This window comes from Methylobacterium sp. J-090, assembly GCF_022829345.1.
Taxonomy (GTDB): domain Bacteria; phylum Pseudomonadota; class Alphaproteobacteria; order Rhizobiales; family Beijerinckiaceae; genus Methylobacterium.
Genome location: NZ_JAKSXV010000106.1, coordinates 1 through 113983 on the forward strand (window position 1 = coordinate 1; position 113983 = coordinate 113983).

General features: G+C 70.3%; 95 protein-coding genes, 3 pseudogenes and 1 riboswitch (1 of these 99 cut by a window edge). Of the genes and pseudogenes, 60 read left to right on the plus strand and 38 right to left on the minus strand.

Going from position 1 to position 113983, the window contains the following annotated elements; translation table 11 throughout:
- Both MKK49_RS21360 and MKK49_RS21365 read right to left on the minus strand, forming a co-directional pair.
- Positions 1 to 1109 (minus strand): type I secretion system permease/ATPase (locus MKK49_RS21360; protein WP_244032302.1); only part of this gene is annotated, 1109 nt, incomplete at its 3' end.
- Positions 1110 to 1960: 851 nt separating this feature from the next.
- Positions 1961 to 5176 (minus strand): annotated as a pseudogene (locus MKK49_RS21365) (5'-nucleotidase C-terminal domain-containing protein); the annotation flags it as partial.
- Positions 5177 to 6371: 1195 nt separating this feature from the next.
- Here MKK49_RS21365 and MKK49_RS21370 point away from each other — a divergent pair.
- The 3 genes from MKK49_RS21370 (at position 6372) to MKK49_RS21380 (ending at position 7871) form a co-directional block, all read left to right on the plus strand.
- Positions 6372 to 6620 carry a hypothetical protein gene (locus tag MKK49_RS21370; RefSeq protein WP_244031896.1) on the plus strand — a complete coding sequence of 83 codons (249 nt, stop codon included), beginning with the start codon at positions 6372 to 6374 and terminating at the stop codon, positions 6618 to 6620.
- Between the two features lie 273 nt (positions 6621 to 6893).
- Complete coding sequence (locus MKK49_RS21375) at positions 6894 to 7307, plus strand: hypothetical protein (RefSeq protein WP_244031897.1); 414 nt, start codon at positions 6894 to 6896, stop codon at positions 7305 to 7307.
- Positions 7308 to 7496: 189 nt separating this feature from the next.
- Positions 7497 to 7871: a DUF4440 domain-containing protein gene (locus MKK49_RS21380; protein WP_244031898.1), complete on the plus strand. Its 375-nt coding sequence runs from the start codon at positions 7497 to 7499 to the stop codon at positions 7869 to 7871.
- A gap of 33 nt (positions 7872 to 7904) precedes the next feature.
- Here the strand turns inward: MKK49_RS21380 and MKK49_RS21385 are convergent, their stop codons facing one another.
- The 4 genes from MKK49_RS21385 to MKK49_RS21400 form a co-directional block, all read right to left on the minus strand.
- Positions 7905 to 9266 (minus strand): MFS transporter, encoded by a 1362-nt coding sequence (locus MKK49_RS21385; protein WP_279595695.1) that lies wholly within the window; start codon positions 9264 to 9266, stop codon positions 7905 to 7907.
- Positions 9263 to 9988 carry an NADPH-dependent F420 reductase gene (locus MKK49_RS21390; RefSeq protein WP_244032305.1) on the minus strand — a complete coding sequence of 242 codons (726 nt, stop codon included), beginning with the start codon at positions 9986 to 9988 and terminating at the stop codon, positions 9263 to 9265. The genes MKK49_RS21385 and MKK49_RS21390 overlap by 4 nt, the downstream gene beginning before the upstream one ends.
- Positions 9978 to 10904: an aldo/keto reductase gene (locus MKK49_RS21395; RefSeq protein ID WP_244031899.1), complete on the minus strand. Its 927-nt coding sequence runs from the start codon at positions 10902 to 10904 to the stop codon at positions 9978 to 9980. The genes MKK49_RS21390 and MKK49_RS21395 overlap by 11 nt, the downstream gene beginning before the upstream one ends.
- A gap of 223 nt (positions 10905 to 11127) precedes the next feature.
- Positions 11128 to 12012 carry a polysaccharide deacetylase family protein gene (locus MKK49_RS21400; RefSeq protein ID WP_244031900.1) on the minus strand — a complete coding sequence of 295 codons (885 nt, stop codon included), beginning with the start codon at positions 12010 to 12012 and terminating at the stop codon, positions 11128 to 11130.
- 226 nt (positions 12013 to 12238) lie between these two features.
- Here MKK49_RS21400 and MKK49_RS21405 point away from each other — a divergent pair, with 226 nt between their 5' ends.
- The 6 genes from MKK49_RS21405 to MKK49_RS21430 all read left to right on the plus strand — a co-directional run bounded on the left by MKK49_RS21405 (position 12239) and on the right by MKK49_RS21430 (position 17277).
- Positions 12239 to 12919: an orotate phosphoribosyltransferase gene (locus MKK49_RS21405; RefSeq protein WP_244031901.1), complete on the plus strand. Its 681-nt coding sequence runs from the start codon at positions 12239 to 12241 to the stop codon at positions 12917 to 12919.
- Between the two features lie 14 nt (positions 12920 to 12933).
- A complete protein-coding gene (locus MKK49_RS21410; protein ID WP_244031902.1) occupies positions 12934 to 14166 on the plus strand; it encodes a hydantoinase/carbamoylase family amidase in 1233 nt (410 codons plus the stop codon).
- Between the two features lie 131 nt (positions 14167 to 14297).
- A complete protein-coding gene (locus MKK49_RS21415) occupies positions 14298 to 15086 on the plus strand; it encodes a transporter substrate-binding domain-containing protein (RefSeq protein ID WP_409565124.1) in 789 nt (262 codons plus the stop codon).
- 80 nt (positions 15087 to 15166) lie between these two features.
- Positions 15167 to 15829: an amino acid ABC transporter permease gene (locus MKK49_RS21420; RefSeq protein WP_244031904.1), complete on the plus strand. Its 663-nt coding sequence runs from the start codon at positions 15167 to 15169 to the stop codon at positions 15827 to 15829.
- A gap of 9 nt (positions 15830 to 15838) precedes the next feature.
- The gene (locus MKK49_RS21425; RefSeq protein ID WP_244031905.1) at positions 15839 to 16480 is read left to right on the plus strand and encodes an amino acid ABC transporter permease; all 642 of its coding nucleotides are present in this window, start codon (positions 15839 to 15841) and stop codon (positions 16478 to 16480) included.
- 68 nt (positions 16481 to 16548) lie between these two features.
- On the plus strand, positions 16549 to 17277 hold the full coding sequence (locus tag MKK49_RS21430; RefSeq protein ID WP_244032306.1) for an amino acid ABC transporter ATP-binding protein: 729 nt from the start codon (positions 16549 to 16551) through the stop codon (positions 17275 to 17277).
- A gap of 8 nt (positions 17278 to 17285) precedes the next feature.
- Here the strand turns inward: MKK49_RS21430 and MKK49_RS21435 are convergent, their stop codons facing one another.
- The 3 genes from MKK49_RS21435 to MKK49_RS21445 form a co-directional block, all read right to left on the minus strand.
- Positions 17286 to 18320: a cysteine synthase A gene (locus MKK49_RS21435; protein ID WP_244031906.1), complete on the minus strand. Its 1035-nt coding sequence runs from the start codon at positions 18318 to 18320 to the stop codon at positions 17286 to 17288.
- A 46-nt stretch (positions 18321 to 18366) separates the two neighbouring features.
- Positions 18367 to 18699, minus strand: a complete 333-nt coding sequence (locus MKK49_RS21440; RefSeq protein ID WP_244031907.1) for a hypothetical protein — start codon at positions 18697 to 18699, stop codon at positions 18367 to 18369.
- A 282-nt stretch (positions 18700 to 18981) separates the two neighbouring features.
- Positions 18982 to 19962: a LacI family DNA-binding transcriptional regulator gene (locus MKK49_RS21445; protein ID WP_244031908.1), complete on the minus strand. Its 981-nt coding sequence runs from the start codon at positions 19960 to 19962 to the stop codon at positions 18982 to 18984.
- A 153-nt stretch (positions 19963 to 20115) separates the two neighbouring features.
- Here MKK49_RS21445 and ptsP point away from each other — a divergent pair, with 153 nt between their 5' ends.
- The 10 genes and pseudogenes from ptsP to MKK49_RS21495 all read left to right on the plus strand — a co-directional run.
- A complete protein-coding gene (ptsP, locus tag MKK49_RS21450) occupies positions 20116 to 22656 on the plus strand; it encodes a phosphoenolpyruvate--protein phosphotransferase (protein WP_244031910.1) in 2541 nt (846 codons plus the stop codon).
- Positions 22653 to 23603: a 1-phosphofructokinase gene (gene pfkB / locus MKK49_RS21455; protein WP_244031912.1), complete on the plus strand. Its 951-nt coding sequence runs from the start codon at positions 22653 to 22655 to the stop codon at positions 23601 to 23603. Before ptsP ends, pfkB begins: the two co-directional genes overlap by 4 nt.
- A 37-nt stretch (positions 23604 to 23640) precedes the next feature.
- The gene (locus MKK49_RS21460; protein ID WP_244031913.1) at positions 23641 to 25362 is read left to right on the plus strand and encodes a fructose-specific PTS transporter subunit EIIC; all 1722 of its coding nucleotides are present in this window, start codon (positions 23641 to 23643) and stop codon (positions 25360 to 25362) included.
- A gap of 70 nt (positions 25363 to 25432) precedes the next feature.
- A complete protein-coding gene (locus tag MKK49_RS21465) occupies positions 25433 to 26929 on the plus strand; it encodes a carbohydrate porin (protein WP_244031914.1) in 1497 nt (498 codons plus the stop codon).
- A gap of 143 nt (positions 26930 to 27072) precedes the next feature.
- Positions 27073 to 27960, plus strand: coding sequence for an STAS domain-containing protein (locus MKK49_RS21470; protein WP_244031915.1), 888 nt, complete (start codon positions 27073 to 27075; stop codon positions 27958 to 27960).
- Between the two features lie 5 nt (positions 27961 to 27965).
- A complete protein-coding gene (locus MKK49_RS21475) occupies positions 27966 to 28364 on the plus strand; it encodes an STAS domain-containing protein (RefSeq protein WP_244031916.1) in 399 nt (132 codons plus the stop codon).
- Positions 28345 to 28749: an anti-sigma regulatory factor gene (locus tag MKK49_RS21480; RefSeq protein ID WP_244031917.1), complete on the plus strand. Its 405-nt coding sequence runs from the start codon at positions 28345 to 28347 to the stop codon at positions 28747 to 28749. The genes MKK49_RS21475 and MKK49_RS21480 overlap by 20 nt, the downstream gene beginning before the upstream one ends.
- A gap of 2 nt (positions 28750 to 28751) precedes the next feature.
- Entirely contained in the window at positions 28752 to 29744 is a 993-nt protein-coding gene (locus MKK49_RS21485) for a SpoIIE family protein phosphatase (protein WP_244031918.1), read from the plus strand.
- A 17-nt stretch (positions 29745 to 29761) separates the two neighbouring features.
- A pseudogene (locus MKK49_RS21490) lies at positions 29762 to 30118 on the plus strand (anti-sigma regulatory factor); the annotation flags it as partial.
- A gap of 366 nt (positions 30119 to 30484) precedes the next feature.
- Positions 30485 to 31639 (plus strand): annotated as a pseudogene (locus tag MKK49_RS21495) (ATP-binding protein); the annotation flags it as partial.
- Positions 31640 to 31733: 94 nt separating this feature from the next.
- Here MKK49_RS21495 and ybaL read toward each other — a convergent pair.
- Positions 31734 to 33554 carry a YbaL family putative K(+) efflux transporter gene (gene ybaL, locus MKK49_RS21500; RefSeq protein WP_244031919.1) on the minus strand — a complete coding sequence of 607 codons (1821 nt, stop codon included), beginning with the start codon at positions 33552 to 33554 and terminating at the stop codon, positions 31734 to 31736.
- 319 nt (positions 33555 to 33873) lie between these two features.
- On the opposite strand from ybaL, the gene MKK49_RS21505 reads away from it, so the two are divergent.
- From MKK49_RS21505 to MKK49_RS21525, 5 genes are all read left to right on the plus strand, one after another.
- Positions 33874 to 35055 carry a YihY/virulence factor BrkB family protein gene (locus MKK49_RS21505; protein WP_244031920.1) on the plus strand — a complete coding sequence of 394 codons (1182 nt, stop codon included), beginning with the start codon at positions 33874 to 33876 and terminating at the stop codon, positions 35053 to 35055.
- 78 nt (positions 35056 to 35133) lie between these two features.
- A complete protein-coding gene (locus MKK49_RS21510) occupies positions 35134 to 35397 on the plus strand; it encodes a nucleotidyltransferase family protein (protein WP_244031921.1) in 264 nt (87 codons plus the stop codon).
- Positions 35387 to 35731 (plus strand): DUF86 domain-containing protein, encoded by a 345-nt coding sequence (locus MKK49_RS21515; RefSeq protein ID WP_244031922.1) that lies wholly within the window; start codon positions 35387 to 35389, stop codon positions 35729 to 35731. The genes MKK49_RS21510 and MKK49_RS21515 overlap by 11 nt, the downstream gene beginning before the upstream one ends.
- 48 nt (positions 35732 to 35779) lie before the next feature.
- Entirely contained in the window at positions 35780 to 38857 is a 3078-nt protein-coding gene (polA, locus tag MKK49_RS21520; RefSeq protein ID WP_244031923.1) for a DNA polymerase I, read from the plus strand.
- 288 nt (positions 38858 to 39145) lie between these two features.
- Positions 39146 to 39868, plus strand: a complete 723-nt coding sequence (locus MKK49_RS21525; RefSeq protein WP_244031924.1) for a DUF4142 domain-containing protein — start codon at positions 39146 to 39148, stop codon at positions 39866 to 39868.
- 56 nt (positions 39869 to 39924) lie between these two features.
- Here the strand turns inward: MKK49_RS21525 and MKK49_RS21530 are convergent, their stop codons facing one another.
- The 4 genes from MKK49_RS21530 to MKK49_RS21545 all read right to left on the minus strand — a co-directional run bounded on the left by MKK49_RS21530 (position 39925) and on the right by MKK49_RS21545 (position 42693).
- On the minus strand, positions 39925 to 40686 hold the full coding sequence (locus MKK49_RS21530; RefSeq protein ID WP_244031925.1) for a TetR/AcrR family transcriptional regulator: 762 nt from the start codon (positions 40684 to 40686) through the stop codon (positions 39925 to 39927).
- A 70-nt stretch (positions 40687 to 40756) separates the two neighbouring features.
- On the minus strand, positions 40757 to 41569 hold the full coding sequence (gene proC / locus MKK49_RS21535; protein WP_313899196.1) for a pyrroline-5-carboxylate reductase: 813 nt from the start codon (positions 41567 to 41569) through the stop codon (positions 40757 to 40759).
- Positions 41566 to 42069: a YbjN domain-containing protein gene (locus MKK49_RS21540; RefSeq protein ID WP_244031926.1), complete on the minus strand. Its 504-nt coding sequence runs from the start codon at positions 42067 to 42069 to the stop codon at positions 41566 to 41568. The genes proC and MKK49_RS21540 overlap by 4 nt, the downstream gene beginning before the upstream one ends.
- Positions 42070 to 42384: 315 nt before the next feature.
- Positions 42385 to 42693, minus strand: coding sequence for an accessory factor UbiK family protein (locus MKK49_RS21545; RefSeq protein ID WP_244031927.1), 309 nt, complete (start codon positions 42691 to 42693; stop codon positions 42385 to 42387).
- A 274-nt stretch (positions 42694 to 42967) separates the two neighbouring features.
- Between MKK49_RS21545 and MKK49_RS21550 the strand changes: the two genes are divergently transcribed.
- Both MKK49_RS21550 and MKK49_RS21555 read left to right on the plus strand, forming a co-directional pair.
- Entirely contained in the window at positions 42968 to 43690 is a 723-nt protein-coding gene (locus MKK49_RS21550; RefSeq protein ID WP_244031928.1) for a response regulator, read from the plus strand.
- Positions 43687 to 45075 carry an ATP-binding protein gene (locus tag MKK49_RS21555; RefSeq protein WP_244031929.1) on the plus strand — a complete coding sequence of 463 codons (1389 nt, stop codon included), beginning with the start codon at positions 43687 to 43689 and terminating at the stop codon, positions 45073 to 45075. Before MKK49_RS21550 ends, MKK49_RS21555 begins: the two co-directional genes overlap by 4 nt.
- 57 nt (positions 45076 to 45132) lie before the next feature.
- Here the strand turns inward: MKK49_RS21555 and MKK49_RS21560 are convergent, their stop codons facing one another.
- The gene (locus MKK49_RS21560) at positions 45133 to 45789 is read right to left on the minus strand and encodes a glutathione S-transferase family protein (protein ID WP_244031930.1); all 657 of its coding nucleotides are present in this window, start codon (positions 45787 to 45789) and stop codon (positions 45133 to 45135) included.
- A gap of 462 nt (positions 45790 to 46251) precedes the next feature.
- Here MKK49_RS21560 and MKK49_RS21565 point away from each other — a divergent pair, with 462 nt between their 5' ends.
- Together MKK49_RS21565 and rpsU are read left to right on the plus strand one after the other, a co-directional pair.
- Positions 46252 to 47466, plus strand: coding sequence for a polyhydroxyalkanoate depolymerase (locus tag MKK49_RS21565; protein WP_244031931.1), 1215 nt, complete (start codon positions 46252 to 46254; stop codon positions 47464 to 47466).
- A gap of 229 nt (positions 47467 to 47695) precedes the next feature.
- Entirely contained in the window at positions 47696 to 48013 is a 318-nt protein-coding gene (gene rpsU / locus MKK49_RS21570; protein ID WP_056088618.1) for a 30S ribosomal protein S21, read from the plus strand.
- A 96-nt stretch (positions 48014 to 48109) separates the two neighbouring features.
- On the opposite strand, the gene MKK49_RS21575 is transcribed toward rpsU, so the two are convergent.
- Complete coding sequence (locus MKK49_RS21575; RefSeq protein WP_147708376.1) at positions 48110 to 48502, minus strand: response regulator; 393 nt, start codon at positions 48500 to 48502, stop codon at positions 48110 to 48112.
- A 455-nt stretch (positions 48503 to 48957) separates the two neighbouring features.
- On the opposite strand from MKK49_RS21575, the gene MKK49_RS21580 reads away from it, so the two are divergent.
- Both MKK49_RS21580 and MKK49_RS21585 read left to right on the plus strand, forming a co-directional pair.
- Complete coding sequence (locus tag MKK49_RS21580; RefSeq protein ID WP_244031932.1) at positions 48958 to 49752, plus strand: class II glutamine amidotransferase; 795 nt, start codon at positions 48958 to 48960, stop codon at positions 49750 to 49752.
- Between the two features lie 86 nt (positions 49753 to 49838).
- On the plus strand, positions 49839 to 51281 hold the full coding sequence (locus MKK49_RS21585; protein ID WP_244031933.1) for an NAD-dependent succinate-semialdehyde dehydrogenase: 1443 nt from the start codon (positions 49839 to 49841) through the stop codon (positions 51279 to 51281).
- Positions 51282 to 51337: 56 nt separating this feature from the next.
- On the opposite strand, the gene MKK49_RS21590 is transcribed toward MKK49_RS21585, so the two are convergent.
- From MKK49_RS21590 to MKK49_RS21605, 4 genes are all read right to left on the minus strand, one after another.
- Entirely contained in the window at positions 51338 to 52864 is a 1527-nt protein-coding gene (locus MKK49_RS21590) for a L,D-transpeptidase family protein (RefSeq protein ID WP_244031934.1), read from the minus strand.
- Positions 52865 to 53219: 355 nt separating this feature from the next.
- Positions 53220 to 54173, minus strand: coding sequence for an acetyl-CoA carboxylase carboxyltransferase subunit alpha (locus MKK49_RS21595; protein ID WP_244031935.1), 954 nt, complete (start codon positions 54171 to 54173; stop codon positions 53220 to 53222).
- Positions 54174 to 54281: 108 nt separating this feature from the next.
- Positions 54282 to 56117, minus strand: coding sequence for an aminopeptidase P family protein (locus MKK49_RS21600; RefSeq protein ID WP_244031936.1), 1836 nt, complete (start codon positions 56115 to 56117; stop codon positions 54282 to 54284).
- A 24-nt stretch (positions 56118 to 56141) separates the two neighbouring features.
- Positions 56142 to 57077, minus strand: coding sequence for a 50S ribosomal protein L11 methyltransferase (locus MKK49_RS21605; RefSeq protein WP_244031937.1), 936 nt, complete (start codon positions 57075 to 57077; stop codon positions 56142 to 56144).
- A 177-nt stretch (positions 57078 to 57254) separates the two neighbouring features.
- On the opposite strand from MKK49_RS21605, the gene MKK49_RS21610 reads away from it, so the two are divergent.
- The 4 genes from MKK49_RS21610 (at position 57255) to MKK49_RS21625 (ending at position 59918) form a co-directional block, all read left to right on the plus strand.
- Entirely contained in the window at positions 57255 to 57410 is a 156-nt protein-coding gene (locus MKK49_RS21610; RefSeq protein WP_244031938.1) for a hypothetical protein, read from the plus strand.
- A gap of 159 nt (positions 57411 to 57569) precedes the next feature.
- Positions 57570 to 58280 (plus strand): molybdate ABC transporter permease subunit, encoded by a 711-nt coding sequence (gene modB, locus MKK49_RS21615; RefSeq protein WP_279595696.1) that lies wholly within the window; start codon positions 57570 to 57572, stop codon positions 58278 to 58280.
- Positions 58277 to 59395 (plus strand): molybdenum ABC transporter ATP-binding protein, encoded by a 1119-nt coding sequence (gene modC / locus MKK49_RS21620; protein ID WP_244031939.1) that lies wholly within the window; start codon positions 58277 to 58279, stop codon positions 59393 to 59395. The genes modB and modC overlap by 4 nt, the downstream gene beginning before the upstream one ends.
- A 154-nt stretch (positions 59396 to 59549) precedes the next feature.
- On the plus strand, positions 59550 to 59918 hold the full coding sequence (locus MKK49_RS21625; protein ID WP_244031940.1) for a hypothetical protein: 369 nt from the start codon (positions 59550 to 59552) through the stop codon (positions 59916 to 59918).
- Between the two features lie 177 nt (positions 59919 to 60095).
- Here MKK49_RS21625 and MKK49_RS21630 read toward each other — a convergent pair whose 3' ends face one another.
- Positions 60096 to 62630 carry a flagellin gene (locus tag MKK49_RS21630; protein ID WP_244031941.1) on the minus strand — a complete coding sequence of 845 codons (2535 nt, stop codon included), beginning with the start codon at positions 62628 to 62630 and terminating at the stop codon, positions 60096 to 60098.
- A gap of 51 nt (positions 62631 to 62681) precedes the next feature.
- On the opposite strand from MKK49_RS21630, the gene MKK49_RS21635 reads away from it, so the two are divergent.
- On the plus strand, positions 62682 to 62870 hold the full coding sequence (locus MKK49_RS21635; protein WP_244031942.1) for a hypothetical protein: 189 nt from the start codon (positions 62682 to 62684) through the stop codon (positions 62868 to 62870).
- 6 nt (positions 62871 to 62876) lie between these two features.
- Positions 62877 to 63290, plus strand: coding sequence for a flagellar biosynthesis repressor FlbT (locus MKK49_RS21640; protein WP_244031943.1), 414 nt, complete (start codon positions 62877 to 62879; stop codon positions 63288 to 63290).
- Positions 63291 to 63294: 4 nt separating this feature from the next.
- Here the strand turns inward: MKK49_RS21640 and MKK49_RS21645 are convergent, their stop codons facing one another.
- The gene (locus tag MKK49_RS21645) at positions 63295 to 64863 is read right to left on the minus strand and encodes a murein L,D-transpeptidase (protein WP_244031944.1); all 1569 of its coding nucleotides are present in this window, start codon (positions 64861 to 64863) and stop codon (positions 63295 to 63297) included.
- Between the two features lie 117 nt (positions 64864 to 64980).
- Between MKK49_RS21645 and MKK49_RS21650 the strand changes: the two genes are divergently transcribed.
- From MKK49_RS21650 to putA, 5 genes are all read left to right on the plus strand, one after another.
- Positions 64981 to 65841 (plus strand): SDR family NAD(P)-dependent oxidoreductase, encoded by an 861-nt coding sequence (locus MKK49_RS21650; protein WP_244031945.1) that lies wholly within the window; start codon positions 64981 to 64983, stop codon positions 65839 to 65841.
- Positions 65842 to 65985: 144 nt separating this feature from the next.
- A complete protein-coding gene (locus tag MKK49_RS21655) occupies positions 65986 to 66894 on the plus strand; it encodes a carotenoid biosynthesis protein (protein ID WP_244031946.1) in 909 nt (302 codons plus the stop codon).
- A 258-nt stretch (positions 66895 to 67152) separates the two neighbouring features.
- Positions 67153 to 68631, plus strand: a complete 1479-nt coding sequence (gene zwf / locus MKK49_RS21660; RefSeq protein WP_244031947.1) for a glucose-6-phosphate dehydrogenase — start codon at positions 67153 to 67155, stop codon at positions 68629 to 68631.
- 106 nt (positions 68632 to 68737) lie between these two features.
- Entirely contained in the window at positions 68738 to 69418 is a 681-nt protein-coding gene (locus MKK49_RS21665; RefSeq protein WP_244031948.1) for a GntR family transcriptional regulator, read from the plus strand.
- Between the two features lie 173 nt (positions 69419 to 69591).
- Positions 69592 to 73290 carry a bifunctional proline dehydrogenase/L-glutamate gamma-semialdehyde dehydrogenase PutA gene (putA, locus tag MKK49_RS21670; RefSeq protein WP_244031949.1) on the plus strand — a complete coding sequence of 1233 codons (3699 nt, stop codon included), beginning with the start codon at positions 69592 to 69594 and terminating at the stop codon, positions 73288 to 73290.
- A 147-nt stretch (positions 73291 to 73437) separates the two neighbouring features.
- Here the strand turns inward: putA and MKK49_RS21675 are convergent, their stop codons facing one another.
- The 3 genes from MKK49_RS21675 to MKK49_RS21685 form a co-directional block, all read right to left on the minus strand.
- Entirely contained in the window at positions 73438 to 73749 is a 312-nt protein-coding gene (locus MKK49_RS21675) for a hypothetical protein (RefSeq protein WP_244031950.1), read from the minus strand.
- A gap of 208 nt (positions 73750 to 73957) precedes the next feature.
- The gene (locus MKK49_RS21680; protein WP_244031951.1) at positions 73958 to 75289 is read right to left on the minus strand and encodes an aspartate aminotransferase family protein; all 1332 of its coding nucleotides are present in this window, start codon (positions 75287 to 75289) and stop codon (positions 73958 to 73960) included.
- A gap of 97 nt (positions 75290 to 75386) precedes the next feature.
- On the minus strand, positions 75387 to 76070 hold the full coding sequence (locus MKK49_RS21685; RefSeq protein WP_244031953.1) for an OmpW/AlkL family protein: 684 nt from the start codon (positions 76068 to 76070) through the stop codon (positions 75387 to 75389).
- 366 nt (positions 76071 to 76436) lie between these two features.
- On the opposite strand from MKK49_RS21685, the gene MKK49_RS21690 reads away from it, so the two are divergent.
- The 3 genes from MKK49_RS21690 to MKK49_RS21700 all read left to right on the plus strand — a co-directional run bounded on the left by MKK49_RS21690 (position 76437) and on the right by MKK49_RS21700 (position 80326).
- On the plus strand, positions 76437 to 77672 hold the full coding sequence (locus tag MKK49_RS21690) for a GGDEF domain-containing protein (protein ID WP_244031955.1): 1236 nt from the start codon (positions 76437 to 76439) through the stop codon (positions 77670 to 77672).
- 28 nt (positions 77673 to 77700) lie between these two features.
- Entirely contained in the window at positions 77701 to 78834 is a 1134-nt protein-coding gene (locus tag MKK49_RS21695) for a glycosyltransferase (RefSeq protein ID WP_244031957.1), read from the plus strand.
- A gap of 85 nt (positions 78835 to 78919) precedes the next feature.
- On the plus strand, positions 78920 to 80326 hold the full coding sequence (locus MKK49_RS21700; RefSeq protein ID WP_244031959.1) for a lipopolysaccharide biosynthesis protein: 1407 nt from the start codon (positions 78920 to 78922) through the stop codon (positions 80324 to 80326).
- Positions 80327 to 80357: 31 nt separating this feature from the next.
- Here the strand turns inward: MKK49_RS21700 and MKK49_RS21705 are convergent, their stop codons facing one another.
- Both MKK49_RS21705 and MKK49_RS21710 read right to left on the minus strand, forming a co-directional pair.
- Complete coding sequence (locus tag MKK49_RS21705; protein WP_244031961.1) at positions 80358 to 81539, minus strand: GNAT family N-acetyltransferase; 1182 nt, start codon at positions 81537 to 81539, stop codon at positions 80358 to 80360.
- Positions 81540 to 81552: 13 nt separating this feature from the next.
- Positions 81553 to 82512 (minus strand): cupin-like domain-containing protein, encoded by a 960-nt coding sequence (locus tag MKK49_RS21710; RefSeq protein ID WP_244031963.1) that lies wholly within the window; start codon positions 82510 to 82512, stop codon positions 81553 to 81555.
- A gap of 594 nt (positions 82513 to 83106) precedes the next feature.
- Between MKK49_RS21710 and MKK49_RS21715 the strand changes: the two genes are divergently transcribed.
- The 9 genes from MKK49_RS21715 (at position 83107) to MKK49_RS21755 (ending at position 94064) form a co-directional block, all read left to right on the plus strand.
- Positions 83107 to 84615 (plus strand): GumC family protein, encoded by a 1509-nt coding sequence (locus tag MKK49_RS21715; RefSeq protein WP_244031964.1) that lies wholly within the window; start codon positions 83107 to 83109, stop codon positions 84613 to 84615.
- Positions 84616 to 84617: 2 nt separating this feature from the next.
- On the plus strand, positions 84618 to 86708 hold the full coding sequence (locus tag MKK49_RS21720) for a WecB/TagA/CpsF family glycosyltransferase (protein WP_244031965.1): 2091 nt from the start codon (positions 84618 to 84620) through the stop codon (positions 86706 to 86708).
- Positions 86709 to 86715: 7 nt separating this feature from the next.
- Positions 86716 to 88278, plus strand: a complete 1563-nt coding sequence (locus MKK49_RS21725; protein ID WP_244031966.1) for a formyl transferase — start codon at positions 86716 to 86718, stop codon at positions 88276 to 88278.
- A 203-nt stretch (positions 88279 to 88481) separates the two neighbouring features.
- Positions 88482 to 89804: an MFS transporter gene (locus tag MKK49_RS21730; protein ID WP_244031967.1), complete on the plus strand. Its 1323-nt coding sequence runs from the start codon at positions 88482 to 88484 to the stop codon at positions 89802 to 89804.
- A gap of 10 nt (positions 89805 to 89814) precedes the next feature.
- Complete coding sequence (locus MKK49_RS21735) at positions 89815 to 90939, plus strand: metallophosphoesterase family protein (protein WP_244031968.1); 1125 nt, start codon at positions 89815 to 89817, stop codon at positions 90937 to 90939.
- 54 nt (positions 90940 to 90993) lie between these two features.
- Positions 90994 to 92262: an arsenic transporter gene (locus MKK49_RS21740; protein ID WP_244031970.1), complete on the plus strand. Its 1269-nt coding sequence runs from the start codon at positions 90994 to 90996 to the stop codon at positions 92260 to 92262.
- A 36-nt stretch (positions 92263 to 92298) separates the two neighbouring features.
- Positions 92299 to 93228 carry a DMT family transporter gene (locus tag MKK49_RS21745; RefSeq protein ID WP_244031971.1) on the plus strand — a complete coding sequence of 310 codons (930 nt, stop codon included), beginning with the start codon at positions 92299 to 92301 and terminating at the stop codon, positions 93226 to 93228.
- Between the two features lie 312 nt (positions 93229 to 93540).
- Positions 93541 to 93771, plus strand: a complete 231-nt coding sequence (locus tag MKK49_RS21750) for a hypothetical protein (RefSeq protein ID WP_056088527.1) — start codon at positions 93541 to 93543, stop codon at positions 93769 to 93771.
- 23 nt (positions 93772 to 93794) lie between these two features.
- Positions 93795 to 94064: a BrnA antitoxin family protein gene (locus MKK49_RS21755; RefSeq protein ID WP_244031972.1), complete on the plus strand. Its 270-nt coding sequence runs from the start codon at positions 93795 to 93797 to the stop codon at positions 94062 to 94064.
- Between the two features lie 56 nt (positions 94065 to 94120).
- Here MKK49_RS21755 and MKK49_RS21760 read toward each other — a convergent pair whose 3' ends face one another.
- Positions 94121 to 94591: a YaiI/YqxD family protein gene (locus tag MKK49_RS21760; protein WP_244031973.1), complete on the minus strand. Its 471-nt coding sequence runs from the start codon at positions 94589 to 94591 to the stop codon at positions 94121 to 94123.
- Positions 94588 to 95661: an adenylate/guanylate cyclase domain-containing protein gene (locus tag MKK49_RS21765; protein ID WP_244031974.1), complete on the minus strand. Its 1074-nt coding sequence runs from the start codon at positions 95659 to 95661 to the stop codon at positions 94588 to 94590. The genes MKK49_RS21760 and MKK49_RS21765 overlap by 4 nt, the downstream gene beginning before the upstream one ends.
- A 231-nt stretch (positions 95662 to 95892) precedes the next feature.
- Here MKK49_RS21765 and MKK49_RS21770 point away from each other — a divergent pair, with 231 nt between their 5' ends.
- Positions 95893 to 96732: an aldo/keto reductase gene (locus MKK49_RS21770; RefSeq protein WP_244031975.1), complete on the plus strand. Its 840-nt coding sequence runs from the start codon at positions 95893 to 95895 to the stop codon at positions 96730 to 96732.
- A gap of 119 nt (positions 96733 to 96851) precedes the next feature.
- Positions 96852 to 98093, plus strand: coding sequence for an OprO/OprP family phosphate-selective porin (locus MKK49_RS21775; RefSeq protein ID WP_244031976.1), 1242 nt, complete (start codon positions 96852 to 96854; stop codon positions 98091 to 98093).
- A gap of 65 nt (positions 98094 to 98158) precedes the next feature.
- Here the strand turns inward: MKK49_RS21775 and MKK49_RS21780 are convergent, their stop codons facing one another.
- The 4 genes from MKK49_RS21780 to MKK49_RS21795 all read right to left on the minus strand — a co-directional run bounded on the left by MKK49_RS21780 (position 98159) and on the right by MKK49_RS21795 (position 103207).
- A complete protein-coding gene (locus MKK49_RS21780; RefSeq protein ID WP_244031978.1) occupies positions 98159 to 98719 on the minus strand; it encodes a TadE/TadG family type IV pilus assembly protein in 561 nt (186 codons plus the stop codon).
- Positions 98719 to 99288 (minus strand): TadE/TadG family type IV pilus assembly protein, encoded by a 570-nt coding sequence (locus MKK49_RS21785; protein ID WP_244031980.1) that lies wholly within the window; start codon positions 99286 to 99288, stop codon positions 98719 to 98721. Before MKK49_RS21785 ends, MKK49_RS21780 begins: the two co-directional genes overlap by 1 nt.
- Before the next feature lie 10 nt (positions 99289 to 99298).
- Positions 99299 to 100846, minus strand: coding sequence for a TadE/TadG family type IV pilus assembly protein (locus MKK49_RS21790; RefSeq protein ID WP_244031981.1), 1548 nt, complete (start codon positions 100844 to 100846; stop codon positions 99299 to 99301).
- A gap of 165 nt (positions 100847 to 101011) precedes the next feature.
- On the minus strand, positions 101012 to 103207 hold the full coding sequence (locus tag MKK49_RS21795) for a transglycosylase domain-containing protein (RefSeq protein ID WP_244031982.1): 2196 nt from the start codon (positions 103205 to 103207) through the stop codon (positions 101012 to 101014).
- A 207-nt stretch (positions 103208 to 103414) separates the two neighbouring features.
- Here MKK49_RS21795 and MKK49_RS21800 point away from each other — a divergent pair, with 207 nt between their 5' ends.
- Positions 103415 to 104281, plus strand: coding sequence for a type 1 glutamine amidotransferase (locus MKK49_RS21800; RefSeq protein WP_244031983.1), 867 nt, complete (start codon positions 103415 to 103417; stop codon positions 104279 to 104281).
- Between the two features lie 9 nt (positions 104282 to 104290).
- Here MKK49_RS21800 and MKK49_RS21805 read toward each other — a convergent pair whose 3' ends face one another.
- The 3 genes from MKK49_RS21805 to MKK49_RS21815 form a co-directional block, all read right to left on the minus strand.
- The gene (locus tag MKK49_RS21805; RefSeq protein WP_244031984.1) at positions 104291 to 105373 is read right to left on the minus strand and encodes an acyltransferase family protein; all 1083 of its coding nucleotides are present in this window, start codon (positions 105371 to 105373) and stop codon (positions 104291 to 104293) included.
- A gap of 138 nt (positions 105374 to 105511) precedes the next feature.
- Positions 105512 to 105886 (minus strand): HNH endonuclease, encoded by a 375-nt coding sequence (locus MKK49_RS21810; RefSeq protein ID WP_244031985.1) that lies wholly within the window; start codon positions 105884 to 105886, stop codon positions 105512 to 105514.
- A 10-nt stretch (positions 105887 to 105896) separates the two neighbouring features.
- Positions 105897 to 106751: an alpha/beta hydrolase gene (locus MKK49_RS21815; protein ID WP_244031986.1), complete on the minus strand. Its 855-nt coding sequence runs from the start codon at positions 106749 to 106751 to the stop codon at positions 105897 to 105899.
- A gap of 142 nt (positions 106752 to 106893) precedes the next feature.
- Between MKK49_RS21815 and MKK49_RS21820 the strand changes: the two genes are divergently transcribed.
- Complete coding sequence (locus MKK49_RS21820; RefSeq protein WP_244031988.1) at positions 106894 to 107673, plus strand: site-2 protease family protein; 780 nt, start codon at positions 106894 to 106896, stop codon at positions 107671 to 107673.
- A gap of 65 nt (positions 107674 to 107738) precedes the next feature.
- Positions 107739 to 107993 (plus strand): hypothetical protein, encoded by a 255-nt coding sequence (locus tag MKK49_RS21825; RefSeq protein ID WP_244031990.1) that lies wholly within the window; start codon positions 107739 to 107741, stop codon positions 107991 to 107993.
- Positions 107994 to 108051: 58 nt separating this feature from the next.
- On the opposite strand, the gene MKK49_RS21830 is transcribed toward MKK49_RS21825, so the two are convergent.
- Positions 108052 to 108798: a BA14K family protein gene (locus MKK49_RS21830; RefSeq protein WP_244031991.1), complete on the minus strand. Its 747-nt coding sequence runs from the start codon at positions 108796 to 108798 to the stop codon at positions 108052 to 108054.
- A 193-nt stretch (positions 108799 to 108991) separates the two neighbouring features.
- Positions 108992 to 109100: riboswitch (TPP riboswitch) on the plus strand.
- A 76-nt stretch (positions 109101 to 109176) separates the two neighbouring features.
- On the opposite strand from MKK49_RS21830, the gene thiC reads away from it, so the two are divergent.
- The gene (gene thiC / locus MKK49_RS21835) at positions 109177 to 111081 is read left to right on the plus strand and encodes a phosphomethylpyrimidine synthase ThiC (protein ID WP_279595697.1); all 1905 of its coding nucleotides are present in this window, start codon (positions 109177 to 109179) and stop codon (positions 111079 to 111081) included.
- Between the two features lie 548 nt (positions 111082 to 111629).
- Here the strand turns inward: thiC and MKK49_RS21840 are convergent.
- A complete protein-coding gene (locus MKK49_RS21840; RefSeq protein WP_244031992.1) occupies positions 111630 to 112523 on the minus strand; it encodes a helix-turn-helix domain-containing protein in 894 nt (297 codons plus the stop codon).
- A 1202-nt stretch (positions 112524 to 113725) separates the two neighbouring features.
- Between MKK49_RS21840 and MKK49_RS21845 the strand changes: the two genes are divergently transcribed.
- Positions 113726 to 113983, plus strand: partial view of a DUF429 domain-containing protein gene (locus MKK49_RS21845; protein ID WP_244031993.1) — the start only. Its footprint extends 522 nt past the window's final position; only the first 258 of its 780 coding nucleotides appear in the window; the start codon lies at positions 113726 to 113728; the stop codon falls past the right edge of the window.

Here is a 113983-nt window from a genome sequence, read left to right on the forward strand (position 1 = left end):
AGGGCGGCCCCGTCGAGGCGGACCTTGCCGCGGAAAGCCGGCCAGACGCCCACCAGGGCGCGGACCAGGCTCGACTTGCCGGAGGCCGAGGGGCCGATGATGCCGAGTCCCTGGCCGGCCCGAAGCGCGAAGCCGACATCCTGCACGACGAGGCGCTGGGTCCCGGGCGGCGCGACGCTGACGCCCTCGACCCGCAGGGATTCGGTGGGAGCCGGCAGCGCGTGGGGCCGGGGGCTGGCCGGCAGGCGGACGAAGAGGTCCGACAGCCGGGCCCAGGACTGGCGAGCCTGGACGAAGCCCTTCCAGTTGACGATGGCGAGCTCGGCCGGGGCGAGGGCGCGGGCGACGAGGATCGAGCTCGCGATGATGATGCCGGCCGAGGCCTGGCCGTTGATGACGAGCCAGGCGCCGAGCGCCAGCACCCCCGATTGCAGGGCCATGCGGAACACCTTCGACACGGCCCCGAAGCCCCCGGCAATGTCCGAGGCGCGCTGCTGGGCGTTCATGTAGTCGCGGTTGGCCCCGGCCCAGCGGGTGGCGAAGCGCCCCTGCATGCCCATGGCGGCGAGCACCTCGGCGTTGCGGCGCCCGGTCTCGGCAAGGCCGTTGCGATGCAGGCCGTGGCCGGTGGCGGCCTGGGCCGGATTGCGGGTGGCGCGGTCGGTCAGCAGGCCGAGGATGGCGAGCACGATGGCGCCCCCGAGGGCGGCGACGCCGAGGAGGGGATGGAACAGGAAACAGATCACGAGGTAGATCGGCATCCAGGGCAGGTCGAAGAAGGCGGAGGGGCCGGTGCCGCCGAGGAACCCGCGCAGCTGGTCGAGGTCGCGCAGGGGCAGGAGCCCGTCGCCGGGTGCGGCACCCTTGAGGGGCGCGCGCACCACGATGTCGAAGACGCGCCCGCTGAGGGCCTCGTCGAGGGCGGCGCCGATGCGGGTCAGGATGCGGGAGCGCAGGGTCTCGAGCGCGCCCTGGAAGCCGTAGAGCACGAGGGCCAGCATCATCAGGCCGACGAGGGTCGGCACGGAGCGGCTCGGGATCACGCGGTCGTAGACTTCGAGCATGAAGAACGAGCCCGTGAGGTAGAGCACGTTCACGAGCCCGCTCATGATGCCCACCCCGATGAACGCCGCGCGGCACCGCGCCAGTGCCGAGACGAGCTCGGCCGAATCCCGGGTCTTCACTGCGCATCCTCCATATCTTCGGTCCTCGACGTCCGGGCGGGAGTTTTTGTTCGATAAAAATGCACTGCAGATTATTTTATCTGATCGATGTAGAGGTTTCTCAAATCATTGCGCCAACTCTGTTTGTGTGTCTCGAACAAACAGGCGATAAATCCATTATATGGACAGAAGTTACAGATTTATCCTCGAAAAAATATCGTTTTTGACTGTCGAACCCGATCGGTTCCGGCGGTCCTGTTTTCATCGGGACAGTATGGCCGGAGTTCGATCCCGGATTGCCCGTGATGGAACCACTCTCCGGACCTCCCGGCCGTGCGGGGCAGACGATGGAGGCGGCTGCTTCGAGGGCGTGACAAGCCGCATGCGACCCGGCGGGCTGTCCCTCGCTCCGGCTCCGACCCCGGGCCATTCCTTGGGGGCGGATCACGCCGAATTCGGGCGGGTCCCCCGGACGAGTCCCGAGACGATCCGGCCATCTCAGCTCGGGGCCGGGCGTCCGAAGGCGTGATCGTTGCAGCGCCGTAGCCTCATGGCCGGAAGTCTTATGGCCGGACGCGGACTGCGAGGCGGAGTCGAAGCGAAGGGCGGCGGCGCATGGAAGCAGGGCGCGTCATCGCTCCAGCCCGCCAGACGTCTGCAGACGCCGCGCGGGGCGCCCCACGATGGATCGGGCGAAGCGTGGTGATCGCCCCTCCGACGATCACCACGCTTCGCCCGATCCTCCCCACGCATGGCCGGGCGGCGGTCCCGGCCGGATCGTCCCCGATCCTCGCCTCTCAGCCGATCAGGCCGGCGCCGAAGGTGCCGTCGTCGAGCACGCTGCGGTTCTCGATCAGGCCGTACTGGAGGTAGTGCTGCATCGGATCGAGCTTGGCCTGCGCCACGTCGCCATGAGCCTGGAGATAGGCCGAGGTGTCGAAGTCCGTGGACGGATCACGGCCTTCCTTCCAGCCATAGGTGTCGTAGTGCGCCAGCGGGTTCACCCCGGCCGCCGCGACATCGCCGTAGGCCGCGAGATACCCCTTGGTGTCGAACACCGCGTTCGGGTCGCGGCCTTCCTTCCAGCCGTAGGTGTCGAAGTGCTGGCGGGCGAAGGCGAAGGTGTCGCCGCCGACGAGCCCGGCGGCCCGGGCCACGTCGCCGTTCGCCAGCAGGTAGAACTCGGCGTCGAAGCCGCCCTTGATGTCCGCCGGACGGCCGACGGCGTCGAAGATCGCGCGCCCCTCGGCCTGACCGTATTCGAGGTAGTGCGTCAGCGGATCGAGGCCGGCCGCCTTCACGTCCGGATTGCGGGCAAGGTAGAACTGCGTGTCGAAGCCGGCGCCCGGATCGCGGCCCTCCTTCCAGCCGTAGGTGTCGTAGTGGGTCAGCGGGTTCTGGCCGGCCTTGGCGACATCGGAATTCGCGGCGAGGTAGCCCCTGTTCGAGAAGAAGGCGTTCGGGTCGCGGCCTTCACCGGCACCGTAGGCCGCGAAATGCGCGTCGGCATCCTGGCCGGCGGCGAGCACGTCCTTGTTCCGGGCGAGGTAGAACAGGTCGTCGACGAGGCGGTTGCCGTCGTTGAGCACGACGGTGGTGTCGGAGAACTGGATGCGCTCGAAGCCGCTGATGGCGTCGCGTCCCTCGGGGCCCGTGACGATGGTGAAGCCGCCGCTCCGGGTCACCTGCGCGCTGGCAAGCGCGGTCGCGAAGATCAGGGTGTCGTTCTGGATGGCGCCCCCGGGGCCGGCCCCGCCGATGAGGATGTCGTCCCCGGCGCTGTTGTAGATCGTGTCGTCGCCGGCCCCCCCGTCGAGGCGATCGCCGAAGGGCGTGCCCCGCAGGATGTCGGCCTCGGCCGTGCCGGTCTTCGCGACGCCGCGCTGGAGGACGCCGTCGGCACGGGCGGCGAGGTTCTGGATGCGCAGGTCGCCGACGGGGGTGGTGTCCAGGGTCCCGTAGGGCGTCGTGGCGTGGAAGGCCTTGAGGTACTCGGCCAATGCGTCCTGCTCCGAGCCTTTCACCGCGAAGGTCGCGGTGTCGGGCAGGGAGACCGGGGCGGCGTCGCGGAGCGCGATCTTGTTCTCGCCGTAGGCCGGGAAGGGGTAGTTGTCGCCGCCCAAGCCCGGCGCCGTGGCGGTGCCGGTGGCGAGGAAGTCGAGGGTCACCACCTTGATGGCGCGGTTGGCGTCGCCGACGATCTGGCCGTTCTCCACCAGGGTGTCGAGGATGCGGCCGTCCGCGTCGAGGATCGCCGCATTGACGATGCGCTGGCCCTCGCGGGTGACGTTGCCGTTCACGTCGAGGGTCTGGGCCTGCTTCGTCGCGTCGAAGCTGTAGGAGATGCCGCCGACCTGCGTGAACTGGCCGGGCGTCGCTCCGGGCGCCACGGCTGCGACACCGTGCTCGAGGACGCGTTCGAGCTCCGAGGCCGTGACGGTGACGACCGCGAGGTTGTTGTTGAAGCGCAGCGAATTGGTGACGTCGAGCTGCGAGATGTCGCCGGCCTGCTTGCCCGCCGAGGGGTTGGCCGCGGGGGGAAGCTCACTGGTGCCGCCGCCGGCCGTGGAGAACGAGCCGATCGAGTCGCGGATGCCGCCGCCATTCTTGATCGAGACCGTGACGCCGGCATCGAACTGCTTAGCGTACCAGAGGTTCGCGTCCGACGTGAGGTCGCCGAGGTTGGTCTCCTCCGTGCGGACCTCGCCGCGGCGGCCTTCCAGGTAGACGCTGGAGCGGCCGAGGATGTTGCCGTCCTGGGCGCGGATGATGTCGGCGATGCCGGCGGTCTCCTGCACGCCGTCGTTGTTGGCATCCAGCCCCTCGATGACCTCGCGGACGAGGAAGCCCTTGCTGCCGGGGGTGAAGGCGGCGGCGGTCGAGCCGTAGAGCGCGGCCACGCTGGCGTCGTCCACCGCCACGGCACCGCTGGTGGCCGGGTTCACCGAGTCGCGGAGGACGTTGCCCCGGTCGTCGAAGGTGACGTTGAGGCGCCCGACATAGGAATACTCGGAGGCGGTGTTGACGAGGACCAGGGTCTGGCCGCTGGCATTGGTGTAGAATTGCGGGTAGGCGCCGCTGGCCGTGTCGCCCGGCAGCAGCCGGTCGTCGCCGTCGGCCAGCAGGGTGTGCGAGCCGCCGCCGATGAGCACGTCGGCGTTGCGCAGGAGCGGCGCCAGGGCCTGCTCGTTCGACAATTGCTGCAGGTGTGTGCCGACGATGACCTTGTTCACGTCGGGGTTGGCGGCGAGCACCCGGTCGATCTCGGCATTGATCTGCTGGGCCAGCAGCGGAATGTCGTCCCGGCCGCTGAAGCCGTCCACCGTGACGTTGCCGAGGGTCGTCAGCAGGGGCTCGATCTGGGTGGTGGCTCCCACGAAGGCGATCTTCTCGCCGTTCTCCACCAGGATGGTCGATCTGGCGATCTTGTCGGCGCCGGTGCCGGTCTGCGTCGAGGTCGGGCCGGTCTGCGCGAAGGTGGCGTTGGCGATGGTCGGGTTGACGAGCCCCGACAGGGCGGCTTCCCGCGAAAAGTTCAGGTTGGCCGACAGGTAGGGAAACTGGGCGCCCAGCCAGGTGTCGTCGGCATTGCCCGGCGCGGTGCCGAGACTGGCGCCGATGATGTTGGCGACCTCCGTCGGGCCGGAATCGAACTCGTGGTTGCCGAACACCGCCGCCTGGACGCCGACGATATTCTGGATGGTGACGTCGGCCCGGCCCACGGACGCGGCGAGCTTCGTGTAGGCGGCGGCCCCGGTGAGCCCGTAGAGCTGATTGTAGACGCCGTTATAGGTCGCGGCGAGCTGCGGATCGGCGCCCGCGATGAAGAACGGGCTCGGGATCCAGCCGTCGCCGGTGGAAAGGGTGATGGAGTTCGGAGTCGCATCCTCGAGCTTGTCGACGATGGCGGCGAAGTTCCCCGCCCGCTGCGTGGCGAGCAGGCCCGCTTCCCAGTCGGAGGCGTGCAGGATCTGAAGCGAGTAGGTCATGGCCGGCAGGGGCTCCGTCGTGAAGGCGCGTTAACGGGGGGCGTTGCCGCCGGATTCATGTGGGGCCTTGCCGGGACGCCGGCGCAGGCCTGGAGTTCTCGACCGGCCGCACCGGCTCGCTGCGTCGTGATCACGTGGGCACGCCAGACCCCGCCGTGCCGGAAACCGGCAAACGTCCTGCAAACTCGCGCGGCCCCCGATCCATCCAGTCGAAGAACCATCCAGTCGAAGAACCATCCCGATGGCGGGCCTGTCCGAGCGCCATCCCCCGGCCGGACGCCGCACGATGGGCTGCTCCGAGAACACCGAAGCGTCCGGTGCCGATAGTGTCTGCCAATAGCTTCGGGCTATGACATTTGCGTGAAAAAGCCACGTCGTCTGCTTGACCAAGTTCTTGCTGAATCATGAGCCGGGCAAGCAAATCCCAGTCTCGACGCTCAAACTCACGGAAGGTTCGGCCTCGGTGAGCCGGTCGCACGCCCGCCCGGCATGTCCCCCCACCCGGCATGTCCCTCCCACCCGACCGCGCCGGAACGTCGCGACTCGGCGTCGCGTTACCCTGGGCGTTCCTCACGCCAACACCGGGGAGAAACACCATGAAGACCGTCGTCCTTGCCCTCGCCTCCACACTGGTCTTGAGCTCGGCTGCCCTCGCCGCCGAAGGCGGATCGGGAACCACCAAATCGGGGACCATGAACAGCACGGGTCCCAACGATGCGGGCGCGGGCTCCTCTCCGGGCGCTGCCGGAAGCGGTCCCTCGACGGGTGACAAAAGCCGCTCCGGGACGGCAAACGGCACCGGGGCGAACGATGCGGGATCCGGCACCTCTCCGGGAGCCTCCGGCAAGGGTGCCAGTTCTCCGACCCGCTAGAGCATCGGACCGAACGGCGGTTCCGGGATTTCGGTCAAAATCCAGGCCTCAGCAGGGACTCAGGGCGTCGTCCTGGACGTGATATCCGGGGCGACGCTCAGGAACCGCGCCCGATCCAGCGGGATCGGGTCCTACTTCCAAGCCCTTCATGCAGGCCTGTCGTTCGTGCCCTTCGTCGCGTCGCGCGGGCCACCGGCGGCCCGCGCCCGCCCCGACATGGCAATCGGTCACGGCCAGATCTCGCTCCGTGGACGACGGGGCAACGGGTGCTTCGTCAGGGGCACCGGGGAGATGGAACGGGATGCCTTCGACACCTGAGAAAACCGATGATGTGCCTGGGAAAACCGATGAACCGTCTGTCCTGCGCAGCCCTTCTCCTCGTTGCCGTCGCATCGCCGTTGGCCTTGCCCGGTCCGGCCATGGCCCAGAGCCCGGCCAAAGACTTCCTGTTCCAAGAGCAGCGCTTCAGCCGAGCGTGCCGACCGCCGCTGAAATATGCCGCCGGGGCATGCGTTCGCCGCTGTCCCGCAGGCTACGAGGATATGGGCCGAACCTGCCGGCAGCGCAGCATGAGGGGCGGTGGCGGTGGGCGGTAGTCGCCGGATCGGATAAGGTCGCGGATACCGGGCTCAGGGGATGCCGAATGGACGCGCACCCGCACCCGGCTCCCACGGCCGTCCACGGGTTTCAGCCGGGCCGCCCGTCCCCTCGGCCTTCGGGCAGACCATGCCCTCGTCCGACTTCTGGCCGATTCGGGTCCGCTCGTGCGCCCGGGACCCGGGCCGGAGCGGCGGCGGACGGGTGACGGCGCAGGCGATGATCATGAGGTTCGACCCCGCGTGAGGCGCAACCTACGAAGCCCCGTGTCGATGGCCAGCACGCTGATGGCGTCCGTGGGGCTCATGGCCTCTCTAGGATTCGTGGCCTTTGTCGGAATCATGGCGTCGCCGGGCCTCTCGGCCGAGCGCTCGGCCGTGCTTTCGCTGCGACGGTTCGAGCTTCTCGATCGGCTCTCGGCCATGGACCAGTCGAGCGAGGCCGACTTCTACCTCCGCGGCATCTCGGACGGGCTGGCCTTCGCGAACGCCGCCTTGGAGGGAAGCGGCAAGGCGCGTCTGTTCTGCGCGAACGTCCCGACGGACGTCCCCGAGCTTCGGAGGATGCTGCGCGAGCAGATCACGTTCCTGGACAGGATCGGGCAGAAGTCCGAGCAGGCCATGGAGCGCACGGCCGCCGTCGCCATCGTCCTCCAGAAACTGCGTGAGAAGTATCCGTGTCGATGATCGGCTGGGCGCGATGCCGCTGACATCGGCCGGAACCAGGGCCGGTGTCGGCGCTTCATACCAAGTCCGGTCGATCCGTTCGGGATCGCGGATCCGGGCTCCGCTCAGACGCCGCGCGGGCTTACCGTCATCGCTTCGATCGAGCGGAGGCCGGATCATTCCTCGGTTTCGAGGGTCGAGGAGAGCACCATGGACGATGCGCGTGTTTGGTCGTTCGAGAAGAGTCTGTGGGTCGGCGATGCCGATCACTATCGCGAACTCGTCGATGACGAGTGCCTGATGGTACTCCCGAATCCACCCTTCGTGATGGGTGGAAAGCAAGCCATCGAAGCCGTTGCCGGCACGCCACGATGGTCGAGCATCGACATCTCCGACGGTCGGATCGCCCGACCGCAGGAAGGCCTCATCGTCATCGCCTACCACGCGAAAGCGTCACGGGACGACGAAAGCTACGAAGCGCGCTGTACCTCGACCTATCGCCGCCTGTCACACGAGGAATGGCGGGTCATCCAGCACCAGCAGACGCCGCCGCTCGCGATCCCGGCGGTCGACGAGAAGGTCTGATCCAGCCCCCGCTCTGATCGAGCGGAGGCCGTGTCAGCCGGAGGGGAGGGCACGCTCGCCGTCCCCGCGTGCCTCGCCGGTCCGTTGCCGCGCCTCCTGCCGGCGGCCGAGCCAGAGGCTGTTGACCAGCCATGCGATGGAGAGCGGCACCGCCGTCACGGCGACCGCCGTCGAGCCGAGCCCGAGGGCCGCGATCCCGGCGAAGGACCACGCACCGAGCTGGTCGCCGGTGCGGTAGACCACGGTGTCGATGAAGTTCTTGGCCTTGTAGCGATCCTCGCGCGGCACGACGGTGAACAGCACCTCGCGGATCGGCCGGGCGATGGCGAAGTTGCCGGCCCGGCGCAGGACCTGGAACACCACGATGGCGGTGATGGTCGGTGACACGGCGAGCGCCGCGAATCCGAGGATGCTGGCCGCCGGCAGGAGGGCGAGGCTCGGCCCGACGCCGATGCGCTTCACGATCCGCCCGGTGAGGAAGAACTGCACGCCCAGCGTCAGTCCGTTCACCAGGAGATCGACGCTGGCGAAGAACGCCGTCTGCGCGCCGCGATCGGGGAAGCTTTTCTTGGCGATGCCGGCCTGCTCGAAATACAGGAATGTCGAGGTCACCGAGAACAGCAGCAGGAACAGGCCGATGTTGAGGAGGTAGGGCGAGCGGAAAGTCCGGGTGATGCCCGCGAACGCGCTGCCGCCGATGGCGTCGGCCGGCGCCGCGTCACCGGCCACGGGGCGCCGGTGCAGGCGCTCCGACAGGCGCGCGAGGCCGCGCATGCTGAACACCGCCGCCTCCAGGAGCACCGCCGCCCCGACGAGGAGGGCCCAGGTCGGCACGTCGCGGGCGAGGATCGCCGTGGTGGCCGAGCCCGCGATGGCGCCCAGCGTCGCCCCGGCGGCGATGAATCCAAACAGGCGCTTGCCCTGCTCGGTGGAGAACACGTCGACGATGGTGGCCCAGAACACCGAGACCACGAACAGGTTGAAGATCGAGAGCCAGATGAAGAACGCCCGGCCGATCCAGACGTCGCCCTCGGGACCGGCGAGGTAGAGCGACACGGCGAAGATCAGGATGTTGGCGGAAAAGAACCGGTAGGTCAGGGGTACGAACCGCGCGCGCGGCAGGGTCTTCACCAGCCAGGCGAAGGGCACGTTCAGGGCCAGCATGCCGACGAGGGTGCCGGTGAACAACCACGGCAGGTTCTCGATCCCCCCGGCGACGCCCATCTGGTCGCGGATCGGGCGCAGGACGTAGTAGGCGGCCAGGATCGAGAAGATGTAGGCCCAGGACCAGGCGAGCGCCGGGACCTCGCCGGGCCGGACATCGACGAGGCGCCCGAGCCAGTGGGTCGCCCGGTCGGCGGGGATCGGATCGACCGCCCCGCCCGGGCTGCTCAACGGGCCACCCCGAGGCGCGTGCTCAAGTCCGGCGCCGTGAGTTCGAGGCCGAAGCCCGGCGAGCCCATGGCGAAGCTGTCGGCCTTCGCGAGCGGTCCGACGACGACCGGGTCGAAGCCGGCATCGGTCACGAGTTTGGACACCGTGGCCAGCGCCTGCGCGTCGTCCCCGGCGATGGGAATCGCCATGCGGGCGCCATCGCGATGCGCGTTCTTGGCGAAGATCTTGTAGTTCGTCGCGTTGAAGGCCCGGACAACCCGGGCACCGCGCAGATACTTGGCCGAGACCGCCGCGATGCCGCTCTCCTTGACCTCGCCGTAGACCTCGCCGTCGCGGGCCTGGGTGGCGTTGCCGGCATCGATCACGGTCTTGCCCTGGAGGGCGGCGCCGTAATCCGCGCTCAGCTGCGGATAGGCCTTGTAGGGCACCGCGATCAGCACGACGTCGCCGAAGGCGATGGCCTCGCCCGGCGTGCCGGCGCGGGCCTTGGGGCCAAGCCCTTCGACGAGGCCCTTCAGCTCCTCGGGATGGCGCGAGGCGAACATCACCTCGTGCCCGGCCTTCGCCCACAGGCCGCCGATGGTGCCGCCGATGTTGCCGGCGCCGATCACGCCGATGCGGGCCGGCGGCGCGGCGGTCTGGGCCCAGGCGGGCCCGCTCGCGAGGAGGGAGGCCGCGGCCAGCGCGAGGGCCGCGCGGCGGGAAACAGGGTTAGAGCGCATCGACATAGGCCTCCATCCGGGCACGCTGGGCGGCATCGGGCATCCGGCCGCGCGCCGCCCCGAGATTGTCCTCGACATAGGATGCCTTGGCCATGCCGGGGATCGGGCAGGTCACGGCATCGTGCGCGAGGACGTATTTCAGGAAGAATTGCGGCCAGCTCGCGCAGTCGAACTCGGCGGTCCAGGGCGGCAGCTCGCGGCCCTGCACGGCCTTGAACAGGCGGTCGCGCCCGAACGGCACGTTGACCATCACGGCCATGCCGCGCTCGGCGGCGAGCGGCAGGATGCGCTGGGCGGCGAGGCGATCGTCGAGGGTGTAGTTCACCTGGATGAAATCCAGGGTCTCGCGCTTCATCACGGCTTCGAGGTCCGCGAACTGGCCGTCGCGCCACACGGTGACGCCCACGTAGCGGATGCGCTTGGCCGCCTTCAGGTCCCGCAGGGTCGCGAGGTTCGTCGCCGTGTCGATGAGGTTGTGAACGGCGACGAGGTCGATCATCGACGTGTTGAGGCGCTTGAACGAGCGTTCGATCTCGGCGAGCCCGGCTTCGCGGCCGGGCGTGCCGACCTTGCTGCACAGGAACACCTTTTCGCGAAGGCCGTCCTGCGGGAGGATGAGGCCGAGCACGTCCTCGGCCGTGCCGTAGCTCGGAGCCGTGTCGATGACGGAGCCGCCGAGCGCCACGAAGCGGCGGACCGCCTCGCGCAAGGGGGCGATCTTGTCCGGGGTCGGCTCGACCTCGTAGCGGCGCGAGGTGCCGATGCCGAGGACGGGCAGCGTCTCGCCGGAGGACGGGATGGCGCGGCGGATCGGGCCGGCGGGCTCCGCGTGCGCGGGCCGGACGGCGTGTCCGAGGAGCGGGGCCAGGGGAAGAAGGCCGGTGCCGGCGAGGATCGCGCGTCGGGATGGATTCATCGGCAGGGGCTCCTGCGGGAAGAGGCGTTTCCTCACATCTAGGTCGCGTATCCCGTTTCCGACATGGTGAATGGCGTTTGCCCCATCGGCACCGGCTTCGCTCGGATAACCGGACGCACGGCGTCGCCCACGCAGGCGCCGGCGATGGCACGCCCGCGCGTCTCGACGGCGTTAATCATTTCACGTGAAAAATCCGACGGCGCCGATGGGCGAACAGGCTGCCTCAGGTGGGCGGCAGGGCAGCCACGTGATCGGCGACGGCCCCGGCGGTGGTGAGCCAGATGTCGTCCCGATGCCGGGCGATGTGCTCCAGCGCCGCGCGCAGGGGCTTCAGGCGATGGGGCTGGCCGACGAGGTAGGGATGGAGCGCGATGCCCATGACCAGGGGCGCGCTCCGGGATTGCTCCAGCATCTCGTCGAAGCCGTCGACGAGGGCGTCGGCGAACTGGCGCCCGGTCTCCTTGCGGGCGACGATGGCCGGGATGTCGTTCAGCTCCTGGGGGTACGGCACCGAGAGGATGCGCCCGCCCCCGCGCGTCGCGAACCACACAGGCTGGTCGTCATGCGCCCAGTCGAGGAGGTAGCGGTAGCCGGCCTCCGCCAGGAGATCGGGCGTGACCCGTGACTGCGAGATCCAGGGGCCGAGCCAGCCGGCGGGCGGTCGGCCCTCGTGCCGGGTGAGCGTCTGCGTGGCCTCCGCGATGAGGGCCCGCTCGGCCGCCTCGTCCAGGGTGCCCTGGCGCTCGGCATTGGTGCGGCCGTGGCCGACGATCTCGTCGCCGCGCGCCCGGAACGCCTCGATGAGTCCGGGGCAATCGGCGTAGAGGCGGCTGTTGACCAGCACGCTCGCCGGCAGGGCGAGTTCGTCGAACAGGGCTTTCATCCGCCACGCGCCGACGCGGTTGCCCCAGTCGCGCCAGGCGTAGTTCAGCACGTCCGGCTGCGGGCCGCCGGGGGCGAGCTCGGCCCCGAGTCCCGATCCGAAATCGAAGGTCTCGAGGTTGAGGGCGATGTAGACGGCCAGGCGCTTGCCCCCGGGCCAATCGTAGATCGGCCGGTCGGGTAGGGCGCTGTAGCCGTAGCGGCCGTGGCCTGTCGGTGTGTCCATACCTGATGCTCTCGGATTCGACGGGATGTCGCGCCCGGCCGAGATAGGCCGCTTCGGCCCGGGGTTCCACGCCGATCGCGGGCAGGACCGGAAATTGCTTGGCCGGACCCGGTGGAGCCGTCGCGTGAGGCGGCGGCGCACCGGGCGTCTCGACCTTTTCGTGGTGGGAGAGCCGTCCGACGATCCCGCCCGCCTTCGGGGCCTGTCTCACCGCGGACCGGACACCATGCACTCGACGCTCCTCTCGACACCGGTCTCCGCCGAGGTGGCGCGGGCGCTGACCCGGATCGGCGCCGTGCGCACGACCACGGGGCAGCCCTTCGTCTACACCTCCGGCTGGGCGAGCCCGGTCTATATCGACACCCGCCTGCTCATGTCCGACGTCGCCCTGCGCACCCGGGTCATGGATCTGGCGGCCGAGGCCGTGGCCGGCCTCGTGGCGCGCAAGGGCATCAACGCCATCGTGGGGGCCGAGAGCTCGGGCATCGCCTTCGGGGCCTGGCTCGCCGAGCGCCTCGGTCTGCCCCTGCTGTACCTGCGCAAGAAGCCCATGGGCTGGGGCAGCGCCGCCCGCCTCGAAGGCCGCCTGCCGGAGGGGGCGCGCCTCCTCTTCATCGACGACGTGACCACCGATGCCCGGTCCAAGATCGCCGCCGCCGCAGCCCTGCGGCAGGACACGACCCACGTCGCGGACGTGCTGGTGATCGTCGATTACGCCCTCTACCCGGACACCCACCGCCACCTCGTCGAGCACGGGCTCGATCTCCACGCCCTGACGAACTGGCACGACCTGCTCGCCGCGCTGCGGGCGGCGGGGCTCCTGGATTCCGCCGAGGACCAGACCCTGACCCGCTTCACCGCCGATCCGGTGGCGTGGTCCGTGGCGAATGGCGGGGTCGGCGCGTGAGGGATCAGGAGCAGTTGGCGATCCGCATCCTCGACGAGGTGGCGGGCCTGTCGCGCGACGGAATTGGCATCACCCGCGAAGCCTACGGGGACGGCGAGGAGCGGGCGATGCGGGCCATCGAGCGCCACGCCGCCGCCCTCGGGTTCCTGGCCGAGCGCGACCGTTTCCAGAACCTGTGGCTGCGCCTTCCCGAGGACACCCGGACGGCCCCGCCCGTGGTGATCGGTTCGCACCTCGATTCCGTCCCCCAGGGCGGGAATTTCGACGGTCTCGCCGGCGTGCTCGCCGGCCTGCTCGTCCTCGACCGCCTGCGCGGTCGGGCCGATGCGGCGGCGCCCGTGCGGGTGTTGGCCCTGCGCGGGGAGGAGAGCGCCTGGTACGGCAAGGCCTATACCGGGTCGCTGGCGCTCCTGGGCCGCCTGCCCCCGAGCGCCCTCGCGCTTCGGCATCGCCGTGGCCACGGCACCCTCGGCGAGGCCATGGCCCGCACCGGCGTCGATGTGGCGGCCGTCTCCCGGGGCGAGGCCCTGGTGCGTCCCGGCGAGATCGCGGCCTACCTCGAACTTCACATCGAGCAGGGCCCCGTGATGATCGCGCGGGGCTGGGCCTCGACGGTGGTGACGGGCATTCGCGGCAACATCCGCCACCATCGCATCCGCTGTGTCGGCGAGGCGGGCCATTCCGGCGCCGTCCCGCGCTGGCTGCGCAAGGACGCGGTGCTCGCCGTCGCCGAGTTGCTGTCGAGCATGGACGAGCATTGGCGCGTCCTGCTGCAGATGGGCGTGGATCTCGTCATGACCGCCGGCATCTGCACGACCGCGGCGGAGTCCCACGCGGTTTCGGTCATTCCCGGCGAGGTCGAGTTCAGCTTCGAGATCCGCAGCCAGGATTCCTCGACCCTGACGCGGTTCTACGGGCTGTTCCAGGAGGCGTGCCAGACCATCGCCGCGGCGCGGGGCGTGCGCTTTACCTTCGACGAGGCGATCACCTCGCCGCCGGCGGCCATGGACGAGGGCTGGATCGCCCGCCTCGAAGCGTCCGGCGCCGCGCGCGGAGTCCCCGTCGAGCGCCTGCCCAGCGGCGCGGGGCACGATGCCGCCGTCTTCGCCGGCGCGGGAATCCCCTCCGCCATGGTGTTCGTGCGCAACGCCAACGGGTCGCACAACCCGCACGAGGCCATGGACACCGCCGACCTCATGGACGGCGTCGAACTGCTCCTCGGGGCCCTGCTGGCCGAGGCCGTGTGACACCGTCCCGACCCCGCCCACGCAACACGGGACATCGGATCGTGCCGACTTGTGCCCCGGCCGCCACGATCGCAGCATGGGCCTTGCTTTCCCGTTCTCCGGATTTCTACGAGAGTTTCCCAGCGATGCGCCTGTCCAAACGCGGTCTCCTCTTCGCCCTCGGCCTTGCCCCGGCCCTCCTCGCCTTCGGGGGCGCCCAGGCGCAGGACGCCCTCTCGGGCATCCTGAAGGCCAAGACGGTCCGGATCGGCATCCCGACCGACTACCCGCCCTACGGTTTCGTCGGCATCGACCTGCAGCCCATGGGCCTCGACGTCGACGTGGCCAATCTCATCGGCGCCAAGCTCGGCACCAAGGTCGAACTGGTGCCGGTGGTGAGCGCCAACCGCATTCCCTACCTCCAGACCCAGAAGATCGACCTCATCGTCTCGACCCTGGGCAAGAACGAGGAGCGCACGAAGATCATCGATTTCAGCCACGCCTACGCGCCGTTCTACCAGGGCGTGTTCGCCCTGAAGGCGACTTCCATCAAGAGCTTCGACGATCTCGCCGGAAAGTCCGTCGCGGTGACGCGCGGGGCAATGGAGGACGAGATGCTGGCCAAAGTGGCGCCACCCACGGCGATGATCCAGCGCTTCGAGGACCAGTCGGCCACCACCGCCGCCTTCGCCGCCGGGCAGACCCAGGTGATCGCCACCAGCGTCTCGAACATCGGTGCCCTGTCCCGCAAGAGCCCCAACCTCGGCGTCGACTACAAGCTCCTCCTGCGCGACAGCCCGTGCTTCGTCGGCATCGCCAAGGGCGAGGAGGCGCTGCGCGAAAAGGTCAACGCGATCATCCTCGCGGCCAAGGCCGACGGCACCCTGGAGGCGCTGTCGCAGAAGTGGCTGAAGCGCGGCACCGGCGACCTGCCGCTCTGATCCGCTTGCCCGGCGGGAGGCGTTAAGCCCTTCCCGCCGGCGCCCCTCCACGTCCGCGCGCCAAGGACTTGCCGGCCCCCATGCCCCTGCAGCTCGATTTCTGGAGCATCGTCGTCCAATGGCCTCTGCTCCTTCGCGGGGCGGTCTGGACGGTGGGGCTCACCACCATCGCGACCCTGCTGGGGGGAACCCTCGGCATCCTGTGCGCCTGGTCGCGGGTCCACGGTCCCCGGCCCCTGCGCTGGCTCGTCGGCGCCTACGTGGAGCTGATCCGCAACACGCCCTTCATCGTGCAGCTGTTCTTCATCTTCTTCGGCCTGCCCGAACTCGGCATCCGCCTGTCGCCGGCCGTGGCCTCGATCCTCGCCATGACGATCAATCTCGGCGCCTACGCCACCGAGATCCTCCGCGCCGGCATCGAGGCGACGCCGCGCGGCCAGATCGAGGCCGCCGAGAGTCTCGCTTTGTCGAAGGCGCAGGTGTTCACCCACGTGGTCCTGCCGCCTGCCCTGAAGAAGGTCTGGCCCGCCCTCGTCAGCCAGATCGTCATCGTGATGCTGGGCTCGGCCGTCTGCGGCCAGATCTCCACGGAGGAGCTGAGCTACGCCACCAACCTGATCCAGAGCCGGAACTTCCGGGCCTTCGAATCCTACATCGTCGGCACCCTGCTGTATCTCGGCCTCGCCATCCTGGTCCGCAGCCTGCTCGCCTGGGCCGGACCACGCTTCGTCTTCGGCCGGTAGGGGGCTCAGATGCCGGACTTCACCCTCTGGGACATCTTCCGCAACCTCCTGATGGCCGCGCGCTGGACGGTGGCCCTCTCGCTGGTGGCCTTCATCGGCGGCTCGGTGGTGGGCCTGGCGCTCCTCGTCCTGCGCCTGTCGGGCGGGCCCCTCGTCGGACGACTCGTCGGCGCCTACGTGCAGCTCTTCCAGGGCACGCCGCTGCTGATGCAGCTCTTCCTGCTGTATTTCGGCATGGCGATGCTCGGCGTGAACACCTCCGCCTGGATCGCGGCCTGCGTCGCCCTCACCCTCTACGCCTCGGCCTATCTCACGGAGATCTGGCGCGGCTGCGTCGCGGCGATCCCGCGCGGGCAGTGGGAGGCCTCGGCGAGCCTCGCCCTCAGCTTCGGCCAGCAGTTCCGCCACATCATCCTGCCCCAGGCCCTGCGCCTCGCCGTGGCCCCCACCGTCGGTTTCCTCGTGCAGGTGGTGAAGGGCACGGCGCTCGCCTCCGTGATCGGCTTCGTCGAACTGACCAAGGCCGGCGGGATGATCGCCAACGTCACCTACGAACCGATGCTGGTCTATTCCTGCGTGGCGCTGATGTACTTCGCCCTGTGCTTTCCCATCAGCCTCTACGCCCGCGTGCTCGAAAGGAAACTCCAGTGAATTCCGTCCTTTCGAACCCGCAGCAGACGTCCGACTCGGACGGCCCCCACACCCAGGCCGGCGCCCCGATCCTGCGCATCACCGCCCTGCGCAAGTCCTACGGCACCCACGAGGTCCTGCGCGGCATCGACCTGACGGTCCTGCGCGGCGAGGTCGTCGCCATCATCGGCAAGAGCGGCTCGGGCAAGAGCACCCTCCTGCGCTGCATCAACGGCCTCGAAGTGTTCCAGGAAGGCTCGCTCATCGTCGACGGCAAGCACCTGCTCTACGACAACGCCAAGGCCATGCGCGACCTGCGCCAGGGCGTGGGCATGATCTTCCAGGGCTTCAACCTGTTCCCGCACCTCTCGGTGGGGCGCAACGTCATGCTGGCGCCCCAGCTCGTGAAGAAGCGGCAGGCGGGCCTCAACGAGGAGCGAGCGCGCCAGCTCCTCGCTCGCGTCGGCCTGGCGGAAAAATTCGACGCCATGCCCGACAAGCTGTCCGGCGGCCAGCAGCAGCGGGTGGCCATCGCCCGGGCGCTGGCCATGGATCCGGCGATCATGCTGTGCGACGAGATCACCAGCGCCCTCGATCCGGAACTCGTCGGCGAGGTCCTGCGCGTGGTGGAATCCCTGGCGGACGAGGGCATGACGCTCCTCATGGTCACCCACGAGATGAGCTTCGCCCGCAAGGTCGCCGACCGGGTGATCTTCATGCACCAGGGCCTCGTGCACGAGATCGGGCCGCCCGCCGAGATCTTCGGCCATCCGCAGACCCCGGAGCTCAGGCAGTTCCTGTCGTCCCTGCGCGACTGATCCGGCGATCAGGCCCGCCACTCGGGCAGGGCCTCCGGCGTCGCTTCGAGCCAGCACGGGACCGGCAGGCCGCGTTCGCGCAGGACCCCCGGGTTGAACAGCTTGGAGGCATAGCGTGCGGCGCCGTCGCACAGGATCGTCACGATGGTGTGGCCCGGCCCGAGTTCCCGCGCGAGCCGCACCGCCCCCGCGACGTTGATCCCCGACGAGCCGCCGAGACTGAGGCCTTCGTCGCGCATGAGGCCGAAGACGTGGTCGAGGGCCTCGGCGTCGGGGATGCGGAAGGAATGGTCCGGCCGGAAGCCTTCGAGGTTGCGCGTCACCCGGCCCTGGCCGATGCCTTCCGTGATCGACGAACCCTCGGCCTTGAGGACCCCGTCCGTGTAATAGGCGTGGAGCGCCGAGCCGTCGGGATCGGCCAGCGCGATCCGCACGCCGGGCTTCAGGGCGCGCAGGGCTTCCGCCGTTCCGGCCAGCGTCCCCCCGGTGCCCGCCGCGCAGACGAAGCCGTCGACTGCGCCCCCCGTGCCCGCGAAGATCTCCGGGCCGGTGGTCTCCACGTGGGCCCGCCGGTTGGCGACGTTGTCGAACTGGTCGGCGAAGAAAGCGCCCGCCGGTTCCGTCGCGGCGAGGGCCTCGGCGAGGCGGCGCGCGGCGTGGACGTAGTTGTTCGGATTGGCGAACGGCACCGCCGGCACCTCGACGAGGCGGGCGCCGGCGAGCCGCAGGGTCTGCTTCTTCTCGGCCGACTGGGTCTCGGGGATGACGATGACCGTGCGGTAGCCGCGTACGGCGGCGACGAGGGCGAGGCCGATGCCGGTGTTGCCGGCGGTGCCCTCGACGATGGTGCCGCCGGGCCGGATCAGGCCGCGCGCCTCCGCGTCCCGCACGATGGACAGGGCGGCGCGGTCCTTCACCGACAGGCCGGGATTCAGGAACTCGGCCTTGCCCAGGATGGTGCAGCCGGTCTCGTCCGAGGCGCGCGCCAGCCGGATCAGCGGCGTGCCGCCGATGGCGGACAGGATATCGTCGTGGGGCATCATTCGGGGCGGTCAGCCGTATTGTCGTTGGGAAGTCGAGGCGCGGCCATCAGGCCGGTCCATCCCGATGAAGGACCGACTGTGCGCCGCCCTCGCTGAGGTAGGCAACCATCATTTCGGCCACCGCCCGTTCGGCATAGGAGGCGAGGCTCTCGCCGCTCCAGACCGGAAAGGCGTCCACCAGGGTGCGTCCGCCCAGGATCTGCCGGATCTCGTCGGGCATCAGCCCGTCCTCGATGGCCGCGAAGTATCCGGCCCGCGCAAAGGCCCGGCGGCGGCGCGGCCCGGCGCCCTCGGGCCGGTGGGATGCGGCCGTCGGCTCGAGGCGTCCGAAATCGAGGCGCCGCGCGCGCGCATCGCGGTCAGGATAGTCGCTTCCCATGGCCGATGAGCCTTCCTGTCGAGGTCTCCGAATCCGGGTCCGCACCTGCCGGGCACGGGCATGGGACGGGTGATCGCGTGGAAGCGGGGATGAACATCGTCACGATAAGAGACCCTCACGACCGAAACGGCACCGGCCTTTCGATGAGGGCGATCCTAGTCGTTCGGGGCGAGGATGTGCTTCCAAAGATCGCCGCCCCCGGGGTGCGATCGTCGCCCGGTCGCACCCGCGCGGGAAAGTTCGTGGGCGCAGGCGGACGAGGCGGCAGGTCCGTGGAGTGCCTCAAGCCCCCGTCGAACCCCGGAAGATCGCGCGCCCGCTCAAGGTCACCTTGCGCACGGGCTGGTCGGGCGCGGCGATCCGCTCGAACAGGAGGCGCATGGCCTGGGCGCCGATCTCGGCCACGGGCTGAGCGATCACCGTGAGACCGGGATCGACGAGGTCGGTCCACGGCTCGTTGTCGAACCCGGCGAGCGCGAGATCCGCGGGCACGCGCAGGCCCCGCCCGCGCGCGGCCCGGAACGCCCCCATGAGGATCTGGCCGTTGGAGAGCACCAGGGCGTCCGGCCGCTCCGGTTCGTCGAGCCAGGACAGGCACGCCGCCTCGGCCGCCTCCGCGTTGGGGAGGACCGCGCGCGCGCGCGCATCGAGGCCGTGGCGGGCCATGGAAGCCGCGTAGCCGTCCCGCCGCTCGCGGGCGGTCGAACTCGTGGAGCCGAACAGGCCGCCGATCCGTGAAAACCCCTGCGCCACGAGGTGGTCGACCAGGGCCGCGCTCGCCCCGGCATTGTCGAGGACGACGCTGTCGTGCAGCCCCGGCGGCCCGGCCCGGTCGATGAACACCGTGGGGAAGGGCAGGTCGCCCGGCCCCAGGGCCTCGGCCGTGGTCCGGGTCGGGGCGAAGATCACCCCCGAGACGCGCTCCTCCTCCATGAGGCGCAGGTACATCGCCTCCCGCTCCGCGTCCTCGTCGGTGTTGCACAGGATGACCCGCATCCCCGCGCCGTAGGCCGCGTCCTCCACCGCCCGGCTCACGGCGGTGAAGAACGGGTTGCGGATATCGGCGACGATGAGGCCCACGGTCTGGGTCGTCTGCGACCGTAGGCGCCGGGCCGAGAGGTTCGGCCGGTAGCCCGTGGCCCGCACCGCCGCCGCCACCTGCGCCCGCAGGGCGTCGCTCACCGGACCCTTGCCGAGCGCCCGCGAGACGGTCGCCGTCGAGACCCCCGCCGCCCGGGCGACGTCGCGAATCCCCACGGTCATGATGCGGGAAACGTTTGCATTGTCATGCCACCGTTCTGGCATCCTCAGCCCTATCCGGCAACAAATTTCAGAAATTTGCCCGGGGACACGTTGACACGATTTATGAAAACGTTTTCATTGTCTGTAACAAATTCATAACGGGAGGAGCACGCCATGCTCGCACCGAGCCCCCAGCCGACACCGCGCCTGCTCGTGCGCACCGCCGCCACGCCGGTCGACAAGGCCGCCGCCATCCGCGAGGCGGCGCAGCTCCTGATCGCCGCCGGCTGCATCGAGGCCGCCTACGAGGGCAGCATGCTGCGCCGCGAGGGGGTGGCGAACACCTATCTCGGCCACGGCGTCGTCATCCCCCACGGCATGGTCGACGACCGCCACATGGTGCGCGAGAGCGGCATCGCCGTGCTGCAGGTGCCCGCCGGCATCGCGTGGCACGACGGCCAGACAGCGCATCTCGTCGTCGCCATCGCGGCCCAGTCCGACACTCACATCACGGTGCTGCGCCGGCTCACCCGCCTGATCCAGGACGAGGCCCGCCTCGCGATCCTGCGCACCACCGACCGGCCCGAGGACATCGCTGCCGCCTTGACGGAGGACACGGCCGCCCCCGGCGCTTCTGGGCCGGCCACGGACCTGCGCCAGCGCTTCGACTGGATTGTGGATTACCCCACAGGCCTCCACGCCCGGCCGGCCTCGCACTGGGTCGACGTCGCCCGCGCCTGCCCGGCCCGCATCCAGGTGCGCCACGGCGCCGAGGTGGCCGACGCCAAGAACCTCATCGCCCTGCTCCAGCTCGGCCTGCGCTGCGGCGACGCGGTGACGATCTCGGCGGAGGGCGACGACGAGGCCGGGGCGCTGGCCCGGATCTGTGCGGCCGTGACCGCGCTCAGCGCCGGCGAGAAGGCTGCGGCGAAGGCGGCCTCCGAGGCCGCCGCCAAGGCGTCCGCCCCCGTGGCCGGCTGGAACCCCGCCGACGGCCCCCGGGTGATCCCGGCCATCGGCGCCAGCCCCGGTATCGCCATCGGGCCGATCCACGTCCTCGCCTCGGCCGAGATCGCCGTGCCCGATAGCCCTGAGCCCCTCACCAGCGGCGGCGACCGCCTGCACGCGGCGCTCCGCGCTACCGCCGGCCAGCTGAAGGCGCTGGCCGACAGCACCGAGCGCCGCCTCGGCAAGGCCGATGCCGGGATCTTCAAGGCGCAGGGCGATCTCATCGCCGACACCGACCTCATCACGCTCGCCTGCCAGCTCATGGTGGAGGGCCACGGCGTCGCCTTCGCCTGGAACCGGGCCGTGGAGCGGATGGCGGGCCGGCTCTCGGCGCTGGGTAACCCGGTCCTCGCCGCCCGCGCGGCGGATCTCCGCGATGTCGGCCGCCGGGTGCTGGCGCAGATCGACCCGTCCCTGAAGAGCGGCCACGATCTGCCGGACGTGCCCTGCATCCTCGTCGCGCCCGACCTCGCCCCCTCCGACACCGCCGGCCTCGACCCCGCCCGCGTCATCGGGCTCGCTACCGCCCAGGGCGGCCCGACCTCGCACACGGCGATCCTGGCCCGAACCCTCGGCATTCCCGCCATCGTCGCGGGCGGCGCCGGCCTGCTGGCGCTCGCCAACCACGCCACCGCGATCCTCGACGGCACCACCGGCCGGCTCTACCTCGACCCGTCCGAGGCCGACCTCGCCTCGGCCCGGGCCTGGCGGGCGGCGCAGGCCGAGATCCAGGCCGCCGAGGCCCGCGAGCGCGCGCTCCCGGCCGAGACCCGCGACGGCCACCGGGTCGCCATCGGCGCCAACGTCAACAACCCCGAGCAGGTCTCGCTCGCCCTCGACCAGGGCGCCGAGGGCGTCGGCCTCATGCGCACGGAATTCCTGTTCCTCGAGCGCGGCGACACGCCCAGCGAGGACGATCAGTACGCCACCTATTCGGCCATGCTGGCGGCCCTCGCCGGGCGCCCCCTCATCGTCCGCACCCTCGACATCGGCGGCGACAAGCAGGTGGCGCACCTCCACCTGCCCAAGGAGGAGAACCCCTTCCTCGGCGTGCGCGGCGCCCGCCTGCTCCTGCGCCGGCCCGACCTGATGGAGCCGCAGCTGCGCGCCCTCTACCGGGCGGCGAAGGACCACGTGCCGGCCGGCGCCCCGACCGGCAAGGACGCGCCGCTCTCCATCATGATGCCGATGATCACTTCGGTGCCGGAGGTCCTGGCTTTGCGCACCGTGTGCGAGCAGATTCGGGAAAAGATCGGTGCGCCGCCGGTGCCGCTCGGCATCATGATCGAGGTGCCGGCCGCCGCGATCCAGGCCGATGCCCTGGCCCGCCACTGCGATTTTTTCTCCATCGGCACCAACGACCTGACGCAGTACGCGCTGGCCATCGACCGGCAGAACACCGAGATGGCGCCCGAGGCCGACAGCCTGCACCCGGCGGTCCTGCGGCTCATCCGCATGACCTGCGAGGGGGCCGCCCGGCACGGCCGCTTCGTCGGCGTCTGCGGCGGCATCGCCGGCGATCCGTTCGGGGCGAGCCTGCTCGCGGGCCTCGGCGTCCACGAACTGTCGATGACGCCGCGCGACCTGCCCGCCGTCAAGGCGCGCCTGCGCGCGTCCGACATCGCCGAACTCCGGGAACTCGCCGAGCGCGCCTGCGCCCAGGAGGACGCAGCCGGCGTGCGCGCCCTCGATGGAGCCTGGGCATGAGCGCGCCCCTCCTCACCCTGACCCTCAATCCGGCCATCGACCAGACCGTCACCCTGGAGCACCTCGCCCCCGGCGCGGTCCACCGGGCCCTCGCCTCGCGCTCGGATGCCGGCGGAAAGGGCGTCAACGTCGCCGGCTGCCTCGCCGACTGGGGCCTGCCCGTGGCGGTCACCGGCGTGCTCGGCGCCGACAACGCCGCGCCCTTCGCCGCCCTGTTCCAGGCCAAGGGCATCGCGGACCGCTTCATCCGCGTCGCCGGCCTGACCCGCACCAACCTCAAGCTCCTCGACCGGCATTCGGGCGACACCACCGACGTGAACTTGGCCGGTCTCACCGTGACGCAGGGCGTGTTCGAGGCCGCCCGCGCCCGTCTCCTCGACGGGGCCGGGCCGGGCCGGCTCGTGGTGCTCGCCGGCAGCCTGCCGGGGGGGCTTTCCCCCGACACCTATGCGGATCTCACCCGTCGCCTGAAATCACGCGGCGCCCGCTTGGTCCTCGATGCGTCGGGTCCCGCGCTCAGCGCCGCCCTCGCGGCCGGGCCGGACGCCCTGCCGGAGGTGGTGAAACCCAACCGCCACGAGCTGGAGGAATGGGCCGGCCGGTCGCTCCCGACCTTGGCCGAGGTTCACGCGGCGGCCCTGGATCTTCACGCGCGCGGCATTCCCCTGGTGGTGGTTTCCCTCGGATCGGAGGGCGCGCTGTTTCTCACGGCCGAGGCCGCGCTCCACGCCCATCCGCCGGCCATCGACGTCGCCAGCACCGTCGGCGCGGGAGACGCCCTGGTGGCCGGCCTCGTCGCCGGGCTCCACGCCGGGGCGGACCTCGCGGACACCGCCCGCCTGGCCCTGGCTTTTGCGGCCGGCAAGCTGACGCTCGCCGGAGCGAATCTCCCCGCGCGCGCGGAGGTCGAGCGGCTCGCCGCCGCCGTCCGCATCACGCACCTCTGACTGCACCCCACCCCCACGAGACAGCGAGGCTAAGACGATGGCGCATCTGTTGGCGGTGGTGGGCGGGGGCGACCTTTCCACCCATGCGGTCCTGGCCATGGAAGCCCTGCGCAAGGCGGCGCTCGGGCGAAACCAGCGCCTCGACCTCGAATTGCGGCCCGGCGGCAACCCGTTGTCGGAGGCCGCGATCGCCGAGGCCGACACCGTGCTGCTGGTGGGCTCGGGCGACCTCGCCGAGGGGCGGTTCTCTGCGTTGAAGCGGGCCAGGGTCGCCATCGCGGACGTGCTCACCGACGTCCACGCCGTGCTCGACCGGGCGCTGGCCGGCGGCGCCCCGGCGCCGGCGGCCGCGCCGTCCGGCGTGCGGACCCGCATCGTCGCCATCACCTCCTGCCCGACCGGCATCGCCCACACCTTCATGGCGGCCGAGGGCATCCAGGCGGCGGGCAAGGCGCTGGGCTACGATGTCCGGGTCGAGACCCAAGGCTCGGTGGGCGCGCGCGACGCCCTCACGGTTGCCGAGATCGCGGCGGCCGACATCGTCCTCATCGCCGCCGATACCGGCGTCGACCGGGCGCGCTTCGCCGGAAAACGCCTCTACGCCACCACCACCAAGGCGGCGATCCGCGACGGCAAGGGTCTTCTGGCCACGGCGCTCGCCGAGGCGCAGCTCCAGCCCGCCACCGAAGGCGCCGCCCCGGCTGAGTCCGACGAGCCCGCCCGGCCGGCGGCGGCGGAGAAGCAGGCCGGCGCCTACAAGCACCTCATGACCGGCGTCTCGTTCATGCTGCCCTTCGTGGTGGCGGGCGGCTTGCTCATCGCCCTGTCCTTCGCGCTCGGCGGCATCGACGCCATGGCACCGGGCAATTCCGGAACCCTGGCCTATGCGCTGGGCGAGATCGGCGCCAAGGCGGCGTTCCTGCTCATCGTCCCGGCGCTCGCCGGCTACATCGCCTACTCGATCGCGGACCGGCCCGGCATCGCGCCCGGCATGATCGGCGGCATGCTCGCCACCAACCTCCAGGCCGGGTTTTTGGGTGGGATCGCCGCTGGCTTCATCGCCGGCTACACGGCGCGGTTCCTGAACCGGCACATCCGCCTGCAGCGCAACCTGGAAGGGCTGAAGCCCGTCCTGATCCTGCCCCTGCTCGCCACCCTCGTGACCGGTCTCGCGATGATCTACGTCGTCGGCGTGCCCGTGGCGGCGGTTCTCGCCGGGCTCACGGGCTGGCTCAAGGGTATGCAGGGGGCGAGCGCCCTGGTGCTCGGCCTCGTGCTCGGCGGCATGATGGCCGTCGACATGGGCGGGCCCATCAACAAGGCCGCCTACGCCTCGGCCGCCGCCCTCCTGTCCTCGGGCGTCGATGCCCCCATGGCGGCGGTGATGCTCGGCGGGATGACGCCGCCGCTCGGCATCGCGCTCGCCACCCACCTGTTCCCCGGGCGCTTCACGGCGCCCGAGCGCGAGGCCGGCGGCGCGGCGGCGGTGCTGGGCGCCGCCTTCATCACCGAGGGCGCCATCCCCTTCGCCGCCGCCGATCCCCTGCGGGTGATCCCCGCCATGGTCGCCGGCTCGGGCGTCGCGGGCGCCATCGCCCTGACCCAGGGCGTCGCCCTCAAGGTGCCCCATGGCGGCCTGTTCGTCCTGCCGATTCCGAATGCCGTGACCAACGTCACCGGCGCGGTGATCGCGCTGGTGGCCGGTACCCTCGTCACCGCCCTCGCCGTCGGGCTTTTGAAGAAGATCCGCGCGGCCTGACGCACCGGCCGATCCGGCATCAAGACCGGAGGCAGGACTACCAGCGACGAACGATTCAGGGGGGAAGGACATGAAAGCGGGATGGATCGGCCTCGCCGGGCTGGCACTCGGGCTCGGAACCGCGCAGGCGCAAGGTGCGCCGCCCGATCCGGCCATGGCCGCCGGCGTCGCGGTGCCGGCCACCGTCCAGCGCCCGGCCCTGCGGCGGGCCAATCTCCGGCGCCCTGCCCGTCCGCCGAACGGCCAGGGCTTCGGCGGCGCCGACAGCGCGGCGGAGGCCGCCGACACCCTCGGCCAAAGCGCGACGCCGCCCGCCATCGCGCCGGGCGTGTTCGACCTCGGCAACGGGCTGAGTGTCCTGATGAACTACACCGGACAGGCGGCGGCCAACCCCATCGGCGGCATCCGCCAGGGCTCGGCCTATGCGGGCCAGCTGTTCTTCGGCCTCGACGGCGACCTCGACCGTATCGCCGGCATCCAGGGCGGCGCGTTCCACGTGGCGGTGACCAACCGCCACGGCCGCAACCTCGCCGACGACCGCATCGGCAACAACACCTCGGTGCAGGAGATCTTCGGCGGCGGCCAGACCACGCGCCTGACGCTGCTCTCCTATCAGCAGAAGCTCTTCGATGACCGGGTCGACCTCGAGGTCGGACGGCTGGTGGCCAACATCGCCTTCCTCAACTCGCCGCTCTACTGCAATTTCCAGTCGAACTCCGCCTGCGGCAACCCGACCTTCGTGTTCAAGACCTCGAACTTCACCTTCTGGCCGGTGTCGAGCTGGGGCGCGCATGCCAAGGCGTGGCTCACCGACAAGATCTTCTTCCACGCGGGCATCTACGAGGTGAATCCCCGCCACCAGCAGCCGGGCGACAACGGCCTCGACTTCGCGACGAAGGGCGCCACCGGCGCGATCGTGCCGTTCGAGCTCGGCTACTCCACCACCTTCGCCAACGATGGGCTGCCGCGAAACTACGGCCTCGGCGGCTACGTCGACCGTTCGGACTATGCCGACCCGGTTCTCGACGCCACGGGCCGCGCGTCGCTGTTCTCGGGGGCCGGCGCAGCCACGCGCTTCGGGCGCTCCGGGATCTACGCCCGGTTCGACCAGATGGTATGGCGGCCCGATCCCACGGCGCCGCAGGGCCTGAGCGTGTTCGGCGTCGCCATGAAGGGCACGTCGGGCCGCCAGATCGAGGATTACTTCCTGGAACTCGGCGCCGTGCAGACCGGGACCTTCGCCGGCCGGCCCTACGACACCGTCGGTTTCGTCATCAACACCCAGAAGTTCTCGTCGCTCGGCCTCGCCAACATCCGCCTCGCCCGCGCGGCCCAGGGGCTCGGCAGCGGCGACGTGCCGACCCATCAGGTGATGATGGAGCTGAACTACGGCATCCAGCTCACGCCCGCGATCCGCCTGACGCCGAACCTCCAGGTCATCCTCAACCCCGACCAGACCCGGTTCCCCCTCCGGCCCCGGAACATTCCCGATGCCGTCGTAGTCGGCGCCAAGCTCTCCGTCGATCTCTTCACCCTGGCGGGCCTCGCGCGCGGCCCGGGACAGTAGAACAGGGCCAGGATCCACGACGCCATCGAGAAAGATGACACAGGGTTGAAGGCGTACCGGCGTCGGAGGCTTGGCGGCTCAACCATTCTATGACCATGTGCGCGGATCGAGGATGCGCATCCTCCTGCATGGAGACGGGCTGAATGGCGATCGACGGGACCCAGGTTCTGGTCCGGACCGTGACCGACGACGAGGCCGCGATCCTCGAATCCTGGCTCACCCTCCTGAAATCGGGCGGTTCACTCCAGACGGGGCGCATCCGCGAGGTCGAACTCCAGGCCCAGGCCCGCACGGTGTTCGGCCAGTTGCGCGACGCCCTCGCCTCGGGCGAGAGCGACGGGCACGCCGCCTCCTACGAGGCCCTGCGCGAGACCCTCGCCGAGATTTCCCGCTCGCGGGCGATCCAGGGCTTCACGCCCACCGACACGGCGAACTTCGTGTTCTCCCTGAAGGAGCCGATCTTCACCGCCCTCAACAAGGCCAGCGGGACCGATTTGGCGGCGCTGACCGCCGGCACCCAGACGGCCAGCCGCCTCCTCGACGGCCTCGGCCTGCACACCATGGAGGTGTTCCAGACCAGCCGCGAGGAGGTCATCGGCCGCCAGAGCCAGGAGATCGCCGAGCTCTCGACCCCCGTGGTCCAGCTCTGGGACGGCATCCTCGCCCTGCCGCTCATCGGCACCCTCGACAGCGCCCGCACGGGCGTCGTCATGGAGAACCTGCTCCAGGCCATCGTCGACGAGGAGGCGGAGATCGCCATCATCGACATCACCGGCGTGCCCACCGTCGACACCCTGGTGGCCCAGCACCTCCTCAAGGCCATCGCCGCCGCCCGCCTCATGGGGGCCGACTGCATCATCTCCGGCATCCGCCCGCAGATCGCCCAGACCATGGTGCATCTCGGCGTCGAGCTGAACGTCGTCTCGAAGGCGACGCTGGCCGACGCCTTCGCCCTGGCGCTCCGCCGCACCGGCCGCACCGTCGTGCGCCGCGCCGCGCCCGCGCCCATCACGCTCGACGAGCGTCGCTAGAGCCCATGGACCGCATTCCGATCCTCAAGCTCGGTGGCGCGCTCATCGTCACCATCCAGGTCGACATGCACGACCGCCTCGCCATGGCCCTCGAGGAGGACCTGACGAACCGGATCGTCTCGACGGGCGCGCGCGGCGTGCTCATCGAGATTTCGGCCCTGGAGATCGTCGACTCGTTCATCGGACGCATGCTCGACAACATCGCGGCCATCTCCCGGGTGCTCGACGCCGAGACCGTGGTGGTGGGCATGCGCCCGGCGGTGGCGATCACCCTGGTCGAACTCGGCCTGACTCTCACGGGGATCAAGACGGCCCTGAACGTCGAGCGCGGCATGGCCCTGATCCAGGCCCGCCTCGACGAGGACGGCGACCTCGGGAACGCGCGTGCCACCTCCGAAGAGTGATGTCCTCCCGATCCGCTCCGGCGACGACGTGGTCCGTGTCCGTCAGGCGACGCGCGCCCGCGCCATCGAGATCGGCCTGAGCCTCGTCGACCAGACCAAGATCATCACCGCCGCGAGCGAACTCGCCCGCAACACCCTCGATTACGGCGGCGGCGGCGAGGTCGCCATCGAGGTGGTGCAGGCGGGCGCCCGCCGCGGCGTGCGCCTGGCCTTCCAGGACAAGGGACCGGGCATCCCCGACATCGCGAAGGCGCTCACCGACCACTACACCACCGGCGGGGGCCTCGGCCTCGGCCTCGGCGGAGCCAAACGCCTGTCCAACGAGTTCCACATCGAATCGACGCCCGGCGTCGGCACCCGCGTGGTCATCGCGCGCTGGAAGTGAGCATGATTTCCGTTGTCGTCACCGAGGCGAGCCAGGTCGCCGACGCGCGCCGGCGCGCCGTCGCCCTGGGCCAAGCCCTCGATTTCGGCGAGACCGCGAGCGGGCGCCTCGCCATCGTGGTGACCGAACTCGCCACCAACCTCGTCAAGTACGGGAGCCCCGGTGAGATCCTGCTCGGGACCTTCCAGGACGAGATCGGCACCGGCGTCGAGGTGATCGCCCTCGACAAGGGACCGGGATTCGCCAACCTCGACGAGGCCCTGCGCGACGGGCATTCCACCGGCGGCAGCGCCGGCACCGGCCTCGGCGCCGTGCGGCGCCAGTCGCAGGCCTTCGACATCGCCGCCTGGCCCGGGCGGGGCGCGGCCATCGTCGCGCGCCTCCACGCGGAGGCCGCCGCCGCGCCCGTCCCGCCGTCCCACGGCGCCGTCGGCGTGCCCCTGCGCGGCGAGGAGGTGAACGGCGATGCCCATTGCTTCCTGCAGCACGGGTTCGGCTGGACCCTCCTCGTCGCCGACGGCCTCGGGCACGGCCCGCAGGCGGCCCAGGCCTCCACGGAGGCCGTGCGCCTGTTCCGGAACAGTCCCCTGGCCGCGCCGGGCGAGATCCTCTCCACCGTCCATGCGGGCCTGCGCCATACACGGGGCGGGGCGGTGACGGTCGCCCGCTACGAGCCCGACCGGGGCGTGGTGACGGTGGCCGGCATCGGCAACGTGGCGGGCGCGGTGGTGGGGGGCGGCACGATCCGGCGCACGGTGTCGCTGGCCGGTACCGCCGGGCACGTCGCCCGCCGCATCCAGGAGTTCGAGTATCCGTTCCTGGCCGACGACCTGTTCGTGCTGTGCTCGGACGGCCTCGTCACGGGCTGGTCCCTCGACGCCTATCCGGGGCTCGTCGGCGCGCATCCGAGCCTCATCGCCGGCATCCTCTACCGCGACTTCGCGCGGGGGCGGGACGATGCCACCGTCGTGGTGGCGCGGGGCGCCGCGCCATGAGGCTCGCCCTCGTCTCGATGCGCATCGAGAGGGAGGACGACGTCACCGCCGTGCGCCAGCGGGCGCGCCACCTGTCCGAGCATCTCGGCTTCGGCGTGCAGGACCAGACCCGCATCGCCACGGCCGTGTCGGAGATCGCCCGCAACGCCTACGGCTACGCCAAGGGCGGCCGGGTCGAGTTCGGCCTCGACGGCCCCGAGGGGGGCCAATCCCTCGTGGTGCGCGTCGCCGACCAGGGGCCGGGCATCGCCGACCCGGACGCCATCCTGGAGGGCCGCTACCGCTCGCGCACGGGCCTCGGCCTCGGCCTCATCGGCGCGCGCCGGCTCATGGACCGGTTCGACCTCGAAACCGAGCCGGGCCGCGGCACCCGCGTCACCCTCGGCAAGCGCCTGCCCCCGGACGCGCCGAACCTCACCGCGCCGCAGGCGGCGGCCATGGTCGAGGCCGTCGTCCGCGCCCAACCCGACGATCCCCACGCCGCCCTGCGCGAGCAGAATCAGGCCCTCCTGCGCAGCCTCGCCGAGATCGCCGAGCGCGAGGAGGAGGCCCAGCGCCTCAACGCCGAACTCGCCGAGACCAACCGGGGCGTGGTCGCCCTCTACGCCGAACTCGAGGCCCAGGCCGGCCAGCTGCGCGAGGCCGGCGCCACCCTGGAGGCGCAGGTCGCCGCCCGCACGGCGGAACTGGCGCAAGCCAATGCCCGCCTGCGCGCCGAGGCCGTCGAGCGCGAGCGGATGGAGGAGGACCTGCGCCAGTCGCAGAAGATGGAGGCGGTGGGCCAGCTCACCGGCGGCATCGCCCACGACTTCAACAACCTGCTCACCGGCATCGTCGGCTCCCTCGACCTGATGCAGAGCCGGATGGCGCAGGGACGCCACGAGAACCTTCAGCGCTACATCGAGGCCGCCATGAGTTCGGCCAACCGGGCGGCGGCCCTGACCCATCGCCTCCTCGCCTTCGCCCGGCGCCAGCCCCTCGATCCGCGCGCCACGGACGCCAACGCCCTCATCGTCGGCATGTCCGACCTCCTGCGCCGGACCATCAGCGAATCCATCGACCTGCGCATCGAGACCGAGCCCGGCTTGTGGCCGACCCTGTGCGATCCGAACCAGCTCGAGAACGCGATCCTCAACCTCGCCATCAACGCCCGCGACGCCATGCCGGACGGCGGCACCCTGTCCATTCGCACGGGCAACGCGCATTGGGACGAGGCCGAATCCGGCAAGCCCGGCGATCTGTCCGAGTACGTCCGCATCCGTGTGGTCGATACCGGGACCGGCATGACGCCGGAGGTGATCGCCCGGGCCTTCGACCCGTTCTTCACGACGAAACCCCTGGGCCAGGGCACGGGGCTGGGGCTGTCGATGATCTACGGGTTCGCCCGCCAGTCCGACGGCCATACCCGCATCGAGAGCGTGGTCGGGCAGGGCACGGCCATCACCCTCTACCTGCCGCGCCATCGGGGTGAGCTCGACGAGACCGTCCCGGACGCGTCGATGGCGGCGCGGCCGCGCGGCGACGGGCAGACCGTGATGGTGGTCGAGGACGAGCCCGTGGTGCGCGACGTCATCATGGAGGTGCTGCACGATCTCGGCTACCGGGCGATCCAGGCCGTGGACGGCCCCTCGGGCCTGCGCGCCCTGGCGGCGGCGGACCGCATCGATCTCCTCGTCACCGATGTCGGCCTGCCGGGTCTCAACGGGCGCCAGCTCGCCGATCAGGCGCGCCTGACCCGGCCCGACCTCAAGGTCCTGTTCATCACCGGATACGCCGAGAGCGCCGCCGCGACGGCGGGCTTCCTCGAACCCGGCATGGCGATGATCACCAAGCCGTTCTCGGTGGACACCCTGATGACCCGTATCCAGGCAATGATCCGCGATTCCATCGTGTGATCCAGCAAGCCCGCGCGGCGTCTGCGCGAAGTCCAAACCCGCCATCCCGAAGGGATCGACTGGATTCGGCCCTCGGATTTGGTACCAGACGGCATCACCCCTCCGCCGCATCCTCCTTGTGCGGGCGCAGCTCCGGCACGCCGTGGTCGATCCCGGCCTCGGCGGGGGCCGAGCGGCTCTCGACACGGGTGCTGTCCACGAAGATGCGGGCGTCGCCCTCCTTCAGGCCGAGGCTGCGCAGGGCGTAGAGGGTCATCCCGAAGGCTAGTTCGCGTTCGGCCATGAGCACGAGGCCCACCCCCTGCTCCTCGAAGTGGCGCCGCTCCGTATCGCTGTGGGTGCGCACCAGGGTGTCGATCCCCGGGCTCATCTCGCGGGCGAGCTCGACGAGGCGGCGGGCCGTGTGCGGCTCGGGCGTCGCGATGACGATGATCCGCGCCGCCTCGATATCGGCGGCGTGCAGGATGCCGGGCGCCGTCGCGTCGCCGAACACCGCCTCGATGCCGTCCTTGCGCAGGTCCAGCACCCGGCGGCGGTCGCGGTCGATCACGATGTAGGGCAGGTCCCACGCGGCGAAGGCCTTGCCGATGGTACTGCCGACCCGGCCGTAGCCGACGACGATGGCGTGGCCGCGCTTCGGGGGGGCCTCCATCTTGGCGGCGAGCGCGTCCACGCCCCGCCGCTCGAAGCGGGCGGCGAGGGTCGGGCGGGCGGCCACCGACCGCCCGATCCAGTCCGTCAGGGCGAAGAACAGCGGGTTGAGGGTGATGGACAGGATCGCACCGCCGAGGATGAGGTCGCGCCCCTCCGTCGGCAGGAGCTTCAGCGACAGGCCGAGGCTGACGAGGATGAACGAGAACTCGCCGATCTGGGCCAGGCTCGCCGCGATGGTGAGCGCCGTGCCGAGCGGGTGCCGGAACGCCAGCACGATGGCCACCGCCGCCAGCGATTTGCCCACCAGGATCACGCCGAGCACCGCCAGCACCGAGAGCGGCTCGCGGATGAGGATGCCGGGGTCGAACAGCATGCCGACGGAGACGAAGAACAGCACCGCGAAGGCGTCCTGCAGGGGCAGGGAATCGGCCGCCGCCTGATGGCTGAGGTCGGATTCGGCCAGCACCATGCCGGCGAAGAAGGCGCCCAGCGCGAACGAGACCCCGAACAGCTCCGCCGAGCCGAAGGCGATGCCGAGCGCCAGCGCCAGGACCGCGAGGGTGAACAGTTCGCGCGAACCCGTGCGCGCCGCCTGGTCGAGGAGCCAGGGCACGACGCGGCGGCCGCCCACCAGCATCACCACGGCGAAGACCGCGACCTTGGCGAGCGTCAGCGCGAGGGTGAGCCAGATATTGCCCTCGCCCGCGTGATGCGCCACGCCGTCCCCGACGCCGCCGAGCGACGGGGCGAGGGCGGGCAGCAGCACCAGGGCGAGCACCATGGCGAGGTCCTCGACGATGAGCCAGCCGACCGCGATGCGGCCCTTGTCGCTGTCGAGCAGGCGCCGTTCCTCGAGGGCGCGCAGCAGCACCACGGTGCTCGCCACCGACAGGGCGAGGCCGAAGACGAGGCCGGCGCCGACGCCCCAGCCCCAGGCCCAGGCGAGGCCGCCGCCCATGGCGGTGGCCGCCGCGATCTGCACGATGGCGCCCGGCAGGGCGATGGTGCGCACCGCCATCAGGTCCTTGATGGAGAAGTGCAGGCCGACGCCGAACATCAGCAGGATCACGCCGATCTCGGCGAGCTGGCCGGCGAGTTGGCCGTTGCCGACGAAGCCCGGTGTGTAGGGGCCGACGAGGACGCCGGCCATGAGGTAGCCGACGAGGGGCGGCAGGCGCAGGCGCTGCGCCGCCATCCCGCAGACGAAGGCGAGCACGAGGCCTAGGGCGATGATGGCGATCAGCTCGGTCGCGTGCGGCACGGGTGAAGGCTCTCCTGTCGATGGGATCGGGCTGCCGGTCGCACCCTCGGCATGCTGGTGCCCTTGCTGATGCCCTTGGGTCCTGTTGCCCCTTGGCGCGTGTCGCCTGCAGGGGCAAGCGCTGTTCCAGGCTCCTACCGGCGCGGCGTGCGGAAATCCGTGCCGTCGGGCACTCCGGCGGGCGCTTTGGGAGGACCTCGGGCGTCCCGTCCGCGAGACTGCATCTTGAATTCACGGTCGCGTGAAACTTCCGTGACTCCGGTGCTGTTGTCGAGAGGAAACGTGCCGGCCCCGGGCCGGTGCCCGGAAGGACACAGGCATGGCCGAACGCGAAAACGTCCAGGGCTCCGCCGGCGTGGGCTCGAGCGGCCCGACGATGGTCTGGACCCTGGCCCTGGCGACGGCCCTCGTCGGCCTCGTGGTGCTGCCGCGCCGGAACGCTTCGCAGGGGCCGGCGACGGAACGCGCGGGCCGGAAAGGTTCGGCCCTGCCGGGAGACCCGACCCGCGAGCCCTCGCCCTCCCACGCGGGCGGCGACGCCAGGGCGGTCGCCCGCGCCGAGCCGGAGCGCGGACGGCAGGCGGCCAAGCCCTCCGAGATCCCCGCCAAGGGCTGGAAGGATATCGGCCTGCGGGTGTTCCACGACATCTCCGAGAACGCCATCGTCTCGGTGGCGGCGGGCGTGACCTTCTACGTGCTGCTGGCGATCTTCCCGGCGGTGGCGGCGCTGGTCTCCTGCTACGGCCTGTTCGCCGATGTCGCCACCATCAACGACCATCTCCAGAACCTGCAGGGTATCGTGCCGTCGGGCGCCCTCGACATCATCGGCGATCAGGTCAAGCGCATCGCCCAGAAGGGCGACACCACCCTCGGCCTCACCTTCTTCACCGGCATCGCCCTGTCGCTGTGGAGCGCCAATGGCGGCATGAAGGCGGTCTTCGCCGCCCTCAACGTCGTCTACGAGGAGCGCGAGACCCGCAACTTTTTCTGGCTCAACCTGCGCTCGCTGGCCTTCACCGCCGGCGCCCTGCTGTTCGTGGTCCTGGCGCTGGTGGGCATCGTCGTCGTCCCGGCGGTGATCGGCATCGTCGGCTTGAGCAGCGAGGCCTGGTACATCGCCCTCCTGCGCTGGCCGGTGCTGCTCCTCGCGGTGCTGGGCGGCCTCGCGCTGCTCTACCGCTACGGCCCGAGCCGCGACGCCCCGCGCTGGCGCTGGGTGACCTGGGGCAGCGCCATCGCGGGCGTCGCCTGGCTCGCCACGTCGCTCGGCTTCTCGTGGTACGTGGCCAATTTCGGCAAGTACAACGAGACATACGGGTCGCTCGGCGCCGCCATCGGCTTCATGACCTGGATCTGGATCTCCACCACCATCGTGCTCGTGGGCGCCGAGATCAACGCCGAGATGGAGCACCAGACCGAGGTCGACACCACCGTCGGGGCGGAACAGCCGCTGGGCACCCGGGATGCGCGGATGGCCGACACGGTGGGGGCGGCGCGGTGAACGGGAGCCCTTCAGCTCAGTCCTGATTTCGGGTAGGGATGCTGCATGAATCGAAGCACGGCCCTTGAGATTCTTCGCATGCACGAGGCCGAGTTGCGTGAACGGGGCGTCCTGCACGCCGCCCTCTTCGGCTCCGTCGCACGTGGCGAGGAGCATGCTGCGAGCGATCTCGATGTGCTGATCGACATCGATGAGACCACCATTCGGGACATCTACGGTTACGTCGGCGTGGTCGGGTTCATCGCGGATCTTTTCCCCGTCGCGGTGGATGTTGCAACGCGCTCGATGCTGAGGCCTCACGTGCGGCCCGGAGCCGAGCGCGACGCGATCCATGCTTTCTGAGCGTGGACGTCGCGCCCTCCTCGGCATCATCGAGAATGTCGAAGCGGCTCAGGAATTCACCGCAGACCTGAGCTTCGAAGACTTTGCCGAGAACCGGCTCAGACTTTACGGCGTGACGCGCTGCCTGGAGATCATCTCGGAGGCGAGCCGGCGCGTCGATGAAGAGACCCAAATTCGAAACGCCCATATCCCATGGCGCCAGATTGCGGATTCAGGGAACGTCTACCGGCATCGATACGAGAGTGTCTCGGCAAGGCTCGTATGGGGGACCGTACACGAGGCATTGCCAGTGCTTCTCGCCGTATGCCGGAATGAACTTCAAGCCGACGAATGATCTCCGTGGCGGCCTCGCCTTTTTCTTTCTCCTTCCATTGATTGATCGATGACCGCTGCCTCTTCCGAAAAGCCCGTCGGCCCCGGCGATCAGATCATCCTCGTCGATGGCTCGTCGTTCATTTTTCGCGCGTATTTCCAGTCGATCAACCAGGACCAGAAGTACAACACCCGCCCGTCCGACGGCCTGCCCACGGGGGCCGTGCGGCTGTTCTGCACCAAGATCGCCCAGTTCGTGCAGGAGGGGGCGGCGGGCGTGATGCCGACGCATCTCGCCATCGTGTTCGACAAGTCGGAAGGGTCGTTCCGCAAGGAACTCTACCCCGACTACAAGGGCCATCGCCCGGACGCGCCCGACGACCTCAAGCGGCAGATGCCGCTCATGCGCGATGCCGTGCGCGCCTTCGGCCTCCAGCCCATCGAGCTCATCCGCTACGAGGCCGACGATCTCATCGCCACCTATTCGCGCCAGGCCGAGGCGCGGGGGGCGGGCGTCATCATCGTCTCGTCCGACAAGGACTTGATGCAGCTCGTCGGGCCCCTGGTGCGGTTCTACGACTTCGAGTCCGGCGTGAAGGGCAAGCCCGGCCACCGCCCTGAGCGCAACCTCGACCGCGACGCCATCATCGCCAAGTGGGAGGGTCTGGCGCCGGAGCAGATCGGCGATGCCCTCGCGCTCATCGGCGACACCTCCGACAACGTGCCGGGCGTGCCGGGCATCGGCCTGAAGACGGCGGCCGCCCTCATCAAGGAATACGGCAGCCTCGACGCCCTGCTGGAGCGGGCGGGCGAGATCAAGCAGCCCAAGCGCCGCGAGACCCTGCTCGCCAGCATCGACCAGGCCCGGCTCTCGCGAAAACTCGTGGCGCTGGAGGAGAACGTGCCGGTGCCCGTGCCGCTGGACGACCTGCGCCTGCCCAAACCCGATCCCCAGAAGCTCGTCGGCTTCCTGAAAGCCATGGAGTTCAACACCCTGACGCGGCGCATCGCCGCGATGCTGCACGTCGACCCCGAGGCGGTGCAGCCCGATCCGGCCCTGTTGCCCCAGCGCGCCGAGGCCGAGGATGCGCCGTTCGCGACCCAGGCCCTCGGCGACCCCGTGCCGCTGCCTCCCGGGGCCGGGCCTGAGGTCGATCCCTTCGACGATCTCGACCTGCCCGATGTCGCGCCCAAACCCCGCCGGTCGTCGGAGGCGACGCCGGCCGACCTCGTGGGCGCGCGCGCGACCGAATCCGTCAAGCCGTTCGACACGGCGGCCTACGAGACCATCGGGCTCGTCGAGCAGCTCGACGCCTGGATCGCGGAAGCCGAGGAGGCGGGCGTGGTCGCCGTCGACACGGAGACCGACGCCCTCGACGCCATCAATTCCAACCTCGTCGGCATCTCGCTCTGCGTCGCGCCGGGGCGCGCCGCCTACATCCCGCTCCGGCACCTCGACCCCGTGAAGGCCAGCGAGGGCGACCTGTTCGGCGACGCCAAGGCCGCCACCGACGTGTTCCAGCCGGCCGCCGGCCAGATCGATCTCAAGGTGGTGATCGCCCGCCTGAAGCCGCTCCTCGAGAATCCGGGCGTGCTCAAGGTCGGCCAGAACCTCAAATACGATCTGTCCGTGCTCACCCGCTACGGCATCGACGTGGCGCCGTTCGACGACACCATGCTGATCTCCTACGTGCTCGATGCCGGCAAGGGCGGGCACGGCATGGACGAACTCGCCCGCCGGCACCTCGGCCACCAGCCCATCACCTTCGCGGACGTGGCCGGGACCGGCAAGGCCAAGACCACCTTCGACCGGGTGCCGCTGGACCGGGCCACGGCCTACGCGGCCGAGGATGCCGACGTCACCCTGCGCCTGTGGCGGATGATGAAGCCGCGCCTCGTCGCCGAGCGCCGCGTCACCGTCTACGAGACCCTGGAGCGCCCCCTGGTGTCGGTGGTGGCCCGCATGGAAGCGCAGGGCATCCGCGTCGACCGCAACATGCTGAGCCGCCTGTCCGGCGATTTCTCGCAGATCCTCGTGCGTCTCGAAGAGGAGATCCAGGAGGACGCCGGCGAAAAATTCCAGGTGTCCTCGCCAAAGCAGATCGGCGACATCCTATTCGGCAAGATGGGCCTGCCCGGCGCCAAGAAGACGCCGAACGGCCAATGGGCGACGCCCGCGACCCTGCTTGAGGAACTGGCCCAGGCCGGCCACGAACTCCCGAAGAAGATCCTGGAATGGCGCCAGCTCGCCAAGCTGAAATCCACCTACACGGATTCGCTGCAGCAGCACGCCGACCGGGAGACCGACCGGGTCCACACCTCGTTCTCGCTCGCCGCCACCACCACGGGCCGGCTGTCGTCGTCGGACCCGAACCTGCAGAACATTCCGATCCGCACGGAAGAGGGCCGGCGCATCCGCCGCGCCTTCGTGGCGGCCGAGGGCAACCGCCTGATCTCGGCCGATTACAGCCAGATCGAGCTGCGGCTCCTCGCCCACATCGCCGACATCCCGCAGCTGCGCCAGGCCTTCGCGGACGGCATCGACATCCATGCGGCCACCGCCAGCGCCATGTTCGGCGTGCCGCTCTCGGAGATGACGCCGGACCTGCGGCGCCGCGCCAAGACCATCAACTTCGGCATCATCTACGGCATCTCGGCCTTCGGTCTCGCCGACCGCCTCGGCATCGGCCGCGAGGAGGCCTCCGCCTTCATCAAGCAGTATTTCGAGCGCTTCCCCGGTATCCGCGCCTATATCGACGACACCAAGCGCCTGTGCCGCGATCTCGGCTACGTCACCACCCTGTTCGGCCGGGTGTGCCACTACCCCCAGATCCGCTCGAACAATCCCAACGAGCGGGCGAGCGTCGAGCGCCAAGCCATCAACGCCCCGATCCAGGGCTCGGCGGCCGACATCATCCGCCGGGCGATGATCCGCATGGAGGACGCGCTGAAGGCCGAGAAGCTCAACGTGCGCATGCTGCTGCAGGTGCACGACGAGCTCGTGTTCGAGGCGCCGGAGGACGAGGTCGAGAAGGCCCTGCCGGTGATCTCGCGGATCATGGTCGAGGCACCGGCGCCGGCTTTGACGCTCCGAGTGCCTCTGGTGGTGGAGGCGCGGGCGGCGTTGAACTGGGAGGAGGCGCACTGAGACTGCGCAACCGGCCCTCGGATATCCGGTTCGCGCCGATCAGAAGGCGCGTTCCGTGACGGGTCGCCACCGGAGGAGGCGGCAGAGGGCCCATGGCCGACCGCGCCGCGTGCATTGCGCATCTGCAATGGCGCGTGATGGAGCGTGTTCGCGCAAGGTAAAGCTTGGTGCGCTGCAGCACAGCCATGCATCCCAGGCCGGAACACCCCCGTTAAGAAAGCGTTGCCGGCGGACGACACGTTCCATCACCACAAGCGCCATCAAGGCGCGTGAGGACCATTCTCCGCCATGATCAACACCAAGCTTCTCGCCGCCCTCGGCTTCTCCGTCGCCGCCCTCGCCACTCCGGCGCTGGCCCAGGAGCCCCTCTCGTTCCGCGTGGCGCCGCAGTATGACGGCAATTCCGTCGAGGCCCGCGACACCTCGGCCTTCCGCTCCGCCGCCCTGAAGTCGGACGCGGTCAGCATCGAGTCGAGCCGCATCGCTCTGGAGCGCTCGCGCAACCCGAACGTCCGCAACTACGCCAAGAACGTGCTGATCGAGCGTGAGGCCACCACCAAGGCGCTGCTGCCCGAGGGCACCTCGCTCACCGCCGGCGGCACCGTCGTCTCCGACACCCAGCCGTTCGAGACCCGCCTCGATAATCCCGTCGGCGTCGTGCTCGCCCCGGTGACGATCTCGGCCACCATCGCCCAGAAGATCGTCGGCGGCGTGCTCGGCGGCGTCGGCCTCGTCGACAACAGCCCCGGTGAGCCCGGCCGCCGCGTCGCCATCGGCCCCGAGGGTCAGGCTCGCATCGACAGCCTCAAGAACGCCCGCAGCGCCCGCGAATTCGACCGCACCTACGCCCGCCAGCAGGCCCGCTCGGATGCCCGGACCCTCGGCCTGTACGAGGCCTACTCGCGCAACGGCGACAGCACCCAGGGTCGCGAGTTCGCCAACCAGGCGCTCCCCTACATCGCCAACCAGCACGGCCATTCGGCCGTCCTCGCCGACCGCATCGGCGGCTGATCCGCACGCGATCGCCTGACGAAAGGGCCGCCCCGATGGGGCGGCCCTTTCTCGTTTCAGATGGCGGCAGCCGGGTCGCCGCCCAAGGGATTGCCCTCGTCCTCGTTGCGGGTCCCGCTCCGGCGGCGCGCGCCGCGATCCATGAGCGAGCGGCCGAGCGCCCGGAACGGCGCGGTGAGGCGGCGGGCGTCGTCGGCGCGCTCCATGAAGCGCTCGCCGTTGCGGATTTCCTTGTCGAGCTTCGCCATGGTGCGGGCAAGGGCCGGATCGTCGTCGTGGAGCCACACCTCGACGGTGCGGGCGAAGGCGACGACCACGCCCTGGAGCTTGAGGCGCCCGAGCGGCCCCTCGGTGTTGATGCCGGCCGCCGCCAGCATGAAGCGATGGGAGTTGAGGGCCACGCCGTTGAGCGCCAGCATGGAGAGCGGATCGCCGCGCAGGGCATAGGAGATCCGCCGCAGGGCGTCCTTGTAAGGCGTCATCGCGTCGAGGCGGCGCATGAGCACGTCGAACAGGCGCTCGCGGGTTGGCTCCTCGGCGAGATCCGTCGCGTCGCCCTCCAGCACCTTGCGGTCGAGGATCTTGGCGAGGCCGCCCAGGACCGCGCCCTTCGACGGGAACAGGTCGCGGAACTCGGCCAGAGTCAGGCCGGCTTCCCGGGCGATGTCGCCGACCTCGATGTCGTTCCAGGGCTGCTCGGCGGCGAGCCGCATCAGCGCCGCGACGGCGGCCTCGCGGGGCGACGGCTTGGACGACGGCTTGGGCGCCGCCACGGCGACGTCGGTGCCGATGGGGTCGGTCTCGGAAGGGTTGGGCATGGGTGTGCGATCCTCGTCCGTGTCCCCTCCCATGTAGGGCGAATCCGGCGGGGTCGTTAGGGCGATCACCCTAACCGGACAATTCGCCCGCCCGGTGCCGGCCCGCCGCCACAGCCTCGCGCATGAGGTCGGGGACGCCACCGTCGCGCATGAGCACCGCGAGAGCCGCGGCGGTGGTGCCGCCGGGGGAGGTCACGTCCTGGCGCAGGAGCCCCGCGTCGCGGTCCGTGGCGTCGAGGAGGGCGCCCGAACCCGAGACCGTGGCGCGGGCGAGCCGCGCGGCCATGGCGGCGGGGAGACCGGCGGCGATGCCGGCCTGCGCCATCGCTTCGGCCAGGAGGAACACGTAGGCCGGACCGGACCCGGAGACGGCGGTGAGCGCGTCGATGAGGCCCTCGTCGTCGAGCCACTCCACGAGGCCGACGCTGGCGAGCAGCGCATCGGCCTGGGCGCGCCGGACCGCATCCACCCCCTCGCTCGCCACGGCGCCGGTGGCGCCCCGGCCGATGCTGGCGGGGAGGTTGGGCATGGCGCGGACGATGGCCCGCGCCCGGGGTAGGCGGGCGCGGAGATCCGCGATGGTCTTGCCGGCGAGGATCGACACCACGAGGGTGCGCGCACCGGCGAGCTCCGCCAGCATCGGCGCGGCGGCGTCGAGCCCCTGCGGCTTCATCGCCAGCACGAGGGCGTCGGATGCGGGCACGGTGGCCGGGTTGAGGGCGAGGCCGCGCGCCGCGCACAGGGCCTCGATCTCGGGCGAGGGCTGGGGGTCGAGGATCGTGGTGCGGGCCGGATCGAGGCCGCCGGCGAGCCAGCCGGCGAGCATCGCGCTCCCCATCTTCCCGGCGCCGACGAGGGTGAGGGAGGCGGGAAGTGCGCTCACGCCTCGCCTTCGGTCTCGAACAGAACGGCGTCGAGGGAGTCCCGGGCGGACTTGCCGGCCCAGATCACGAACTGGAACGCCTGATAGTAGCGCTCGCACGCGTCCACGGCCGATTTCAGCATCATGGTGCACTGGTTCTGCGTCGGCGTGGACCCGCCCGTCAGCAGGAGCGAGTGGCGGAACATCACCACGCTGTCCGTCGACCACAGGTCGAAATGTCCGACCCAGAGCTGCTCGTTGATGAGCGACACCAGCCGGAGGACCTCCGTGCGGCGGCGCTCGGGCACCTTGAGGTCGAAGGCGCAGGCCACGTGCAGGGCCTCCACGTCCTCGATCCAGGTGAAGGCGACGTGGTAATCGGCCCAGCGCCCGGCCACCGAGACGGACATCTCGTCGGTCTCGGCCCGGTCGAAGATCCAGTCGCGCAGCGACGCGAGACGCTCGACGATGTCGAGGGGGTGCTCGTGCCGGTCGTGATCTTCGATGTGGAGTTGGGTCATGGCGGTCCAGTTTGGCGATCCGGCACGGATCGTCGGCGTGTTGTGAAGCGGTCCGGTGTCCCGGCATTCCCTCTCCCTGGCATCGGCCAAGCTCATCCGCTCGGGCGATACGTTCGGCCTCAATCGAGGTCGGGACAGGGTGGTTCGGGACAAGGGCGAATCAGGTCATGGCTCACTATAGACCGCGCCGGACTCGGCTTTCAAAGCGCGCCGGAAACCCGGTGAACAGGAAAGCGACCGTCCACCGTGTCCTTCCTGTGCACAAGCGCGGTCGCCGGAAAGAGGCCCTGGACCGCGCTCGTCTCGGGTGTCGGATCAGATCGCTTCCGAGGCGCCCGGACCCTGCTCGGGCCCGAGCTTGGCTTCCAGGGCGGCGACGCGGTGGGCGAGGGCGTCGTTCTGGCTGCGCAGGGCGGCGACCATGTCGCGCAGCACGTCGAGTTCCTCGCGCGAGGCGATGTCCATGTCGCGGATCAGGCGTTCGAACTGCGCCTTCACCACCGTCTCAGCCTCGCGGCGCACCCCCTGCGCGGCGCCGGCGGCGTCGGTCATCAGGCGGGCGAAATCGTCGAACAGGCGGTTGCTGCCGGGGCGATCTGAGCCTGGCCGGTCGGAGCTTTGCATCGGTCGTCTCCCGGGAAAATCGGCCGCCCTCCGCGTCCATGAGGGGCACGGAACCGGCGTCCAGTCCGAGCGACATAAGAATCGGCGCGGGTTCCGGCAATCCGTTCCGGCTTCCGGCGGACGGTTATTGCCGGACGTGTCGGACGCCGCGTCCGAAACAGCCGGTTACAAATCGGGTGGCGCACCCCCCTTCGCCCCGCCCGCGCGAGGCTGCATAACCGGGGGACGGAGGATCCCGCGTCCTCACCTGCCGTCCAAGCCCACGACCCGCGTCATGACCCAGCCCGCGACCCCTCACATCCTCGTGGTCGAGGACGATCGCGAGATCAGCGCCCTCGTGGCGCGGTATCTCAGGGCCAATGCGTGCCGCGTCACCGTGGCGGGCGACGGGCGCGCCATGGACCAGGCCCTGAACGACGCCCGCGTCGATCTCGTGGTCCTCGACCTGATGCTGCCCGGCGAGGACGGCCTCAGCCTGTGTCGCCGCCTGCGGACGACTTCGAACGTGCCGATCCTGATGCTCACCGCCAAGGCCGAGGAGATCGACCGCATCATCGGCCTCGAGATCGGCGCCGACGACTACCTCGGCAAGCCGTTCAACCCGCGCGAGCTCCTGGCGCGCATCCGCGCCATCCTCCGGCGGGGTTCGGCCGGGGAGGGCGACGACGAGGGCGGCGTGCGCCGCCTGCACTTCCTCGACTGGATTCTCGACGTGTCCCTGCGCCAGCTCCTCAGCCCGGAGGGCGCGCGCATCGCCGTCACGGGCGCGGAGTTCGACCTCCTCCACGCCCTGTGCCTGCGCCCGGGCCGGGTCCTGTCCCGCGATCAGCTCCTCGACCTGACGCAGGGGCGGGCCGCCGGCCCGTACGAGCGCAGCATCGACGTCCTCATCAGCCGCATCCGTCAGAAGATCGAGCGCGATCCGCGCAGCCCCGAGATCATCCGCACCATCCGCTCGGGCGGCTACCTGTTCACGCCGGAGGTCACCCGCACATGAGGGCCTCGCCGAAACTGCGCCTCGCCGCCCTGTGGCCCGGCAGCGTCGCCGGGCAGATCGCCCTCCTCATCGTCGCCGCCATGGTGGTGACCCATGCGGTGGCGACCCTTGCCTTCTTCACCCTGCGCGAGCCGTGGCGGCCCGACGATCATCCGGGCGTCGCCGCCACCCGGATCGCGACCCTCGCGCGCCTCCTCGACGCCACGCCGGCGCCCGAACGCGACGACCTCCTGCGCGCCGCCGCCCGAACCCTGCCGACCCTTCGGATCGCATCCTGGCCCGCCTCCGCGCCGGCCGGCACGGCGAGCGAGGCGCTGGCGTCGCACACGGTCGTGCAGCGCGTGCGCGACGGGTTCGCCCGGTCGCTCGCCATCACCGACCTCGACGCGGCCGACACGCCGCCCGGCATCCGGGTCGGAATCGTCACGCCGGAGGGCGCGCGCTTCTCCGCCCTGGTGCCCGACGACGACCGCCCGCCGATCCGGCAGGGGGCCATCGTCGTCACCTTCCTGTTCCTGGCCGTGGTCCTGTCGCTCATCACCGTATGGGCGGCGCGTGCCCTCACCCGGCCGCTCGCCCGCCTCGCCCAGGCGGCGGAGGCGTTCGGCACCCGCATGAACGTCGTCGCCCTGCCCGAGCGCGGGCCGCAGGAGGTCATCGCCGTCGCGCAGGCCCTCGACCGCATGCGCGCCCGGGTGCGCCGCCTCGTCGACGACCGCACCCAGATGCTGGCGGCCATCAGCCACGACCTGCGCACGCCCATCACCCGCCTGCGCCTGCGCGCCGAGTTCATCGAGGACGACCACGCCCGGACCATGACCCTGCGCGACCTCGACCAGATGAACGGCCTCGTCGAGGCGGCCCTGTCCTTCGTGCGCGACGGCCAGAGCGGAGAGGAGCGCGCCGTGACGCTCATCGACGTCGCCTCCCTGGTCCAGACCGTGTGCGACGGGTTCGCAGACGTCGGTGCGGACGTCCAGGTCGCGGCCACCCGCCACGTCCTCGTGCGCGGCCGGCCCGACGAGTTGCAGCGCGCGGTGATGAATCTGGTCGACAACGCCGTGAAGTACGGTGGGAGCGCGCGTCTGCGGATCGCCCAGACGGAGCACAGGGTGGTGGTGGAGGTGAGTGACGACGGCCCCGGTATTCCGGAATCCGAGCGCGAGGCGATGCTGCAGCCGTTCGTACGCGGCGACCGGGCGCGCAACCTCGACACGGCGAGCGGCTTCGGCCTCGGCCTGTCCATCGTCGTCGCCATCGCGGAGGCCCATGACGGGCGCCTGACCCTGACCAACCGGAGCCCGCGCGGCCTCACCGCCCGCCTCGAACTGCCCCTGGCGGCGGGGGCGGCCCGTCCCGTCCCGGAGCGGATCGCGGCGGAGTAGGTTTTTCGGGCGCGGCGACCGGCTCACCGCGGGGCGAGCCGATCAGGCCGGGACCGATCAGAACTCCATGTCGAGTTCCTCGATCTCGTCGGGCTCGGCGAGCGCCGAATCGGTCCATTCCTGCATCAACGGCCAGGCCAGGATGGTGTCGCGGTAGGCGGCGGTCTTGCCAGAGACCGGCACGTCGTAAGTGACGAACCGCGTGCACACGGGGGCCAGCATCGCGTCGGCGAGGCTCGGCGTCTCCCCGAACAGGTAGGGGCCATCGTAGCGCGACAGGCATTCGTCCACGATGGTGACGATGCGGTCGATGTCGCCGCGCGCGCCATTGAAGATCTTGAACTGGGTGTGGCGCGCCTTGAGGTTCATCGGCAGGGCCGAGCGCAAGTTGATGAAGCCACCATGCATCTCGCCCGCGATCGAGCGGCAATGGGCGCGGGCCACCGCGTCCTTCGGCAGGAATCCGGCCTCGGGCCGGATCTCGTTGAGATACTGGGCGATGGCGAGCGTATCCCACACGATGATGTCGCCGTGGCACAGGCGCGGTACGAGGAAGGACGGCGAGAGGTGGAGCAGTTCCGCCCGGGTCGAGGCGTCGTTGCCCGAGAGCAGTTCCGTCTCGAAGTCGAGGCCCGCCATCCGGCAGACGAGCCAGCCGCGCAGGGACCACGACGAATAGTTGCGACTCGAAATGGTGAGTGTCGCCGCTGGCATGGGTGTTCCCCCGGGGTGCTCGCCGGCCGTATGCGGAGCTTACGGACCGATGGTGGTCGCCGATCCAAGACTCGTGCCGGATGGCGTCCGCCGCAAGCCCATTCGGCCGATGCCCGAACCGACCCTCGACGTGACGGCACGGAGGCTCGGGGGCGGGAGCCGACGGAACCGGAGCCGCGGCGACGGAATTGTCTCCTTTGGGCGTGCGATCCTCGCACAACCCAAGCTTCGCACAACCCAAGATGAGATATCGTGCCGATCCCGAGCGCAGGCCGGATTTGATCGGGGCGGGGACGGCAAGTGATGCATACGTACAACAGCCTCGGTGGATCGCTCCGGGCGCCCGTTGCTTTGGTGAGCCGCCTGGATCAGCCTGACGCCCCATCGGTGGCGGGCCCTTCGCCTCGCCCGTCCCCCGCGGACGTTTCACGATCTGGTCGTTCGCGTAGGAGTTCGGGCTTCATGCTGTATCGTGCCTTTGATGCCCAGACGGATCTGGCCGAGCAGACCCGCGCGTGGGGCCGGCTCGTCCACGATGCGGTCTCGCCCTGGACCGCCGCCGGGTACAAGGAGCCCCTGAACTGGTGGTCGGCGGGCGCGCGCATGATGATGCGGGCCGGGCTGACGTTCACGCGCCCCGCCTACGGCATCGACTCCATCACCGTGGGCAATCGCGAGGTGGCGGTGACGGAGGAAGCGGTGTTCGCCACGCCGTTCGGCACGCTCCTGCGCTTCCGCAAGGACATCGACACCCCCCAGCCGCCGGTGCTCGTGGTGGCGCCCCTGTCGGGCCACTTCGCCACCCTCCTGCGCGGCACCGTGCGGACGCTTCTGGCCGACCACGACGTCTACATCACCGACTGGCACAACGCCCGCGACGTGCCCCTCGAGGCCGGCGCCTTCGGCTTCGACGACTACGTCGATCACCTCGTGCAGTTCCTCGGCGCCATCGGGGAGGGCGCCCACCTCGTCGCCGTGTGCCAGCCGGCCGTGCAGGCGCTGGCCGCCGCCGCCGTCATGGCCCAGTCGAAGGACGTGGCCCACCCGCGCAGCATGACCCTCATGGCCGGCCCGGTGGATTGCCGCATCAGCCCGACCTCCGTGAATCACCTCGCCACCTCGAAGCCCATCGCGTGGTTCGAGAAGAATCTCATCGCCACCGTGCCCCAGCGCCACAAGGGCGCTGGCCGGCGGGTCTATCCCGGCTTCATGCAGGTCTCGGCCTTCGTCTCCATGAACGCCAAGCGCCACATGCAGGGGCACGCCGACCTGTTCTGGCATCTGGCCAACGGCGAGACCGAGAAGGCGCAGCAGATCGAGACCTTCTACGACGAGTATTTCGCCGTCCTCGATCTCGCGGCGGAGTTCTACATCGAGACGGTCCGGACCGTGTTCCAGGATTACACGCTCGCCAAGAACGAGCTCACCTACCGGGGCAATCCCATCGACATGCGGTCGATCCGGCGCACGGCGCTGATGACCGTCGAGGGCGAGCGCGACGACATCTGCGCCGTCGGCCAGACCATGGCGGCCCACGATCTCTGTACGGGCCTCGCCCCGCACATGAAGAGCCATCACCTCCAGGCGGGCGTGGGCCATTATGGCGTGTTCTCAGGCCGGAAGTGGGAGAGCCAGACCTATCCGCTCGTGCGCAACTTCATTCAGTCGCACGCCTGACACATCGGCTTCAGATTCGCGCGCCAGCGGTTGGAACTCGCCGAGCCTTCGTGTATGAGCCTGACCCAAGTGCAGTTTCTGCGCCGATTCGAGGCCGTCCGACCGACGTCCCGCCCGGGAGAGAATTCCGGGTCCGGGGCATTTGTCGGTTCCCTCCTCCTTCCAGGACCGCGATTGGCCCCGGAATCGGCGCCGTTCAACAAACCTATGTCTCAGAGGATCTAGACCGTTGCAGGTACTCGTTCGCGACAACAACGTCGATCAGGCGCTCCGCGTCCTCAAGAAGAAGATGCAGCGCGAGGGCATCTTCCGCGAGATGAAGCAGCGCAAGGCTTACGAGAAGCCCTCCGTGCGCAAGGCGCGCGAGAAGGCCGAGGCCGTCCGCCGCGCCCGCAAGCAGGCGCGCAAGACCGCCATCCGCGAGGGCCTGATCGCCGCTCCGAAGCCCAAGCCCCGTTTCGGCGCCGGTGCGCCGCGTCGTCCGGGCGGTTCGCCGTTCGCCCCGACCGCTCCGACCGTGCTGCCCCCCGTCGGCGGCGCCGCGTAAGTCACGCGTGCGGTTCGCCCCTCCGGGGCGAACCATCCCACGAAAAAGCCCGGCCGCATCGCGGCCGGGCTTTTTCGTTTCGGCTGGATCGATCACTCAGGCCGCGCGGGCGGCCACGGTGGCGTGCTCGGCCTGGACCAGCACGTCGAGGGCGCGCCAGGGCTTCTGCATGTAGACGGCCCGGCTCGGGATGCGGCCGGCACCCCTGGCGTCGCCGCCTGAGGTGAGCACCACTCGCACGTCCGGCCAGCGCCGGCCCACCGCCGTGGCGAGGTCGATCCCGTCCATGCCCGCACCCAGACGCACGTCGGCGAACAGCAGGGCGACGTGTCCGCCGGACCGTTCCAACACGGAGATGGCCGCCTCGGCACTGTCGCAGGCGATCACGTCGAGATCGGTTTCCTCGAGGACCGCCGTGGCAAGGTCGCGGATTGCGGCGTCGTCCTCCACCACGAGGGCGATCGGGCAGTCCGGCAGGGGCTGGGCCATGAAGTCTCCTTTGCGGGTGGTGCGGGCGTTCGAAAGGGCGCAAGAGGGTCGTGAAGAAGGAAGCGGGCCTGGAAAGACGTGCTCGGCCGACCCCGATGCTGATTCTCGCTGGGTGATGCTGCTCTGCCACGCTGCATTGGGCAAGAGTCAGAACGTGTCAGAGTCGCAAGTGCCGATCCGGCTATGCGGTTCCTGCAACCGCCGCACCCTGATCTCGCCACGGTGCCGGTGCAGAGGGAGTTTGGCGCGCCGGCAACGCCCGTTTTCGTACGGTGCGTCTCTTGCATGACACTTTGCCGGCAGGTCGCGGGTGACGGCGCGGCATTAACGATCCATTCACCGTGATCGCTCGAATGTTGGTGCTTCGAGGATGAGACGGCCGGTGCGCGTGGCGGGGTCGCGTGCCGGTGGATGGGAGGCCCCCGCCCGAGGTTCACAGGAGGTGTCTGCCTGTCATGTGCCGTTTTCTCGCCTATTCCGGTGATCCCGTCTTCTTGACCGACCTCGTCTGCGCGCCCACGCATTCCCTGGTCCACCAGTCGCTCCACGCGACGGAGGCGAAGACCGAGACCAACGGCGACGGTTTCGGCATCGGCTGGTACGGCGAGCGGGCCGAGCCCGGCCTCTATCGCGACGTTTGCCCGGCCTGGTCCGACGAGAACCTCGTCAACCTGTGCCAGCAGGTCCGCGCACGGATGTTCTTCGCCCATGTCCGCGCCTCGACGGGCACGGCGACGACGCGGGCGAACTGCCACCCCTTCGCCCATGGCCGGCACCTGTTCATGCACAACGGCCAGATCGGCGGCTATCACAAGATTAAGCGCCGCCTCGAAGCGTTGATCCCCGACGACCTCTACGACGTCCGCCGCGGCACCACGGATTCCGAGGCGATCTTCCTCCTGGCCCTGGCCAACGGGCTGGCCGAGGACCCCGTCGGCGCCATGGCGCGGACCTTGTCCACCGTGCGCGACCTCATGCAGGCGGCCGAGGCCGCCGAACCCCTGCGCTTCACCGCCGTGGTCACCGACGGTGAGACCCTGACGGCCTATCGCTGGGCCTGCGACGGGCGCCCGCCGAGCCTGTACTACCGCCAGACCGAGACCGGCCTCGTGGTGGTCTCCGAGCCCATCGACGGCTGCCGCGACGGCTGGAACGTGGTGCCGAAGGGCGGGACCCTCCAGGCGACGCGCGGCGGGAGCGTGGTTTTGCGCGGCCCCGACCAGGCCGTGGCGGAGCGCATGGCGGCCTGATCGACCCAGGACTGCCGCCACGCGGGTTGCGGGCGGGGCACGAAGGGCGGACAACCCGCGCAGTTCCAACGGCGCGGGAGCCGACGATGACCTATCCGAACGTGAACCTGCACATCGCGGGTGCCTGGACCGAGGGCGCCGGGGGCGACACCCTGCCGGTCCTCAACCCGGCCACCGGCGAGACCCTGGGGACTTGCGCCGTCGCCACCCGGGCCGACCTCGACCAGGCCCTCGCCGCCGCAGCGCGGGGCTTTTCCGCCTGGCGCCAGATCTCGGCGTTCGAGCGCGGCAAGACGATGCGCAGGGCCGCCGACCTCCTGCGCCAGCGCGCCGACGCCATCGCCCGCATCATGACCCTCGAACAGGGCAAGCCCCTGGCCGAGGCGCGGATGGAGACCCTGGCGGCGGCCGACGTCATCGACTGGTTCGCGGAAGAGGGCCGTCGCGCTTACGGCCGCATCATTCCGGCCCGCACCGACGGCGTCGTCCAGATGGTCCTGCGCCAGCCCGTGGGACCCGTTGCGGCCTTCACCCCTTGGAATTTCCCCATCAACCAGGCCGTGCGCAAGGTCTCGGCCGCCCTCTGCACCGGCTGCTCGGTGATCCTGAAGGGGCCCGAGGACACGCCGGCGAGCTGCGCCGAACTCGTGCGCGCCTTCCTCGATGCCGGCGTGCCGGGCGACGTGCTCTCCCTCGTTTACGGCGACCCGGCGACGATCTCGGGGTACCTCATCCCACACCCGGTCATCGCCAAGATCTCGTTCACGGGCTCGACCCCCGTGGGCAAGGAACTCGCGGCGCTGGCCGGCCGCCACATGAAGCGGGCGACCATGGAACTCGGCGGCCACGCCCCGGCCCTCGTCTTCGCCGATGCCGACATCGAGCAGGCGGTGGCCGTGCTCGGCGCCAACAAGTTCCGCAACGCCGGCCAGGTCTGCGTCGCGCCGACGCGCTTCCTCGTGCACGAGTCCGTCTACGAGCGGTTCCGCGATGGGTTCGTGGCCTTCAGCGAGGCGCGCGTGGTCGGGGACGGCCTCGATCCTCAGACGACCATGGGCCCGCTCATCCACGCCCGCCGCCTGGAGGCGATGGAATCCCTCTGCGCCGATGCTGTCGCCAAGGGCGCGGAGTTGCGTACGGGCGGCCACCGCATCGGCAACCGCGGCAACTTCTTCGCTCCCACCGTGCTGTGCAACGCGCCCCTCGACGCGCGCATCATGAACGAGGAGCCGTTCGGGCCCGTCGCCCTGATCCAGCGGTTCTCCGACGAGGAGGAAGCCTTCGCGGAGGCCAACCGCCTGCCCTACGGGCTCGCGGCCTACGCCTACACCCGCTCCGTGACCCGGGCGACGGAGGTCGCCGCGCGGGTCCATAGCGGCATGGTCGGCATCAACCACCACGGCCTGGCCCTGCCAGAGACGCCCTTCGGCGGAGTCGGCGATTCCGGCCATGGCAGCGAGGGCGGCTCGGAGGCCATCGAGGCCTACCTGACCACCAAGTTCGTGAGTCAGGCGAGCGTGGGCGTGTAGCGCGCGGGGACCGCGTCGCGACCGCTCCCTCGGGAGCGATCGCGATCCATCCGGGATCAATCCTTGGCCGCGGAGGCCTTGGTCGCCGGGGCCGGCGGCTTTGCGGCGGGCTTGGCCGCCTTCTCGTCGACGGCGGCGACGGTGCCGGGCTTCCCCTTCGCCGGCTGGGTCGTCGCCGCGTGGATCTGCCCGGAATGGGCGACCTTGGCGGGCGCCTTGGGCGTGAGCTTCGTCGGCACGGGGTCGGCGGCGACGGCGGGCGGGATCGTCGCCGCGTCGGCGGCCGGCGTCGCTGGGGCGGGGCCGTTGCTGAACAGGTTGCCGAGCAGCTTCTTGTAGGCGGCCGGATCGCCGTCGGCGTCGGCCACCATCACGCGGGCGGGTTTCGCCGGGGCCGGCTCGGCCGAGGGCTGAACCACCGGCTCGACCTTCGCCATCAGGGTGGTCCGGGCGGGCGCACCCTTCTTGTTGGCTTGAACGGCGGCGGCCTTGGTCGGGATCGGCGCATCTGCGGCGGCGAGCATCACCGGGCGACCCTTGGCATCGACTTCGATCTCGCGGGCGGCCGCGATGGTCTCGGGTCGGCTGACCTCGCCGAGATGGTGGCGGGCGTAGTCCTTCGGATCGTAGGGCTGCTCGGGCTCCTCGGGCTTCACCAGGTTGGCGAAGGCCAGGGTGTTGGCGGGCGGCTGCGGACGGAACACCGGGTTCTGGCTGCCGTCCTCGTAGACCACGCGGGTCGCCGGCGTCCCCTTGGCGACGAGCTCGGCGATCTCGCGGTTGTCGCGGTCGCGCTTCTCGGCGACCTGCGGCTCGACGCGGGGCGTGCAGGAGCCGGCCGCCGCATCCGATCCGCCGAACACGTAGCGCGTGCCGCACAGGCCCACCTTCGGCTCCTCGCGCAGGGCCTCGAAATAGTCCGAGCCCTCCTTGAGGTTCTTCCAGAACGGCGCGTTGGGGTCGTTGCGGAACTTGGCGACGTTGGAGGCCGTCATCCGGAACGGATAAGACTGGAACTGGAACGCCCGCTGACCGCCGGCGAACGAGTCGCGTGCGAGCGCGTAGATCTCGCCCATGGATTCGTCGGTCATGGCAAAGCAGCCCGCCGACGAGCAGGTGCCGTGCACCATGATGTAATTACCAGAGCGATTGTTGGCCCGGTCGTAGGCGTTGGGATAGCCGGTATCGAACGAGAGATAATACGAAGAATTCGGGTTCATCTGCCCGGGCGTCACCGTGTAGAAGCCCTCCGGGGCCTGACGGTCGCCCTGCTTGGTCTTGGGGCCGAGCTGGCCCGACCAGCGGCAGATCGGGAATGTCTTCAGCAGCGCGTACTGTCCGTTGGTGCCGCGCTTCCACACCTCCATCTCCGCTTCCTTCTTGTAGGCGCGGATGAGGATGGGGTCGTTCTGGGCCATGCCCTTCTGCGACATGAGCGCGAGGGTCTTGGGTGGCACGGGTGCGAGGGCGCGCAGGGGGACGCCGCCGCCCGTCGATCCGTCCTGGCAGGCGCCAAGGGAGATGGTGAGCGCGGCGAGGCCGGCGATCACGGACGGGCGCAACGCCGACGGGCGCACAGCCATGGGGAACCCCGTTCTCAAAAGATACGCCTCCGCGGGATTTGTCCCGTCGAACGCCACTCCCCAACCCAATAGCTCCGTTAAACTTACCCCCTTCTTACCGCAAGGCGACGTCCGCGGCGGCCGAGGAGGCCTGTGAATCGCGGGCATGGTTCGGGCGCAACGCGGAACCGAAGTGCCGGGGCCCCTGGAGCCGTCCTGAAATGGCTGATCCGAAAGGGTTTTCCGCCTCGGCCGAGGTCGAGCGCGTGAACCGTCGCATGTGCGATCCGGCACGAGCCGCCTGGACAAACCTTAAAAGGTTCCTGCCCAATCCCTGCGGCAAAACGTCCGATCTCATCGATCGGGGCAGGGATCGTCAGAGCTTGCGGCCGATCTCCAGGAATTTCGCCGCGCGGCGGTCGCGGATGTCGTCCGCCGACAGGCCGTCGAACTCGGCCAAAGCCGTGGCGAGCGCCTGTCCGGCGGCGGCGGTGGCGGCGGCACGGCCGCGATGGGCGCCGCCCGTGGCCTCGGGCACGATGGTGTCGATGATGCCGAGCCGCAGGAGGTCCTGCGCGGTGATCTTCATGGCGGTGGCGGCGTCCGCCGCCCGGCCCTGGTCGCGCCACAGGATCGAGGCGGCGCCTTCCGGCGAGATCACCCCGTAGATGGCGTGTTCCATCATCAGGACGCGGTTGGCGGTGGCAAGCGCGATGGCGCCGCCCGAGCCGCCCTCGCCGATGACCAGCGCCACGTTGGGCACGCCGAGGGAGAGGCAGGCTTCCGTCGAGCGGGCGATGGCCTCGGCCTGGCCGCGCTCCTCCGCCTCGATGCCCGGGAACGCCCCGGCGGTGTCGATGAAGGCCAGGACGGGGAGGCCGAACCGGTCGGCCATCTCCATCAGGCGCACGGCCTTGCGGTAGCCCTCGGGCTTGGCCATCCCGAAATTGTGGTGCAGGCGCGTCTCGGTGGAATGGCCCTTCTCCTGGCCGATCACGCAGACGGCCCGGCCCCGGAACCGGCCGAAGCCGGCGACGATGGCGGCGTCCTCGCCGAAGGCGCGGTCGCCGGCCAGCGGCGTGAACTCGGTGACGAGGTCGGCGCAGTAATCGACGAAGTGCGGCCGCTGCGGGTGGCGGGCGACCTGCGTCTTCTGCCACGGGGTGAGGGAGGCGTAGATGTCCGACAGGGCGGAGGCCGCCTTGGCTTCGAGGCGCCCGACCTCCTCGGAGATGGAGACGGCGCCGTCCCGGGCGCCCACCGCCTTCAGTTCCTCGACCTTCGCCTCGAGTTCGGCGACGGGCTTCTCGAAGTCCAGGTAGGAGCGCATCACCGTCATCGGTCTCAAGGTCCATCCCAATCGCGGGCGCCAGGGTTTTCGTGACCCGGTGCGGAGCGGGGTGTTGGCGAAGGCCGGGCGGGTGTCAACCGCGCGGGGTCAGGCGGAGGGGCTGATCGGGGGGCTTGCCAGCGGAGCGGTCGCGTCGGCGAGCCAGGCCCGCGTCGGGGCGTCGAGGTAGGGTCCGAGGGTGTCGCGGACCCGGGCGTGATAGGCGTCGATCCAGGCGCGCTCGGCGGGCCCGAGGAGCTCCGGAACGATGAGGCGCCGGTCGAACGGCGCGAGCGTCAGGGTCTCGAAGCCGAGGATGGGGCGCTCGGCCCCGGGGATGTCGCGCGGCCCGACGAGCACGAGGTTCTCGAGGCGGATGCCGTATTCTCCCGCCCGGTAGTAGCCCGGCTCGTTCGAGAGGATCATGCCCGCTTCCAGCGGCACGGTGCCGGTCTTGGCGATGCGTTGCGGGCCCTCGTGCACGGAGAGGAAGGCACCGACGCCGTGGCCGGTGCCGTGGTCGAAGTCGAGGCCGGCTTCCCACAGGGCGGCGCGGGCAAAGCCGTCGATCTGTGCCCCCGTGGTTCCTTTCGGGAACACCGCACGCGCGATGGCGATGTGGCCTTTCAGCACCCGGGTGAAGCGGTCGCGCATGAGGTCCGTCGGCGCCCCGACGGCCACCGTGCGGGTGATGTCCGTGGTGCCGTCGGCGTATTGCGCGCCGGAATCGATGAGGAAGAGTTCGCCGGCCTCGACCCGGCGGTCGGTCTCGTGGCTTACCCGGTAATGCACGATGGCGCCGTTGGGGCCGCTCCCCGAGATGGTGGGAAACGAGACGTCCCTGAGGAGGCCGCCCTCGGCGCGAAAATCCTCCAGGGCCTCGACGGCGGCGATCTCCGTGAGGGTGTCCGCCCCGTCGAGCCAAGCGAGGAAGCGCACCACCGCGACGCCATCGCGAAGATGCGCCGCGCGGGTGCCGGCGATCTCGGCGTCGTTCTTGACCGCCTTCAGGGCGGTGATCGGGTCCGGGCCGGTCTCGGGCGTGCCCCCCGCGGCCTCGATCCGGACCTTCAGGGCGATGGCCGCCGTCGCCGCGTCGAGGCGGATTTTTCGGCCTTTCGCGATTCCATCGAGGGCGGCATCGAAATCCGCCTTGGGCCGGAGATCGGCCAGCGGCGCGAGGGCCGCGCGAAGCTCCGGGGCGATGTCGGGCGAGGCGAGGAACAGGGTCGGGCGCCCTTCGCAGGGCAGGAGCGCGTAGCCGAGAGCCAGGGGCGTGTGCGCCACGTCCGCGCCGCGCAGGTTGAACGCCCAGGCGAGGTTGTGCGGGTCCGAGATCACCAAGGCGGCGCACTCGGCCTTGGCCAGGGCCACGCGGAGGCGGGCGATTTTCTCGGCGGTCGGCTCTCCGGCCAGATCGAGGGGATGGGGGACCACCGCACCGGCCGGCGCGCCGGGTCGCTCGCGCCACACGGCATCGACGGGATTGGCCGCGACGGCCCGCAGAATGCCCCCGGCCTTGTGCGCCGCGCGCTCCAGGCGGGCGACGCCGTCCGGCGTGTGCAGCCACGGATCGTAGCCCAGCACCTGCCCGGCCTCGAGGTTCGCGCCGATCCACGCCTCGACGTTCGTCTCGGCGAGCTGGACCGGGGTGATGACGGCGGTGTCGACCTGGGCCGGGGCCTGGAGGGTGTAGCGCCCGTCCACCACCAGGGCGGCGATCTTCGAAAGAATCACCGCCGTGCCGGCCGAGCCGGTGAATCCCGTGAGCCAGGCGAGGCGCTCGGCGCCGGGGGGGACGTATTCCGACTGGTGCTCGTCGGCGCGCGGCACCACGAACCCGTCGAGCCCCTGCGCCGCCAGGACGCTTCGCAGGGCCGCGATGCGGGCGGCCCCCGCGCGGTGGCCGGGATCGTCGAAGGTCTGGAAGCGGGCGCGCGTCATGCGGCCAGGGTTACGCCGACCACTTCAGTGCGGCAACCATCCGCGCGAGGGGCGGGGGGCCGATCCGCCGCGCTTGAGCACCAGGGTGGCCCAACCCTCAATGAGCCCGTGGCGGGCGAGGTGGAAGCCGCGATGGCGGTAGGTCGAGAGCACGCCCGGCACGTCGCGCTCGATGAGGCCGGAGAGGATGAGGATTCCGTGGTCCGCCACCACCGCCGTCAGGGAGGGGGCGAGACCTTTCAGCGGCCGGGCCAGGATGTTGGCGAACACCACGTCGAACCGGCGCGGCCGGGCGGCCAGGGCGTGACGCACGCCCGGTCCCTGGTAGAGCCGCAGGTTGGGCCCGAGTCCGTTGAGGCGGGCATTGCCGATGGCCGTCGTCACCGCCTCGGGGTCGAGGTCGCCGGCGATGACCGGAGCGTGCAGGGCTTTGGCCGCCGCGAAGGCGAGGATGCCGGTGCCGGTGCCGACATCGAGGACGTGGGCCGGCCGGCCGCGCTTGAGCCGGTCGGCGAGCGCCCGCAGGCAGCCGAGCGTGGTGCCGTGATGGCCGGTGCCGAAGGCGAGCGCCGCCTCGATCTCGATGGCGAGATCGTTGACCCGCACGGTGTCGCGGTCGTGGCTGCCGTGGACGAGGAAGCGCCCGGCGCGCACGGGATTGAGCCCCTCGAGGGAGGCGCGGACCCAGTCCTGCTGGTCGATGGTCTCGAAGGTGGCGACATCGGCCTGATCGCCGACCACGGGCCGGATGAGGTCGCGCACCATGGCCTCGTCCGGCGCGTCGGCGAAATAGGCCTCCAGGCGCCAGGTCCGGCCGTCCTCGGCCTCGAAGGCGGCCACCGCCGTCTGCGTCGGGTCGAACATCTCGCCGAGGAGGTCGGTCATCGCCTTGGCCGACCCCTCGTCGGTGAGGAGCCGGAGCACGTGGGTCGGGCGGTGGGGGGGCAGGCCTTCGAGCATGGACGAGGGCTCTAACACCCCGGGCGATGCCTCGCCACTGTCGCGAAAATCTTACGGAACGCGGGCCGAGGTTCCGCGTTTGTCCTCGCTTCCCCGACTGTTTCGATCATCGCGGGTGCCCGTGTGCGTATGAAAATCAAGAGACCCGGCGGTCGAACGCCGGTGGTCATGGCGGAAATGTCCAAGTCCCGCAGGCGCCTCGCCCGCGGGCGCGAGGGGATTCTCGATGCCGAGACGCTGACGGCGCCGCTCCCGGGGTCCATGCTCGTGCTGCTCAGCCGTCTGCACCGTTCCGAAACTCTTGTGCGCGACGACGAGGAGCGTTCGGCCTGAGGCGCGGTCCCGGTGTCGGAGAATTCATGGCCAGGTCCGGTCATGGCAAGGTCCGGTCATGATAGGGTCCGTGACGATGATGGGTTTCGACGGGACCTCGACCATGACGGGATGCGCGAACGGGCGATGCGGGCCTGACGGTCCGGTCCTGATCTGATCTTGGACCCGATCCTGGACCGTCTCGGCCTCACCCCCGACGAGTGGACGGCCATCGCCCTGAGCCTGCGGGTGGCGGCGGTGGCGACGGTGGCGAGCCTCGGTCCCGGCCTCGCCGTCGCCTGGCTGCTCGCGCGCAAGCGCTTCCCCGGGCGCGGTCTCCTCGACGGGCTCGTGCACCTGCCCCTGATCCTGCCGCCCGTGGTGACGGGCTACCTCCTGCTCCTCGCCTTCGGCCGGCGCGGCACCTTCGGGGCGGCGCTCGCCGAAATCGGCATCGTGCTGTCGTTCCGCTGGACCGGGGCGGCGCTCGCCTGCGCCGTCATGGGGTTTCCCCTGATGGTGCGGGCCATGCGCCTCTCCCTCGAGGCCGTGGACCGGCGCGTCGAGCAGGCGGCGGCGACGCTGGGGGCCTCGCCCTGGTCGGTCTTCCTCACCGTGACCCTGCCGCTCGCGCTCCCGGGCGTGCTCGCCGGCGCCGTCCTGGCCTTCGCCAAGGCCATGGGCGAGTTCGGCGCCACCATCACCTTCGTGTCGAACATCCCCGGCGAGACCCAGACCCTGCCGTCGGCCATCTACACCCTGACCCAAGTGCCGGGCGGGGAGGGGGGCGCCTTACGCCTCACCCTGATCTCCGTCGCCCTGTCCATGGCGGCGTTGCTCGCCTCCGAACTCCTGGCCCGGCGCCTCGCCCGTCGCCTGGGGGCCGGATGAGCCTCGACCTCGACGTCTCGCTGACGCGCGGCGCCTTCCGCCTCGACGTCGCCTTCCGGGCGCCGGCCGGCCTCACCGCCCTGTTCGGGCGCTCGGGCTCGGGCAAGACCACGGTGATCGATTGCCTCGCCGGGCTGGTCCGCCCCGACCGCGGCCGCATCGCCGTCGCCGGCGAGACCCTGCTCGATACGGACCGCCGCATCGCTGTGCCCACCCATCGCCGCCGCATCGGCGTGGTGTTCCAGGAATCGCGGCTGATGCCGCATCTCAGCGTGCGGCAGAACCTCGTCTACGGCCGCCGGTTCTCTCGGGGCCGCGAGGAGGCACCCGGCCTCGCCTTCGACGACGTGATCGGCTTACTCGGCATCGGCCACCTCCTGGCCCGGCGTCCCGCCGGCCTGTCGGGCGGGGAGGGCCAGCGCGTCGCCATCGGCCGGGCGCTGCTGTCGCGCCCGCGCCTGCTGCTCATGGACGAGCCGCTGGCCGCCCTCGACGCCGCGCGCAAGGCCGAGATCCTCCCCCTCATCGAGCGCCTGCGCGACGGGGCCGGCATCCCCATCGTGTATGTCAGTCACGCCGTGTCGGAGGTGGCGCGCCTCGCCGACACCCTCGTGGTGCTGGAGGCCGGCCGCGTCGCCGCCGCCGGCCCGGCCGAGGCCCTGCTGCGCCGGGGCGAACTCGGCCCCGACCATGCGGCGCAGTCCGGCAGCCTCCTCGACATGGTGGTGGCCGGGCACGATTCCGCCTCGGGCCTGACCCACCTGTCCGGCGTCGCCGGCGACTTGAGCGTGCCGCGCCTCGACCGGACCGTCGGCACGCCCGTGCGCCTCCTCGTGCCGGCCCGCGACGTGCTGTTGGCGACGCGAGTGCCCGTGGGCCTCAGCGCCCGCAACGTGCTCGCCGGCACCGTGCGCGACCTCACGCCCCTGGGGGAGGGGGCGGTGCGCGTCACCCTCGATTGCGGTGGCGCGGCGCTGGCCGCCCGCCTCACGCAAGCCTCCGTGCGCGACCTCGCCCTGGCGCCGGGCCGGCCCGTCTTCGCCGTGGTGAAGAGCGCCGCCTTCGATCCGCAGGGCATCGGCACCGGCCGGGGCCTCGGGGCGGTGGAAATCTGAGTGCGCAGCGCGACCCTTAAGATTCGATGGATCGCCGCAACGTTTCCTTGACGACACAACCCGGGACCGGTGGGCAAGGGTGATTTCTTAAGGTTCGATTCAGGCCCCGCGCGTTGGATGGTATCCTGTCATCAAAGGAGGCGAGGGGCGTACGATGTCGATCTCGACCATAACCGCGACCCTCGCGTTCCGGGGGGCGGGCCCCGGTCCGGCTCCGGTCCAGCCCGTGGCCCCCGTTTCCGCGCCGGAGCCCCTCGCGCCTGCGGTGCGCCTCGACATCCGCAATCCGGCGGCGGAGCGCGACGCGCCCCGGCCCGTGACGGACGAGGCGGCGACGCCCAATGAGGCCCGCGTCCGCATCGACCGGGACACCCGCACGGTGGTCTACCAGGAGGTCGACCCGGCCTCCGGCGACGTGATCATCCAGTTGCCCGACCCGGTGATCCTCAAGGCCCGCGCCTATGCCGAGCAGGCGGCGGCCGCCCGCGCGACCACCGAGCACCCCCTCGACCGAACCGCCTGAAGTCTCCTTCCACTCGACCGCCCTCGACCGACCGCCCTTGGCCCACAGCCCTTGGCGGACCCGGCCGAGGGCGGTCGCATGCGCGGCGCAGGCACCGGAACGCGAAAAGGCCGGGGCAAGCCGCCCCGGCCTTTCGTTTCGTTCGAACCGCCGGCCCGAAGGCCGGCGGAGCTTCGTTCAGCGGAGGAGCTGCAGGATGCCCTGCTGCGCCGTGTTGGCGAGGGAGAGCGCCGAGATGCCGATGGACTGGCGGGTCGACAGGGCCTGGGAGTTGGCGGCTTCCTCGTTGAGGTCCGCGTTCGTCAAGTTGGCCGAGCCGGTGTTGAGGATGTTGATCAGGTTCTTCGAGAAATCCTGACGGTTCTGCACCACCGAGAGGTTGGAGCCGAAGGTCGAGGACTGCGCACGGAGCGACGAGGTCGCTGAGGTAAGCTGGCTCAGGGCGGTGTTAATCTCGTCATCGGTCTGGAAGTTGTTCGTCGAGGTCTTGAGGCCGAGGCCGTCGGCATCGAACTTGACGCCCGAGATGTCGAGGGTCGAGGTGCCCTTTTCGTTGAACGTCAGCTTGAGGGTGTTCTCGTTGGCCGATGCTCCGTTGCGGAACAGCAGGTTGACACCGTTGTAGCCCGAGTCCTGCGCCTGCTGGGTGATCTGGGTCAGCAGGTTGTTGTACTGGGTGGCGAGGGTGGAGCGCGTCGAACTCGTGCCCTTGGCCCCACCGATGTCGGTGCCGGCGCTCGTGAGCGCAGAGGCACCCGTCACCCCCAGTCCGATATCCGTGGTTCCGGCGGCCTTGATGGTCAGTGTCTGGTCCGACCCGAACGCCGTCGACTGGATGGTCAGCTTGTCGTTGACGAAGCTGGCGCTCACCTTGCCGTTGAGTCCCGTGTCCGCCGCGATCTGATCGTTGATCGCCTTGGCGACGCTGGCCTGGCTCACACTTGCGCTGCTGGCAAACTTGCTCGAATCCAGGGCGATGGTCTTCGCGACTCCGTTGCCAAGCTGAAGGGTGAAGGCCGCGTTCTGCGCACCGCTGAAGTCGAACTTCTTCGTCGCGGCGGTATAGTTGCCGGGGGAAGAGGTTTGAAGCGTGGCACCCGTCACGGAGGCCTTCGACGAACCGTCGGACGCATCGGTGCCGACAGTCGCAATCGCGGTGGCGGCGAGGCCCGTTCCGGCGGTGAGCGCACCGCTCGTCGCGCCCGAAGTTCCAAAGCCCAGGCCGAGTGTGTCATTGGTGGTAGCAACTGCAATGCTGCTGGTGTTTGCTGTGTTCTGCGTGAAGACGAGCTTATTTGAAGTGATGGATGCTGTGACACCTGCCGTCGTCAGCTGAGAATTGATCGCAGCGAGAAAGTTCGCCCGCGACGGGTTGGTGCCCAAGGCCGTGCCGGGGCCGCCGGCAAGCGATTGCGCGTCGATCTTGACGGTCGAGGTACCGAGGTTCGACGTAACCGTGAAGTTCGCGCTTTTTCCACCCGAGAAATCGATGTTCGTCGCACCGAGATCGACGGTACCGGTCGTGGTTCCCGCAGCACCACCGGTGACACCGGCGACGGCGGTACCCGTCGCCGCCGTGAAGGTGCTGAAGCCCAGGCCCGTCCCACCGTTCGTACCGTTGATGGCGGTGTTGCTGACCGGGGCGACCGAGATCTGAGCGTCAGGACCGGTATCCTGGGATGTGAAGACGATCTTGTCGTTGGCGCTCGCGCCATCGGCTGCAGTGGTACCGAGCTTAGCGACGACAGTCGATCCCGCGTCGGAAAGCTGCTTGTTGATGGCCTTGATCACGTCGGCCTGCGTCGCCGTCGCAGTGCTGGGGGGGCCGGCAGCCTGCGTCGTGAGGACGCCGCCGAGGCTGTCCGTCGCCGAGTCCTTGTTCAGGGTCACGGTGACCGACTTGTTGCCGTCCGAGACCGTGAACACCGAACTCTTGTCGCTCGAGAAATCGGTCGAGGCGTCGAGGGCGGCGCCGGCCACGACCCTGGCGGCTGTCGGTGCGGTCGCCGGCTTGCCGAAGCCGATATCCTGCGTGGCGTTGGCCGAACCGTTGACGCTCAGCTTGGCCTGCGCGCCCGTATCGGTCGTGGTGAAGCCGATGCGTCCGTTCGTGCCGATGGAAGCGGTCACCTTGCCGGCGAGGTTCGAGTTGGCCGCGATCTGTCCGTTGATGGCCGTCAGCAGCTGATCCGTCGTCACGGCGCCGGTGTTGCTGGTCACGCTCTTGAGCGTCGAGGAGTCGAGGCGCAGCGTATTCTTCGTCGCGCCACCATCGAGCGAGATATCGAGGGAGGCGTCCTTGGCGAGGCTCGAGAGATCGAGGGTGCCGGTCACGGCGGACGTGCCGGTCACGGATGCGGCCTGGGCCGGGACACCGCCGAGGATGGTGCCCTTGCCGCCGCTCTTGTCGGCAAGCGCCTGCTGCGCGGTGGACTTGGCGGAGTCGACCAGCTTCTGCAGGGATGTGATGCCCTGGTTCGCGGCCTGGATGGTCTGCACACCGTTTGACAGGCCGTCGAGGAGGCCGCCGAGGTCCGACGAGCGGGCCGACAGGCTCTGCGAGGTGAAGAAGTTGGTCGGGTTGTCGAGGGCCGACGTGACCTTCTTGCCCGTCGACAGACGGTTCTGCGTTGTGGTGAGAAGATCGGCGGTGCCCTGCAGCGAGAGCAGGTTCTGGCGCGTCGCCGCGGTAAGGGTGATGCCGGAGGACATGAGGTTCGATCCATTCTGATCGGTGCGCCTCCGTTTTTGGAGGCAGCGCCAATGGACCATCCGCCCCTTGCGATCGCGTTAAACGGCGTGATGAACGCCCTCTCACCTGAAACGGTCGAAATTCGGCCCATCCGAGCAAAATACAGTTCGATCAAAGACTTAGCCGGAACACGTCCGGGTCGTCTTCAAGGTCTGTTAACCATGATCGATGAAGAAGGATCGAAGCCGCGCCACCCGTGAGACGCCATGCCCCTCAAGATCGAGCTCAAGCCGTTCGAGCGCCTGCTGATCGGCGGGACCGCGATCCGCAACGGGTCGCGCCGCTCCTCCTTCGTCATCGAGACGGTGACGAATTTTCTGCGCGAGAGCGACATCATCCTCGAGAGCGAGGCCGACACGGCCTGCAAGCGCCTCTACGTCACCCTGACGGTGCTGTACCTCGCCGAGCCGACGCCCGAGGCCGAGGACATCTTCATCCGGCAGGCCAACGCCCTGATGGAGGCGGTGCCCACCATGAAGCCGTATATCCGCGACATCCACGCGTTCGTCGCCGAGCGCGAGCTCTACCGCGCGCTCAAGCGCTGCAAGGACCTGATCCAGTACGAGCAATCCCTGAGCGACCGCCTCGCCCCGCCGGCCGCGACTGGCGAGGAGGGCTGACCCCCTACCGCGCGGCGGCGACGTTGGGGATCAGGCCCGGCGGGACGAACTCAGCCGCCGGGGCGGGGGCGGGCTTCGCCGATGCGGCCTTGGCCGGCGCAAACTTGGCCGGTGCGACCTTGGCCGGTGCAGGCTTGGCACCGGGGCGCGGCGTGATGGACCCCGTGGTCGCCACCTCCGGCATCGGGGCGATCGGGCTGTCGATGCCGTAGATGTCGTCGCGAAAATGTGCCCGGCCGTCGGGCGTCGCGTAGCCGGTCAGGTACACGAAGGTCACGGGGATCTGCTTCGGCAGCTTGATGTCCAGGCGCTCGTTGGTGGCGATGTGGCTCTCGATCTCCATGGGGCCCCAGGTCGAGGCGCTGCCATTAGGCCCGGGCGTGCCTTCGAGCAGCCAGCCGGCGAGTTCCTTCACCTTCGCCACCCGCACGCAGCCGTGGGAATGGAACCGCACCTCGCGGGCGAACAGCGACTTCGACGGCGTGTCGTGCATGTAGACCGCCTGCTTGTTCGGCATGTCGATGCGGACCTGGCCGAGCGAATTGTCGAGGCCGGAATCCTGCCGCAGCGTGTAGTTCGCCGCCTTCTCGCTCGCCCAGTCGATGGTGGTCGGGTCGACGACCACGCCGCCGGGGCCGAGGATGCGGATGCGCTCGCGGGCGAGGTAGCCGGGGTCCTTGCGCATCTTCGGGATGATCTCCTTCTTGATGATGGAGACCGGCAGGGTCCAGGTCGGGTTGAGGTTCACGTCGGTGATGCGCGCCTCGATGCGCGGCGTCGCCTTGTCGGGCTTGCCGACCACGGCGACGTAGCGGCGCACCACGACCCCGCGCTCCACCGCCTCGACGGTGGCGGACGGGATGTTGACCACCACGTAGCGGTCGCCGAACGCGAAGGTCGAGCCGATCTGCCGGGCGGCGGACGCCGCGAGCTGGCGCTGGCGGGTTCCCGCCGGCACGTTGAGCGCCGCCACGGTCTGGCGACCGATGAGGCCGGTCTCGGGCAGGCCGTGCCGGGCCTGGAAGCTTTTGACCGCCACGATCAGCGGCGCGTCGAGAACGTCCGACGCGGGCGCGTCGGCGGGCAGATCCCCCACCAGGGCAAGATGCTTGCGCAGGGCGGGAATCGCCGGGTCGCGGGCGCCGGGCTTGACCACGAGGCCCGGCGGCAGGCTCGCCCACCCGCCGGCATCGGCCATGGCCTGGTAGCGGTCGGCCATCTTCAGGGTGTCGAGGAAGGTCGCGGGCGTGAGCGTCGGCATCGGATCGGCCGAGACCCGGGCGACGACGAGGGGCGGCAGTTCGCGCGATTTTTTGGGCGTTGCATCCTTGGTCAGGGCGTCGGCCGTGGGGGGCGCCACCGGCACGATGGCCTGCACGGCGGGCGTCGCCGGGGCGGAGGCGGCCAGGGGGTCGAGGCGCGGGGCCTCGGTCTTCGAGGTTTCCTTCGGGGCCTCGGTCTTCGGCACGGCCTTCGGCGGCACGGGCGCGGCCGGTTCGGCCCGGGCGGCGAGCGCCATGGGTGACAGGCTCGCGCACAGGGCGGTGACGAAGAGCGTGTGGCGCGAAAGCATCGCGGACCCCCGAAGCGACAAGTGTCCCCGACCATGCGGGGCGTTGGTTACCATTCCCCTGCCGTCCGGGGCCGCCCGCCCTACCTCGGGTACGAAGCCCCGCAGGGAGAGGAACACATGTCCGAGAGCCAAAAGACCGACCGCCATCCGGCCCTCCGCGCCGGCCGCACCGCCGTCGTCACGGGCGCCGCGAGCGGCATCGGCCTCGCCGCCGCCACGCGGTTCGCCGCCGAGGGCATGAACGTGTGGCTCGCCGATCTGCCCGGAGACGCCCTCGATCGGGCACGCGCGACCGTGACCGCCGCCGGGGACGGGACGGTGCGTGCGCTGCCCACGGATGTGGGGAATCGCGACGCTATGGAGGCCCTGCGCGACGCGGCCTGTGCCGACGGGCCGCCCGCTGTTCTGATGCTCAATGCCGGCATCGAGTCCGGCGGAAAACTCTTCTCCGACGCCGACACCTGGCGCCGCATCCTCGACACCAACCTCTGGGGCGTGATCAACGGCGTCCACGCCTTCGCACCGGCGATAATCGACGGGTGCGAACCGGGTGCGATCATCGTCACCGGCTCGAAGCAGGGCATCACCACGCCGCCGGGCAACACGCCCTACAACGTCTCGAAGGCGGGGGTGAAGGCGGTGACGGAGGCGCTCGCCCACGACCTTCGCGGCCGCGAAGGGGCACGAGTGAGCGCCCACCTCCTCATCCCGGGCTTCGTCTACACCGGTCTCACCAAGGCGCGTGGCGTGGAGACGAAGCCGGACGGCGCTTGGACGCCGGAGGAGACCGTCGATTTCCTCCTCGACGGCATGGCGCGGGGTGATTTCTACATCCTGTGTCCCGACAACGAGACCACGCGGGCACAGGACGAGCGCCGCATCGCCTGGGCCGCCGGCGACCTCATCGAGAACCGCCCGGCCCTGTCGCGCTGGCACCCGGCGTTTTCGGAGCCGTTCAAGCAATACATGGAGGGATGAGGCCTTAGTCGGTCATGAATCGGATGTACTTGATAAAGTCCGTTCCCGTCACCCTTGTTCGCCTTTCAAGTCAAGCTTATCCTTCGGGCTCGCTGCGCCATCGCGGCAGGGCGAGCCAGCGCGGGAGGGGGAATGCATCGGAACATGGAGGCGTCTGCGGAGTGGTTCCGGCCTCCGGGTAGGGCCACCGTCCTGAGGGGGATCGGGGGCGTCGGCTTCGCCGGGCTTCTCCTGGCGGTCGTTCTCGTCTCCGGTCGTCCGAGCCCGGCCGCACAGGGCCTTGCCGCTCTGTCGATCGCCGTCCTCGTCGTCCATGCCGTCCTCGCCTACGGACTGGTCGAAGCCGGCATTTTCTTCGGCTTATGCGTCACGGTCACCTTCGGAATAGAGAATCTCGGTGTCGCCACGGGCTTTCCATTCGGCCAGTACGCGTTTCTCGTCGCACCCGATCTGCCACATGTCGGTGCGATCCCGATCATCGTCGGCCCACTCTATTTCGGAATCGGCTATCCGAGTTGGGTGATGGCCTGCTTGATTCTCGGCCGCAGCGGCATGCGACCGAACGATCGATTCAGCCTCTTGGCAATTCCTATCGTGGCCGCCTTCGCCACGGTGCAATGGGATCTCGTGATGGACCCGCCGAACGCGACCCTGTGGCGGGCGTGGGTCTGGTACCGGGGCGGCGGCTTCTTCGGTGTGCCCTTGTCGAACTTCCTCGGATGGTTCCTGACCGCGTGGACGTTCTTCCAACTGATCGCCCTGGCCATGTTCGCCCGCCCGGCCGAGCCGAGCTCTTCGCGTCCGCGCGTCTTTTGGCTCCTGCCGATCCTGCTCTACCTCGCGGCCGGCTTCTCCCAGATCGCGCCCTGGCTCACCGATGGCGGCGGGCGTGTGACGGATCCGGGCGGAGGCCTCTGGTCTGCCGCTGATCTGCGTGAGACCGCCGTCATCGTGATGCTCTTCACCATGCTGCCGACCGCGACGCTCGCCCTCCTGCGTCTGTTCGATGCCTCCCACACATCGGGCGGTCGCGATGCGGGCACTGCCTCGTGATGTGGATTGATTGAAATCACACAAAGGCTTTGCGTGATCCTCGTCATCGGTGGCGGGACAGGCATGGCCGGCCACATCGCGAGCCGCTCCCGCCGGGGCGTCATTCGGCACGGGTGTGTTCGGTGAAGGGCAGCACTCACAGCGGGACCCCGCTGGCGAAGCTCTTGCTTGCGGTCTAAGCCTGACGCCGCCGATCCGGGGTCGCCTGTCCCGGCCCTTCGGATCGCGTGCGAACGTAACGAACCCCGGGAGCCGCCCTTGGCCACCATCATCCCCGTCGCCTCCTTCGATTGCGTCGTGTTCGGCGCCACCGGCGACCTGACCACGCGCAAGCTGCTGCCGGCGCTCTACTACCGGTTCAAGGATGGGCAGATCCCCGGCACCAGCCGGATCATCGGCGCCTCGCGCTCGGAGATGAGCGCCGAGGCGTTCCGCGAGCGGGCCCGCGACGCCATCAAGCGCTTCGTGCCCGGCAGCGACGTGGTGGAGGACAAGCTCGCCGCCTTCCTCGACCACCTCGACTACGTCGCCGTGGACGGGGCCGGCGACGACGGCTGGGAGGATCTCGCCGCCAAGCTCGCCGAGCGCCCGGATCAGGTGCGGCCGTATTATCTGGCCACCTCGCCCGACCTCTACGGCTCCATATGCCAGAATCTGGCCGCCCACGGGCTCATCGGCGAAAAATCCCGCGTGGTGCTGGAAAAGCCCATCGGTAAGGACCTGAAATCGGCCCGCGCCATCAACGACGCCGTCGGACGTGTCTTTCCCGAGGAGCAGATCTTCCGGATCGACCACTATCTCGGCAAGGAGACGGTCCAGAACCTGCTGGCCCTGCGCTTCGCCAACACCATCTTCGAGCGCCTGTGGACGGCCGACGTCATCGACCACGTCCAGATCACGGTGGGCGAGACCGTCGGCGTCGAGGGCCGGGCGGGGTATTACGACACGTCGGGGGCGCTGCGCGACATGGTGCAGAACCACATGCTCCAGCTCCTCTGCCTCATGGCGATGGAGAGCCCCCTGTCCCTCGACGCCAATTCCGTGCGCGACGAGAAGTTGAAGGTGCTGCGCGCCCTGAAGCCCATCACCCCCCACGACGTCCAGACCGTGACCGTGCGCGGCCAGTACGCCGCCGGCGCCGTCTCGGGCCAGCCGGTGGAGAGCTACCGCACGGACCTCGGTGCCGACGCCCAGAGCCGCACGGAGACCTTCGTGGCCTTGAAGCTCGAGGTACAGTCCTGGCGCTGGGCCGGGGTGCCGTTCTACCTGCGCACGGGCAAGCGCCTCCCCCAGAAGCTGTCCGAGATCGTGGTGCAGTTCCGCGCCTCGCCGTTCTCGATCTTCCCCACAGAAGCGTTCGGACGCGAGCCGAACCGCCTCGTCATCCGCCTCCAGCCGGAGGAGGGGATCAAGCTCGAGGTGATGACGAAGGACCCCGGCCCCGGCGGCATGCGCCTCAGGCCGACCAACCTCGACATCTCCTTCGAGGAGACGTTCAAGCAGCGCTATCCCGACGCCTACGAGCGCCTGCTCATGGACGTGGTGCGCGGCAACGCCACCCTGTTCATGCGCCGCGATGAGGTCGAGGTCGCCTGGGCCTGGGCCGATTCCCTGCTCAAGGCCTGGGCCGACCGCCCCGAGCCGCCCCGGCCCTATCCGGCCGGAAGCTGGGGACCCACCGCCGCCATCGCGCTCATCGAGCGGGACGGACGCACCTGGCACGAAGAAGTGCGTTGACGGGACTGGACAGCCGACTGCTTGCTGGAGGCTGTCCCTCGACACCCGCGCGGTCGACTCCTACACAGGAAGTATAGGACCCGCGAATTTTCAGAATTGTTGACCGATGAACAAGATCGAGCCGGGCATCGGCATCAACCGGCGCTACCTTCACGACGAAGTCGTCGATCGGATGCGTGATCTCATCCGGTCCGGCGAACTCGAACCGCGGGCCCGCATCAACGAGGGCGAGCTGACCGAGCGCTTCGGCATCTCACGCACGCCTCTGCGCGAGGCGATCAAGATCCTGGCGACGGAAGGTCTGCTCGAACTCCTGCCCAATCGCGGCGCCCGGGTGGCGAGCCTGTCGCAATCCGAGATCGAGGAGATGATCGAGGTCATCGCCGGGCTGGAGGCCACGGCCGCCGATCTCGCCTGCCGCCACATCACCGACGAGGAGATCGCCGGGATCGAGCGCGACCACCTCGCCATGGTCGCCGCCTGGAAGGCCGGGGAGGAGGGGGCGTATTTCGGCCTCAACCGCGCGATCCACGACGCGATCATGGCGGCGAGCCGCAACGCGACCCTGGGGGGGATCTACGCCAGCCTGTCGGGCCGCATCCAGCGCTCGCGCTACGCCGTCCACCAGACGGCGGAGCAATGGGCCCGGGCGGTCTCCGAGCACGAGCGGATGATCGAACTCCTGCGCGCCCGCGACGGCGAAGCGTTCGCGGTTCTCATGCGCGCCCATATCCGCGCCAGGACCCCGATCATCACCGAGAACTTCGCCGCGGCCGAACCGGTGTGATCTCGCTTCCGCCCGACCGGGACCGCGGCTGTCTTGGCAGGCCCGCGCGGCGGCGTTCGATCCCTTCGGGGGCGGATTCGGGCTTCGCTCGGACGCCGGGCGGGCTTGTCTGATCCAGCCACCGCTTCGATCATGCGCGGGGCGTATCACAGGCAGGGGGGAACGGGAGCGCCATGACGGGACCGGACACGTCGGAACCCTTCGCTCGCTTCCGGGGCGCCGCCCCGCCGTCCTCGGCCCTCAGGGCGCGGATCGCGGCGGCCTGCCGTGCGCCGGAAGCGGCCTGCGCCGCCGACCTCCTCGCCTCCGCCGCTATGCCCCCGGCCGAGGCGGTGGAGACGGAGCGCCTCGCGCGCCATCTCGTCGAGCGCCTGCGGGCGAGGGGGCCGGTGGGCGGCGTCCAGGGACTTCTGCGCGAATACAGCCTGTCGAGCCAGGAGGGGGTTGCCCTCATGTGCCTCGCCGAGGCGCTCCTGCGCATCCCGGATGCCGCGACCCGCGATGCCCTGATCCGCGACAAGACCGGGCCCGGCGACTGGCTCGCCCATCTCGGCCACAGTCCGTCGCTGTTCGTGAACGCCGCGACCTGGGGGCTGGCGCTCACCGGGGGACTCGCCGCCGCGCGCGAGTCGGACGGCCTCGCGGCGGCGCTGGCCCGCCTCGTCGCCCGGGGTGGCGAGCCCGTGATCCGGCAAGCGGTGGACCGCGCCATGCGGTGGATGGGCGAGCAGTTCGTCACCGGGCAGACCATCGCGGCAGCCCTGCACAACAGCCGCTCCCACGAGGCGCGGGGCTTCACCTACTCGTACGACATGCTCGGCGAGGCGGCGATGACCCAGGCCGATGCCGACCGCTACGATGCGCAGTACGCGCAGGCCATCGACGCCATCGGCGCGGCCTCGGTGGGGCGGGGAATCCGCGCGCGGGACAGGGTTCTGGCGGGGCCCGGCATCTCCATCAAGCTCTCGGCGCTCCACCCGCGCTACGCGCGCAGCCAGCGCGACCGCGTGATGGCCGAACTCCTGCCCCGCCTCGCCGCCCTGGCGCGTCGGGCGTGCGGCCACGGCATCGGCCTCAACATCGACGCCGAAGAGGCCGACCGCCTCGACCTCTCCCTCGATCTGCTGGAAGCCCTGTGCGGCGACCCTGCGCTCGCGGGATGGGACGGCCTCGGCTTCGTCGTTCAGGCCTACCAGAAGCGCGCGCCCCACGTCATCGACTGGCTCGTCGCCCTCGCCCGCCGCCACCGGCGCCGGCTCATGATCCGCCTCGTCAAGGGCGCGTACTGGGACGCGGAGATCAAGCGCGCCCAGGTCGAGGGTCTGGCCGGCTTCCCGGTCTTCACCCGCAAGGTCCACACGGACGTGTCGTACCGCGCCTGCGCCCGCCGGCTGCTGGACGCGCCCGACGCGGTGTTTCCGCAATTTGCCACCCACAACGCCGAGACCGTGGCGGCGATCCACACGATGGCGGGGCCGGATTTCGCGCCTGGACGCTACGAGTTCCAGTGCCTGCACGGCATGGGTGAGGCCCTCTACGACGCGGTGGTCGGGCGCGACGGCCTGAACCGGCCCTGCCGCATCTACGCGCCCGTGGGCACCCACGAGACCCTGCTGGCCTATCTCGTGCGCCGCCTGCTCGAGAACGGCGCCAACGCCTCCTTCATCCACCGCCTCGCCGATCCCGCCGTGCCGGTGGCGGACCTCGTCGCCGACCCCGCCGCCCGGGTCCGGGCCGACGCCTATCCGGGCGCGCCCCATCCGGCGATCCGCGCGCCGCTGGATCTCTTCCCCGACCGGGCGAACGCCGCCGGCCTCGATCTCACCGACGAGGCGACCCTCGCCGCCTTCGAGGCGGATCTGCGGACTGGCGCGGCGGCCCCGTGGCGGGCGGTCCCGGTCCTGACCGACGGCCTGCGCGCGGGCACGCCCCGCGCCGTGCGCAACCCCGCCGACGGGCGCGCCGTCGTCGGCACGGTGGTGGAGGCCGATGCCGAAACCGTCGTTGCGGCGCTGAGCCTCGCCGAGGCCGCCGCCGGAACCTGGGCGGAGACGACGGGCGCCCTGCGCGCCGATATCCTCGCCCGGGCGGCCGACGCCATGGCGGGGGCCATGCCGGATCTCGTCGGCCTCCTCGTGCGCGAGGCCGGCAAGTGCGTGGCCGATGCCGTGGCGGAGGTGCGCGAGGCCATCGACTTCCTGCGCTACTACGGGGGCAAGGCGCGCGGCTTCGGCCCAGCGACCCACCGGCCGCTCGGGATCGTCGCCTGCATCAGCCCGTGGAACTTCCCCCTGTCGATCTTCACCGGCCAGGTCGCGGCGGCGCTCTGCGCCGGCAACGTGGTCCTGGCCAAGCCGGCCGGGGAGACGCCCCTGGTCGCGGCGCACGCGACGCGCCTGCTGCTCGCAGCCGGTCTGCCGCCCGGCGCGCTGCAGTTCCTGCCCGGGCCGGGCGAGACCGGCGCTCGCCTCGTGGCCGATCCGCGCGTGCGCGGCGTGTTGTTCACGGGTTCGACGGAGGTGGCCCGGAGTATCCAGGCGGTGCTGGCCGAGCGGTTGAGCCCGGAGGATGACGGCCCCGTGCCCCTGGTGGCCGAGACGGGCGGGCTCAACGCCCTCCTGGTCGATTCCTCGGCGCTCACCGAGCAGGTGGTGGCCGACACGCTCGTCTCCGCCTTCGGCTGCGCCGGGCAGCGCTGCTCGGCCCTGCGCCTCCTGTGCCTCCAGGACAGCATCGCCGACCGGACCCTCGCCATGCTGAAGGGGGCGCTGGCCGAACGCCGGATCGGCAACCCCGACCGCCTCGCCACGGATATCGGCCCGGTGATCACGGACGCGGCCCGCGACCGCATCCTCGCCCACATCGCGGCCATGCGCGCGGCCGGGTACCCGGTGCATCAGGCGACCTTGCCGGAGGAATGCGCCGCGGGCAGCTTCGTGCCGCCCACCCTCATCGAAATCCCGGCGGTGTCGGACCTGACCCACGAGGTGTTCGGCCCGGTGCTGCACGTGGTGCGCTTCCCGCGCGAAGCCTTCGGCGCGACCCTGGCGGCGGTCAACGCCACGGGCTACGGCCTTACCTTCGGCGTGCACACCCGCCTCGACGCCACGATGGACCAGGCGTGCGCGCGGGCCGAGGCCGGGACCGTCTACGTCAACCGCAGCCTCGTCGGTGCCGTCGTCGGGGTGCAGCCCTTCGGTGGTCACGGCCGCTCGGGGACGGGACCGAAGGCGGGCGGCCCGCTGACCCTGCACCGGCTCCTTTCCGCTTGCCCGGCCGAAACCGGCCTGCCGGGCGGCACGGCCCCGTCGGCGGCCGCGGCCTGGGCTGCGTGGCTGCGCCAGCACGGCGATGCGCCGGCCGCCGGGGCGGCGGAGCGCCTGATCCGCCTCGGCCCCGTCGGCATCGACGGTCTCCTGCCCGGGCCTGTTGGCGAAGCGAACCGTTACGCTCTGCATCCACGCGGGCGGGTGTTGTGCGCGGCGACCACGCGGGCCGGCCTCGTCGGCCAAGTCGGCGCCGCCCTGGCGACGGGCAGCCGCGCGATCCTGCGCCCGTCCGAGGCGGCGCGGATCCTCGTGGCGGAACTCCACGCCGCACCGGCGCTTCCCGCAGCCCTGACGGACCACGTGCGGCTGGGCGACGTCGGGGAATGCGACGTGGCCCTGTGGCCCATGGGCGAACCGGGCCTGCCCGACCTCGCGCGGGCCCTCGCCACCCAGGCGGGCGCCATCGTCCCGATCCTGACGCCCCGCCTTGATCCGGCGACGGGCGCGCGCGACTATCCGCTCGAAATGCTCGTCCTCGAGCGCACCACCTGCATCGACACCACCGCCGCCGGCGGCAATGCGAGTCTCCTGGCCCTGGTCTGATGCCGAACCTTGATGAGCCCGCCTCGGCGAGGCTCGCCCGCTGAACCTCATTGATCTCAGTTCGAGTTTCGGATCAGCGAGGACTGATCCGAGCTCGTCCGCGCGCGCTGTCGCTCTCATGCGGAGCGAGACGCGGGCGCATCGGGATCAGGCGACGTGCCGTCCGGTGCCGGGCTTGCCCGCCGCCCGCCTCTGGGCGCGGTCGTGTACCTCGATGCGGCTGCGCAGGGCCGCCACCATGGAATCGGTCTGCCTCTGGAGATCCCGGCCCTGGAGGTCCGCATGGGCGCGTTCGCTCTCCGCCGCGCCGTTCCGGTGGGCGAGATAGAGCGCGGCCGCGAGGGCGGCGAAGCTGCCGCCGAAGGGCGCGGTGACCACGGCCAGCGCCACGCTGGTGGGCGCGACGGCGGCGGCGGTGCCGAGGCCGGCGGCGATGGCCACGAACATCAGGGGAAACATGGGGCGCCTCCGGTAGGCGGAGAGCCTGCCCGAGCGCGCGACCTCCGGCCACCATTCACGGCCGACGGCGTAAACGGACGGTAAACGCGCCCGCCCCGACGCGGGATGGTCCGGGGCGCGGTCTGCCTCGGAATGGCTCACGAACCGCCCGGTCTTCGGTTCCGGCCCCGGACACGGCGGCGCAGCGGGCTTTTCGTGGGAGACGCGCTCAGGCGACTCTGGCGATGGCGTAGCCGAGGATCGACACCATGGTGTCGTTCTGTCCGGCCTCGACGATGAGGGGCGGCGACAGGGCGACGATGTCGCCGGTCACGCGGACCAGCAGGCCGCGTTCGAAGCAGTCGACGAAGACCTCGTAGGCCCTGGCCCCCGGCGCGCCCTCCCGTGGCGCGAGCTCGATGCCGGCCACGAGGCCGAGGGTGCGGATGTCGATGACGTGGGGGGCGTGTCTCAGCCCGTGCACCGCCGTCGTCCAAGTCTCGCTCAAGGCCGCGGCGCGGGTTAGGAGATCTTCGCGGACGTAGATGTCGAGGGTGGCGATCCCGGCCGCGCAGGCCGCCGGATGGCCCGAATAGGTGTAGCCGTGGAACAGCTCGATGGCGCCCTCCGGCCCGTGCATCAGGGCGTCGTGGACGGTTCGGCTCGCGAACACCGCCCCCATGGGCAGCGCCCCGTTGGTGAGGCCCTTGGCGGTGGTGACGAGGTCGGGGACCACGCCGAAATAATCCGTGGCGAAGGGCGTCCCGAGGCGGCCGAACCCGGTGATGACCTCGTCGAAGATGAGCAGGATGCCGTGGCGGCTGCAGATGGCGCGCAGGCGTTCGAGGTAGCCCAGCGGCGGGACCAGCACGCCGGTGGAGCCGGCCAGGGGCTCGACGATGCAGGCCGCGATGGTTTCGGCGCCGTGGAGGGCGACGAGGCGCTCGAGGTCGTCGGCGAGCTCCGCCCCGTGCTCGGGCTGACCCTTCACGAAGGCGTTCCGGTCGAGGTCGTGGGTGTGGCGCAGGTGGTCGACGGCGGGCAGGAGCGGGAAGACCCGGCGGTTGTTGACGAGGCCGCCGACGGAAATGCCGCCGAAGCCGACGCCATGATAGCCGCGCTCGCGCCCGATCAGCCGGGTGCGCGTGCCCTGGCCGATGGCGCGCTGGTAGGCGAGTGCGATCTTGAGGGCGGTGTCGACGGATTCCGAGCCCGACCCGGTGAAGAACACCCGGTCGAGCCTCGCCGCCGCGCCGCCCGGCGCGATGGCGGCGAGGCGCTCGGCGAAGTCGAAGGCGATGGGGTGGCCCATCTGGAACGAGGGCGCGAAGTCGAGGGTGGTGAGCTGACGCTCCACGGCCGACGCGATCTCGCGCCGCCCGTGCCCGGCATTGACGCACCACAGGCCGGCCGTCCCGTCGAGGACGTGACGCCCGTCGGTGGTCGTGTAGTGCATGCCTTGCGCCGAGGCGAACATGCGCGGCGCCGCCTTGAACTGCCGGTTGGCGGTGAAGGGCATCCAGTAGGCGTCGAGTCCGGGGGCGTTCGCGGTGGCGGGCATGCTGGTCCTCTCGTGTCCGAGGGAGTTGACCCGGGTTCGCACCTGCGAACAAGCTTTTTCGCATCGCCCCCGTGCTCGCGACCACCGTGTGACGGTCTCAGAAGCGGTAGCCGAGGCCGGCCCCGACGATGAGCATGTTCATGTCGGTATTGGCCTTCATCCCCGCGATTTCGTAGGTCTGCGGCGGCACGAAGACATACTTGACCATGGCGTTGGCGAACCAGTTGCCCGTCAGGTGGTAGTCGAACCCGGCCTGGAGCACCGGGCAGATCAGCGACGCCACCTTGAAGGTCGGGATTCCCGGGGCCGGATTGACCGCGATGGGCATCATTGCGCTGACGCCGACGCCCAGGTGGGGATTGAAGGCCGCGTCCGGCAGGAAATGATACCGCACCACGCTGGAGACGGCGGCATTCCAGATCGATCCGACGGCGATGTCGCCGGCCAGGGAGCCCCGGATCACCGGACGGTTGCGGACCGCACCGGCCTGACCCGACACGGAGAGATGATCCGTGAGGAAGTAGGACAGGTCGAAATCGGGCAGGATGGCGGCCGGCGTGTCGACGCGTCCGCCGATGGGGTCGATGCGCGAGGTCCGCTCCGTCGGGATCATCCCGACGAGCCGGCCGTGCACGAGCCAGTCCCCCGCCCGCAGGCCTTCCGTCGTCGGGGCCGCCGCCGCCGGACTGGACGGCTCCGCCGCGTAGGATGATCCGGACCCCGGCGGGACCGCGCAGAGGCCGACGAGGGCCGCGATCAGGGACATCTCGAACTTCGACATGAGGTGAGGCTTTCGGAAGACGGGTCCCGGCGCATGGGCGTCGGCGCTTCTGGAACATGCAGCGGTCGGTCGCGCGGATCGGATGCCGCCCGGGACGCTTCTCTTTAGGCGCCCTCGCAATGCGTATCGGATATATCTTACGAAAAGTGCAATCTCCGAGGCTATGACGCGCGATCTATAGCGTGGCTAGTCTGAAAATCCGCGATCCTTTGATGTTCGATTAATCATGATCGGGGAATATCGAGGGCCGCCTCGGTTTCACGAGATCGACGCGGCAGCGCATTAGGGTCTCTGCTCCAGCAATGTCCGGCAGCCGCGACGTTCCGGGCGGCTATATCGGTCGACGGCCGAAAGAACCGCACCCTCATGCTCCTCGACCTCGCCACCCTGCATTTCGCCAGCGCCGCCAGTCGCTGCGCCTACGTGATCGTCTTCCTGGTCATGGCCCTGAGCCAACGCGGCCAGACCTTCCTGTGGCACTGGATGGGGGCCATGGGGGCCTCGATGGCCGGGTCGTTCATGATGATGGGCGTTCCGCCGGAGACCCTGCCGTCCGTGCCGGTCACGATGGTGGTCTACTGGCTCTACAGCGCTAGTCTGGTCCTGTCCTGGACGGGGTTCCGCAGCTTCTTCGGCCAGCCGGTGAATGTCGGGCTCGGCGTATTCCTCGCTGCCCTGCCGGGCATCCTCTATCCGGTCGTGCTCGCCACCGGTCTCTCGAGCCGCTTCGCGCTCGCTGCGGTCTTCGCCTGTTGCTCCGTCGTGGCGGCCCTGACCTCCTACGAGACCCTCCGCAGAATGCCGGGCGTCGCGCGGCTCTGGTCCCAGTATATCGAGGCCGTGGCCTTCGGAGCCTACGCGCTGATCCTCCTGCTCTCCATCGGGATGTTGCTTGGCACCGACAGGCCGATCGCCTCGGCGGAGAGCGCGCGGGCTTCCCTCATCCTCGATCAGGTCGCCGGGGTCTTCGTCTATTTCGGCTACATCGCCATGACCGCGGAGCGGGCCAGCCGCCGCCTCGTCCGGATCGCCGAGACCGACCCGCTCACGGAACTCTACAATCGGCGGGGGCTGGCGGAGGCGCTGCGCCAACGCTTCGCGGGCCGGGACGGACATCCGTCGGCCGGCCTCCTCATCGCCGATCTCGACCACTTCAAGTCCATCAACGACGCGCACGGCCACGAGGGCGGCGATCGTGTTCTGACGGCCTTTGCGAAACGGATGCGGAACGTCTTGAGGGGGACCGATCTCGTCGCCCGCTGGGGGGGCGAGGAGTTTCTGGTCGTGCTGCCGGGGGCGACCCAGCGGGAACTCGCCGCCGTCGCCGAACGGTTGCGGGCGAGCGTCGCGGACGAGCCGTTTTCCCTCCGAACCGGTGCCCTCGCCGTGACGGTCAGCATCGGCACCACCACGATGGACCCGAACGACGACGACTTCGAGCGGGCCGTGCACCGGGCCGATGCCGCGCTGTACGCGGCCAAGTCCGGCGGGCGCGACCGGGTCTGCTCTGCCCCCACAGGTGCTCTGCCGGACGGTGTGCAGAAGAACGAGGTGCAGGTGGACGGCGTGCCAGCGCGATGCGACGACGCGGTGTTCGCCTGATGTCGGTCGGCCCACGGAAGGATCGCGGATGAGTCCAGGCGTCGGAGAGGAAGGACGGGTCGAGGGCATCACGGCGGCGCGCCGCCGTTCGCTGCTGTTCTACACCCATGCGGTGACAGGCGGTGGGGCCGAGCGGGTCTGGGCGCTGCTGGCCTCGGCGCTCGCCGCGCGGGGCCATGCGGTGACGCTGGCTTACGACCACGAAGCCAACGGCCCGGAGGCCGGCCTCGACCCGCGCGTGCGGCTCCTCGGCCTCGGCGCGAACCACGCCGTCGCGGTGGCGCGCCTCGCCCGCCACCTCGCGCGGGACAAACCGGACGTGTCGCTCTCGGCGCTCGGCGTGTCGAACCTCAAGCACGGATTGGCCGCGGGCCTCGCCGGGCGTCGGCGGAACGCCGTCCTCTCGTTCCACGGCCATCCGCAGAGCGAGCCGCAGCGCCTCAGCCGCCTCGGCAACGCCGCCACGCCGGTGCTGGCGCGGCTCACCGCCCGCTCGGTCTTCGTCTCCGACGGGCTGATGGCGCATTACATTCGCGCGGTCGGCGCCGTGCCCGGGCGGTCGGTACGCCTCCACAACCCCGTCGAGGTGGCCGCCGCCGTGCCGGCCCGGGACGCTGCCGAACTCCTCGGCCGTCCCCGCCGGGTCCTCGCCGTCGGGCGCCTCGCACCGGCCAAGGATTTTTCCACGCTCGTGCGCGCCTTCGCCAGGGTCCGGGCGGATGCCGAACTCGTCATCGTCGGTGAGGGGCCTGAGCGCCCCGCCCTGGAGGCCCTGATCCGGGAGCTGGGCCTCGCCGATCGCGTGATCCTGGCGGGCCACGTCGAGCGCCCGTGGCACCTCTACCGGGAGGCGGCGTGCTTTGCCGCCTCGTCGCGGGCGGAGGCGTTCGGCAACGTCCTCGTCGAGGCTCTCGCCCACGGCCTGCCCGTGGCCTCGACGGCCTGCGACGGGCCGGTGGAGATCCTGGCGGGTGGGCGCTTCGGCGCCCTCGTGCCGGTGGGTGATGCCGGGGCGCTGGCCGCGGCCATCGACCGCATGCTCGAAGATCCCGGTCCCCCGGGGTCCCGCGTCGCCCGGGCGGCCCTCTTCTCAGTGGAGGCGGCGGTAGCCGGCTACGAAACCCTGTTCGACGCCCTCCTCGACGGCCCCGCCCGGCCGTGAGGGCGTTCACCGACAGGACGTTCACGGCTTGGAAGGGCGGTCCGGGGCAGGGTCCGGTCGCCCACTCCGTGACACGAGGCGCCCCGTGCTCCTGAGCCACACCCTCCGGTATCTGCCGGCCCAGCTCATCGGGCCCGTGGCGCAGTTCGCCGCCGTCGTCGCCTGGACGCATTGGCTGCCACCGGCCGAGTACGGCATCGTCGCCCTGGTCATGGCCCTGCAGGAACTCGTGTTCCAGCTCTGCCTCGCCTGGTGGTCGGCCTACGTCCTGCGCTACGGCGCCGGCCTCGGCACCGACGGCCGCGCCGGACAGGCGGCCCACGAGAACGCCGTGCTGCTCATCAGCGCCGGGCTTCAGATCGGCGTCACCTGGGCCGTCCTGGCGACGGGCACCACGCCCATGACGCCCGGCTTCCTCGCGGCGGCGTTGGGCTTCACCATCAGCCGCACGTTGACGACGCATCTGGCCGAGCGTGCCCGGGCCGGCGGCGCCATCGGTATCTACACCGTCGCGCAGACGGCCGGTCCCGTGGCGGGCTTCGCCCTGGCGGTCGTTCTCGCTCGGGCCGAGAACTCGGCCACCGCCGTGCTCGCGGGCTTCGCCCTCGCCCACGCCGCGGTGCTGCCGGTGCTGTGGCTGCGCCTGCCCCACACCCGCGCCATCCGCCTCGATACGGGAATCGTGCGCGTCGCCCTCGCCTACAGCACGCCGCTCCTCGTGAGCGGGAGCATCGCCTGGGCCTCGGTGAACGGCATCCGCGTCATCGTCGAGCGCCTGGACGGGGCCGTGGCCGTGGGCCTCCTGTCCGTCGGCTGGGGGCTCGGCCAACGCCTGCTCTCGGTGGCGGCCATGCTGGTCACCGCCGCCGCGTTTCCGCTCGCCGTGCGGCGCATGGAGCAGGGCGGCCCGACCGAGGCCTACGCCCAGGTGGCGCGCAACGGGATCTTCCTGCTGGCGGTGGTGGTGCCGGCGACCGCCGGGGTGATCTGGCTGACGCCGGCCCTGGTTGACCGCCTCATCGGGCTCGAGTTCCAGGAAATGACGCGCATTCTCCTGCCGGTGGCGGCCCTCGCGGCGGCGGTGCGCAACGTCCGCGTCCACTGCGCCGACCAAGTGTTCCTCCTGGCCGAAAAGCCCGGCATCCTCCTCAAGGTCACCGTCGTCGAGAGCGTGGCGACCCTGGCCGGCTGCACTCTCGGGCTCCTCGCCGGCGGCCTGCTCGGCGCCTGCCTCGGCTGCCTCGCCGGCAGCGTCATCGGCTTCCTCGCCTGCTTCGGCGCCGCTTACCGCGAGGGCCTGCGGATCCCGGCCCGGCCCATCGCCCGGATCGCCCTCGCCACCGGAATCATGCTCGTTCCCCTGGCCTGGATGCCGCCGAACCCCGGCTGGCTCGTGCTGGTCGCCGCCATCGCGGGGGCGGGCACCCTCTACCTCGCCGTCCTCGCCCTTCTGTTTCGCGAGGACTGGCCGCAGCGCCGGCAGCCGGTCTGATCCGGCCGCGGCCCGATCGAGGCGGAGACGCTCAGGCGTCCCCGCCGCCCGGGGGCGGCGCGGCGGGGGCGGGCTTCGCCCTGGCCTCGATCAGTCGGCGGCGCAGGGCCACGATCCACGGCTGGGTCCGGGCCACGCGCCGTCCGCGCTCGAGGCCCCATGGCAGGAGCCCCCGGGCGGACAGGGGGGTGAGCACCGCCCGGAGGGGGACGGACACGACGCCGAAGCGGCGCTTGTAATCGTAGTCGCCGATGGTGAAGTCGAAGGTGCGTGCGCCGTGCCCGTGGAGGTGCTCCATGGTGCGGGCGATGAGCAGGCGGCCCGGCGAGACGTTGCGCCACGCGCCCCCGGCCGCGGCGAGACGCACCATGGCGTAGTGCTCGCCCGAGCGCAGGCCGAGCAGCGCGCCCACCACTTCGGGGCCGGCGGTGAGCGCCGTCAGCACTACGCTGCCGTCGTCCAAGCCCCGCTCCACCAGGGTGCGGTAGTGCCGGGCGATGGCCGGGTCGTCGAGGACGTAGGGCAGGCCGAGATCCGCGATGCGCGCACGCTGGAGGCCCTCCAGGGCGTCGAGGATCGACGCCGCCTCGGCGCCGGATTGGATCTGCCGGAACGCGGCACCGTCGTGGCGGAGGAACACCCGGCCGCTGCGCTCCAGTTCCTTGCGGAAGGTGCGCTCCAGGCCGCGATGGAACGCCTCCCACGGGCCGTCGATGCGGATGAGGTTGCCGTTCAGCGCGGTCGGGCCGGTGCCGGGCCACCCGGCGACCGGGCCGGCGAGCTTGGTGAGATGCAGGAGGTCGGCCGGCGGCAGGGCCGCCCGCACGGCCTTCGCGACCCGGGTCCAGGCCTCGGGCCCGGCCGGGGCGGCGGGGCCGAGGAGGGCGGCGTTGTAGTCTGTGATGCCGCCATCGGCGAAGCCCACGACCCGCAGGCCACCCGCGCGCTCCAGGACCCACGGCAGGGCGAGGGCGATCCGTCCCGTGCCCGCCTCCCGCACGGTGACGAGGACGGGCCGCGTGCCCGGTCGCGCGCCGAGGGTCGCGTACCAGGCCCGCAGCCAGGCGGTGTCCTGGAACGGCGTCGCGACGCCGGCCGCCATCAGGGGCCGCCACAGGTCCTCGACCGTCGCCCAGTCCTCGGCGATGGCGACATCGTAGGCGAGGCCGCGGGCGTCGCCCGCAGTCGCTTCAAGGGGGAGGGCGATGGCCATGGTGTTCCGGGCCTCAGGCCGTGGCCGGGGCCGCGTCGGCCTTGGGCAGATCAACGATCTGGCCGAGCCGCGTGCGGTCGAGGCGGAAATCCACCGGCGGACGGCCCTTCTTCTCGGCGCCGCGCATGGTCCACTTGCGGTTCTTGAGGGCCTTCTGCACCACCGCCTTGGCGAGGAAGGCCGGCCCGTCGGTGGCACGGCTCTTCGGCGTCACCCCGAGCCGGCTGCGCAGGATCGCGTTGCCGACGTTGACGATGTGCTTCCGGCGGATCTCCTTCGTCCAGTACTCCATCGTCATCGAGACGTTGAGGCAGTCGAAGTTCTCGACCCGGTGGGGGGCGTTGAGGGGCCAGTGCATCATCTGCCCCGGCTCGAGGTCGTAGGCCGTCGCATGCTCCTCGAACCAGGGCTGGTAGGGCATGTCGATCTCGTGCCCGAACAGGGCGATGTCCTCGAGGTCGTGCGGTTGGAGGAACGGAGGCGTGTTCGGGTAGAGATACAGGCGCTTGCGGCCCATGATCTGCCACAGGGCCTGACCGGGCAGGTCGCAATGGTAGTAGACCTGCGCTTTCGGCGACGAGATCAGGATGCCCATCCCCTGGTTCTCCGTGTCGAAGTCCGGCATGCGCTGCTTCAACTCGTCGAACACCCCGGTGAGGAGATCGTCGTAGCGCCGGTCGATCTTGCGCACGTCGCGCAGATTGATCCAGATCCGGCCCTTCTCGATGGCGTCGATCACCTCGGCACCGGAGAGGTCGCCGATCTCGCCCTCGCGCCACAGGCGGCGCTGGCCGGCCGGACCCATATGGACGAGGTTGTACGACTTGCGCGGATAGTTCTCGATGAGGCTCGCGAGGGCCTCGCGGCTGAACAGCGGCGATTCGTGCAGCCGGTGCGCCAGCCGCAGGGGCTGATGCTTGAAGAGCTCTGCGTGCTGGTGCGTCCAGTCGGTGAAGACGGGGGTCTGCGTCACGCTCATGGTATCCTCGTAGCGATGGTGGGTGGCGTGGAACAAGGGGGTCGGCGGGGGCCGGGGACTGTTGGGCGTATGCGCCCGAGAGGGTGGGCCCGGACCGGCCGCCCCGGGGGCGGCGAGATCCGTCGGCTTCTCCGGTCGATCCGGGACGTTCCGTTTCGGCCGTTCCATCGTTGGGACGTTTCGTGTCGTTTCGGGACGCCGGACCCGCGCCGGGGTGATGTTGATCCGTGTCCAGGCAAGGTGAGTGCCCGGATCAGCGCCCGACGTTCGGAGCGTGTCCTGTCGTCGGTCCGAGGATTGGTCCTCTGCTGGTGAAATCGGGGCAAACATGCAGGCATGCGTGCGCTGCGTAAGTTAGCGGCCGCAATTCCTAAAGCGGTGATTACCGTGCGGTTTCATCCACAGGATGGTCGCAAGATCGAAAACACGCGGAGCTTGGAAGGAGTTCGGAAACAGTCGCGACCGTAGGATGCTGCGTCTATTCGAGAGATCGGCACGGTGATTGCCGGAGTCGGTCGGCGTCCGCGGGTTCCGTTTCAAAGCGGGACAGGACGAACGCTGCACGGAGCGCGAGACGTGAGCCCCGATATGCCTACCTCCCAGCCCCCGGACGATTCCCGCGCCGGACGGCGTCCGGGCGATCTCGTCACGTTGAGCGAACTCGGAACGATCCTGCGCCGCCAGGCGCCCGCGATGATCCTCGTCAGCGCCCTCATCCTCGCGGCGGCCCTCGTCTACCTCAGCCTCGCGCAGCCCCTCTACCGCACGGCCGCGACCCTGCTCCTCGATCCGCGCGGCGGCACCAGCCTCAGTGCCGATGCCGGACAGCGCCCCTCCATGGACACGAGCGTGCTGGAGAGCCAGGCCAAGCTCATTGCCTCGCCGGCGGTGCTGGGCCGGGTCGTCGACGCCGAGCAACTGGTCAAGAATCCGGAATTCGGCTCGGGCCGCCCCGGCCTGCTCCAGCGGGCGAAGGAGGCCCTGGGCCTGCGCCCCGCCCCCGCGCCCCCGGTCCTGGGAGACCCGAAGCAGGCGGCGACCGCCGCCCTGGCCGAGCGCCTCGTGGTCCGACGCTCGGAGCGCACCCTGATCCTCGAGGTCGAGGCGTGGTCCGTCGATCCGAAGACTGCCGCGCGCCTCGCCAACGGCGTCGCCAAGGCCTTCATCGACGATCAGATCGATACGAAGTCCAAGGCCTCCAACGCCGAGAGCGTCTGGATCGACCGCCGGCTCGCCGAACTCGGCGACAAGATCCACGACGCCGAGGCGCGGGTGGAGACGTTCAAGACCCAGGCCCGCATCGTCAGCGCCAACGGCCGGCTCGTGAGCGAGCAGAAGCTCGAGACCGCCACCGCCGAACTCGCCAAGGCCCAGCTCAAGACCTTCGACGCCCGAACCCGCCTCGCCGAAACCGAGCGCGCGCTCAAGACCGGCGATCCCGGTGCCACGGGGGACGCCGCCAAGTCCGGCGTGATCCAACAGTTGCGGCTGCAATATGCCGAGATCCGGCGCCAGCAGGACACCCTCGGCACCACCCTCGGCGCGCGTCATCCCGCCCTTCAGGAAGTCGGCCAGCAACTCGCCGGCATCCGCTCCCTCCTCGCGGCCGAACTGCGCCGGATCGCCGAGACCCAGCGCGGCGAAGTCGCCATCGCGGTGGCGAACGAAGCCCTGCTCAAGCGGCAGGTCGACGACCAGAACCGCGATGCGGTCCAGACCAACCAATCCATCGTCCGTCTGCGCGAGCTGGAGCGGGAGGTGGAGGCGGCGCGCGCCATCTACCTGCGCTTCCTCAAGGCCAACGGGAATCTCGCCCAGGACAGCGTCGACACGCCCGTCGCCCGCATCATCGCGCCGGCCATCGCGCCGGACAGGCCGTCGAGCCCCAACACCCGGGCGGTCCTGCTCATCGCCCTCGCCTGTGCCGTGGCGGCCAGCCTCGTCGTGGCGATCCTGCGTCATCGCCAACCGATGGCGGTGTGGCGCCCCGCCGCCGGGCGCGGCCTGTCCTTCTCCGGATCGGCCGAGGCCGGTCCGGCCCTCCAGCGCGTCGGCGCGGCCGCGCCGCGCCCGTCCAGATCCCCGGTGACGTCTTGAGCATGCCTTCCTCCGGATCCGCCCTCCACGAGCGAAGCCTGACGCGGGCTTCGATCCCGCCCACACCGGGCGCTCCCCCGCGCATCGACGGGCAGTTCATCAATGTCGCGAATCCCGCCGGGGCCGTGGCGGCCGTGCGGGAGCGTGCCGCCGCGGGACGCGGGTTCACCTTCTTCACCCTGAACCTCGATCACCTCGTCAAGCTGCGCGACCATCCGGGCTTTCGCGCCGCCTATCGGTCCGCGACCCTCGTCAGCGCCGACGGCTGGCCCGTGGCCCGCTTGGCCCGCCGGAGCGGCGGGAGCGGGGAGGCCGTCCGGGTCACCACCGGGGCCGACCTCGTCGCGCCCCTGTGCGCGGCCGCCGCCGCCGATGGCGTTCCCGTCTACCTGTTCGGCGCCACCGAGAAGAGCCTCGCCGGGGCCGCCGCCGCCCTGCGCGCGGCGAGTCCGGACCTCGACATCCGCGGCTGGCACGCGCCGCCCTTCGGGTTCGACCCCCTGTCGCCGCAAGCCGACGCCGATGCCGACCGGATCGCGGCCTCCGGCGCGCGCCTCGTCTTCGTGGCGCTCGGCGCGCCCAAGCAGGAGTTGTTCGCCGCCCGCGCCGCGGAGCGGCACCCGAGCCTCGGCCTCGTCTGCATCGGTGCGGCCCTCGATTTCCTGTCGGGGATACAGGTGCGGGCGCCGCGCCGCGTCCGGGCGGCGCGCCTCGAATGGCTGTGGCGCATGGCGCATGCCCCGAAGGCCCTGGGCGGCCGCTATGCGCGCTGCGCCGGCCTGCTCGCCCGCCTGACCGTCGCCGAGCCGGCCCTGCGGGCCCTCGGCTTCCGCGATGTGCGGACTGCCGAGGGCGCGCCCGATCCGTCGCGCGCCCGCATCTGCCTCATGTACACCATGGACCCGCGCGGCGCGAAGGTCGGCGGCATCGAGACCCATATCCGCCAGATCCTGGCCCACCACCCGGCGGATGTCTCGGTGCTGTTCGTCGGCACCGACGAGGCGGGCGACTGCACCCTCGGCGAAGTCCGGTCCCTCGTCATCGAGGGGCGCACCATCGACTTCCTGCCCGTCGCGCAGATCCGGGCGCAGGACGTCAACCACGCGGCCAAGAGTCTGAGCCAGTCCATCACCCTGCACTACGTCCTCGGCGCCCTGCGCCACGTCCGGGCGATCCGGCGCGCCATCGGGCCGGGGCCCGCCACCGCCGACCTCCACCGCTTCGAGTTCGCACCCCTGGCGCGCCTCCTCGGCCTGCCCGCCTTCCAGATGGTCCACGGCGAGGGCAGCCGGGGCGACCGGATGGATTCCCTCATCAAGTCGTACTGGTACCTCCATGCCCTCGGCGAGCGCCTCGCCCTGCGCTGGGCCACGGGCATCTTCTGCGTGAACCCGGCCATCGTCGAGCGCATCGCGAGGGAGTTCCCGAGGGCGCTGCCCAAGGCCGAGGTGCTCACCGTCTCGGTGGATACGACGTTGTTCTCGGCCCAGCCTTTCGCCTGCGCGGACGGGGTGTTCCGCATCGTCTTCGCCGGGCGCCTCGACGCGTTCAAGGACCCGGCCCTCATTTTCGCGACCCTGGCGGCCCTGCGCGCCCGCCTCGGCGGACAGGTCGAACTCCACTACGTCGGGGCGAGCGATCCGACGCGGTTCCCCGAATTCGCGGCCGTCAGCGACATCACCGTGCGCCACGGATTCCAGGATGCGCGGGGCGTCGCCCGGATCATGGCCCTGTGCCACGCCGGCATCCTGACCTCGTTCTTCGAGGGCATGCCGTGCTTCCTCCTCGAGGGCCTCGCCAGCGGCCGCCCGTTCGGCGCGATCCGACTGCCGCAGTTCGACGGGCTCATCGAGGCCGGCACCAGCGGCTTCCTGGTGGAGCGCGGCGCCGACACCGAGGCCTCGGCGGCCCTCCTGGCGGAACACTTCGCCGGGCTGTGGGACGCCATCCGCCTCGGCCGCCTCGATCCGGCGGCGATCCACGCCAAGGCAGCGCCCTACGCGGTGACCGTGCAGATGAACCGCTTGTTCGCCCGGCATCGCGCGGTCCAGGGGCGCGCCGCCCTTGTCGACGTGCCCGCGACCCTGGCCTGAGCCCCCCATGCGGGATGGCGTGAAGCCCCTCCGGGTCGGCGTGCGCCTGGACGGGCGGGCGCCGCGCCGCTGGCACCTGCGCCTGCTCGAGGCCCTGGACGCCCTGCCGGGCCTCGACCTTTCCGTCGCGCGCCTACCCGGTCCCGGGGGGCTGCCCGCCAACGCGGCGCTCCTGTTCGCCGTCGAGGCCCGCCTGCGGCGCCTGCCCGGCGACGGCCCGGCCGCGCCCGTCCCCCTTTCGGCCCTGGCGGCCTATCCGGATCTCGGTCGAGCCGGCCTCGTCCTCGACCTGTGCGGCGACGTCGTCCCGGTGCCGGGCCAGCGGGTCTGGCGCCTCACCTTCGACGGCGCCTGCGGCGAGGCCGGCCTCCTCGCATCCCTGCTCGCCGGGCACGCGCCCGTCGCCGCTCTGATGGACGGCGAGCGCGTCGCCGCCGCCGGGCGCCTCGGCACCGAATCCCTGTCCGTGATGCGGGCCGCGTTCGAGGACGGCCTCGTGCGCACGATCGATCTGATCCGGTCGGCCCTCGTCGGCGCAGCGGCCGGAGACGGAGGTGCGGCCGGCGCGCATGGATCGCCGATGGGGCCCGGCGCCCCGCCGCCGGCCGGCCTGTCCCGCGCCGCCATCGGCCTCCGGGCCGTCACGATGCTCGCCCGCACGGTGGCGGCGCGGCTCCACCGCCTGGGCTACCGGACGCCGCACTGGCGCGTCGGCTGGCGTCATCTCGCGGGGCCGGATCTGGTCGACCTGCGCCGTCTGCCCGACCACGGCTGGCACGACCTGCCCGATGACGGCCTGCGCTTCTACGCCGACCCGTTCCCCATCGCGCACGGGGGCCGCACGATCCTGTTCGTGGAGGAGTATCCCCACGCCACCGGCCGGGGCGTCATCTCGGCGGTCGCCTTCGGTCCGGACGGTCCGGAGGGCGTACCGGTGCCGGTGCTGGAGGAGCCCCATCACCTGTCCTACCCGTTCGTGTTCGAACGGGACGGCGCGTACTGGATGATCCCCGAGAGCGGGGCAGCCGGCACCGTCGACCTCTACCGGGCCACCGCCTTCCCGGGCGGCTGGGTCAAGCAGGCGACCCTGGTCTCCGGCGTGACCGCGAGCGACGCGACCCTCCTCGAACACGGTGGCCGGTGGTGGCTTTTCGCCACCGTGCGCGAGCAGGGGCTCGGGCAGCCGGAGCGCGCGGCGCGCGGCGCCTATTCCGATGCCCTGCACCTATGGTCGGCGCCGGACTTCCGGGGGCCCTGGACCCCGCATCCGCGCAACCCCGTCCTCATCGATTTCGCCGCCGCGCGCCCGGCGGGACGCATCGTGGTGCGGGACGGCGCCCTGATCCGCCCGGTGCAGGATTGCCGGCGCGGCTACGGCGAGGCCCTGGCCCTGGCGCGGATCGACCGCCTCGACGAAGGCGGCTATGCCCAGACCGTGGAGACCACCCTGCGCGCCGGCCCGGGCTTTCCCGGCAACCGGCTCCACACCCTGAACCGGACGGACGCGTTCGAGTTCATCGACGGCTCCGGGTCGTCCCCGCGTTACTGGCCCAAGCGGGCGTATTCGTAATGCAATTGGGCGACATCCGACCGGGGTGTCATCCTTCACGAAACACACGATAATTTAATCCCGACCCTGCGGAACCCGTGCGCTCGTCGCGGGATTGCCGGTCGCTGGACGAGACTTGGCCGGGCGGACCTTTGCCGGAGCCGGGACGACCCCACGCGTTCCATGCGATCTTGCGACGTCCGCGACGTCAGGAAGGGCTCATCGTGTCAGAGCCAACGACAGACGGCACTCCCGTGCGCACGCCCTCGGCCCGTTCGCTGCGCGGGCTCGACGCCCTCAACTTCTTCCTCGCCGACGTGCGCGACGGCCTCGGGCCGTACCTCGCCATCTACCTCATCGCCGTGCGCGGCCCCGACCAGGGCTGGAACGAGGCGACCACCGGCCTGATCATGACCATCGCGGGCATCGCCGGCCTCATCGCCCAGACGCCGGCCGGCGCTCTCATCGACCGCACCAGCCGGAAGCGCGCCGTGGTCATCGCCGGGGCCATCGCCGTGACGGTGAGCTGCCTGCTGCTCCCGTTCATCTCGAACTTCTACTTCGTGGCCGCGACCCAGTCGGTGGCCGGCATCGCCGGGGCGATCTTTCCGCCGGCGCTCGCCGCCATCACGCTGGGCGTCGTCGGCCCGAAGATGTTCGCCAAGCGCATCGGCCGCAACGAGGGCTTCAACCACGCCGGCAACGCCGCCTCGGCGGCTATCGCCGGCGGCACTGCCTACTTCTTCGGGCCCATCGTGGTGTTCTGGCTCATGGCGATCCTGGCCTTCTGCAGCATCGGCGCCATGCTGATGGTGCCGGCCGACGCCATCGACGACGACCTCGCCCGTGGCCTCGACCACAGCAGGGCCGAGACGAAATCCAATGCCGACGAGGAGCCCTCGGGCCTCACCGCGCTCCTCAAGAACAAGTACCTCGTCCTGTTTGCTGTGCTCGCCGCCCTGTTCCACCTCTCCAACGCGGCGATGCTGACCTCGGTCGGCCAGCTGCTGACCCATCTCTCGGGCAAGGACAACGCGACCTCGCTCATCGCCATCTGCATCGTGGCGGCCCAGCTCGTCATGGTGCCGGTCGCCGTGTTCGTCGGCGCCAAGGCCGACGCCATCGGCCGCAAGCCGATCTTTCTCGCGGCCTTCGGCGTGCTCGCGGTGCGCGGCGTGCTCTACACCCTGTCGGACAACCCGTTCTACCTCGTCGGCGTCCAGCTCCTCGACGGCATCGGCGCCGGCATCTACGGCGCCCTGTTCCCCCTCGTGGTCGCCGACCTGACGCGCGGCACCGGCCGGTTCAACGTCTCGCAGGGGGCAGTGGCCACGGCGCAGGGCCTGGGGGCCGCGCTCTCGGCGACGCTCGCCGGCGTGATCATCGTCTCGGCGGGCTATTCCACCGCCTTCCTGGCGCTCGCCGCCATCGCGGGCGCGGGCTTCGCCCTCTACCTCTTCGCCATGCCGGAGACCTACGGCTACGAGCCCGGCCGCGGCGACGCCACCGGTGGGGGCGCAGCCCCCCTTCCGGCCGCGGCGGTCTGAGCGGCACCGCATGTCAGCCCGCGACGACATCCTCGCCTTCGCCCATATCGGCGACCTGCACCTCACCGGGGCGGAGGCGCCCAACGCCCGCGATTTCTCCGCCATCGTGGACCAGATCAACGCGGCCGACGGGCTCGATTTCGTCTACCTGCCGGGCGACAACGCCGACAACGGCACTCCGGCCCAGTACGCCCTCGTCCGCGCGGGCCTCGACCGGCTGCGCCTGCCGGTCCACGTCATCACCGGCGACCACGATGTCGAGGGGGGCAGCCTCGACGCCTTCTACGCCGGCCTCGATGCGCGGCGCCTGCCCTACGCCATGGACGTGTCGGGCCTGCGCTGCTTGTTCCTCGACCTGAGCGGCCCCGGCTCCGGCGGTCCCGACTTCCGCCTCGGGTCCGAACAGCTCGCCTGGCTCGAGGGCGAAGTGCAGGGCGCCGAGCGGGACGGGCTCGACTGCGCCCTGTTCATGCACACCTACCCGGCCGACCTGAAGGGCGACGGGGAAGCGACCCGCGTGGCGCACCTCGTCTCGGGCTCGCGGGTCCGCCTCGTGGAGATGGGCCACACCCACTACAACGAACTCGCCAATGACGGCCGCACGATCTTCGCCGCCACCCGCTCCACCGGGCAGATCGAGGAGGGGCCGGTGGGTTACGCCGTGGCCGCCATCGACCGGGGCGTGGTGAGCTGGCGCTTCAAGGAACTTGCCCGGCCCTGGCCTTTCGTCCTCGTCACCGCCCCGGCCGACCGGCGCCTCGCCCACGACGCGGCCGATGCCGAGCACATCGTCGGCGACACCATCGAGGTCCGCGCCCTCGTGCTGGGCGCGACACCCGTGACGGCCTGCAGCGTCAGTGTCGATGGCGGGCCCCCGCACCCCATGACCCGGGCCGAGGGCGACCGGCGCTACCGCGCCCGCATCGCCTGGGGGCCGCAGGCCCGCCGCCTCGTGGTCCGCGCCGTGGATGTCGCCGGTGGCACGGACGAGGATTCCGTCGAGCCGGCCCGGGATGCCGCTGGCATCCCCGTCTCGAAGGGCCTCGGCAGCGATGCCGATTGCGTCGGCGCCTGGCCCGAGAAGGGGCTTCTCGGCACGCAGCTCGGTCCCAACCGCAACGGCCGGCACTGGTAGGCACCAGCCCGATCACCACGCCGCTTTTCCTGCCTCGACGGACCCAGCCTTGCGATGCTCGCTCTCCCCATGACGCCCCACCTCGCCACCTGGATCATCGCCGGGCTCGCCACCCTCGGGGTGATCGTGCGCCCGTTCGCGTGGCCCGAGGCCGTCTGGGCGGTGCTGGGGGCCGCCGCCCTCGTCGTCTTCGGCCTGATGCCGGCCGGGATTGCCTGGGAGGGCATCCTCAAGGGCACGGACGTCTATCTCTTCCTCGTGGGCATGATGCTGATGTCCGAGGTCGCCCGGAAGGAGGGATTGTTCGACTGGCTGGCCGGCATCGCGGTGCGGGCCGCCAAGGGATCGGCCACGCGCCTGTTCACCCTGATCTACGTCGTCGGCACGGTGGTGACGGTGTTCCTGTCGAACGATGCCTGCGCGGTTGTGCTGACGCCCGCCGTCTACGCCGCCACCAAGGCCGCCAAGGTCGAGAACCCGCTGCCCTACCTGTTCATCTGCGCCTTCATCGCCAATGCGGCGAGCTTCGTGCTGCCGATCTCGAACCCGGCCAACCTCGTGGTCTTCGCCGAGCACATGCCGCCCCTGACGCGATGGCTGGCGATGTTCGCGCTCCCCTCGGTGCTGGCCATCGCCGCCACCTACGCGAGCCTGCGCCTGACGCAGAATTCGGTCCTTCGGACCCAGCAGGTGGCCACCGATGTCGAGCCGGTGCGCCTGTCCCGGACCGGCCTCGTCGCCGGTCTCGGCATCGTCGCCACGGGCGGCGTCCTCATCGGCGCCTCAGCGCTCGGCCTCGATCTCGGCCTGCCGACCTTCGTGGCGGGCGGCCTCACCACCGCGGCGGTCCTCCTGATGAAGCGCGGCGGCCTCGTCGAGGTGGCGCGTGACGTGTCCTGGAGCGTGCTGCCCCTGGTCGCCGGCCTGTTCGTCCTCGTCGAGGCCCTGGAGAAGACCGGCATCCTCCGGATGATCGCCGACACCCTCAAGCGGGCCGCGACGGCCGCGCCGACCGAGACGGCCTGGGGCGCCGGCACGCTGGTCGCGGTCCTGTGCAATCTCGTCAACAACCTGCCCGCCGGGCTCATCGCCGGCGCGGCGGTGCAGACCGCCCATGTCCCGGACAAGGTCGCGGGCGCGGTCCTCATCGGCGTCGATATCGGCCCCAACCTATCCGTCACGGGCTCCCTCGCCACCATCCTCTGGCTCACGGCGATCCGTCGCGAAGGGCAGGATGTCGGCTTCTGGCGCTTCCTCAAGCTCGGCCTGATCGTCATGCCGCCGGCCCTCGTCCTGGCGCTGGCCGGCCTCCTCCTCGTCTGATCCCCCTTCGTCCGATCTCTCTCGCCAAGGCCGCCCGTGAACCCCGCCCTGCTCTATCCCTTCATCCTCGTCGCGGGCGCCCTCCAGGCGCTCGGCAACTCCATGAACGCGCAGCTGCGCGGCCGGCTCGTGAACCCGTGGCTCGCCGCTTCGGTGTCGTTCCTGCCCATCGTGTTCGTGTTCGCGACCCTGTTTCTCGTCATGCCGACGCCGCTGCCGACCCTGGAGACCCTCGCCAAGATGCCCTGGTACGCGCCGCTCGGCGGCGTCGCCGGCGCGGTGGCGGTGTTCGGCGGGCTCGCCTTCATCGACAAGGTCGGGGCGGGCCCGTTCAACGGCCTGACGCTCACCGCCAACATCCTGGCCTCGCTCGCCATGGACGCGTTCGGCCTGTTCGGGCTGCCGGGGAGCGGGTTCAAGGTGATGCCGTGGCTCGGCGGCCTCCTGATGGCGGTCGGCGTCGTCTTCATCGCCCGCACCACGGCCGATAAGGGCGATGAAAAGGAGTCAGGGCACGGCCTCAATCCGAAGCTGCTCTACCCGTTCATCGTCGTCGCCGGCATCCTGCAGGCCGTGGGCGTGGTCTGGAATGCCGGGCTGCGCGGCGCCCTGGTGAACCCCTGGCTCGCCGCCACCGTCTCGTTCCTGCCCGTCGTGTTCGTCTTCGTCCTCGTCTTCCTCCTGCGCCCGACGCCGCTGCCGACGAAGCAGGACGTGGAAGGCGTGCGCTGGTGGATGCCGCTCGCCGGCATCACCGGGGCCGTCGCCGTGTTCGGCGGCCTGCTCTTCGTCGACACGGTCGGGGCCGGCGCCTTCAACGGCCTGCTCATCACCGCCAACCTGCTCACCTCCGTCGCCCTCGACCATTTCGGCTGGGTCGGCATGAAGCAGGTGAAGGCCGGCCCGTCGCGGCTCGGGGGCGCCGCCCTCATGATCGCGGGAATCGTCCTGATCTCGCTGTTCTGAACGCGCGCGCGGATCGCGGCGGTGGCGGCCGCGTCCCGTCTTCGCGGCGGGGCGTGCGGATAAGTGCGGATAAGCACCGGGACGATTGGCCTTTTCCGGCCCCGCCATGCTAGACCGGACCAATCCCGCCTGAAGCCGATCCGCGCGAAGGTGTGTGGACTAGCCCTTCCCGCCGCCCGACCGCCGCTCACGCGCGGTCCATCCGGTGCGCGTCGTGACCTCATCGGTCGCCGAGCCGCGCGAGTTCGCCTCGCCGCGGCCCGCCCACGAGATCGCGCGCGATCCCAAGGAGGGGTCGAGGATAGGAATGCAATGAGCGACGAGACCGACGCCCGGACCCGATCCGAGGAGCGTGCCGAGCGGGCCGAGCGGATGGCCAAGGAAGGTGCCGAGGCCATGGCCGAGCACATCGCCTCCGTCAAAGCCGTCGACGAGCGCACGGTGAAGCTGCGCGCCCTGCGCCTCGCCAAGGAAGCCGCCGACGCGGAGGCCAAGGCCGCCGCCGCCGCGGCCGCGCCGCCGAAGCGCAAGCGGTCTTCCTGAGACCGGGGCCGGAGGACAGATCCATGGCATTCGAGCGTTCCCGCCGCCCGAGCGACCCCCGTCAGGCGGCTGAGGCCGCTTTCAAGGCCGCGACCACCAAGGCCCCCGAGGCGGCGCATGCCGCCCCGGCGCGCCCCGCCACCCCGACCGCGCCGGCAGGCTCGGCCGTGCCCGGCGCGCGCGAGATGGTGACCCTGCGGCTCGACCGTGCCGTGCTGGAGCATTTCCAGAAGGACGGCCCCGGCTGGCAGGACCGCGTCAACGCCGCCCTGAAGGCCGCCGTCGGTCTCTGACCCCTTGTGCCGTGCTTTCTTGCGACGAACCGGTATCCACTTCGTCGGAGAGCACGTCAGCCGAATCCGGCTCGCTTCAGCCGCATCACCGTGCGGTCGAGGGCTCCGAGATAGGCTGAGCGGTCGCGGGCCGAGAACGGTTTCGGGCCGCCCGTGATGGCGCCGGCCTCGCGGAGATCCTGCATCAAGTTGCGGGTGGCGAGCGCCATCCCGACGGAATTCTCGCTGAACGGCTTTCCCGTGGGCGCGATCACCTCGGCGCCGGCCTTCACGCAGCGCGCCGCGAGCGGCACGTCGGCGGTGACCACGATGGTGCCGGGCCGCGCCCGCTCGGCGATCCAGTCGTCGGCGGCGTCGAACTTGTCGCTCACCACCACGCGCTCGATCCACGGCTCGCGCGGGACCTGAAGGAAGCTGTTGGCCACCACGACCACGTGGAGGCCGTAGCGTCCGGCCACCCGGTAGGTCTCGTCCTTGACCGGGCAGGCATCGGCATCGACGTAGACGACGATCGGGGTCTCGCTCATCGCGCCGCCACCGTGCGGCGGGGCGGGGCGTCGGGCTCTGCGCGGGGCAAAGCCGCGGCGCGCTCCAGGGTCGAGACGCTGAGGGGCTGGCCGCGGCCGCGCAGGGCATGGGCCCCGAGGGACCGGGCAGCGATGCCGGGCGGCAGGTGGGCTAAGCGCGCCAGGAGGTCGTCCGAGACGAGGATCTCGGTGCCGAGCGGCCGGCACAGGGATTCGATGCGCGACGTGACGTTCACGGCATCGCCGAAATACGCGATCTTGTGGCGGTCGACGCCGACTTCGGCCGTGACCACCGAGCCGCCGTGGAGCGCCGCGCGCAGGCGCGGCACCGTGCCGAACCGGGTCCGCCACGCGTCGGCTTCCGATTCGATCCGGTCCATCACGTCGAACACGCAGGCGACGCAGCGCGCGTCCTTGAGGCCGCGCGCCATGGGCCAGGTGATCATCGCCATGTCGCCGATGTAGTCGTCCGTGGAGCCCCGGTTGCGGCGCACGGGCTCGGCCATGGCGGCGAAGACCGCGCCGAGATAGGCCTGGGCCTTGAGGTCGCCGTGCGTCTCGGCGAAGGCCGTCGAGCCGACCACATCGAGGAACAGGAAGATGCGCTCCTCCCGCACCGGGCGGTGGTAGCGCCCGACGAGGAAGTTCACGAACACCTCGCCGCCGATGAGGTCGCGCATGCGGATCACGAAGACGAGGAGCGCCGAGACGGCGAGCGAGTAGGCCAGCACCCGGGGGGTGATCTTCACGGCGTTGGACAGGCTGTCGTCGGTGAGGCCCAGCGCCCAGACGACGAGGCCGCCGAGCGCGATGCCGGCGGCGATCATGAGGACGTAGGTGAGCTCGGCCGCCGGGACGTAGAATTTCGCCGGCATCCGCCGCATCCGCGCCTGGAGGCCGCCGAGGATCAGCCCCCGGTCGAAGGCCAGGGTGGTGATGCCCACGGACAGGCCGTAGGCGAGGCCGGCCAGCGGCGTCGCGCCCCCGGCGAACAGGACGTTGTAGAGGAGGCCGGCCCCGCCGCAGGCGACGAGGATGAGGACCCAGAACCAGCGGTGCTGTGGCAGCATCAGGCGTGGTCCCGGTTCTGGGAACGGGCGCGGGACGGGAACGGAGCGGCGCTGCCCACGGGACATCCCTCGCGATGGTGCCGGCGCCGCGCGGGCGGCGCTGTGGAAGCGGAACCGTAGACTCCCTGCACACCGTCGCATGATGGCGCCAGTATGGCCGCAGCCCCTCGGGTGCGTCGAATGCCGCCCGGACGCGTTGGGATGGGACAAACGAAGGACAGGGCCGGGACGATGAGGCAACGCGCATTCGGTGCCACGGGACGGGACGTGCCGGTGCTGGGGCAGGGGACCTGGCGCCTCGACGACGACGATCGGACCCGGGCGCTGGCCGCCCTGCGGGCCGGGATCGAGGCCGGCTTGACCCATATCGACACCGCCGAGATGTATGGCGCGGCCGAGCCCCTCGTGGCCGAGGCCATCGCGGGACAGCGCGAGGCCGTGTTCCTCGTCTCGAAGGTGCTGCCCTCCAACGCCTCGCGCGCCGGCACCATCGCGGCCTGCGAGCGCTCCCTGAAGCGCCTCGGCACGGACCGCCTCGACAGCTACCTCCTGCACTGGCCGGGCTCCCATCCCCTGGAGGAGACCATCGCGGGGTTCGAGGCCCTGAAGGCGTCGGGCAAGATCCTGTCCTGGGGCCTGAGCAACTTCGACGTGGATGGCCTGGACGAGACCCTGAACATCGCCGGCCCGGGCGCCATCGCGTGCAATCAGGTGCTCTATCACCTGGGCGAGCGCGCCATCGAGCACGCCGTCGAGCCGTGGTGCCGGCGCAACGGCGTCGCCCTGGTGGCGTACTCGCCGTTCGGCAGCGGTGATTTCCCCAAAGCCAACGGCCGGGGCGGGCGGGTGCTGGCCGGCATCGCCGAGGCGCATGCAGCGAGCCCCCACGCCGTGGCCCTCGCCTTCCTGACGCGGCACGACGGCGTCTTCGCCATCCCGAAGACCGGGTCGCCGGAGCGCGCCGTCGCCAACGCAGCGGCCGGCGACCTCGTCCTGGAGGCCGCCGAAATCGCGGCCCTCGACGCCGCGTTCCCGCGCGGCCCGCGCCCGCGCCACCTGCCGATGCTGTGACGCGCCGTCGCGGGCGCGCGGGACGGCGTTTTTTCGGGCGCCTGTGGTTCGCCGGACGCCGCGCCGCGCCTGCGCGCACGCTAAAGCGCTTCCCGCGCATCCGAAGGAATTCCGCGGCGATGATCACCCGGATCGGCCTGTCGATCTCGTTCCTGCTCGCCGGCCTCGCCCGGGCCTGGGCGACCGAGCCGCCCCGACAGCCGGGCGGCGAGACCCTGACCATCGACGAGAAGGGCATCACCCTGGCCTTCCCGGAGGACGGGCCGAAGCTGCGCATCGGCGGCAAGCTCCAGCTCGATTACGGCGCCGCTTCCCTGCGCCAGTCCGGCCTGCCCGAGCCGTTCCCCGAGAACATCGCCGTGCGGCGCGCGTGGATCGAGAGCTATCTCAGCTACGGCAAGACGCTGGAGGTGGCGTTCCAGTACGATTTCGCGGAACCCCAGCGGCCGATCAACGACGCCGCCGTCGCCTATACGGGCCTGGCGAACACTCTGCTGACCGTCGGCAACATGAAGGAGCCGTTCAGCCTCGACCAGCTCATCAGCGACAACGCCACCCTGTTCACCGAGCGCTCGCTCGCCGACGCCTTCGCGCCGGCCCGCAACTTTGGCATCGCCCTCGGGCACCACGGCATGGACTGGACCGTGGCGGCGAGCGTGTTCGGCGGGAACGCCAACACCGGCATCACCCGTGAGGGGGTCGCCGCCACGGCGCGGGCCACCTACGCGCCGATCCGCACGGACGCGGCGGTCCTGCATCTCGGTCTGGCCGGCAGCGTGCGCGACCTGCCGCGCGACGCCGCACCCCTGTCCCTGTCGAGCCGTTCCGAGGCGTTCCTGTTCCGGCAGACCTTCGTCGACACCGGCGACATCCGCGACGCGACACGCATCGCCCGCCTCGGCCTGGAGGCGGCCTACCGGAACGGGCCGTTCCTCGTGCAGGCCGAGTACATCCGCACCCAGGTCGAGCGCTCCGGCGCCGGCCCCTTGAGCTTCCAGGGCGGCTACATCCAGGCGAGCCTCGTGCTGAACGGCCAGGGCCGCGCCTACAAGCTCGCGCCCGAGTACGGTGCCACCTACGCGGTGTTCGCCGGGGTGGTGGTGCCGGAGGCCGCCCGGGTGACGCGCGGCGGTCTCGGCGTGTTCGAACTCGCCACCCGCTTCAGCGCCCTCGACCTCGACGACGGCGGCCTACGGGGTGGCATCGAGCGCGATGTGACGGTGGGGCTGAACTGGTATCCCGACCGCAACATCCGCTTCGTGGCCGATTACGTCCGCTCGCATGCGAGCCCATCCGCCTTGGCCGGCGGGCGCACCGTCGACGCGGACACGTTCATCGGGCGGTTCCAGCTGTACTGGTGAGCGGGCGGCGTGGCCCATGGGGCCGATCCAAGTCGCCGTCCGATGTCGTGCCGTCCGGACGGGACTCAAGCCGTGGGACAGGATTTGCCGCCGGGCAGGATCGTCTCCGCCGCGGCCGCGCTCCCGGTCCCGCGCATGGGCCACGCCACCTGCCTCGCGAAGATGAGGCTGTTGAGCACGGGGAAGATGTTGAAGATCGGCGTGTAGGTGAAGCTCGACTCGGCCATGACGTAGCGCGCGCCCATGGTCTGTTCGGATTCGGGCGGCGCGCCGATGACGCTTCCGACGACCCGCGCGGTCGCGTTGCGCGCCACGCTGGAGCAGACCTTGGCCACCAGGGTGTTGCCCTGCTGATAGACCCCGACCGCCGTCAGCACGATGCCGGCACCCGTCGTGTTGTACGGGAAGGTCACCGCCGCACCGGCCGCGTAGACGTCGTCCACGGTGGAGACGCTGCCGCGCGAGATCAGGTCCGCCATGGTGCGGACCGAGCGAAGCAGCCCCTGGCTGGTGCCATAGGCCCGGGGGAGCTCGATGGTCCCCATCAGGATCAGGAGCAGGACCGGCGCGAGGAGGGCGAATTCGAGGGCGGCGATGCCGTCCTCGCCGGTTGCGAAGCGCCGCATCAGCATCGCCCCGTGGCGTAGGGCTCGGCGCGGAACACCGCGGTCGCGACGATGAGCTGGCCGCTCGCCCCGATCTTGCGCGGGGAGAGATCGAGGATGGTGAAGAACCGGGGCACCACCACGGCGGCGCGGATGGTCACGACGTCGTTGCCCGCCGGACACTGGAAGCGCGCACCGAAGCTCGCCGACAGGGCCTTGGCGCCCGCGTCGTAGGGATCGGAGACCGAGATCGTCGCGAAGGTCTTGGCGGTGGTGACCTCGACCTTCACGTCCGCGCAGTTGAACAGGGCCGGCCCGCTGCACAGGGCCGTTCGGAACCGCGTGGCGGCGTCGGTGCCGTCGTAGCCCTCCTGGAAAGCGCCGGTGAAGACCGCGCGGCCGGCCCGGTCGAGGTTGTTGCTGAGGGTCTGCTGAGACAGGGTGAGGAGGCTGGCCTCGAAGATCGCGCCCAGCAGCATCAGGAACGGCAGGAGCACGAGGGCGAATTCTACCGCCGTCGTGCCGTTCCGGGCGCGGGCGAAGCCGGCATGGTGGCGACGGAGCGTGGTAACGAAGCCTGCCGGCATCATGGGCGTCCCCTTACCGGGAGATCCGGAGTTCGCTGATCTGGGCACCGATGGCCCGGAAGGCCGTGGTGAGATCCGACGAATCCGCGATGTCGAAGAACATCGATGGGCTGGTGGCGCAGGAGCGGAGGAGATCGCTGGTCCCGTCGGTGACCTCGACCCGCACGGTGAAGATCTGGATGCCGGCGCTCTTCATGTTGGCGCAAAGCGTCGCGAGGCGCCCGTCTAGGGCGGCCGTCCGCGTGCCGGGGTCCGACGACACCGTGCCGACGCGGTTAGCCCAGATGTAGCTCGTGCCGGAATAGAACGAGCCGTTGCTGGAGAGCGTGTTCGAGATCTGGTTCTGGCCGTCGGTCATCAGGACCACGAACTTGCGCACGGTGGCGTCCGTGTACTCGGCGCCCTTCACCAGGGGGCCGATCGGCGACAGGGCGTGCCAGCCCCAGACGAGGCCGAGAGGAATGTTGGTGTCGCCGCTCACCGTCATGGCGCCGACGGCGCTCGTCAGCGTCGCCTTGGAGTTCGTCAGGGGGGTGATCGGCTGGAGTTCGCAGCCGGCATTGGGGCCGTAGAAGTAGCCGTTGGGGCCGCCGTAGCGGTCCGTCTTCGACACCTTCCAGGCGGTGCCGTACTTGGCGACTTGACCCTGGCGCACCCGGTTGTCGAGGACGAGCAGGCCGCTGGGGAACGGGTAGTCGGCGAGGTAATCGTTGACGGCACTACCGTCGTAATCCGACTCGTCCGGCGCGAAGTACGGCACGAACAGCGAGTCCGCGGTGGCCTGCGTGGCGGCCGTCTCGGCAACGTCGTAGGGCATCGGACGTCCCTCCACACACCCGCCCCAGGCGACGCCGAGCTTGCCGAATAGGGTGAGCCGGTTCGCCTTCGAGGCGAAGATTTGCGAGTGGTAGGAGGCGAGCCCGTCCTTGTCGATCCAGCTCGCCGCCGCGTTGCCGGCGCCGACATTGACGGTCATCGAGAACGGGACCACGGCCATCCTGAGGGCGTTCGGCTTGGCCGGATCGACCTCGGCGAAGAGGCTGTTGACGAGATCCGTGGCCGCCGCCTTGAGGTTCGCCAGCTTGGTGCCGCGCATGGAGCCGGTGTTGTCGAGGACGAGGGCGATCTCGAGGTTGCCGGACCCGCGCCGCGAGACCCCGGAGACGGAAAGCGGCATGCTGGTGAAGCCGGCGAGTCGGGTCAGGGTGGTGGGCGTCGTTCCCGTGACCGTGACCCGGATGGTGTCGCCGGAGCGCACCGTGACGACGGTCATCTCCGCCGCTTGGCTCTTCGCCATCGCGGCCGTCACCTGCTTCGTCGCCTTGTCGGACAGGACGGCATCCGTGGTCGCTGTCGGCAGCTTGGCGAGCGACAGCACCGTGGCATCGACGGCGTTCTGCGCCTGCTGGCGGGCGTTCGTATTGGTGCCGTAATCGATGACGACGCCGCCGAGCAGCAGCATCGGGATCAGCGCGATGGCGAAGATGAGGACGACCCCACCCTCAGCGGCGCCCCGGAAGCGTGCGATGCCGTTCTTGGAATGGTTGAATAACTCTACCATGAAGAGAAGTTCGCCACCATCCCGTTAAGGAATGGTTATCGGGGCGCGGGCGTACACGACGGGTCGCGCGACGCGAACGCCGTCGGCCCCACGGGCGCGATGGGCGTTCGTCCGGTCATCCCAGCCACCTCGCGGGCGGTGCGTCGCCGGTGCGGTTCGGGCCGGCTACTCGCCGACCCCGAACAGCTTCTCGAGGAAGTTGCGGTCGTCCTGGCTCGGGCCGGCGCGGCGCGGGCTGGCGGTGGCGACGCGCGGGGCCGGCTGGGGCTGAGGCTCGCCGAGCAACGCGCCGATGAGGCCGCCGCCGGTGGCGCCCGTGGTCGCGGGGGCCTCGGCCGGGGCGCGGTTGCGCCAGCTCTTGGCACCCGGCAGCATCGTCGGGGCCTGACCCTTCAGGGCGGTGGTCATGTAGGCCTTCCAGACCTCGCCCGGCAGGTTGCCGCCCGAGACCTTCTTCGTCGATTCGCCGTCGTCGTTGCCGAGCCAGACGCCCGTCACCAGGGTCGAGGAGAACCCGATGAACCAGGCATCGCGGAAGTCCTGGCTCGTGCCGGTCTTGCCGGCGAGATCCCAGCCCGGCACCTCGGCCTTCTTGGCCGTGCCGGTGACGAAGGTCTCGTGCATCATCGCGTTCATCATCGACAGGGCGTTCGGCTCGATCACCCGGCCCAGGCCGCCGTCCTTGCGCTTGTACAGAACACGGCCGTCGGCCGCCTTCACGCTGGCGATGACGTAGGGGATCACCCCGGTGCCGCCATTGGCGAAGGTGGCGTAGGCGCCCACCAGCTCCAGGGGCGTCACCTCGGAGGTGCCGAGCGCGATGGAGCCGTTGGCCTGGAGCGGCGAGGAAATGCCGAGGCGCTGGGCCGTCTGCACTACAGTCTTCGGCCCGACCTCCTGACCGAGGCGCACGGCGACGGTGTTGAGGGAGAGGGCCAGCGCATCGCGCAGGGTCACGGGGCCCCGGTAATCCCGCGAATAATTCTCCGGGTTCCAGCCCTTGATGCTGACGGGGGAATCCTCCCGCACGGTGTCGGGGGTCAGGCCGTGCTCCACCGCCGCGAGGTAGACGAACGGCTTGAACGCCGAGCCCGGCTGGCGTTTCGCCGTGGTGGCGCGGTTGAACTGGCTCTGGGCGTAGTCGCGGCCGCCGACCAGGGCCCGGATCGCCCCGTCCGGCCGCATGGAGACCAGGGCGCCCTGGCCGACATTGTACTTCGCGCCCTTCTGGTTGAGCTCGTCGACCAGGGCCTTCTCGCCCGCCGCCTGCAGGGTGGTGTCGACGGTGGTGGAAATGACGATGTCGGACTCGAACTTCGGCAGGAAGTCGTCGAGCACGTCCATGACGAGGTCGGCGACGTAATTGGCCGAGCCGCCGCCGCGCGCGCCCGCCGGCCGGGCGGGTTGCGCCAGCGCCACCTTCACGTCCGCCGGTTTGGCGAAGCCGAGATCCTCCATGGCGGCGAGCACCTGGGCGGCCCGGGCCTGGGCGGCGGGAAGGTTGCGGTTCGGCGCGAGGCGCGACGGCGCCTGGACGAGACCGCCGAGCATGGCGGCTTCGGCGAGGGTCACGGCTTTCGCCGGCTTGCCGAAGTAGCGCTGCGCCGCCGCCTCGACGCCGTAGGCGCCGGCGCCGAAATAGACCCGGTTCAGATAGAGTTCGAGGATCTCGTCCTTGGTGTACTTGTGCTCCAGCCACAGGGCCAGGATCGCCTCCTGGATCTTTCGCGAGGCGGAGCGTTCGGGGGTCAGGAACAGGTTCTTGGCGAGCTGCTGCGTCAGGGTCGAGCCGCCCTGGGCGACGCCGCGCCGGGTCAGGTTCTGGCCGATGGCGCGGGCGATGCCGACGGGATCGACGCCGAAATGCGAGTAGAATCGCCGGTCCTCGATGGCGACGAAGGCGCGCGGCAGGTAGGGCGGCAACTCCTTGATGCCGACCACCCGGCCGCCGGTCTCGCCGCGGTTGGCGAGCAGCGAGCCGTCGCTCGCCAGGATCGCGATGTTGGGCGGGCGCTTGGGCACCGCCAGCTGATCGATGGGGGGCAGCTGCGAGGCATGGTAGGCCACAAGCCCGGCGATGCCGATGCAGGCCCACAGGCCGAGCACCACGCCCGCATAGACGAAGCGCCCGATGAGCGAGCGCCGCCGGGCTTTTCGCGGCCGCGCTTTCGCCGTGGGCGGTGTGCGGTCCGGTGCGTCGGCGCGCCGGCCCTTGGTCTCGGTTGCCCGTCGTGCCACGCCGCCCCCTGCGCGATCGGTCCGCGACAGGCGCAGGTCGAGGTCGGCCGGGTTCGACGCGCGCCCCTCGGGCACGTCGAAGTTCGGCTCACCCCGCCCGTCGCGTCCGCGTCCCTTCGCCATGCGCCCCGCTAAGTCCCGAACCATCCCGCCCGTGGGACAGCTCGGTTCCGCACGGTAAATACGGCGGGTTTAAGGGTTCCTTAGCGCTGCGGAGATGGCGGAGCCCTGTCCCCGTCTTGCCGCGCGTGCGGCGACGCGCCCGGTCCGTGGGCCGGAACGGGCGGAGTTCCGCGCCGTTCACCGTGTCCTTCCCGCCAGGACCGCTCGATGCTCAATATCCTCGTCGCCGACGGCAACGACCGCGGCGGCCGCGCCCGCCATGCCGACGCCACGGGCTCGACCTCGGCGGAGTCCTACGCGGCGCTCATCGGGGACGTCGCTCGGACGCGGGGCGGGGCGTCCTGCACCTCTACCCTGATCAACCCGGCCGATGCCGATGCGGCCCTGCCCGCGGGCACGGACCTCTCCGCCTATGCCGGCCTCGTGGTCACGGGCTCGACCCTGAAGCTCGCCGACGGCACGCCCGAGACGACCCGACAGATCGACCTGATGCGCGCGGCGCTCGCCGCCGGCCTGTCGGTGTTCGGGTCGTGCTGGGGCCTGCAGGTCGCCGCCGTGGCGACGGGCGGGGAGGCCGGTCCTAATCCGAAGGGGGGCGAGTACGGCTTCGCCCGCGATCTCGCGCCGACGCGGGCTGGGCAGGGCCACCCGCTGCTCGCCGGCCGGCCCGACCGCTTCGACGCCCCGGCCATCCATGGCGATGCGGTGCTCCGGCTGCCCGCCCATGCCACGCTGCTCGCTAGCAACGCCTGCTCGATCCAGGCCATCGAGATCGTGCACGGGCCGGGTGTGTTCTGGGGCACCCAGTATCACCCCGAGACCGACCTCGATGCCCTCGGCATCATGCTGCGGATGAGCGCGTCGGAGATGATCGCGGACGGGACGTGCCCCGACGAGGCGGCCGTGGCGGCCTTCGCCGACGACCTCGCCCGCCTCCACGCCGACCGCGCCGGGCACCCGGACCTCCTCGCCCGCCACCGCCTCGACGCCCAGATCACCGACGACGCGAACCGCCGCCGCGAGATCGGGAATTTCCTCGATTTTCTCGCGATCCCCCGCCGGGCCGCTGCCTGAGCCGGCGCGTCAGGCCGGCGTGAGCACCGGCCGGGCCGGGGCGCGCGCATCGGCGATGTGGAACGCGGCCGGGCGGCGGAACAGGAACGACAGCCACGTGTGCCGGACCATCCGCTCGAGGCCGAGGGGCACCAGGATGGCGACGGCGGTGACGACGAGGCTGGCCCAGCCGACATCGGTGATCGCCCCGGTCTTGACGATGAGGGTCCGGGTCAGCGCCATGGGCAGGAAGAAGCCGAGATAGATCGCGATGGAGCGGCTGCCGCAGGCGCGGAGCGCCGCCGCCACCGGGCCGCCGGCCCGGGTCAGCAGCGACGCGCCGGCGACGATGGCGAGCGCGCCGACGCCGCCGAGGACGAGGCTGAGGCCCGGCAGGCTGGCGAGCGTCGGGTAGGCGGCGGTGCCGGACGGCGTGAAGGCCAGCACGCCCTCGACCACGGCCCAGAGGGCGAGGCCGATGAGCGCCGGGCGCGGATGGGCCCGCACGCGGGTGGCGAACCCGAAGATCCGTTCGGCGAACAGGTAGCCGATGACGAACCAGACGTAGCGGGCGCAGAACTCCTCGAGGAGGTAGATGTCCGTCCGCACCGGCACGACCTGCAGCAGGGCGGCGCCCGTGAGGAGCAGGGGCCACGGCACCCGCCGCAGCAGCTTCGTCACCACTGAGAACACCGCCAGCAGGTAGATGAACCACAGGCTCGAATACGGCTCGACGAGGGTCATGGCGAGGTGCCGCGCGAAGGCGCCCGGTCCGGCCCCGTCCGTGATGGCGCCGTACTTGGCGAGCGACTGGATCACCACCCACAGGAGATAGAAGTAGGCGAAGTGGACCACCCGGCGGTCGGCGAACAGGCGCCAGTCCCGGTCGATGACCCGGCCGAGGAACAGGCCCGACAGCAGGAAGAAGTCGGGGATGCGGAACGGCTTGGCGAACGCCACCACGTGGTGGAGGAAGCCCTCGCTCCCGAGCCCCACCGCATTCATGGCCTCGCCGGTGCCGAGGGTGGAATGCATCATCACCACGAGGACGATGCACAGGCCCTTGGCGACATCGACCCAGGCGAGCCGCCCCGCGTTTGCCCCCTGTTCCATGATCCCCGTGCTCCCGCCGCTGGTCCGGGCGCGACTGTCGCGGCGGATTCGTGAAAGGACGGATACCGGTCGGGGGGATGCGCCGGGCCGCGTCGGATCGTGGCGAAGGCCGGGTTAAGCGGATCGCCGGAAAACCGATCAGGACGGCTCGCGCCGGCCGGCCTTGCGGGTGCGGGTCATGCGGGTGGCCGCGTGGAAATCGTCGGGCTTCGTCCGCACCCAGGCGACGAAGCGGGCGATCTCGGTGTCTTCGCGCAGCGCCTGCGTGTCGGCGAGGCGCCGGGCGATCTCGGCCTCGCTATAGCGGGCGTGGATGGCCGAGTGGCAGATCTGGTGCAGGCGCACGGTACCGGCCTTCGCGCCGCCCTTCAGCTTCGGGGTGAGGTGGTGCAAGCTCGACTTGGCGCGGGGCGGGATCGGGCGCTCGCACAGGGGGCAGATCACCGGCGCATGCGCGGGCGGCCCCTGGGTGGCCGGATCGTCCGCGCGCCAGCGCCGTTCGCGTCGTCCCATATCGCTCCCCTCAGGGGGCCGCGAGGGCGGCCGCCGAGTGATCCCCCGTGGGGGCGGCGGCCAGCTGGACGATGGCGTCCCGGAACGTGGACTGCGCCGCCGCGTCGCGCTCACCGAGAATCGATACGTGGTCGCCGGCGATCGCCTCCAGGCGAGCGCGCGGGCCGGCGAGGGCGGCGAGGCGCCGCGCGAGCGCCAGGGGGATCACCCCGTCCTGCAGGCCGTGCACCACGAAGACCGGACCGGACGTCCCGGCGATGCGCAGGTCCGAGCGATAGGTGTCCCGCAGGAACAGCCGGGGCACGAGCGGGTAGCGCAGGCCCACGAGGTGACGCAGGGAATCGAACGGCGCTTCGAGGTAGAGGCCGAGATGGGGCCGGCGTTCCGCCACCGCCACCGCCACGGCTGCCCCGAGGGAGTGGCCGTGGAGCAGGACCGGCGCCCCCGGCGCCCATGCGGCGACGGCGTCGCTCGCGGCGAGGCCGTCGCGGATAAGGCCGTCCTCGCTCGGGCGCCCCGTCGAGCCCGGATAGCCGCGATACGCGATGGCGAGGACACCCCAGCCCGCCGGCTCCCAGGGCCCCGCGGTGAAGCGCCCGGCTGCGGATTCGGGGGCCGAGGCGTTACCGTGGAAGCTCAGCACCACGCCGCAGCCGGGTCGGGGCGGGCGCCAGAAGCCGAGGAGACGCTCCCCGTCCGGCGTCGTTAGCGTCACCGCCGCCGTCCCGTCGGGGGTGGGCCGCGCCTCCCCTTCGGCGTGCCGCGAAAAGTAGGCGCCGGGGTAGATCAGGTGGCGCTGGAACGCCACGAGCGCACCCAGGATCGCGGCGGGGAGACCGAGGACGACGAGCAGGAGCAGGCGCATGCGGGGCGTGTCTCGCCGGGGTTCTGGTTTTGCAGAAATTGGACGCAGAGCTAGGGGCTGGACTTCTGCGTGTCACCAGCGATGTTGCGTCGCGCCGTCCGGGCGCGGGCCGTCGGCGGTCCGCGGCGGCGCGGGGACCGGGATGCAGCAGACCACATCACGGGAGACCGGCGGCCGGACGGACCCGAGCCCGGGCGTCAGCGTCAACTTCCTCCTCGTCGCGCTCCTCGTGTGCGCGCTCGGCTTCGCCATCGGCGGCGGCCTCGTGGAGGGTTCGGGGGCGGCTTTCGCGTTCGTGATGACGTCGTGGGTCCTGGGCCTGTGCCTGCACGAGTTCGGCCATGCCTACGTCGCCTGGAGGGGCGGCGACACCGGGGTGCCGGCGAGCGGCTATCTCAGCCTCGATCCACGCCGCTACGGAGATCCGGTGGCCTCCCTCGTGCTGCCCGTCGTCTTCACGATTCTCGGCGGCATCGGCTTTCCGGGCGGGGCGGTGCGGCTCGACCCTCAGGCCCTGCGCGGCCGGATCTGGCCCATGGCCGTGGCCCTGGCCGGACCGGCCATGACCCTCGTGTGCCTCCTCGGCCTCGTGATCCTCTATCACCTGTCGGGTGAGGACTCGACGACCCTGCGCGCGGTCCTGGCCGTCACGGCCCTGTTCCAGGGGACGGCCCTCGTCCTCAACCTCATGCCGATCCCGGGGCTCGACGGCTACGCCGCCCTGCGGCCGTGGCTGCCCGGAACCTGGCAGGCGCTGGGGGATGCGGGCGCCCGCCATGCCGGCCTCGTGCTCACCGCCCTGTTCCTGTTCTCCGGCGCCTTCAGCCGGACGCTGTTTCGCGTCAGCCTGCGCCTCGTCGCCGAGGCCGGAATCCATCCTGCCGACGTCGTAGCCGGCTACCGCCTGATCCGTCTTTGGTAGGGCCCTTCGGGTTTCGTGATAAGGCGATCCATGTCCGGAGGCGATCCCGCCCGGCGGAGACCGCGATGGCCCTCAAGACGACGTTCCTGGTGCAGACCTTCGTGATCAAGCGCAAGCGCCTCGTGCCGGGCGACCGTGAGGTGGCACCCACGGAGAGCGGCGCGCTCAAGAAGGCGGAGGCCATGGCGGCGCGCTTCCCCGGCACCGCGGCCATCCGGGTGGTTGCCGACGACGAGACCGGCGAACTCGAAGGCGCCACCATCCTGGCCCAGTTCGGCGAAGTGCCTGACGATTTCGCTGAGAGCCTCCAGGGCTCCTGACACGAAAAAGGCCCCGGCGCGGTTCCAGCGCCGGGGCCTTTCTTACGTCGGGCCGGTGTTACTGCGGGCAGGCGTGGCGGCGGCCGTCATTGCCCAGATAGGTGCCCGAGCGCTGGTCGTACGACCGGAAGCGCTGGATGCAGTAGGCGACGTCGCCGCCCTGAGGCGCAACCTGGGTCTCGACGTAGCCGGCCGGGGCGTAGCCACCGCCGTAGGCACCGTAGCCACCGCCGTAGCCGCCGCCACCGTAACCACCGCCGTAATAGGCCGGCGCGTAGCCGCCACCGTAGTAGTCGTCACCGTAGAATCCGCTGCCGAGGCCGTAGCCGATGCCGGCTCCGGCGAGTCCCAGGCCGACGCCGAGGCCGATCCCACCGTAGCCGCGACGATAGCCGTAGCCGCCCCGGTTGCCGGCGAACCCACCGCGATAGCCGCCGCGGTTGAACCCGCCGTAGCCGCCGCGATTGCCGCCGAAGGCCGTCCCGTTGCCGAATCCGGCCGCCGTCAGGCCGCGTCCACCACCGAAGCCGCGACCCGCGAGACCCTGGCCCGCAAATCCCTGGCTTCCTCCGAAGCCGCGCCCGGCCAGGCCCTGGCCGCCGAAGCCGCCGCGGAATCCACCGCCGGCCATGCCGCCGCGGAACCCGCCGCCACCGCCGCCAAAGCCACGACCGCCACCGCCGAAGCCGCCCATATGGCCACCGCCGCCGCCACGGAATCCGCCGCCGCCGCGGGCATCGGCGGATGCGGGAATGAGGATGAGTGCACCGACCATGGCGGCCGATGCGAGAAGGATGCGATTCATTTCGATTTTCCTATGGCTTAGGCCATTCATGGAGAGCGAACGCACCGCGAGGCAGGAAGGTTCATGCTGGGCCGGATGGTGCGTCGTCCGGTCTTCCGGAATCCGAAGCCTCGGACGCAACAAGGGCCGCGTGCCGGACCGATGCAGCACCCGATGCAAAGATTGACAAACCCGAGCCCACGCACGAGGCTGGAACGATTCCGAGGGGGGCTCCGAGCACGGGGGCTGAGATTGGGCGCGCCGCCCTGACCCTTGAACCTGATCCGGTTCGTACCGGCGGAGGGACGGGAATGTTTTCGCCGCGCAGTCACGCGGTTTTCCCAGCCCAATGCTGTTCTTGACGAATCCGGGTCGCCTCCAACGCCAGGAGCACGCCCGATGAACAAGCCCGTTTTGCCCCAGGATCTGCCGCAAGGCCTTCCCAAAGGATCGCCGCACGCGGTGACCACCGGCCCGATCATGGGCTCGCGCAAGGTCTACGCGGCGGTGGCCGGGCACGACGACATCCGGGTGCCCTTTCGCGAAGTGACCCTGAGCGACCCCAAGGAGGCGCCCGTGCGGGTCTACGATCCGTCGGGCCCCTACACCCAGACGGACGCGCCCATCGACCTCAACGCCGGCCTGCCGCTGATCCGCGATCCGTGGATCGCCCGGCGCGGCTACGCCACGGTGACGCCGCGCGCGGTCAAGCCCGAGGACAACGGCTTCGTGCCGGAGGACAAGCTCGTGGCCCCGTGTCCGGCGACCCGCCTCATCCGCAAGGCCGGCCCCGGCCAGATGGTGACGCAGTACGAGTTCGCCCGCGCGGGGATCATCACCGAGGAGATGATCTACGTCGCCCACCGTGAGAACCTGGCCCGCGAGACGATGCTGGAGGGGGCGCAGGCCGCACTCAGTGACGGCAACAGCTTCGGCGCCGCCCTGCCGGCCTTCATCACGCCCGAGTTCGTGCGCGATGAGGTGGCCCGCGGCCGGGCTATCATCCCGGCCAACATCAACCACCCCGAGGTGGAGCCGATGGCGATCGGCCGCAACTTCCTCGTCAAGATCAACGCCAACATCGGCAACTCAGCCGTGACATCGTCGGCGGCCGAGGAAGTGGAGAAACTGGTCTGGGCGACCCGCTGGGGCGCCGACACGGTCATGGACCTGTCCACGGGCCGCAACATCCACAACATCCGCTCGTGGATCGTGCGCAACTCGCCCGTGCCCATCGGCACCGTGCCGATCTACCAGGCTCTGGAGAAGGTCGGCGGCGATCCGCTGAAGCTCGACTGGGAGGTGTTCAAGGACACCCTCATCGAGCAGGCCGAGCAGGGCATCGACTACTTCACCATCCACGCCGGGGTCCGCCTCGCCCACGTGCCGCTGACCGCGCGCCGCGTCACCGGCATCGTCAGTCGCGGCGGCTCGATCATGGCGCGCTGGTGCCTCGCCGGGCACCGCGAATCGTTCCTCTACGAGCGCTTCGACGAGATCTGCGACATCATGCGTGCCTACGACGTCTCGTTCTCCCTCGGCGACGGCCTGCGCCCCGGCTCCATCGCGGATGCCAACGACGCGGCGCAGTTCGCCGAGCTCGAGACCCTGGGCGAGCTCACCAAGATCGCCTGGGACAAGGGCTGCCAGACCATGATCGAGGGCCCCGGCCACGTGCCGATGCACAAGATCAAGGTGAACATGGAAAAGCAGCTGGAGGAGTGCGGCGAGGCGCCGTTCTACACCCTCGGGCCCCTGACCACGGACATCGCCCCGGGCTACGACCACATCACGTCGGGCATCGGGGCCGCCATGATCGGCTGGTTCGGCTGCGCCATGCTCTGCTACGTCACGCCGAAGGAGCATCTCGGCCTGCCCAACCGCGACGACGTCAAGGAAGGCGTGATCACCTACAAGATCGCCGCCCACGCCGCCGACCTCGCCAAGGGCCATCCGGCGGCGCAGCTGCGCGACGACGCGCTGTCTCGTGCTCGGTTCGACTTCCGCTGGGAGGATCAGTTCAACCTGTCGCTCGATCCCGACACGGCGCGGGCCTACCACGACGAGACGATGCCGAAGGACGCCCACAAGGTCGCGCATTTCTGCTCCATGTGCGGCCCGAAATTCTGCTCGATGAAGATCACGCAGGACCTGCGCGCCGAGGTGCTCGCCATGGAGGCGGCCGGACAGGTACTGGGCGAGGCGACGCCCATGAGCCAGGCCGAGCGCGAGGCCGGGATGGCGGCCAAATCCGCCGAGTTCCAGGCCGAGGGCGGCAAGCTCTACGTGGACGCGGCGGAGTAGGACGGACGAGCCCCCTCGGGCCCGGCCCCGGCCGGTCCCACACGATGACGAAGTGTGCCCCCTCTCTTCGCTTGCGGGGAGGGGGGATGCGCGCGCCTACTCTGTTCGATGGGCTGGCCGCTCACGCAAAGCTTGGATATCGCTGTGCCGTTGCCTCGCCATCCGGGAGCCGATACCCAACGGTTGGTGCCTGACTCGATGGTCTGTGTTGGTTGGAGAGCAGTGTGGCGACTTTCGGTCGTGCAATGCCTTGAAACGGACAAGGGACTTGGCTGCGGGCGTCCAACAAGTTTATCGAAGTTTCTTACCGAGTACCGGAATTGCAATCAATCCGCTGGCAGCAACGGGCCGAAAATAGAGGCTCAAGCAGAACTCGCGAGCCGCGCAATCAATAGCTTTGGAATCGTCGTGCAGACGAATTTGGACGATGGTTGTGGCCTGCCACTCGAAGAGTGGTGCGCACTCCGGAACGGCTTTTGATCCTGGTGAACGAAAGCGAAGGCAACGCATCCCGGGTCCGAGGAAACTATTGTCAAGTGGAGCGGTCTCTAAACACTTGAGGTGGCCACGTGCCGAAATTCGCGCGGCGTCATACCAAAGCGATCTTTGAAACGTCGGCTGAAGTGAGTCGGATTGGAGAAGCCGCAGTCATAAGCGATCACCGCAATCGCGAGATGGTTGCAGGCGGAATCACTCAGACGCAGTCCAGCGGCCTTTAGCCGACGCTCCCAGATCCAGTCCGAGATGTGTTGCCCCTGGCTATGAAATAGTTCCTGCAACCGTCGCAGCGATATTCTCATTGCGGCTGCGACCTGCCGCGGATCGAGGGTCGAATCTCCTAAATTTTCCTCTACGTAGGCTTTGGCGCGCTGAACAACGACTGTGCCATATAAACTCAAAGGTAAATCCTGTGCCAGACGTTCAGCGATGCTTGCCACAATGAGATCGACGCCGATCTTTGAAAGGCGGCCGGCCGTGTCTGGGGCGAGGTTGTCAGTCATTCCAACAAGTTCTTTGAAGAAACTTACCGTCAGCGCGGCTCCGGGAGAAGCCGGTCCGACTGGAATGGCTGTATAAATCTTTGTTGGGCCCAGAAAATTTTCCAGATGATCGCGCGGCAACTCCAGTACGAGCGATCTGTCTGTGGGGCTTGACTGGTGAATATTTGGGCGTCCGCCAAGTACGATGATATCGCCGGGCCTTTGGACGGCGTCGCGACCGTCCTGCGAACTGCCCGATAGGCCGGCGAGCTGGATCAGGACAAACACCGTTTCGGTGTTTTCCCGCTGTCGAAGTGTCGTTGGTGTCACCTCAGTCTGGAGCGCACTCTCGGAAATCCGAGTGATTCGAATATCTCCAACATCGGCTGTTTCGATTCGCCCATGAAACGGTCCGTCATGGATCTGCTTTTGCTCAACCGGCCCGATGCGGTCGTAGAGCATTTCTCTCCACATTCGGAACCTTTGGTCGGGCTTGATACCCTCAGTAGACAGTACGGTTTTCATAAGGGCGCTCTTTCAGGTCGAATGTTGTGAATATGATTAGAGCCAATGTATTTCGGCAGCATACGAAATATTTTTATTAGTGAAAGCAAGACTGATTAAGCTCGAAACTCATGCGAATTTCTCTTCAGGCGGTTGTCGCGCAGATAGAAATTTTTCGCAGGCTCACAGTTGAGCGGAGTGCGGATCATTCGCCTATATCAGATAAATCGCTGAAGAATAACCATCTGAGTCGAATCGAATATCCCCTAAATATGTAGGTCAAAAATCGATCGCCAAACGATTCTTAAGATCTTATATCTAAATATTACGACGATATAAATCGCTTCCAGTGAAATATAAATATCTCAAAGATCGATTCTTTTCATGGTGAGACATGCGTGCGCGGCCTGCGATTTTTCTCCACGTGTATGAAGCGACCGCCGTTTGCCAGGGTTGGATCGATTCTGTTGAAAGCGCTGGGCGTTGTGCGTCGGGTATGGAATGATTCACTCCCGTCGGGAGACGGGGGTTGAAGCCGATGATGGGACCTCGGCAAGACGATCGGGGTGCTCTGTCCTACGCGTTCTCGCTCGCCACCGATGTCTCGCCGGCCATCTGCTGCGCACCATCGATCGGCCCGCCGAGCACGATAAGACTGCGCCGGGAACTCGCCCCTTCTACGCTCCGGCGGCCGTCCCTCCATCGATCCCGCGAGGATGATCGACTATCGGCCAGAATGTGATGTTCTCCGAGGCCGAGCCGTTCGCCCGGACGTTTGGTGTTTCGTCCGAGGGCGCACGCTGATCCGTCCAGACGGGATCGTGTGCTGGCGGGCTGGCGAAGTTCCGGATAGTCCGGCGACAGCCTTGCTCGAGGTGATGCGGCGGATGGCAGCTCAATCGGTCTGAGCGGTCGGCCAGGCCCTCAACCTGTCCGGCGAAGCGGCGGATAGCGGCACCGAGCGCCTCGACGTTCAGGCGCAGCGTGACGGTTGGGTGCCGGCTGTTCATCCCACCATTAAGGATGTCCGCTTTCGCATGGGCCCACGCGAGAGAGAAGCGACCGAGCCGGGCGGAAGGCGGACTTAAGACATGGATGCCACCTGGGGGGATACTGACCGCCGGAGGAGGGCGTGCACGGCGTTCGCACCCGCCGCACCGATGTCCCTGATCGCGGCGCAGGGGCCGTCCCGCTGGATCGCCGGCCTCGACGGGTGCCGGGGCGCCTGGGCCGGGGTGCTGCTCCACCTTGACGACGGGCGCCACCGTGCGGACCGGTTCGCCACCGTGGCCGACCTCGTCGACGCCCCCGAGGCGCCGACCTGCATCGGCATCGATATTCCCATCGGCCTGCCCGACCGGGTCGAGGGCGGTGGGCGCGTCGCCGACCGGGCGGCGCGGGCCTATCTCGGCAAAGGC

Excerpts from the sequence above, each read along its gene's own strand:
- MKK49_RS21370 (WP_244031896.1), top strand. The coding sequence starts at position 6,372 with ATGAACCGTCTGTCCTGCGCAGCCCTTCTCCTCGTTGCCGTCGCATCG.
- MKK49_RS21375 (WP_244031897.1), top strand. The coding sequence starts at position 6,894 with ATGGCCAGCACGCTGATGGCGTCCGTGGGGCTCATGGCCTCTCTAGGA.
- MKK49_RS21380 (WP_244031898.1), top strand. The coding sequence starts at position 7,497 with ATGGACGATGCGCGTGTTTGGTCGTTCGAGAAGAGTCTGTGGGTCGGC.
- MKK49_RS21390 (WP_244032305.1), bottom strand. The coding sequence starts at position 9,988 with ATGCGCTCTAACCCTGTTTCCCGCCGCGCGGCCCTCGCGCTGGCCGCG.
- MKK49_RS21395 (WP_244031899.1), bottom strand. The coding sequence starts at position 10,904 with ATGAATCCATCCCGACGCGCGATCCTCGCCGGCACCGGCCTTCTTCCC.
- MKK49_RS21400 (WP_244031900.1), bottom strand. The coding sequence starts at position 12,012 with ATGGACACACCGACAGGCCACGGCCGCTACGGCTACAGCGCCCTACCC.
- MKK49_RS21405 (WP_244031901.1), top strand. The coding sequence starts at position 12,239 with ATGCACTCGACGCTCCTCTCGACACCGGTCTCCGCCGAGGTGGCGCGG.
- MKK49_RS21420 (WP_244031904.1), top strand. The coding sequence starts at position 15,167 with ATGCCCCTGCAGCTCGATTTCTGGAGCATCGTCGTCCAATGGCCTCTG.
- MKK49_RS21425 (WP_244031905.1), top strand. The coding sequence starts at position 15,839 with ATGCCGGACTTCACCCTCTGGGACATCTTCCGCAACCTCCTGATGGCC.
- MKK49_RS21435 (WP_244031906.1), bottom strand. The coding sequence starts at position 18,320 with ATGATGCCCCACGACGATATCCTGTCCGCCATCGGCGGCACGCCGCTG.
- MKK49_RS21440 (WP_244031907.1), bottom strand. The coding sequence starts at position 18,699 with ATGGGAAGCGACTATCCTGACCGCGATGCGCGCGCGCGGCGCCTCGAT.
- MKK49_RS21445 (WP_244031908.1), bottom strand. The coding sequence starts at position 19,962 with ATGACCGTGGGGATTCGCGACGTCGCCCGGGCGGCGGGGGTCTCGACG.
- ptsP (WP_244031910.1), top strand. The coding sequence starts at position 20,116 with ATGCTCGCACCGAGCCCCCAGCCGACACCGCGCCTGCTCGTGCGCACC.
- pfkB (WP_244031912.1), top strand. The coding sequence starts at position 22,653 with ATGAGCGCGCCCCTCCTCACCCTGACCCTCAATCCGGCCATCGACCAG.
- MKK49_RS21460 (WP_244031913.1), top strand. The coding sequence starts at position 23,641 with ATGGCGCATCTGTTGGCGGTGGTGGGCGGGGGCGACCTTTCCACCCAT.
- MKK49_RS21465 (WP_244031914.1), top strand. The coding sequence starts at position 25,433 with ATGAAAGCGGGATGGATCGGCCTCGCCGGGCTGGCACTCGGGCTCGGA.
- MKK49_RS21470 (WP_244031915.1), top strand. The coding sequence starts at position 27,073 with ATGGCGATCGACGGGACCCAGGTTCTGGTCCGGACCGTGACCGACGAC.
- MKK49_RS21475 (WP_244031916.1), top strand. The coding sequence starts at position 27,966 with ATGGACCGCATTCCGATCCTCAAGCTCGGTGGCGCGCTCATCGTCACC.
- MKK49_RS21485 (WP_244031918.1), top strand. The coding sequence starts at position 28,752 with ATGATTTCCGTTGTCGTCACCGAGGCGAGCCAGGTCGCCGACGCGCGC.
- MKK49_RS21505 (WP_244031920.1), top strand. The coding sequence starts at position 33,874 with ATGGCCGAACGCGAAAACGTCCAGGGCTCCGCCGGCGTGGGCTCGAGC.
- MKK49_RS21510 (WP_244031921.1), top strand. The coding sequence starts at position 35,134 with ATGCACGAGGCCGAGTTGCGTGAACGGGGCGTCCTGCACGCCGCCCTC.
- MKK49_RS21515 (WP_244031922.1), top strand. The coding sequence starts at position 35,387 with ATGCTTTCTGAGCGTGGACGTCGCGCCCTCCTCGGCATCATCGAGAAT.
- polA (WP_244031923.1), top strand. The coding sequence starts at position 35,780 with ATGACCGCTGCCTCTTCCGAAAAGCCCGTCGGCCCCGGCGATCAGATC.
- MKK49_RS21525 (WP_244031924.1), top strand. The coding sequence starts at position 39,146 with ATGATCAACACCAAGCTTCTCGCCGCCCTCGGCTTCTCCGTCGCCGCC.
- MKK49_RS21530 (WP_244031925.1), bottom strand. The coding sequence starts at position 40,686 with ATGCCCAACCCTTCCGAGACCGACCCCATCGGCACCGACGTCGCCGTG.
- MKK49_RS21540 (WP_244031926.1), bottom strand. The coding sequence starts at position 42,069 with ATGACCCAACTCCACATCGAAGATCACGACCGGCACGAGCACCCCCTC.
- MKK49_RS21545 (WP_244031927.1), bottom strand. The coding sequence starts at position 42,693 with ATGCAAAGCTCCGACCGGCCAGGCTCAGATCGCCCCGGCAGCAACCGC.
- MKK49_RS21550 (WP_244031928.1), top strand. The coding sequence starts at position 42,968 with ATGACCCAGCCCGCGACCCCTCACATCCTCGTGGTCGAGGACGATCGC.
- MKK49_RS21555 (WP_244031929.1), top strand. The coding sequence starts at position 43,687 with ATGAGGGCCTCGCCGAAACTGCGCCTCGCCGCCCTGTGGCCCGGCAGC.
- MKK49_RS21560 (WP_244031930.1), bottom strand. The coding sequence starts at position 45,789 with ATGCCAGCGGCGACACTCACCATTTCGAGTCGCAACTATTCGTCGTGG.
- MKK49_RS21565 (WP_244031931.1), top strand. The coding sequence starts at position 46,252 with ATGCTGTATCGTGCCTTTGATGCCCAGACGGATCTGGCCGAGCAGACC.
- MKK49_RS21575 (WP_147708376.1), bottom strand. The coding sequence starts at position 48,502 with ATGGCCCAGCCCCTGCCGGACTGCCCGATCGCCCTCGTGGTGGAGGAC.
- MKK49_RS21580 (WP_244031932.1), top strand. The coding sequence starts at position 48,958 with ATGTGCCGTTTTCTCGCCTATTCCGGTGATCCCGTCTTCTTGACCGAC.
- MKK49_RS21585 (WP_244031933.1), top strand. The coding sequence starts at position 49,839 with ATGACCTATCCGAACGTGAACCTGCACATCGCGGGTGCCTGGACCGAG.
- MKK49_RS21590 (WP_244031934.1), bottom strand. The coding sequence starts at position 52,864 with ATGGCTGTGCGCCCGTCGGCGTTGCGCCCGTCCGTGATCGCCGGCCTC.
- MKK49_RS21595 (WP_244031935.1), bottom strand. The coding sequence starts at position 54,173 with ATGCGCTCCTACCTGGACTTCGAGAAGCCCGTCGCCGAACTCGAGGCG.
- MKK49_RS21600 (WP_244031936.1), bottom strand. The coding sequence starts at position 56,117 with ATGACGCGCGCCCGCTTCCAGACCTTCGACGATCCCGGCCACCGCGCG.
- MKK49_RS21605 (WP_244031937.1), bottom strand. The coding sequence starts at position 57,077 with ATGCTCGAAGGCCTGCCCCCCCACCGCCCGACCCACGTGCTCCGGCTC.
- MKK49_RS21610 (WP_244031938.1), top strand. The coding sequence starts at position 57,255 with ATGTCCAAGTCCCGCAGGCGCCTCGCCCGCGGGCGCGAGGGGATTCTC.
- modC (WP_244031939.1), top strand. The coding sequence starts at position 58,277 with ATGAGCCTCGACCTCGACGTCTCGCTGACGCGCGGCGCCTTCCGCCTC.
- MKK49_RS21625 (WP_244031940.1), top strand. The coding sequence starts at position 59,550 with ATGTCGATCTCGACCATAACCGCGACCCTCGCGTTCCGGGGGGCGGGC.
- MKK49_RS21630 (WP_244031941.1), bottom strand. The coding sequence starts at position 62,630 with ATGTCCTCCGGCATCACCCTTACCGCGGCGACGCGCCAGAACCTGCTC.
- MKK49_RS21635 (WP_244031942.1), top strand. The coding sequence starts at position 62,682 with ATGGACCATCCGCCCCTTGCGATCGCGTTAAACGGCGTGATGAACGCC.
- MKK49_RS21640 (WP_244031943.1), top strand. The coding sequence starts at position 62,877 with ATGCCCCTCAAGATCGAGCTCAAGCCGTTCGAGCGCCTGCTGATCGGC.
- MKK49_RS21645 (WP_244031944.1), bottom strand. The coding sequence starts at position 64,863 with ATGCTTTCGCGCCACACGCTCTTCGTCACCGCCCTGTGCGCGAGCCTG.
- MKK49_RS21650 (WP_244031945.1), top strand. The coding sequence starts at position 64,981 with ATGTCCGAGAGCCAAAAGACCGACCGCCATCCGGCCCTCCGCGCCGGC.
- MKK49_RS21655 (WP_244031946.1), top strand. The coding sequence starts at position 65,986 with ATGGAGGCGTCTGCGGAGTGGTTCCGGCCTCCGGGTAGGGCCACCGTC.
- MKK49_RS21665 (WP_244031948.1), top strand. The coding sequence starts at position 68,738 with ATGAACAAGATCGAGCCGGGCATCGGCATCAACCGGCGCTACCTTCAC.
- putA (WP_244031949.1), top strand. The coding sequence starts at position 69,592 with ATGACGGGACCGGACACGTCGGAACCCTTCGCTCGCTTCCGGGGCGCC.
- MKK49_RS21675 (WP_244031950.1), bottom strand. The coding sequence starts at position 73,749 with ATGTTTCCCCTGATGTTCGTGGCCATCGCCGCCGGCCTCGGCACCGCC.
- MKK49_RS21680 (WP_244031951.1), bottom strand. The coding sequence starts at position 75,289 with ATGCCCGCCACCGCGAACGCCCCCGGACTCGACGCCTACTGGATGCCC.
- MKK49_RS21685 (WP_244031953.1), bottom strand. The coding sequence starts at position 76,070 with ATGTCGAAGTTCGAGATGTCCCTGATCGCGGCCCTCGTCGGCCTCTGC.
- MKK49_RS21690 (WP_244031955.1), top strand. The coding sequence starts at position 76,437 with ATGCTCCTCGACCTCGCCACCCTGCATTTCGCCAGCGCCGCCAGTCGC.
- MKK49_RS21695 (WP_244031957.1), top strand. The coding sequence starts at position 77,701 with ATGAGTCCAGGCGTCGGAGAGGAAGGACGGGTCGAGGGCATCACGGCG.
- MKK49_RS21705 (WP_244031961.1), bottom strand. The coding sequence starts at position 81,539 with ATGGCCATCGCCCTCCCCCTTGAAGCGACTGCGGGCGACGCCCGCGGC.
- MKK49_RS21715 (WP_244031964.1), top strand. The coding sequence starts at position 83,107 with ATGCCTACCTCCCAGCCCCCGGACGATTCCCGCGCCGGACGGCGTCCG.
- MKK49_RS21720 (WP_244031965.1), top strand. The coding sequence starts at position 84,618 with ATGCCTTCCTCCGGATCCGCCCTCCACGAGCGAAGCCTGACGCGGGCT.
- MKK49_RS21725 (WP_244031966.1), top strand. The coding sequence starts at position 86,716 with ATGCGGGATGGCGTGAAGCCCCTCCGGGTCGGCGTGCGCCTGGACGGG.
- MKK49_RS21735 (WP_244031968.1), top strand. The coding sequence starts at position 89,815 with ATGTCAGCCCGCGACGACATCCTCGCCTTCGCCCATATCGGCGACCTG.
- MKK49_RS21740 (WP_244031970.1), top strand. The coding sequence starts at position 90,994 with ATGCTCGCTCTCCCCATGACGCCCCACCTCGCCACCTGGATCATCGCC.
- MKK49_RS21750 (WP_056088527.1), top strand. The coding sequence starts at position 93,541 with ATGAGCGACGAGACCGACGCCCGGACCCGATCCGAGGAGCGTGCCGAG.
- MKK49_RS21755 (WP_244031972.1), top strand. The coding sequence starts at position 93,795 with ATGGCATTCGAGCGTTCCCGCCGCCCGAGCGACCCCCGTCAGGCGGCT.
- MKK49_RS21760 (WP_244031973.1), bottom strand. The coding sequence starts at position 94,591 with ATGAGCGAGACCCCGATCGTCGTCTACGTCGATGCCGATGCCTGCCCG.
- MKK49_RS21765 (WP_244031974.1), bottom strand. The coding sequence starts at position 95,661 with ATGCTGCCACAGCACCGCTGGTTCTGGGTCCTCATCCTCGTCGCCTGC.
- MKK49_RS21770 (WP_244031975.1), top strand. The coding sequence starts at position 95,893 with ATGAGGCAACGCGCATTCGGTGCCACGGGACGGGACGTGCCGGTGCTG.
- MKK49_RS21775 (WP_244031976.1), top strand. The coding sequence starts at position 96,852 with ATGATCACCCGGATCGGCCTGTCGATCTCGTTCCTGCTCGCCGGCCTC.
- MKK49_RS21780 (WP_244031978.1), bottom strand. The coding sequence starts at position 98,719 with ATGCGGCGCTTCGCAACCGGCGAGGACGGCATCGCCGCCCTCGAATTC.
- MKK49_RS21785 (WP_244031980.1), bottom strand. The coding sequence starts at position 99,288 with ATGATGCCGGCAGGCTTCGTTACCACGCTCCGTCGCCACCATGCCGGC.
- MKK49_RS21790 (WP_244031981.1), bottom strand. The coding sequence starts at position 100,846 with ATGGTAGAGTTATTCAACCATTCCAAGAACGGCATCGCACGCTTCCGG.
- MKK49_RS21795 (WP_244031982.1), bottom strand. The coding sequence starts at position 103,207 with ATGGCGAAGGGACGCGGACGCGACGGGCGGGGTGAGCCGAACTTCGAC.
- MKK49_RS21800 (WP_244031983.1), top strand. The coding sequence starts at position 103,415 with ATGCTCAATATCCTCGTCGCCGACGGCAACGACCGCGGCGGCCGCGCC.
- MKK49_RS21805 (WP_244031984.1), bottom strand. The coding sequence starts at position 105,373 with ATGGAACAGGGGGCAAACGCGGGGCGGCTCGCCTGGGTCGATGTCGCC.
- MKK49_RS21810 (WP_244031985.1), bottom strand. The coding sequence starts at position 105,886 with ATGGGACGACGCGAACGGCGCTGGCGCGCGGACGATCCGGCCACCCAG.
- MKK49_RS21815 (WP_244031986.1), bottom strand. The coding sequence starts at position 106,751 with ATGCGCCTGCTCCTGCTCGTCGTCCTCGGTCTCCCCGCCGCGATCCTG.
- MKK49_RS21820 (WP_244031988.1), top strand. The coding sequence starts at position 106,894 with ATGCAGCAGACCACATCACGGGAGACCGGCGGCCGGACGGACCCGAGC.
- MKK49_RS21825 (WP_244031990.1), top strand. The coding sequence starts at position 107,739 with ATGGCCCTCAAGACGACGTTCCTGGTGCAGACCTTCGTGATCAAGCGC.
- MKK49_RS21830 (WP_244031991.1), bottom strand. The coding sequence starts at position 108,798 with ATGAATCGCATCCTTCTCGCATCGGCCGCCATGGTCGGTGCACTCATC.
- thiC (WP_279595697.1), top strand. The coding sequence starts at position 109,177 with ATGAACAAGCCCGTTTTGCCCCAGGATCTGCCGCAAGGCCTTCCCAAA.
- MKK49_RS21840 (WP_244031992.1), bottom strand. The coding sequence starts at position 112,523 with ATGCTCTACGACCGCATCGGGCCGGTTGAGCAAAAGCAGATCCATGAC.